The following is a 115343-nucleotide window of genomic DNA, read 5'->3' on the forward strand; positions in this document are numbered from 1 at the left end:
TTTTTGGCTCGCCGTCAACAGCTAAATGCATTTAATTTGCAGAAAATTGTTTGTTTGCGTTTTATTTGTACAAAAGTAGGTTAATTAGCTGAAAATACAAAAGAGGCGCTAAAAAGCGCCTTTAATAATATGGATTAAACTATTAATTAATCCTTATTATTATCTGTTTCAGAGGAGTTCTCGGATGATGTTTTTGCGTTACGACTATTCTCATTACGAAAATCAGCATCTTCGTCATCGCCGACAACATGTTCTAATTTTAGTTTCTTTACCGAGCGAATGGTTGTAAATGGCCCCGAGCAAGCATATAAACCAAAAATTAAGAGAAGAATGTTTTCAGGGCTTGAGGCAACAACCACAAATGCTAATACGATAAGTAATACAACAAAGAAGTTCACTTTACCTTTCCAGTCGACATCCTTAAAACTATTGTACCTGAAGTTGCTGACCATCAATAATCCGGTTGCAATGGTAATAAGACCTATAATGAAACCATACTGTTGCCCATCTATTTGATATTCACTGCCCACCCAAATCAAACTAGCAATAACGCCAGCAGCTGCAGGGCTTGCAAGTCCTTGAAAATAACGTTTATCGGCAACACCAACTTGTGTATTAAACCGTGCTAAGCGTAATGCAGCACATGCGACATAAACAAAAGCAGCTAACCAGCCAAATTTTCCAAAACTAGATAACGCCCAATTGTATGCAACTAAACCCGGTGCAATACCAAAAGAAACCATATCTGCCATTGAATCATACTCTGCACCAAATTCGCTTTGAGTATTGGTCATCCGAGCTACACGGCCATCTAAGCCGTCAAAAATCATGGCAATAAAAATTGCAACTGCCGCACTAATATAGTGCCCATTCATTGATGATACGACAGCATAAAAGCCTGAAAACAATCCTGCGGTGGTTAATAGATTAGGCAAAAGATATATACCGCGTGAAGGTGATACTTCATTTTTTTCTTTTTCTGGCATAAATTAAACTGCAATTGATAGATAAATAGAGTAGATATTAATTTAGCATAACTTTAAATACGAAAGGTAGACCATAAAAGCCTAATCGTTAATAAATAGGGTAAAAGTTTGTAAACTTGTCAATCTGTTGTTATAAGATATTGTAGCTGCTAGATTTTAATGAATAGCTAAATTAATGACAAACATTCGTTTGGAACATATGGATAGGTGCATGATGAGCATTAGAGGTGTATTGCTGATTTCTACGATATTATTATCTTTTGATGGCATAAGTGCCGAAAAATTAACGGTATATCGCTGGGTTGATGAAAATAATGTAGTGCACTTTAGCCAACAACAACCCGCACATGACAACTATACTGAAATAAGTATGGTAAATAATAAAAACACTTCGGCATTGCCTGATAGTCGGGTTACCACAGAAGCAAAAGCCCCTTCAATACCAGAAACTACTGCTAGCAGTGATGCAAGTAATGAAAAATGTATAAGCGCTAAGCAAAACCTAGCGACATTGAAAGACTTTGATAAAATTCAATATAAAGATGAAAACGGCAATATAAAAGTGCTTAGTGAATTGGAAAAACAACAACAACTTGAGATGAATACCAAACAAGTTGAAGTTTACTGCGAAGATAATTAACCTCTTAATCGCAGTAAACTGATTACTTTGGTAAAAGCTATACCTATTTATGTTAACTTTTTATAAAATTTAGTGTATTCCCTTCTAACTCAACCTTGATATGATCGCCAGCATGAAATTGACTCGCCAATAGTTTTTGCGCAAGTGGGTTTTCAATTTCGTTCTGTATAGAACGTTTTAAAGGCCGAGCACCAAAAACAGGATCAAAGCCAACCGACGCCACAAATGATAACGCCTGATCGGATAAGGTCATGGTAATTTCGCGTTCTTCTAAACGTTTAGTTAACGCGGAAACTTGAATAGCGGCAATATGCTTAATTTGTTCTGCCAGTAAAGGATGAAAAACAACAGTTTCGTCAACGCGATTAATGAACTCAGGTTTAAAATGATGGCCTAATTCAGCAATAACTTTCGCTTTCATTTCCTGGTAGTGACTTTCATCCGATAGCTCCTGAATAACATCAGAGCCAATATTAGAGGTCATAATAATTACGGTATTCTTAAAATCCACCGTTCGTCCCTGCCCATCGGTTAATCGGCCATCGTCTAGTACTTGCAAGAGAATATTAAATACATCAGGGTGGGCTTTTTCAATTTCATCCAATAATATAACTGAATAAGGTTTACGTCTTACCGACTCTGTTAAGTAACCACCTTCTTCATAACCTACATAGCCCGGAGGTGCTCCAACCAAACGAGCCACCGAATGCTTTTCCATAAATTCAGACATATCAACACGTACCAAAGCATCCTCACTATCAAATAGAAAGTGTGCTAAGGCTTTGGTTAACTCAGTTTTACCAACCCCTGTAGGGCCCAAAAATAAAAACGAACCTATCGGTTGATTCGGATCAGCTAAGCCTGCACGTGAACGGCGAATTGCATTTGAAACTGAAACTACAGCTTCTGATTGACCAATTACACGCTTATGCAGCTTGTCTTCCATTGTCAGTAATTTCTCGCTTTCTCCTTCCAGCATTTTAGCGACTGGAATACCTGTTGCACGGCTTAGTACATCTGCTATTTCAACATCAGTAACTTTATTGCGTAATAGAGTCATTTCCTGCATTTCAGCTTGCGCAGCGAGATCAAGTTGTTTTTCGAGATCCGGAATCCGGCTATATTGCAATTCTGCCATAGTATTTAAGTCACCAGTACGGCGCGCAGCTTCAAGTTCAATACGTGCTTGCTCTAAATCCGTTTTTATCGCTTGGCTACCATGCAATGCTGCTTTTTCAGTTTTCCAAACTTCGTCCAACTCGTCATAACTCACTTGGCAAGTTTCAATATCGTCTGAAATTAAATCTAAACGTTTTTTCGAGGCTGGATCTGAATCCTTAGACAAAGCACGCTGTTCTAATTTTAATTGAATTAAACGGCGCTCTAGCCTATCTAGGTTTTCTGGCTTTGAATCCATTTGCAAGCGAATACTTGACGCTGCTTCATCGATAAGGTCAATCGCTTTATCAGGTAACTGACGGTCACTGATGTAACGATGCGACAACGCTGCAGCAGCAACAATTGCAGGGTCGGTTATTTCAACATTATGATGTAACTCATAACGCTCTTTTAAGCCGCGTAAAATTGCAATGGTATCTTCAACACTGGGTTCATCAATTAATACTTTTTGAAAACGACGTTCTAACGCGGCATCTTTTTCTATATATTGACGATATTCATCAAGCGTTGTAGCACCTACACAATGTAAATCGCCACGTGCAAGCGCCGGTTTTAACATATTACCCGCATCCATTGCGCCGTCAGTTTTACCGGCTCCTACCATAGTATGTAGCTCATCGATAAACAGAATCACCTGCCCTTCTTCTTGAGCAAGCTCATTTAGTACCGCTTTTAAACGTTCTTCAAATTCCCCTCGATATTTAGCACCAGCAACTAATGCTCCCATATCAAGAGATAAAACACGCTTATTGCGAATACCTTCAGGCACTTCATGGTCAACAATACGTTGCGCTAACCCTTCTGCAATAGCTGTTTTACCAACACCTGGCTGTCCAATTAATACGGGATTATTTTTCGTTCTTCGTTGTAATACCTGAATGGTTCGACGAATTTCATCATCACGACCAATAACCGGATCTAATTTACCTTGTTCAGCACGTTCGGTTAAATCAACCGTATATTTATCTAATGCTTGGCGCGTTTCTTCAGCATTAACATCATCAACATTCTTGCCACCGCGAATATGCAATATGGCATCTTGTAGTCTTTGTTCACTAGCACCTAAACTTTTTAATATTTGTCCGAGCTTACCCTTGTCCTGCAGCGCTGCAAGTACAAAAATTTCAGACGATATGTATTTGTCACCGTGTTTTTGCGAGAATTTGTCACATAAATTTAAAATATTCCCCATAGCAGAAGATAATTGTACTTCACCACCCGTGCCGCTAACTTGTGCTAACTCACCTATCGCTGTTTCTAATTGCGCTCTTAAAGCTCTAACGTTAATGCCAGCACTTTTAAGCAATGGAATAATACTGCTAGCATTTTGATTAAGTAACGCTAGCATTAAGTGCACCGGCTCAATAAATTGATGATCTTTACCCAATGCAATCGATTGAGCATCAGATATTGCCATTTGGAAAGTTTGAGTGAATCTATCTAAACGCATAAGTAATCTCCTACTGCCATATTACTGGGCTTACATTTCAGTTACTTATGTTATAGGGATAGCAATAGCTATTTTCAAGTGAGTACTTGCACTGAACTTGACATAAAGCAAAATACTCGGTTTTAAGAAAAGTAATAGTTCGTTTACTCTCTAGTTCAATAACATAATGCTAAATCAAGCTAATAATACTCGCCATACGACCCGTTTTTCCATCACGTCGAAATGAGTAGTATTTGTCATGTTCAGTAAAAGTACAATTATAGGTATGAGAGATATTTTCAATACCTAAATCTTGTAACTGTATTTTAGCAATCATGGCAATATCAGCTAAATATTTTGGTTTATTATTTTCATTCATTCGCGGTAAAAATGCGGGTATAAATTCTTCCGAAATTTGGGCGAATGCTTGCTTAACCTCTTCACCAACTTCAAAGGCTGTTGCGCCTATACAAGGGCCAAGCCAAGCGTAAAGGCCTTTCGCTGGAGTTTGCATTTTACAAACCGTATTCTTAATTATGTTGGCTGCTAATGGTCGCCAGCCAGCGTGAATAGCGGCAATTTCATAACCATTTTTATCAGCCAATAGAATAGGCAGGCAATCAGCAGTCATAATAGCCAAAGCAATATTTTTATGCCTAGTTATAGCAGCATCAGCAACAATAGCCTGCTCTGTATGACTATTGATATGTGCAACATGGCTGCCATGAACTTGCTCTAACCACTGAATTTTCGTGTCATTAGGTAAAAGCTCTAACAATGCATTTCTATTATTTGATACATATTCAAGATCATCACCAACATGTGCGCCTAAATTAAAATAATCAAACGATTTATCTGTGCGCCGAGCATTATGAGATATCTTTTTAGAGAGGCTTTCAAACAATAAATGTGGGTTAGGTTTCAGCCGAGTCGTAGAAAAAGCCAACACCTTAGGTGTTGGCCATTCTATTATCTGAATACTTTCAAGATTCTTAGTAGTCGTTACCACTGGCATTTTCTTTCGAGTCAGCACGCAACATATTAGTTAATGTCACCATATCTTCTGGAACATCTGCATGCCAAGTCATTTGCTCACCTGTTATAGGGTGGTACAACGACAACATTGCCGCATGTAATGCTTGGCGCTTAAATTGACGGAGCATATCGCGCAATTCTTCTGAAGCATTTTTTGGTGGACGAGGACGACCGCCATAAACAGGATCTCCAACTAACGGGTGAGTAATATGGGCCATATGAACACGAATTTGATGAGTACGACCTGTTTCAAGACGTAAACGCAAACGAGTATGCAGCCTAAACTTCTCCATTACACGGTAATGAGTTACTGAAGGACGACCTGAAAACGTTACTGCCATATGAGTACGTTTTGTGGCATGACGACCAATCGGCTCATCAACAATACCACCGGCAGTCATTATGCCATTTGCAACAGCTTCATATTCACGAGTAATTTCACGCGCCTGCAATGACTCAACTAAATTAGTTTGTGCCGCGATAGTTTTTGCCACCACCATTAATCCTGTGGTGTCTTTATCTAAACGATGAACAATACCCGCGCGAGGCACAACATCTAATTGAGGGCAATGATGCAACAAGGCATTTAATACCGTACCATCAGGATTACCTGCACCAGGATGAACAACTAAGCCTGCAGGCTTATTGATCACTAAAATATCTTCATCTTCGTAAACAATATTTAATGGTATGTCTTGTGGTTCAAAGCGAACTTCCGCTTCAATTTCTGTATTAATGGCAATTTGCTCACCACCAAACATTTTTTCACGTGCTTTATCGACCACTTGGCCATTAACCGTAACATGGCCAGCTAAAATCCACTCTTTTAAGCGTGAACGTGAATAATCAGGGAACATCTCGGCCAAAGTCTGGTCGAAACGTTTACCTAAGCATGATTCGGGAACCGTATCCCGGTGTTGAATTATCTCAGCCATTAAACTCTCTATTAATTAGCACTGTGCAAGGCATGATTGCTAGGTTAGAATGCCAATGCTTATTTTACCTTTTTGCAGCAGCAATTACATTAAGTAATTACATTAAGTAGTTATCGCGGTGAAGAAGAGAATTATTTTAACTAAAACAAAGTAGTGATATTGAAGTCTATGGAAAAAATGACAATAAAAATAATGTGCCTAGTACTGATGTTAGGATTGGCGGGCTGTTCTGGAACAAATGAAAAAGAAATTGAAAAGGTGCCAGATAAATCTGCTCAAGCATTATTTGCCGATGCTCGACAATCTTTGGATAACGGTTTATACCAAAAAGCAATTCAAATACTTTCAGCGATAGATTCTCGCTTTCCGTATGGCCCTATTTCTCATCAAGTTCAATTAGACTTAATTTATGCCTATTATAAAAGTGGTGATGCTGCCCAAGGCATTGCACTAACCGATCGTTTTTTACGATTGAACCCTACGCATGCTAACTTAGATTATGTTTACTACATGCGCGCATTAATTAATGTTGCAACACAAGAAAACCTATTTCAAGATTTAGCAGGCATAGATCGCTCTGACCGCGACCCAACAGCGGCAAGAGATGCATTTAAAGACTTGAAAACCATTTTAGAAAAATACCCTGAAAGTAAATATGCAGCAGATTCTCGTCAACGTATGATTGGTATTAAATCACGCTTAGCAAAATATGAACTTGCCGTAGCACGCTACTATTTAAAACGTGAAGCTTATGTTTCCTCAGCTAATAGAGGTAAATATATTGTTGAATACTTCTCACCTAGCCCTGAAACAGAGCAAGCATTAGAAATTATGATCCTTTGCTACGAAAAACTTGGCTTAGAGGATTTACGAGTTAATGCTAAACAAGTACTTGCGGCAAATTACCCAAATAACCCGCTAATTACAAAGTAATAGCGGCGAGTAACGCAAAATTAGATAAAAAAATACCAGCTATTAGCTGGTATTTTTTTATCTAAAGAAGTGCAATTAAATAGCTTCGGCATCTTCTTCGCCGGTACGAATACGTATAACACGCTCCACATCAGTAATAAAAATTTTACCGTCGCCAATCTTTCCTGTTTGAGCGGTTTCCAAAATAGTATTCACACAACGCTCAACATTTTCTTTTGAAACAACAATCTCCAGCTTAACTTTCGGTAAGAAGTCCACCATATATTCTGCACCGCGATAAAGCTCAGTGTGACCTTTTTGCCGCCCAAAACCTTTAACTTCAGATACTGTCATGCCATTAACACCAATTTCGCCAAGCGCTTCGCGAACATCGTCCATTTTAAAAGGTTTAATTATTGCTTCTATCTTTTTCATCATACAGCCTATAAGTTGTTTTGAGACTTCGAACGTAACTTAAACATATTATCATCTTTACACACTTTTAATATCAACATATTGCCAAGAATTTTACTTTTCAAGTTAGAGCAAAAATTCTATTCAAGAAAAGACTTTGCTACACTAGCGAGACTAACCAGAGCAATTAAAATAACTTGCTGTGTATAAGATTATAAAAGAGGAAGTAGAATGAACCCGCTGGCAATAATAGATGAAATGAAAGTGTTACCTGAAATTGACGCTAGTTTTGAAATAAATCGTCGTATTGAATTTATTAAAGCAAAGCTAAAACAATCAGGTTTAAAAACATTAGTTTTAGGCATCAGTGGTGGCGTTGATTCTTCTACTTGTGGGCGCTTAGCACAGTTAGCGGTGGATTCACTCAACAATGAACAAACATCGGAAAAATCAGCGTATCAATTTATAGCCGTGCGCTTACCACACGATATTCAAGCAGATGAAGACGATGCCCAACTCGCATTGTCATTTATTCAACCAAGTAAAAACTTAACCACCAATATATTTAATGGCGTAGCGGGCATTCACGATGAAACGTTAAAGGCATTAGCTGATGCTGATATTTCATCTGCTACTGCCGGACAAATAGACTTTTCTAAAGGCAATGTAAAGGCAAGAACTCGAATGGTAATGCAATATCATATTGCAGGTATTTTAGGTGGTTTAGTACTTGGCACAGATCATTCAGCAGAAAATATCACAGGTTTTTTCACAAAATGGGGAGATGGTGCTTGCGACTTAGCGCCACTATTTGGCTTATCTAAAAGACAAGTAAAACAACTTGCCCGTGCTTTAGGTGCACCAGAACAACTAATTGAAAAAGCACCAACGGCAGACCTAGAAGAATTAGACCCAGGAAAAAAAGATGAAGACGCATTAGGTTTAAGCTATGACCAGCTTGATGATTTTCTTGAAGGTAAAAATAGCGATAAAATCGTTGAAGAAAAAGTTATCGCTATCTATTTGAAAACTCAGCATAAGCGCAACCCGATCCCAACAATCTACGAAAACTAGACATTTAACCGTGGAAAAATCCAATATTCTTGACTATACCTAGCTGTTAAAAATGCTTTCAACTAAGGAATGGTTGTTATGTCAAAGTATATTGGATTTACAATAATCGAAGTATTAGTTTCACTGGCAATACTACTCAGTTTAATCTCTATTGGTATACCTAATCTAAACAATTTCATCGTTAACACGAGAGTCGACAATGAAATAGTCACACTACAGCGCTTATTACTCGTTGCAAGAAACGCGGCATTAACGAGCAATAGCAAAGTTACCCTTTGCCCTCTTAATGACCAAGGCCATTGTACAAAGCAATGGCAAGAGGAAATTAGTGTATTTATTGATAGCAATAATAATAAAATTTTAGAGCCGATATTAAATGAAAAAGTTATAGCAAATAAATCAGCAATAAAGTCAGGGGATAAACTACAGTATGGAAAAACACGTATCGGACTAACCTATTCAGCGACAGGACATTTATCAGGCTGGGGACAGAACGCCACTTTCAGCTATTGCCCTGAAAACCACAGTGACAAAAGTAAAGGTATTATTGTAGCGCCTTCAGGGAGAACCTACGTTAGTTCAAATAATAAAACTAATACAGCAAACATTCGACGTTCAGGTCAAAAAATAATATGTAGCTGACAAATTTATTTCCATAGGTATCTTTTTCTAGCTGTAAACATTTATCAGTGCTATAAGTTAAATTAAATGTTAATCACGCAGTAAAAGTTATGTCTGAATATAAATTAACCTCATCACTACTTAGGTTTAGAGCCTCCACTAAAGGCTTTACCATAACAGAGCTTTTAATTGGCATAGCAATATTAGGCATCCTCACTGCCGTCGCAATACCAAGTTTAAATGAATATATGGTGCAATCACGCGTTGATAATGAAGTCAGCGAACTACACCGGTTAATATTAAGTGCTAGAAATACAGCAATCAACAGCGGTAATAATGTTACCGTTTGTCCCTTAAGTGGCAGTACTTGTGGTACAAATTGGCAAAATGAGCTTAGCGTATTTGTAAATAATGGTAATACGTTAACAAACAATAAAAGTTATGACAGTACGAACGAAGAATTAGTTAAAGTAAAAAGTAAAGCAACTACTGATGACACCTTAACATTCAGCCAAAGTATTATTATATTTGCGCCAACGGGTCGCTTGATTTCAGGTGGTAATGGTAACTTTAGTTATTGCCCTAAAAACTATAGTGGATTATCGCGCGGACTTGAAATATCGTTGTCTGGCCGAGTATACAAAACATCTGATAAAGACAACGACAATAAAGACGAAAATAGGGATGGTACTGAAGTTTCTTGTAGTTAAGTCAATACCATAGCCACTATTTAGGGTACGTTGCAAATAAGTTTCTTGCTTTTGGTGAACTAAAAATATCACTTAACTTCACACATTCAAATACTTGGTAAACCTGTTGTTTATTTTTACTATAAACCGTTGGTATTTTTCGGTTAACTATTCGCTTAGATAACTTACCTAAATGATTCTCTTTTACTCTAGCTAAATAAATAGATTGTAGACCTCCATAAAGCTCTACATGGCACTTCACATCAATTTTTTTACTTTTTTGTTTAACTTCAATAGCTTCAGCCGTATTAGTCAAGCTTAACACAACAAAAAATATAGCGACCAATCGAATCATATTATTTCTCCCAACATAGAGTTGAAGGTAATTTGGCGCCAGTATCACTCACTGAGAGTTTTGGGCAGCTGCCATCGTTTGATTTTTGTGGCTCAAGCGCAGTTGCTGTCAATGTAAAACCACCATCAGCTAGCGTTGCATCAATACTGTAATATTTATTTTCACTAACAAAAGGATCCGCGCTTAAACCTAAATTTTTCATATCACTAGTATAACTTCTATTATCAACATAATATTGCTCTTGCAAATTAGCAATTCGCAATAATTCACGCTGCGCTTCTGTTCGATTAGAACGAGCAACAAAATCAGTGTATGCAGGAAATGCTACAGCACCTAAAATTGCAACAATAGCTACCGTGATTAAAAGTTCAACCAAAGTAAAACCTAAATTCGACTTTCCCTGCATATTATTGTTCCTCATTGATATATAAATAGGTGCGTAAAGTCTGTAACGTAAAACCTACTGGAATTATTTTGCGACCAACAATTATATTACCAATTGCATCATCATACGTATCTGGATCACCGTCATCCTCTGGCACAACAATTAATGTTGGTGCTCCAAGGAATTGTTCATTGATTTCAACGCTTCGCTCTGGCTCCGCATCAGGGTCGCTTTCATCCCAATTATATACAGATGTTCCTAAAGCGAGATCAACTGCATACAATATCCCTTGTCCATTTGGTTGCTCACAATGAATAATATCAGGATCTAAATTGGGTGGAACAAAAGTTGTAAAATATGCAATACCATTAATTACAATCGCTTCAGCTGTACTTTTCTCACCGCTGTCAGTTAAATTGATATACCAACCAGATTTTGCACTAACAGCGATTTCAAGAGCTTCCCTTTGTTGAGTTGTTAAGACCTTATCAAAAGGGTTATCTGTGTAATCATATAAGTCCCCTAATAATATATTTGTCGGAGCTTTTGGTTCGGCACTAGAAAAAAAAGATTGAGTTTTAATTTTTTCATCTTTTATCATGAAAAAAGTATCACTAGTATCAATACCGATAGGATTAGATCTATCACCACTGCCTATTAATATCGCGTCATAGGGCTTTTCTTGATGGCTGACTATCTTGGTTGTTTGACCATCTTCATCGATAATTTCCGTTTCAATTGTTTCTGAGATAAATGTTCTCACAATTGACGGTTCATTAAAAAACCGTAAATCTGTGCTATTAGTTGTTCCCCCAAGTGCCGCTAGCTTAAATACTGTCCACGGGTTTTCACTATCATTAGGTGCAGCATCTGGCATGTCGACTCGCCAAATATTGCCACCGGTATCACCGGTATATAATCGATCAGTTAATCCATCACCATTACTGTCTAGAATACCAATACTTGATGCTATACTATCCGAACCATTAAAAGCTGTGGTTCCCCCTTCTGGAGCTAAACTCCACTTCAATGCTCCAGTAGCAGCATCAACCATATAAATTGCGCGTCCGCTAGCATCTGATGTACCAGGTGTTAAAGTATCTTTTGAGACATCATAACCACCACCAAAAAACAACACCGCATTAGCCTTAGCATTCTCTCCAGTGCCGGAAATATTCGCTTTAGAAAAACCAACTTTAGGCTGAGACCATGATTGTCCTAACTCGCTAAAACCTGTAGACGTGTTATCGATATGCCAGAGTTTACTTGGTTTGTTAGGGTTACTAATGTCTAACGCGTAGTAAGACGTGCCGCCTCGACGTAAACCAAAAAATATCCAAACTTTATCGGTACCATTAATAATGCCGTCACCATTGTTGTCTTGCACATGAGATGTGATACTGCCGTCAATACCATAAATTTTTTCAGCAGTAGAATAGTTTTCTCGAAGACCTTTAATATTTTTAAAAAACTCTTTAGGCATAAAAGCCCAGTTTTCATCAACTGTCGCACCTTTATCTTCAAACATATGAAGTACACCAGCATTAGTCCCTATAACTACTCTAATACTGGTACCATAATTAATTACAAGTGGTTTGGAGTGTAAGGGATCCGCAAAAACATCTGGGCGCATAGTGGGTATAGTGTCATCATCTAATTTGACATTATCAATATTTCTACCCATAGCCCAATCTAAATAATCACCAACATCATCTTCATGAACATCCATAGCTGTTGCTAACTTGTCACTGCCACCAAATGACGTTTCGGCCTGCGACTCTATTAACAGCGCTAACGCATCGTTGGAACCAATATCGCTATAAATGACTCGATTTGTTTTGCTTCTCAATATTTCAGCAACCCCCCCTTCAGCAACTACATCACCATCTTTCGAGTTGTCTGGCGACCAGAAGCTTGTAACTTCATCAGAGAAATGGCCATTATCAGGGTTTAGTGCAGGCTCATCATGTTTACCAACTTGAACACTATTTTTCACTTTATATTTCTTTAAATTCCCTTGCCAGCGCGGCCCATTTTCAGGCTGAAACATAGCATAATACACTGAGTTTAATGTTTCTGTTCTATCGAAGTTATTTGCAGCCACAGATGCTGAAGTTAAACTGTCGTTACTCGGTTCTAAATTTTCTAATGCATTTAAAAGCGCTGCCGTCAGTTGCACACTATCTTCTGCTCGATAATATGCCCCACCACCTAATTTAGCAGCTTCTTTTAATAATGGCGCTGCATCGTCGGCGCCTTCACTAAACCCGATAGTGAAGGTTTCAACCGTTTGTTTACCTTCTAAATTAGGATTAACATCGTTTTCATACATCCATTCAGCAACGCCTGCTAAATAATTACCACTAAATTTACTACCACTAAAATTAATAGTTTTTCCATCTTCTACAGTTGAAAGTGCAGTAATTTTACTATCAGCACCATTGTCATATGTGGGCGAGCCGTCAGTAATTAAAATGACAAATGCTTTACTACTACATGAACTAAATGGAGTTAAATATTTCCCTCCACTCTCAATGCTAGTATCACGCGGTGGTTTATTTTTGGTGTAATAGTTCCCCTGACTTTTATCATCATCACCAAATACCACATTTTTTCCTGCAAAGTACTGCTGTGCTTCATATAATGTTTCACAAAGCGGCGTCCAAGTTTGCGCTGATAATTGATTATTTACGATATCTAAAAATACTGCTTCACTGGTATCTGTCATATCCTGTATACCAAAAACAACTCGCCCGCCATTAGGATCAGTTGCGGCATCGCCATCATCATAGTTGAAAACTTGCAAACCAAAATCAATAGAAGGTGCCGCTTTAATGACTTTAGTAATACTGTCTTTGGCGATATCCATCCGGCTTTTTAACGTTTGCGCAATGTCTTCACCATGATGCCATCTTAAAAAATTATCAGTATAAAGTGTGACTAACTCACCGGACCATTCAACGTTAGAGGCAACGATATCTGTAGTATGATAGATTGGATTTTTTTTGTTACCAGCATAATTGATAGGATAACCCGGAGGTAGAGAATCAATATTGGTTGGATCGGTCGCTAAAACATCATCTTCACAATCAATAATTTCGATGTTAGCGCCATTGTTGTCAGGGATTTCATTCCAGCTGCCTGAGTTTCCCTTAATGCTGTATTCACGAATGTGCCCAGTATAAAAGCCCGTTTCATTTAGAATTTTACGGGCCGTTTCACAACTATTAATTTCTGTTAAAAAACGACGTGATTCATTATTTTTATCTGGCACTGGCAGTCCCACGCCATCAGCTCCACCCTTAGTAAAGTACACAAACTTTTCACTTAAAGAGTTATCACTTCCGAGTGCGGGGTAAGTTATCTCAGGATCATAATCTTCATTAACAGAAAGTTGAGTTCCCATACTGCCGGAATTATCAAAAATAATCAGCACTTGGGTTTTTTTACCCGCAAGTTTTACGGCTTCACTGACATAAAGTTCTATATCTTCACCAAAAGATACAGCAGATATCAATAGTAGATATATTGCTAAAATTTTTTTCATTGCTCTACTCCAGTATTTAGCTTAAATACCAAGTTCTACTTTAAAAGTTGCTGGGCAACGCCAGTATTAACTTCAACTTCATTGGTATTAGTTCGCCCGTATTTACGGACCACTTGCACACGTAAAACATTGCAAGTAAAAACTTGCGCTGATGAAGCTGATTTGGAGTGAGGGCAATCAGGTTCAAGCTCAAGGTCATTATTGGCGACTTCAATTTTCGCCGTGGTATCGCTATTTGTATTGGTAATACTTAACGTATCGGTAACGCTGCTAAAACTTTCTTCTTGAAACCTTACCATAGCTGATGCAAATTTATTATTACCCGTTCCGCCATTTACCTGGCGATATACAGCTTCATCACTAGCACTAATAGCTTCTTGTGTAGCCACAACCTTTTCTTCACTAGCGCCGGACATCTTCATGTCTGTAGTTGTATTTTGCATTAAAGCGGCTGCGACGGCTGTTAATGCAATAAGAAATACCAAAGAAACAATTAGCACCACGCCAGTTTGTCGCTTTGGTGCTATTATTTGGGTTCTGTATATTGCACCTACCATGAGTCAACTCCAGCATTATATAAGGTTACCGTCGAATTAAATAACAGTCGCCGATAATTATCATTAAAGGTTACATCTAAATCACCTAGACTATAGGTATTGGTATTAGTATATTTGTTATCAGGTAAAATGCTACGAGCAAGCACGTACACTCTAACCGCTAAAATTCGGTTATTATTGCCATTATCCCATAGTACATTGGTCATATTGTCAGCAGAAATAAAGTTATCAACTATACCGTAGCCAGCGGTTCCCTCTAAGTCAGAGTCTATACCGTACATAAATCGAATACGTTCAATGCCATCAATAATGGGATCGAAAGTCATAGTTTTTGTTAAACGGCCCTGCATTAACACAGGTACAGTATTATCACCTTGGCTCTCTTCTCGAACATAGTAAATATGATGCTGATATTGCCAGACTTGACTGTTATCCATATCAGGAATGCTAGTTCCAGTAAAAACTTCAGCTTCACTTAAATTAGCTACGATAAAATAGTTGTCACTATTAGTTGTTGTAACTGGGTTTGAAATGGCGCGTTTTAACTGAATAATGTCAGAAGATGTTTTAGCATCATCGATACAGCCCATTACTGAATTGCTCGTTACTGTTTGCCCCCAAATACTTCTAAAATGCCCAATCGCAACAGGAAACGTGGCATTATTTAGCCCTTCTCCACTGCAATCAATACTTGGTGCGTCTGGGGCGTCATTTAACATAGATAGATCAAGAGTACCTGTATAGTCACCCCAAAAATTTTGCCTTAAAAGATCATAGCTGATCACACTTAATGCAAATCGGCCATTCTCTTGTAGTTCTCCATACGTTGCTGTTTCTTCCGTGGTTGTTTTCATGCCAACAAAAACACTGAGCACACCAGCAAATAACGCCACCCCAACAGCTAATGAAATAAATATCTCTACTAAAGTAAAACCTCTTTGATTATTCATGTCAGTTGATAAATGCCTCTACGATAATTTGTCGACGTTTGCTCCCTGCAGTACCACAACTATGCTTCTTTGCGTCAACTATTTCATTACGCCCTTCCCAGCTTATCACAACAGTTACCGCATTAAGGCTATGACTTACACAACCTCTGACACCAACTAAGCCTGCTAAATTGTTACCGTCATTTACAACATCAGCACCCATAAGAGAAGACTCCCATTCGTACTGATCATTGACTCTCATTTCAGTTGCACTACATGTTCCCACAACGGTATTGCAGCGTTTCGTCGGAGGTGAATCTAAGGTTTCACCATAGTCAGTTCGGGCATATCCCGCTAAAGCTGTTGAATCATTACTACGCATTCGCTCAATAATATCTTGAGCAAGCGCTGATGCAACTGAACGTTGCATAGCGTCAAAACTACCTTTTTTAGCAGAAGCTTGCATAGCAACTGCACCTAGGATGCCTGTTACCAAAATAAAAACAGCGACGAGCACTTCAATAAAGGTCAGACCTTTGTGAAAATGAGGTGTACTAGAAAAATGACTTGATGGTGACTTATTCATTATTTAATCTCCTTTTAAATAAGAATAAATTAATGCTATGTCTAGCGCACAACAATGCTGGCAGCAGCTAAGAGGCCAATTAAACATATGTAGAATACGAACTTTACTTCCTGCACTACATTTATATGTGTTAAAAATCACTGGTGTGAACAACATTAACCCATACCTTCAACAACAAATTTTCGAATAGTTTTCCTTTCAAAATTGTCCACATTCGAAAATGAAAAATTTACCGTAAAACTCCAACTAGCCTTTTTAACATAGCTACCTCTATGAAGCTTAAACGGTAAACAACATATTCATTAAGGTTAGCGTAATTCTATTGGCACCGCAAATACAGTATTTTCTTCACGCCCAGGGTACTCTACAACTTCTTTCCCTCCCAATGACTTTAATTCGCTAATAACTTGCTGAACCAAAATAGCTGGAGCTGATGCACCAGCGGTAACACCAACCTTTGAGATATTATTCAACCACGAGGTATCAATATCCGCAGAAGTATCAATTAAATAAGAGGTAGTGCCAATTTTTTCCGCTAACTCTCGTAAACGATTTGAATTTGAACTATTTTTTGCACCAACAACTAACAGCAACTCAACTTGCTCAGCAATTGAACGTACCGCATCTTGACGGTTTTGCGTTGCATAGCAAATATCATCCTTTCGAGGACCTTGGATCAATGGAAACTTTTCTCTTAAAGCATCAATAACATCACTGGTATCATCTACTGATAAAGTTGTTTGACTGCAATAATAAAGCTTTTCGGGATTTTTAATTGTTAAGGTTGCAACATCTTCAGCCGACTCAACAAGATAAATACCACCCTCTTCACTTTCATACTGCCCCATAGTTCCTTCAACTTCAGGGTGACCAGCATGGCCAATTAAAATACACTCAATGTTCTTACGGCTAGTTCGTGAAACTTCCATATGTACTTTAGTAACCAATGGACAAGTAGCATCAAATACTTTTAGACCTCGAGACTTTGCTTCATTTCGAACGGCTTTAGAAACACCGTGGGCACTAAATATTACCGTGCTATCATCGGGCACTTCAACAAGCTCATCAACAAATACTGCCCCGCGATCTTTTAATCCATTAACAACAAATTTGTTATGCACAACTTCATGGCGAACATATATAGGCGCGTCAAACAAATCAAGCGCCCGGTCAACAATACTAATGGCTCGGTCTACGCCAGCACAAAACCCTCGTGGATTTGCTAATATAATTTCCATCTAATACCTGCTGCTATTATCTATTTAACTTCAATCACATCAATAACAAACGTGACTTCTTGACCAGCTAATGGGTGATTAAAATCAATAGTCACAGAACTGCCTGTCACATCTTTTATCATACCCGGTAATTCACCCCCTGGTTGACTAAAAGTAATAATATTTCCCACTTTTGCTGGTGCTTCTTCACTGAACTTACTGATATCCATGTAATGGATATTTTCAGGTAAAGGTTCTCCAAACGCATCGTTCGCTGCTAACGTAAACTCTTTACTTTCACCGGCTTTCATTCCCACCAATTGGGCTTCAAATGCTGGAGATATACTGGCATCACCCATAATAATTTTAGCTGGCTTTTTATTTACTTTGGTGCTGTCTGCTGCTGAGCCATCTGATAACTTCATAGTGATATGAGCAATAATCTCTGAAGAAGCTGTTACTAAATTTGTCATAAAAATCTCTTTAAGAATTAATCTTTGTCGCTTTATTATCCGGCTCGCCATTTTTAAATGAATCAAAAATCATCAAAGCGGCACCAATAAAAATCATTGAATCGGCAATATTAAACGCTGGAAAGTGGTAGCCAAATCCGTAAAAATCTAAAAAATCGATAACGTAACCAAATAATACACGATCTATTAAGTTACCAACTGCGCCACTTAACATTAACGCAAACGCAACTGATAACATTGATTGCTGCTTTGGCGTTTTGGCTAACCAAACAATAAAAATAATACTAGCAATGGCAGCAATTGCCGTGAAAAACCAGCGTTGCCAGCCACCTTGGTCAGCTAAAAAGCTAAATGCTGCACCAGGGTTTTGCATATAAGTAAAATTAAAAAACGGCAATATATTGATTGATTGGTACAAGTCCATATTGCTAACAACTAACTGTTTGCTTACTTGATCAGCAACTAAGCAAATAATAGTTAACCAAAGCCAACGTAATCCTGTTTCAGTAAATAAACTTTTCATAAATATATAATTTCTCTTCCTGCGCTTTAAACGCTTATTCTATTATGCCAATAACTAGAAAACGTGCAGACTCTATTCAAGTGCTGCACGCTTTATTATTACACTGCTTAATCACTATACCGATTAAGCGAATTGACGCACTTCACCTTTACCGTCAACATTCGTTATACAACGACCACAAAGCTCAGGATGTAGTTCATTTTTCCCAACATCTTCAGTAACATGCCAGCAACGGTCACACTTAGCACCTTCCGCTGGCGAAACGGTTAACCATAAACCTTCGACTTCAGTGGCTAAGCTATTTGCAGGCGCACTTTCAACCACTTCTACTATCGCTTTTGAGGTAATTAAAACAAAACGTAGCTCTTCACCTAACTGCTGAATTTTTCCAGCTAATTCTGCGGTAGTATATAGTGTAACAGCAGCCTCAAGAGCCTTACCAACTTGCTTCTCTTTTCGGGCATTTTCTAGTGCTTTGTTCACTTCTGTACGTACTAATAGAATGTCATTCCAATAATCATTATCTAAAGTACTAGTTGTCGCAGCTTTTGGTAGACCATCAAACCAAACACCAGTGAAAACAAACTCTTCACGAGCTTCACTTGAAGGTGTTGGTAATGCTTGCCAAATTTCTTGAGCTGTGAAAGATAAAATAGGCGCCATCCAACGCGTCATGGCTTCAGCAATTAAGTACATCGCGGTTTGACATGAACGACGAGCAACACTGTCTTCTTTCGCGGTGTATTGACGGTCTTTAATAATATCTAAATAGAAACCACCAAGCTCAGTAGTACAGAAATTCATTAATTTATGTACCACGACATGAAACTCGTATTCATCATAAGCGGCAATAATCTCTTCTTGCAGTTGTGCGGCTTTATCAACTGCCCAACGGTCAAGCGCCACCATATCATCAAAAGCAATAGAGTCAGTTTTAGGATCAAAACCGTTTAAATTTGATAATAAAAAGCGCGAAGTATTACGAATACGACGATAAGCATCAGCTTGACGCTTAAAGATTTCATCACCTGCGGTAATTTCTTGGGTATAATTTACCGACGCCGTCCACAAACGTAGAATGTCAGCACCTAAAGTATTGGTAATTTCTTTTGGTGTTATAACATTACCTAAAGACTTAGACATTTTGTGACCTTTAGCGTCAACCACAAAGCCATGAGTTAGTACTTGCTTGTATGGTGCTTTGCTGGTCATCGCAACTGACGAAATCATTGATGACATGAACCAACCGCGATGTTGATCTGAGCCTTCAAGATATAAATCGGCAATGCCGTCGAATTCTTCACGGGCATTAACTACAGAGTAATGCGTTGTGCCTGAGTCGAACCAAACATCTAAGGTATCTGCAACTTTAACGTACTCTTTAGCATCATCACCGATTAGTTCAGCTGCTTCTAGGTCAAACCACGCTTGAATACCTTTCTCTTCAACCCGTTTTGCAACATCTTCAATAAGTTCGATACTACGTGGGTGCAATGCACCGGTATCTTTATGAATAAATAATGCCATTGGCACGCCCCAAGTACGTTGGCGTGAAATACACCAGTCAGGACGGCCTTCAACCATTGACTCAATACGACGTTGACCCCAATCAGGGATCCACTGAGTTTTCTCGATTTCACTTAAAGAATCTTTACGTAGTTCTTTATTGTCCATACTAATAAACCATTGCGGTGTCGCACGGAAAATTAATGGCGTTTTGTGACGCCAGCAATGTGGGTATGAATGTTCCAAGGCATGATGATGCGCAAGCTTGCCATGCTCTTTAAGTGTTTCAACAACATTAGCATTAGCTTTAAAAACATGTTGGCCAGCAAACAATTCTGTGTCATCCAAATAGACACCATTTGCCCCGACAGGGTTAGCCACTTCTAAATTATAAAGTTTACCTACTTCGAAATCTTCAACACCATGACCAGGTGCTGTATGCACACAACCAGTGCCTGAGTCCGTCGTTACATGCTCACCTAAAATAACTGGCACAGTAAAATCATAGAAAGGGTGCTGAAGTTGCACTAAATCTAGATCTGCACCTTTACAGAAACCTAACGCGTGATACTTGGTAATACCAAAACGGTCCATACATGAAGTAACAAGATCTGAGGCTAAAATCAGTCGTTCTTTACCTTGCTCTGTTTCGCATTGTACTAAGGTATATTCAACATCAGCATGCAATGAAACTGCGCGGTTTGCAGGTAATGTCCATGGTGTTGTTGTCCAAATAACAACTGAAACGTCACCTTCACCTTGGTGGTTTTCTGGGTGATTAAATTTATCAGCAACACTTTGCTCGACTACTGTAAATTTCACATCAATGGCAGGAGATTGCTTATCTTTATATTCCACTTCAGCTTCAGCTAAAGATGAACCACAATCAGTACACCAGTGCACAGGCTTGAATCCTTGGTGTAAGTGTCCATTTTCAGCTATTTTTCCTAAAGAACGAATGATATTCGCTTCAGTATCAAAATCCATAGTGCGATAAGGTTTATCCCAATCAGCAAAAACACCAAGGCGTTTAAAATCTTCTCGCTGGCCATCAACTTGTTTCGCTGCATACTCACGACATTTTTCACGAAAAACACTCGCTGATACTTTATGCTCTGGTTTACCAACCTTTTTCTCTACCATTAATTCGATAGGTAGGCCGTGACAATCCCAACCTGGCACATACGGCGCATTAAAGTCAGATAAAGTCTTCGCTTTAATAATGATGTCTTTAAGAATTTTATTAACCGCGTGACCAATATGAATATTACCATTAGCATACGGAGGTCCGTCATGCAGAATAAATGATTTCTTACCTTTTTTAGCAGCACGAATTTGGCCGTATAAATCTTTTTCAGCCCATTCTTTTAGCATATTCGGTTCACGATTCGCCATATTTCCTTTCATCGCAAAAGACGTTGCTGGCAAATTTAGGGTTTGTTTGTAATCACTCATTAAAATAAATATCCGTTGTCGTAGTCACTAAAGCTTCGGTTAGTCTTATTTTTCTAACTTAATTTTCTTTAAGTTAAGTTCTGCACATAGGTGCGGGCTTGTTCTGTATCTATAGCAATTTGCTGAGTTAGTTCAGTTAGCGAGTTGAACTTTTGTTCATTACGTAGCTTCTTTAACATCACTACTTCAATAACTTCACCATACAAATTGTTGTCAAAATCAAAAATATGTACTTCTAATTGCTGCCTAATACCAGCAACGGTTGGCCTAGAGCCAATGTTAGCAACACCAAAATGGCTACCAAATTGACTTTTGACCTGCACCGCATAAACGCCTGAAACAGGAGATACACGGCGCTTTAATCTAATATTAGCGGTAGGAAAGCCCATTTCACGGCCACGTTTATCACCATGAAATACTTTCCCTATAATTGAGTAAGCTCTTCCTAACATGGTTTTTGCACCTGCTAGATCGTCTTGCTCTAATTTTTCTCTTATTGCCGTACTGCTTATTCTGCAACCAGCAAGTTTATGGCTAGCGGTATCTGTTACAGAAAAATTGAATTTTTTACCCGCCGCTTTTAACATCGAAAAATTGCCTTGGCGGTTTTTACCAAAATGAAAATCATCACCAACAATTAAGTGTTTAATCGATAATCGCTTAACCAGTAATTCTTCAATAAATATTTCGGCGCTTAGACTAGCAAATTTTTTATTGAAATTGATACAAATTAATCTATCAACACCTAATTTTTTCAATAGCGAATATTTATCACGTAATCGGCATAGTCTTGCCGGTGCAGTAACTGGTGAAAACAACTCTTGCGGTTGTGGTTCAAATACCAAAACAGCAGCTTCACAATTTAGCTCTTTTGCTTTATTAACAAGAGCTGAAACCACTTGTTGATGCCCTAAATGAACACCATCAAAATTACCTATGGTTAACACACATCCTTGACTACTTTGCTCGCCACTGATCTGCATATTGTGAATGCCACGTGTTAATTGCATGAACCTAATAAACCCTACTGCCGACATTCATTTGCTATCGAACAAATCATAAAAGAATAAAAATCGACGAATTATATCTCAGTCGGCAGCAAGAATCAGCCCTTAGTGTTAGTTATTTTGCGCAATTTTTATATCAGAAATGCGAATACCTAATAACAACAAACAAACAAAGTAACTGAACATTCCAGCCGTTATACACACAATAAGTTGCCAAACTTGTTCTGTGAAGCTAAGTGATAACCAAAACTCAAATGCTGGTGATAAATAATAGACCACCGCCGCCATTACCATAGCTGATAAAATTAAGCGTGTTATAAACCACCAGGTTCTGTTCGACAATTGAAAAACATTCGCACTTTTTAAGCCGTGATAAAGCATCATGGCATTCAATGTTGCTGACAACGTTGTCGCTATTGCTAAACCAACGTAGCCAAAAAATGGTACTAACATTAAATTAAACACCATATTAGCCACCATAGCTTTTATGGCTATTTTTACTGGAGTTTTGGTGTCTTGGCGAGAATAGTATGCCGGAGCGAGTACTTTAATAAACATAAAGCTCAATAAGCCGGTTAGATAGGCAAACAAAGCATATGAAACTTGTATTACTTGGTGCTGATCAAATTCACCACGCATAAACAAAATCATAATGATAGGTTGTGCAAGTACCATTAATCCCGCTAACGCAGGCCAACCAAATAACGACACAATTCTCAGTCCCCAATCAATTGTATCACCAAACTCTTGGTTATCTTTTTTAGTGTGTAATTTGGATAGGCTCGGCAATATTACGGTAGCTATACCAATACCAAATAACCCCAAAGGGAATTCTAGCAATCGATCAGCATAATACAGCCAACTAATTGAACCAGTAATTAGCATACTGGCAATAATTGTGTCGAGTAGTAAATTAATTTGCGTGACAGAAACACCAAATAAAGCAGGGATAATGAGCTTGCGAATTTTAGTAACACCAGGTGCATTCCACGCCCATTTAGGTTTAACCAACGCTCCTGCTCGATAAAGAAAAGGTAGTTGAAAAGCAAATTGAATAAAGCCCCCTAAAAACACTCCCCAAGCCAAGGCAAATGCGGGGTTTTCCATCAATGGCGCTAAATATATGGCACAAGCGATAATACCAACATTGAGTAAAACTGGTGTAAAGGCAGAAACAGCAAAACGGCCATAGGTATTTAATATCGCACCTGACAATGCCGTAATACTAACAAACCAAAGGTAAGGAAAGGTTATTTTTAATAAGGTACTAGCCAGATCAAATTTTGCGCTCGATGGGCCGTCAGATACCCAATCTAAAAACCAACCAAAACCAAATAGCGCAACAAAAATTGGTGATGCTATCATACCAAAAAGAGTCACTAAGGTAATAATAACGCCTAAAGTACCTGAAACTTGTGCAATCAGTTTACGGGTATCATTTCTGTCTTGCTCTTCATCAAGGGTATGATATTCACTTAATACTGGAACAAATGCTTGTGCAAAAGCACCTTCAGCAAATAAACGACGAAAAAAATTAGGGATTTTGTTGGCAAAGAAAAATACATCTGCAGAAGCTGAGGCCCCCATTACATTGGCAATAATCACATCACGCACCAAGCCAAGAACTCGTGAAATTAATGTCATCGCACTGACAATAACTCCCGACTTAATTAATTTTTTACTCAATCGACTCAATCCTATTTGTCAAAAATTTAGCTACCATTTTTAATTTTTTAACGTATTAGCCTTAAACCTTTTTGGATTTACGCAGCATATAGTTAATGGCAAGTTATATTATGCGGCTTATGTGAATTGATAAACAAGCATTTAATAACATTAAGAGAAGAGTTTTACTTCCAACTTCCCGTTAAAAACTTTAGAATGCGCGCATTGGTTTTATTTATACAACGGGTAATTATCCGAACTGTCAAATTAAAGCAGTAAATTGTTTGACAAACCAGTTAAAAACAGGCATATTTCGTCGCCTTAAATTTAGGCTATATTTATTCAATTTTAGGAGTTCACCTTGGCTAACTCAAAGTCTGCTAAGAAGCGCGCATTACAATCTGAAAAGCGCCGTCAACACAATGCAAGCCGTCGCTCAATGATGCGCACTTTACTTAAAAAAGTAATTGCTGCTATCGAAGCCGGTGACAAAGAAAAAGCATCTACAGAATTTGCTGCTGCTGCACCGATCATCGATCGCTATGCAAGCAAAGGTCTTATTCACAAAAACAAAGCTGCACGTAGCAAGAGCCGTTTAAACGCTGCTATCAAAGCACTTTAATTTTTGTACCGAATTAAAAAACCGGCTTTAGCCGGTTTTTTTATGCCCCAAATTTGCTTAGGCTTCACTTTATTGATCTAAGAACTTGCGCTTACTCATGATTTTGTTAGTCTCTAGCCGGTATTTATTAAGAGAAACAAAACATGAAACTTTCAAAAATTGCATCTTTACTGCTTATCACCGGTGCGCTTTCAGCTTGTGGCGGCAATAATGAGCCAACTAATTCTTCAGCTGTTAACTTACTTCCCGAATATCAAAATCGTTTAGACATATATAAAACAGTAACTTTAAACGCAGACTTGTCTCATTTATCTGATAACCAAAAACAAATGTTATCTCTGTTAATTGAAGCTTCTGATATTATAGATGGCCTATTCTGGCAACAAGCGTTCGGCCAAGATAAAACAAGCTTTTTAGCGTCTATTAGTGATGAGAAAGTACGTGAATTTGCTCGTATTAATTATGGCCCTTGGGACCGTCTAAATGGCGACAAAGCGTTTTTGACTAACACTAAAGAAAAAAGCCATGGCGCACAATTCTACCCTGCTGATATGACTAAAGCAGAATTTGAGCAAGCAACATTCGATGATAAAAATGGTTTATATTCATTAGTGCGTCGTAATGAAAGTGGACAATTAAATACCATTGCTTTTTCGGAAGCTTACGCTGATGAAATCAATCGCATTGCGGTAATTTTAGAAAAGGCGGCAACCTTTGCTGATAATAAAGAGTTTTCTGCTTACCTTAAAATGCGCGCTAAAGCGATTCGAAATGACGACTTCCAAGCATCAGATTTTGCTTGGATGGATATGAAAACTAACCCTATTGATATTGTTATTGGCCCTATTGAAACCTATGAAGATCAATTGTTTGGCTATCGTGCAGCATTTGAATCTTATGTGTTGATCAAAGACATGTCATGGAGCGAAAAACTCGCTAAATATGCCGAATACTTGCCTGAATTACAGCGCGGTTTACCGGTTAGTAAAAAATATAAAGCTGAAGTGCCTGGCTCTGACGCTGACTTAAATGCCTATGACGTAATATACTATGCCGGCCATTCAAATGCAGGTGGCAAAACTATTGCCATTAACTTACCAAATGATGAAGAAGTGCAATTAAAGAAAGGTACACGTCGTTTACAGCTTAAAAATGCTATGCGCGCTAAATTCGACGCAATTATGACACCAATAGCTGAAACATTAATCGTACCTGAACAACGCAAGAATGTTACTTTCACAGCATTTTTTGCTAATACCATGTTCCATGAGGTTGCTCACGGCCTTGGTATCAAAAATACCATCAATGACAAAGGTACTGTTCGTCAATCATTGAAAGAACATGCCTCAGCGTTGGAAGAAGGCAAAGCAGATATTTTAGGTCTTTACATGGTGCGTCAGTTGCTGGCTAAAAACGTTATTACAGAAGGAACACTAGAAGATTATTACACTACCTTCTTGACGGGTATATTCCGCTCTGTACGCTTTGGTGCGAGCTCTGCACACGGCAAAGCCAATATGGTTAGGTTTAACTATTTTGCTGAACAAGGTGCATTTACTCGCAACGAACAAGGTTTGTATAAGATTAACGTTGAAAAAATGACTGAAGCGATTGATTCATTATCTGAATTAATATTAACGTTGCAAGGTAATGGTGATTACGATGGTGTTGATAAACTTATCGCTGAAAGTGGTGTTATCAAAGCAGACTTAGCGGAAGATTTAGCCAGTTTGGAAACTGCAAATATTCCTGTTGATATTACCTTTAAGCAAGGCAAAAAAGTGCTAGGTTTAAAGTAACCTAAAAGCAACCTGTTGGCGCTGTCTATAGCTTATACTTATATATAATTTAACATCTAAAGGCTAAACTTTTGTTTAGCCTTTTTTATTTTTCAAGTAACTAATTTTTAAAAGTATCTATTTAAAATTCAATAAAATATCTTTTCACAATCCACAGCGTAAATATCTTGATCACACCCAAACATTAACATAGCATTAACATATCAAAATTATCTATAGGCTAATTGGAGTTAACCTATGAATCTAACCAAGTTGAAATCAGCAGTAGTGCATTTAACACTGCTAATTTCTTGTTTTTCTAGCACAAGTTATGCAATAACAACCGCCGAAGATGTAAATACCTTCACTCTGAAAAACGGTATGAAAATCATCGTATTGGAAGATGATTCCATTCCAAATGCCAATATGTATTTATTTTGGAAAGTAGGCTCTCGCAACGAAGTTCCTGGCATTACAGGTCTTTCACATTTTTTTGAGCATATGATGTTTAATGGCGCTAAAAAATATGGTCCAAAAATGTTTGACCGCACAATGGAAGCCGCTGGCGGTTCAAATAATGCCTACACAAGTGAAAATTTAACTGTATATACCAACTGGTTTCCAACCGAAGCTATGGAAACTATTTTTGATTTGGAAGCTGACCGTATCGCTAATTTAGCTATTGAAAAAGCTAGCGTTGAAAGTGAACGCGGCGTGGTAACATCTGAGCGAACTACTGGCCTTGAAAACTCAAACTTTAGATCTATTTGGCAAGAAGTTAAAGGAGCAGCTTTTAGAGCTCACCCATATAGTTGGTCAGTTATCGGACACGCCTCTGATATTGAAAACTGGACACTAGATGATTTAAAAAAGTACCATGCAACCTATTACGCCCCTAATAATGCCGTAGTCGTTATCACAGGTGATGTTACAACCGCACAAGTAAAAAAATTAGCTAAACAATACTTCGAACCTATTCCAGCCCAACCTGCGCCGCAAGACGTTCGTACCGTAGAGCCAGAGCAAAAAGGTGAACGTACTGTGTATGTTCATAAAGCTTCGGTAACAACCCCTAATATTATGTTTGCCTACCACGTGCCGAATACACAACATCAGGACTATTACGCTATAGATATTCTAAATGATATCTTGGCCACAGGACAAAGCTCTCGCTTATACAAGTCATTAGTCGACGAGCAACAGATAGCCAGTGACTTATTTACATACCTACCAGAAAGTATAGACCCAAACCTTTTCTATATTTACGCGGTTGCTGCTAAAGATGTGAGCGCGACAGCACTAAAAAAATCTGTAATTAAAGAAGTAAATAGCATCATAAAAGATGGTATTACAGAGCATGAACTTGAAAAAGTAAAAAACACTAAATTGGTCAACTTTTACCGCACCATGGCAACTATAAATGGTAAAGCCAACACCATAGGATCATATGAAATGTACTTCGGTGATTACAATAAATTATTCTCTGCACCAACAGAATATAACAAAGTAACAATTGCTGACGTTCAGCGAGTAGCTAAACAGTATTTAATAAAATCAAACCGCACTGTCGGTATTTTATCTTCAGAAAAGGACAGTAATGATGCGGATTTATAGTTTAATCTTCACTCTATGTATAGCTTTACTTTCAAAACAAGCAAACGCTAACTACACATTACCTGAGTACCAAAAAATCACCTTAGAAAACGGCTTAACCGTTTATTTAATGGAGCAACATGAAGTACCACTTATCGACGTTAATATCGTTGTTAAAGCCGGCGCAATTAACGATTCTTTTTCAGGGTTAGCCTACTTAACAGCAGAGAACTTACTGTTAGGCACAACACAACAGTCAAAAGCGGAAATTAATACAGCTGTCGATTTTATTGGTGCAACTATCTCAGCTACTGCAGGTACCGAATCTTCCTACCTTGAAAGTTCGTTTGCCAAGAAAGATCAAAAAAACATGCTTAAATTGCTTAAAAACATCATTATTACCCCTAAGTTTGCCGAAGATGAATTTAACAAAAAGAAAAAACAGCAATTATTAGCCTTAGAACAGAGCAAAGAGAGTCCAAAATCTGTCATTAATAATTATGTAAAAGAGATGGTATTTGCACAATCTAGCTACAATGCCGTTACTGCGGGAAATACTCACTCGATAGACAAGGTTAAGCTAGATGACGTCAAATCGTTCCATAAAAAATGGTACCAGCCTGCTAATAGTGCCATTGTCGTTGTCGGTGATTTTCAGAGTAAAAAAATGCTACAGCAAATAAAATCATTGTTTTCTGGATGGAAAAACTACTCAACATTGACCCCGACAGCAGTTACGCCACCAAAACCATTAACCTCTGCAAAAGTACTATTAGTCAATAAGGATGACGCTATTGAGTCAACATTTGCCATCAGCGGTATTGGTATTGCACGAAACACGCCTGATTTAGTCGGAATTTCAGTTATTAATACTATTTTAGGTGGTCGCTTTACCTCGTGGTTAAACGATGAATTACGTGTAAATTCAGGCTTAACTTATGGTGCTCGCAGTAATTTCTCCTATTATAGTCAATCTGGCAGTTTTTCAATTTCAAGCTTTACCAAAACAGCAACAACTGTAGAAGCGATTGATTTAGCATTAAAAACCTATTATCGATTATGGGAAAAAGGCATAGACGAAAAAACGCTTGCCTCGGCAAAAGCATATGTCAAAGGTAAATTTCCACCAAAGTTTGAAACATCTCAAGATTTGAGTAATTTACTAGGTCAAATGTACAGTTATAATTTTGACGAAAGTTACATCAACACGTTTGAGCAACAAGTAAATTCATTAACTATTACTAAAACTCAACAACTTATTAATGAATATTTTCCTAAAGAGAACTTACAAACTGTAATCATAGGAAAGGCTTCAGAATTGCGAAATGTTGTTGGCAAATATGGTGATATTAAACAGGTGAATATTAAGGACATTAAAAGCCATTAGTGCACTGCACACTTGAATAACCAGTACTTTTATATCATAGTGGTCTGACTTGTTAAGACCATAATAATAAAAAGTTAATATAAAGGTACTGGTGTGAAAACATTTGATTATGTAATTGTTGGTGGTGGCTCTGCAGGCTGTGTTTTAGCTGATAAGTTATCAGCCTGTGGAAACTATAGTGTTTGCTTACTAGAAGCAGGTAAAGAAGACAAAAGCTGGTTAATTCACCTACCTATAGGCATTATTGGTTTAATGCGCGACCACACCTTAAATTGGCATTTTAATTCCCACCAAGAAAAAACACTCAATAATCGTGAAATTTTCACCCCAAGAGGAAAAGCGCTTGGTGGTAGTAGTTCAATCAATGCCATGCTGTACGTGCGAGGACAAAAGCAAGACTATGATCACTGGCACAGCTTAGGTAATCAAGGCTGGAGTTATGACGAAGTTCTACCTTATTTTAAAGCGCTTGAACATCAAGAGCGTGGTGAAAATGACTATCATGGCGTTAATGGCCCTTTAAATGTCGCAGATTCAGTTTCAAAGCCAGCTATTAATGAAGACTTTATTCTGTCGGCGGTTGCAGCAGGCTTTCCAGCGAATGATGACTTCAATGGCGCTGACCAAGAAGGTATTGGTTATTATCAAGTTACCCAAAAAGATGGCTTACGGCACAGTGCTGCAAAAGCGTTTTTAACGCCCAACCTAAACCGAGAAAACCTCACTGTCATTACACAAATACAGGTTGATAAAATTATTATCGACAACAAAACAGCCACGGGCGTACGCTATAAGCGCAAAGGTAAAATCCAAGCAATTACCGCTCGTAATGAAGTGCTTCTTAGCGCCGGAGCCATTAACTCCCCGCAGATACTCATGCTTTCCGGCATTGGCCCTAGATCTGAATTAGAACAGCACAGTATTGAACTTATTCATGAACTCGATGGCGTAGGAAAAAACCTACAAGATCACGTAGATATTCTTAACGTCGCACAACATAAAAGAACAGAAGTATTAGCATATCGACCAAAAGCGTTATGGTGGGGGGCAAAAGAAGCGGTAAAATTCTTTACGAAGCGTGCAGGTCTATTAACTACCGTCGTTGCTGAAACAGGTGGCTTTATTAAGTCGGAGCCTTCACTGTCAGAGCCAGATTTGCAGTTGCATTTCGTGCCAGCCGCAATGGATGATCATGGTCGGAATCATAAATTACTTTGTAGTTATGGTATTGCTGTTCATGTTTGCTTATTACGCCCAAAAAGTCGTGGTACCGTTACCTTAAATAGCAATAACATTAGTCAACATCCCCGAATTCAATTGAATATGCTAGATGATCAAGATGATATTGATACTATGATCAAAGGAGTTAAGATAGCAAAGAAAATCCTCTCAACACCGCCATTAGCAAACACTCATATTAAATATATTTTCCCTGACGATAGTTGCCAATCAGATCAGGATATTCATGAATTTTTAAAGGAAAAATGTAACACCATTTACCATCCTGTTGGCACTTGTAAAATGGGTCATGATAAACTTTCTGTCGTTGATGAAAAATTAAAAGTTCATGGCATCAGCAGGCTACGTGTCGTGGATGCTTCTATTATGCCAACGTTAATAAGTGGTAACACTAATGCTCCAACTATGATGATTGCAGCAAAAGCCGCGGATGAAATACTCACAGATGCTAGAAATAATTAAAAAATAAAAACAAATTTAATTAAATTTGAAACCAGATAGATGATTGGCAGGTCAAGTTCACTAATCCAATCATTTATTTATGGTGAACTTGTTGAATACCCTGACTTCAAAAACAAAAAGCTTAATTACTTTTCTCTTTCTTACAACTTTTACGCTGATATCCCTTAACGCCAGCGCTGAATCATCAGATGAATCAGTTATTGCTCCCATAGCACCAGCTTGGCAGCTAAAAACACAAACTGGTAAGGATATTTCTCTCGCTCAGTTTCAAGGACAGGCAGTAATATTGCATTTTTGGGCAACATGGTGTCCATATTGTAAAAAGCTACAACCGAAATTAGTGGAGCTTGCAGAGAAATATCACGACAAAGGCGTTAAAATTGTTGCAATAAGCTTTAATGAAGATGATAGCGCACTACCACAAGATGAATTAGCAGCTCGTGGTTATAGTTTTATTACAGCAGTCGATGGTGATGAAATAGCAATGCGTTATGGTGTAAAAGGCACGCCGACAACATTTTTTATTAATAAAAATAATCAAGTAATATTTAAATCAACAAGCTCTGATATTACCGATCCGCGATTAGAGCTTGCAACTAAAGAAATAGCTAAATAGCTGCACTCAGCTGGTAAAGTTTTTTCTTATACTGCCGCTTTTGCTTTGGTTCATGTAGCCAAGGCAAAGAGCTTTGCAATGTTGTTATTGCTGAGGATTTATTACCTTGCAGTATATATACTTCATGTAACTCCAAATAAGCTTGCTTAACATAAGGAGTTAGTTCAATAACTTTACGATAAAAGCGTATAGAATCATCAAATTCACCTTGATACCTTGCTAATTGCGCCTTTTCTAACCAATGATATGGGTTTGGATCATAGATATTTTCAATACGCTGCTTAATTTTTTGTGCTCTATCAAAGCGCCCTTGTTTCTTAAGTAAATTAACATAATTATCTAGTACACTAATATTTGCATCAGAACTTTCCAACGCTGTTAGATACAACTGTTCTGCTGTTATCTCATCACCTTTTTTCTTATGTAATAGTGCAAGTAAGTTTATTGCAGATGCATTATTACTATCTAACTCGTACGCCCTTTTTGCAAAAGCAAAGGTATTATCATAGTCACCTTCAATATAAAACTCAGCGCCTTTGTTGATATAATACATCGCAAGAAAATCATTAGAATTAATAAGTTTAGATCGAATGTTGTCCTCTTGAGGAAAGTAATCAATAACAATCGCAGGGCGATTCACATAGAAAACATTTTTCTCAGGAATAAAGTTTGGGTCATATAATAAGGATTGCACATGGCTTGAGGATAAAACCACATTCCCATGCTTTTCATATATAGGAAGTGAGTGCATTTTTCGATAACTCATATCAACATCGATCAGTCGTGATAAAGCGGTAGTCAATATTGCTAAGCTCATACAGTTTCCACTATTTCTCTCCATCGCTTCATTAGCACTATATGTTTTGCCATAGTAACTAAAGTTAGAAAGTTTACTTTCCAAAAAGCGTTTAACAACTTCATGAGGCAAATAACCTTTACTGCTTTGCGATTGATAGAAATTTAAAAAATCCTGTTGCTGCTGCTTACTAAGTTGATATAGTGCAGACTCGGATATTACTGGCGAGGTTGTCTGAAATAAATCTTCATTTAATGATATCATGCTTTTCTGAACACTATCATTCCCTTGAGAACTACAACCGATAATAAAAATAACCAGAAAAGTTAGTAATAGATTACCTTTATACCGCATTAGCATTCCCTTATTTATAATCATATTTGAGTCTTAAAAATCAAAATTACGAAATAAATCGTACTTCAATGTATAAAAAAACAATATCTGTTGTCTAGCATTTTCAACAAATTAATAGTGTTATTTTATTATTGCAGAATAGTAAAGTCCTAGTCGATGCTCACATTAATCAAATAATAAATAAAATTATTTTTAACGCCAATAACTAGCCACTCATCCCAATTTATTAAAGTGCCTCTTGTACCCTCGCTCTGCGCAGCATAGAATCAATACCAGCTTAATATGACAATTTTACTTATCGTATTACATAAACCTTATCATCCACATGGATAAACTATAAAAAGGTAATTTAATGAAAACTCGTTATCTAGCCCCGCTAGCAATTGCAATTGCACTAGCTGGTTGTCAGCAGAATAATGCTCCGACAAATGTCACCCAAGTCGAACAAGAAAAAGAGCAAAAAGTTGCAAGTATAGCCAATAACCCATTCTTTGTTGAATACGATACTCCTTATGGTATTCCACCATTTGAAAAAATTAAGAAAAGTGATTACCTACCTGCTTTCTATCATGGTATTGAGCAAAACAAACTGGAAATTGCGGCAATTACTAAAGTTCGCTCACGTCCAACATTTGAAAATACCATAGTAGCAATGGAAAAGTCTGGCGACTTCCTTACGAAAGTAAGCAATACTTTTTACGGTTTAACTGGCTCTATGTCAGATGAAGAAATGCGTGCTATTGCCAAAGAAATATCACCAAAGCTATCGGCCCTTGGTGATGACATTGCACTCAATGATGCATTATTCCAACGCGTAAAACAGGTTTACGATCAAAGAGAGCAATTAGAGCTTCGTATAGATCAAAAACGCTTATTAGAAAAAACCTATAAGAGCTTTGTTCGTGGTGGTGCAAACCTAAACGATGCTGATAAGTTAAAATTGCGCGAACTTAATGAAAAGCTTAGTGGCCTTAGCTTAAAGTTTGGTGAAAACTTATTAGCTGAGACAAATGGCTTTGAAATGGTTATTGATAATAAAGCTGATCTTGACGGTTTGCCTGCCGATATTATCGCAGCAGCGGCAGAAACAGCAAAAGCACGTGGCCATGAAGGAAAGTGGGTATTTACCACACACCGCCCAAGTAAAAATCCATTTTTAACGTATTCAACAAACCGTAAGCTACGTGAAACCATTTACAAAGGTTATACCATGCGTGGCAATAACGACAACGCTAATAATAACCAAGCAATTGCTAGTGAAATGGCAAGTTTACGTTATCAAAAAGCACAATTATTAGGTTACAAAACTCACGCGCATTTCGTTTTAGAAAATGCAACTGCAAAAACACCTGAAAATGTTTTTGAGTTACTAAATAAAGTGTGGCCTGCTGCACTTGAACGCGCTAAAGAAGAGTCAGCTGACATCCAAAAAATGATTGATGCTGAAGGCGGTAAATTTAAAGTTGCGGCATGGGATTGGTGGTATTACTCTGAGAAAATTCGTAAGCAACGCTACGATATTGATGCCTCAGAAACTAAACCTTACTTCTCGTTAGAAGCAACACAACAAGGTGTTTTCTATACTGCTGAGAAACTTTGGGGTGTAACTTTTAAAGAACGTGATAACTTACCTAAGTATCATGAAGATGTACGCACGTTTGAAGTATACGACCGTGACAACAGCTACATTGGTATTTTCATGGTTGACCATTACGTGCGTGAAAGTAAACGTGGTGGTGCTTGGATGAGTAGCTTCCGTAAGCAGTACCGCATGAATGGTGAAGACGTTACGCCAATTATCTACAACGTACTAAATTACCCACGTCCTATTGGCGACCAGCCAACATTACTGACTTTTGATCAAGCTTCAACATTGTTCCATGAATTCGGTCATGCTATTCAAGGTTTACTATCAGACGGTTACTACCGCTCGCAAACAGGTACTTCGCTACCTCGCGATTACGTAGAATATCCATCACAAGTTATGGAAAACTGGATGACAGAGCCAGAAGTATTGGCGAACTTTGCTAAGCACTATCAAACAGGTGAAGTGATCCCTCAAGCCCTTGTTGAGAAGATTCAAGCATCTGGTAAGTTTAACCAAGGCTTTGGTACTACTGAATACCTTGCAGCCGCACTACTTGATATGAGCTGGCACTCACTTGAAACTGCCGAGCTACAAGATGCAAATGAGTTTGAGAACAACGTTATAAAAGAAATTGGCTTGATTGAGCAAATAGCACCACGTTATAAAACAGGTTACTACTCTCATATTTTTGCAGGTGGATATTCTGCCGGCTATTACGGCTATATTTGGTCTAATATCTATGATGCTGATACTTGGTTAGCATTTAAAGAAAACGGTATATTTGATCAGAAAACTGCTGAGCTATTCCGTAAGCATGTTTTAGAAAGCGGTGGTACTGACGACCCAACAGTAATGTATCGTCGTTTTAGAGGACAAGATCCGAAAGTTGAACCGTTACTTGAGCGTCGTGGCTTAACCAGCAAGTAGCATATAAATAAAATTACTTAAACTAAAAAGGGTCGCTAAATAGCGACCCTTTTTAATGCGTTACATACAACTTATTGTAGATATAAACTACCTTCAAAGAAGCCAAATACTGTCTCAAATGCTTGTTGTTGGTATTGCTTCAAACCAGTGTCACGAAAATCAATATCAACTTGGCTACGCGTTAATGCCTTTTTAATAAAGCTACCCGCTAAAATTTCTACTGGTAAATCTTTTATTAATTGAATGGCTGCCTCTAATTTAAAGCCAACCGGACCACCGGCAAACTTACCTTTTAAAGCACGCCCTTTTATTACCACTTTATCGACTTGGTAGTCTTCCATCAGCTTAGCAAAAGCGAACTGAAACTCTTGAACTTGTTCAGCGTCACCGGCGTCAACAAGGCTAATTTTTTGTACGCGCGTTTTCGGTATGTCGTACAACCCATTTGCTTTTGACATGATACAAATAATTGCATCGTTACCTTTTAACTCAACACCACATATTTTCATAAATTAACCTCATTTCTATTGTGTGCGTTATTATAAATTAGATTTACCTAAGCTGCAGCGTTTTCATATATTTAAAGTAAACTACCGCAGCTTTTCCTATTTTGGCAGATCGGCTATGCTATCTTCTCCGATAGTAATATTATTTAATGTTGCAAATGCTTTATAGTCAGCAACCGCTGAAGGGTTTCCTTTATTTTCTTGGCAGACCCCCCGTTGGTATTGATAACTAAAAACATCAAACCATAAGTCCAATAAATTGGCATTAGTTTGCTCACCCGCCAAAGCTAAAATTTGGGCTGCTACTTCTGCAGTTGCTAATTCAGTATTATTTGCCGCTAGCCGAATTTGATAACGAGAACTTAATTCAGCATTATCCTCTGGTGCTTTTGGCGTAAACGACACTACAGGTAAGTGTTGTAAATAGCGACTACGACGAAAAATTTTCTTTGCTTCACGCCAACTGCCATCAAGCATGATAAACAAAGGACGTTTACTTGGTTCAAGCTTAATTTCATTATCAAAAACATCTCGATTTTCACCAGCATAAGCTTTAGGGAATACAATCATTGGCTGCCAACTTGGGTCAGACAATAAGGCTAAAACTTCAGGATTTTCTTCTGTTCTCGACCATAAAAAAGCAAAAGTATCAGGAATTAAATCAGCAATAAGTTTACCCGTATTGCTCGGCTTTAATACTTCGGTATCGTACATCAATAGTAAAAAACCAGCATTTGACTCCACCTTAGGAGCCAATGAGCAAATACAAAACTGCTTGGCTAAGCGGCATAGGTCACAACGAATAACTCGCTGTCCTCTAGACTTATAAGTAGTAGTGCTTAAGCTTTGACGATACTTGTGAAGTTTTTGTACTGCGTGCATAAAAGATGTGCTAGATAAATTTTGGCGCTACTGTAACGTGCAGTTTCAACCTTAGCAATAAAAAATAGTAGAATAAAAAGAAATATATCACTCAAAATATTTAGACTATTAATAAACCCGGTGTCGCAAATACAGAAAAAGCGTTAGAGATGGCGCTCTAACGCTTTAATAAGTAAATAATTGTGGCTAAAAGTGTTTTATTCACTAATAGGTAGTTTCTAATACCTAAATAGCGTTATGACGATTTTTTTCACTGGCACTAATAAAATTAAAGTTTGCCAACTCATCAACTTCATCTTTTAACTGCTCTTCCATTTCATCTATCGCAATAACAGACTGACATAGCGCTTCACCACGCATTTCAAGTCCCTCACCACGAGCTTCCATTTCTTGTTCTATCTGTTGTCCAAAAGTTTCCATACGTGTTTCAAAAGCATCCATATTGCCACCAGAGAAAAGCATTTCCTGACCTACGGCAATCATCAAACTACCAATTGAATTTTGAATCGTAGTTTCTACAGCTGACTCAATACGTTCTTCAAACTCTTCACCAAAAAAGTCATCACCAGCAAAGCCATCTTCGTCAATATAGAAATCTTTCGAACCGTCAAATTCATTGTCAACTTCTGTGCGTATTGTTGTTAATTGTGTAGTTAAATCTACACTTACGTTATTACCTTCACCAAGTAACTCATTAAAGGCCAAATTTACGCCATCAATGGCAAGATCAATAGCATCAAGCGCAATACTCTTAACTTCAGGAACAACATCACGAATGCTCGTAGAATATTCGGTTAACAATGATTGTTGGCTAGCGGTTAGATCAACTTCTTCACCGTTTACCACTAAAGTGTCATTATTTACAATGCTATACAGTGGTGATTTGTTTTTTGAGAAAGTAATTTTATCTGCACTGATTTTAATGCCGCCATTTAAATCAACATTACAAGAATTACTAGAAAAAGAGCTGTCATGAGCAAAGCTGGTTGAGCTGGCAAGAATTAACGCAGTAGCAATCAAAGTTTTCATATTTACCTTCCTTTATAAACCAATCAAATAATGTGCATTGTTTTTCTTTGTTGATTATTTATTTACAAGTCTAATGCCATTATTTTAATCTATATTTTTCAATGAGTTACAAAATGCACTTTAAAATCAAATGATAGAAAGGCTAAAAAATCGTTAAATAGCAAACAATTTAGTAAAATTAACAAATTCACATTAATGCTAAAAGGCTAATCGTTGTAACTTAGCCTTTGCATCTCAAATAATCGTGATTTGCAACGAGCAAACTCAAAAGCCAACTGACTTCCCTGATAGAGTTCAGCAATATCGACTTCAGCTTCAATAAGTAATCGGATTCCTCTATCATAGAATTCATCAACTAAGGCGATAAAGCGTCTAGCCTCATCATCTAATGCTCTCAATTGCCCCATAACAACACCACTACGTTGGTAGCCATCTTCAACACCAGAAAACACCGCAGGAATGAGCTCACCACTAAACTGTGGAACTGCACTAATCGCAATAGTATTGTATTTATCAGCAAGTTTAATATAGTCGCGTTGACTACGCGGCCCTGAACAAATCGCCATAAAATCAAACCATATTGCTTCATTGGTTTTTGCAATAAAAGCAATATTTCTGCCATGAATTTCAATCTTGTTAGTATACTCAGTATCGCCATTTGCAAGTTGCTGAAAACATTCTTTAAGCCACGAACTTTTAGCTTGCCCTACCGCTCGAATATTGTAGTCACGATAATGATTTGCATGGCCATCATCACTGAGGCGGTAGTCGAAAGGGCCATCGATTGATATCACCTGACAATAGCGATTAATAAGATCAATCGTTGGTAGGAAACGTGCTCGCTGTAAACCATTTTTATAGAGCTCAAACGGCGCACAATTAGACGTGGCAATTAACGTAATACCACGAGAAAACATAGCATTTAATAATCCTGCTAATAACATGGCATCAGCGATATCGTTGACAAAAAACTCATCAAAACATAGTACATCTACATCTTGTGCCCACAAGTTAGCAATACGGTCTAAAGGGTTTTCCTGGCCTTTCAAATTATTTAGCGCTTCATGAACCTCCTCCATGAAGCGATGAAAGTGCATGCGCTTTTTACGTGTTGTTGTTAACTGTTGATAAAATAGATCCATCAACATCGTTTTTCCACGGCCAACACGACCATGAAAATAAATACCGGTAATTGCAGGTTTATTTTTAACAAAGAACTTTAGTGAGAAAAAACTAAGACGGTTTTTAGTTTTACTATTTAATTGCTCAGACAAGGTGTCTAATGCTACTACTGCACGATATTGAGCATTATCTTGTTTCAGATGATTATTTTTAACTAGTTGTAGATAATGAGATATGACAGACATAAAGAAATTTTTGGCATAAAAAAAGGGCAGACTAACGTCTCCCCTCTTTAAACACTATTTAATAATTTAGCCAGTTCAACCAGCTAAGGTTATTAATTAAAGTGCTACGATGTTCTCAGCTTGAGGACCTTTTTGACCTTGAGTTACAGTGAACTGTACTTTTTGGCCTTCAGCAAGAGTTTTGAAACCGTCGCCAGAGATTGCAGAGAAATGTGCGAAAACGTCTGGACCAGATTCTTGCTCGATGAAACCGAAACCTTTAGACTCGTTGAACCATTTTACTGTACCAGTAGTTGTATTAGACATTTGTATTATCCTATTTATTCGTAATTGATGCCTTAAATAAGGCGGTTTTCCAGGAAGTGTTGCTATTACTTATTAAACAGGACGAGCTACTGATATAACTTCGAAACTTTGTACATAAATATAGGTCTTACTTTCTAGCTGAATTGGATTCTATCGATTTTCCGCCAAGAGTCAAGCCGTTTCGCATAAAAGTGGCTATTCTACTGAGAAATAATTTTTTGTCGGTGAAATTCTTATTAAATGCCCTTATAACCTGTCTAGCTAGTCAACAAATAGCTAACAATAGCAGTAACTAATCACGAGCTTTAACTTTCACTTTATTGTTGGTGTCGCGGCTTGATTTGATTAAGTCATCTCCCTTCTCAAGTGTGGATGATTTAGCTAAGCGATCATAAAGTAACACGTTAACACTGGCAGCTAAATTCATGCAACCAACGGTTGGTACGTAAACTACAGCATCAGCTTTATCAATTACCTCCTGAGCAATGGTACCGTCTTCTGGGCCAAAAATATAAAGGACGTTATCTGGGTGTTGAAAATCAGGTAAAGCAATAGCGCCTTCAACTAAATCGACACAGACGATTTTTTGTTCCGAAGTCACGCTTGCAACTAACGACTCAACGCCAGTTAATGGTATTTTACTCGACGCATCTTTAGTATCAGTATGAAACTTTGCCGCACGTGCATATCGTACACCGGTATAACGTACTTCATTCGCTTGGTAACAACCAGCAGCCCGCATAACGGCGCCAACATTTGATGGACTTTTAGGGTCAGTTAAACCAATAACAACATGTTCATTTTTCATTTATAGCTACGCTCAGCACTTCAAAAAATATTTCGGCGCAATTTTGCGCTGCATTCAATGAGACTACAAGAAAATTATTAACAACAATTAAAAGTGCAGCCCTTTAAAGTAAAAACCGAACAGTATTATTGCCATATTTCTGCTAGCATCATGCTTAACTTTCAAATACCTACCGTAATAACAGGTTGTTAATATGATAATTAAAACAAAAATAAGCAAAAAGATTTTTGCCACACTACTATGCTGTTTTTCAGCGGCAACTCTCGCAAGTGATGCGCCACTAGTGTCAATTGCCAGCCATGACGACTTTTTTGCCAACATTAGGATGTATTGCGGCAAAGCTTTCCAAGGAAAAGTAACTGTCGACAATGCCAAAAGTGATGGCTTTAATAATAAAGCATTGATAATGCATATAAGAAAATGCAGTAATAGCCAATTAGAAATTCCATTTCACGTTGGTGATGATGCTTCGAGAACTTGGATAATAACTAAAACAGGCTCTGGGTTGTCGTTAAAACACGATCACCGCCATGAAGATGGTAGCCATGACGAAACAACTATGTATGGTGGTCACACTAACGACGCAGGTTGGGCGCAAGTACAATCATTTCCAGCCGATGAGTATTCTAAGCAATTGTTTGTCAAAACAGGTATCCCACAGTCGGTAGGAAATACCTGGCAAATGTTCATTTATCCAGAGAAATTTAGTTATCGCTTAATTCGCCAAGGCAGAGAGTTTAGAGTTGATTTTGATCTAACAAAAGCAATCACCCCACCTGCGCCGCCGTGGGGCTATAGCGATAAATAGAGCCTTGCACTAATAATATGGCCGTTTACTACGAAAAGGCGACATAAATATTTACAACTATCTTCTTTAATTTTCTTGTTAATAACGGAACTATAAAATGACGTCTTAGTCCAAAGCTAAGTCGTTATTTTATTAAAGTATTTATAAGGGAGTAGAATGAGAAATACACTTGCTAACTTTTTCAAAGAAAATAAATCACTACTGATATTTATCAGTTTAATGCTAGTGTTTCGCAGTGCCGTAGCCGATTGGAATGATGTACCTACAGGCTCGATGAAGCCAACGATTGTTGAAGGCGATCGAATTTTTATCAATAAAATGGCCTACGACTTAAAGGTTCCTTTCAGCCAACAAACAATAGTTAAATTTGCCGACCCTATTCGTCATGACATTGTTATTTTCGAGTCTGCTGCCGCAAATAAACGACTAGTGAAAAGAGTTATCGGCGTCCCTGGTGATGTGATTTCAATGAATAAAAACCAATTAGTCATTAATCAGCAACACGCAAGCTATAAAGTTATTGCGCGCGAAAAAGACTTCGTGCTAACTGAAGAAAGCGTAGCAGGTGAAAGCCGCTTAATTCGCACTAGAATTCCGGTAGGTCAACATAACTATTCTGCAATGACCAGCTTTAAGGAATTCACTGTTCCAGAAGGATTTTATTTAGTGATGGGTGACAATCGAGATAATAGTGCTGACTCACGCGCTATCGGTTTAATGCCAAGAGAAGAGGTTATAGGACGTTCTAATAAGGTGGCATTTTCACTTGATTATGAACAATATTTATTGCCACGTAGCGAACGCTTTTTAAAAGCAATATAATGCCAATAAATGGTAGTAAAAAGCCCAATTTAATTGGGCTTTTTCATACTTATCAATCTAGGTATCGTTAACGAGTTAAGCTTTGCCACTGTTTTATCGCCTCTTGGTGCCCATTTTTTGCTTTAATGTATAAGTTAAGCAAACGTATTTCATGACATTGCTTTTCTTCCGTTGGCTGTGCTAATACTTCAATCAAAGAAATACCAGAGCGATTCAAACTTGCTTTAAAGCACTCTGTAAATTCACTCACGGTATCTATGGTTACTGCATAACCTTGATAGCCTTGAATTACTTGGTGAACATTAAAACGCTCATCATTACAGTGATAAATTTCATTATCGCCGCTTTTACCAAGGTGGAAAATATTATTGCGCATATAAACAATCGTGACATCGGTATTGTCCTTTAAGAAATGAATGAGTTCATTTAGCTGAAAATGAAAACCTCCATCACCTATGATCACAACCGCCCTTTCATCTTTATTATTATCTTGAATACGCTGAGCAACAACGCGAGCATAAGGTAACGCCGTTCCCATGGCGCCATACCAAGGGTTAGTCAGCCAGCCTCTGCCAGTTGACGGTTTCTTAACCTTTAAACTGTAACTGGTAAAATATGAATTACCGACTTCGGGCAAATAAACCAAACTTGTAGTTACGTCGCGTTGAACTTGATTTAAGGTTTGTGCCAAGTTATTAAAATCAACTTTCTGTTGTTCATCAAGTTCTTTAGTCAATTCAGGTGCCGCTGTAAAATCAAAAACCTTGTTATGACGCAATAATAGTAGCTGAAATATCTCGACCAAATCTTGCTCTAATAAGGTACTGCCTTTAAGTACGGTTTTATTTTTAAAGATTTCAATTTTATGAGTATCAGTGGCAAAAGCAATATTGCAGTCTTGCGGTAAAATACTACTGGCAACATCGATAACATAGTCGACCTGATTCTCGATGTAGTCACGACGTATGGTTTGCGTGAAAACACCGTTGTAAGCACCTAAACACAGCGGCTCAAATTCATCAAAAACCCCCTTAGCAAACCAGCTTGTTGCGTATGGAATATTAAATTCATTGGCAAATTCAATAATCAGCCGCTGTAAGGTTTTATTGTGCTTTAACTTATCACCTAAATACAGTAATGGTTGCGATGCGGTTACTAGCTTGTCAATGATCGCATCAACGACTAAATCTGCGCCAGATAACACATGTTCACAGCCACATATTTCACCAATGGTTTTAGGCAATTGAATAGGTTGCGTTTTTTGAAATACTTGATCGCGAGGTACCTCGATAAATACCGGCTGTTTTGTTTTATATGCATGAGCAACGAGCTGATAAAAACGCTCGCCTGCAACATTAGGGTGACCTAGTGCTCTTTGCCCTTGAAGACGCTCAACTTTAACACCCAACGCGGCAAAAGCATTTAACGCATTATCGTATTCCGTTTTCCAAGCCGTATTCGGGTGCAAAGTATGATGAATAGCCAATTTATCAACTTCAGCTTCAGCTGGCGCCCCTGAAATAAAAACCACCGGCAAACCTTCTGTTACTGCAAGTGCTGCCGCTGACGTACAAGGTAAGCTGCCAACCATATAGGTAGACAAACAGAAACCTATACCATCAACTTCTGCTTTGGCACAGGCAGAAAACCCAGCATGCATTTCGTTGCTTGAAGGGCAAATAGGTACTTTAGGTGCTATGGCTGCAATTAAATTAGCCGCAAAATCACCACCAATACCATATATACGCTCAGCGCCAAACAGCTGAATTACATCAGTTATAACCTCACCTAAGCTAGGTAAACTTTCACTGTACGCTTTACCTAAATTCATTTCGTATGAAATTGACACCAATCGTCCTTAACTACATATTTTCAAAGAATGGCGACTTTACTAAGAATAGGCATATCAACAGCTGATCAAGATCATGTTTCTAGCAGCCACAGCTAAACCAAAGCTATTTAATTTGGTAGTAAATGTTTACAGGGCCTGTAAATTATTAATATTTTTACAGTATATAAAGCTAAGGTTAAGTTTTACTCTTTTCTGTGGTTGCATCCTCGCTAACCAAGCTGTTTTGCGCACCAAGTGTCAATTAAACGCCTTGAAATAGACTCTTTCCTTGGTAATTTTTTCCCATCAGTTTCATCTCCCCACTCACCAAAGTTTTGCAATTGTTCAGCCGTAAACCAAGCAGCGCTGCGTAATTCCTCTTCTTCTAAAGTGATTTCCATGCCGCTAGCTTGAGCAAAAAAGCCAAGCATTAATGAATTTGGAAATGGCCAAGGTTGCGAACCAAAGTGTGTTATTTTCTTGGTTTCAATGCCAACTTCTTCTAGCACTTCTCTGTGCACAGCCTCTACTAATGACTCTCCTGGGTCTACAAAACCAGCCAATGTTGAGTAAACTTTATCTGATATCCTATGATGTTCAGCAAGTAAGCAAAGTGCGGGTCCCTGCTTAGGTTGATACTCAACCAACATTATGACTGCAGGGTCAGTTCGAGGGAACTGCTCAACTTGGCATTCAGGATTTAAACACTGTCGTCTATGACCACCGTCTAACGACTGTGTTTTTGTACCACAAGTACCGCAAAACATCGCACTTTGTTGCCAATGAATAAGCGCTTTTGCATAGCCAAGTATCGCCGCCTGTTCCTGACTCAACATTGAAATTGAATGTCTAAAATCAATAAACTTAGCATCATTACAGCATAAGCAATGGAAAAGCTTTGCTAACCAGCGACTAATCTCATCATCATTAAGAGCCGACATATCATAAACAAAATGCCCTTTATCTTGCTCTAAGCCCAAGAAAATTAAATTAAATTCGGCTCTCTCTATCAATGACAACAGTTCAGTTTCACCTTGATATTGAGCTTTACTAAAAGAAAATAAGCTCTTATCTAGGTAGAGAAGTTTATTTTGATAAAAGAAATAAAAACAACTGCTATCTGCCGATATTTTATCGCTCAGCCATTGTTGATTTTTTCTTAGGTGACTTGCTCGCTCAAGCGGCATATTACAAAACGTTAATTCAGAATTCATAGAGCTTCCCTTACTTATCTAGCGATAGTTCAAATATGAGCTGCCACTGTTTTGCCCACTGCCCCAATGGAGCAATAACCTCAAATAGCTGCAAACCAATAGGCGTTAATTGATAACCTTGCAAGTGTTTTTCCAGTAAATGGGTTTGTTGTAATTCTTTCAAACGATTCGTTAATAGCGTTGGCGAAATATTTTCGCAATGCTGTTGTAACTCGCTAAAGCTCAATGGCCCTTGGCGTAACTGCCAGATAATGCCTAGTGCCCATGTTCGCCCAAGTAAATCAAGCGCAGCCATAATTGGCTTTCCTGTTTTGGAGCCTCTAACGGGATTTCCCGGAATAGGTAATGCCATACCTTCCTCTCTACTGAGTTCTGAATTAAAACCAAGTTTCCACTTAGTGAAAGTGTAATTAATTAACTAACTACACCTCCACTACAAAATCAGTAGTAAACTACATAAAATGTAGTTACGTGACAAGCAGTTTTAATCAAACGATTCATTAACAGCTGAATGCACCATTAGAGTTAGACGATTATAAATTAACCTTTGAACGTAACGACTTGGTTTGCCCTTTTCTCTTTTTATTATCAACTCGGCGCTTTTGTGAATTACGTGTCGGTTTAGTTGCGCGGCGAGCTTTTTGCACAACCATTGCCGCTAAAATAAGTTCTTTTAACCTTTTCAGTGCGTCATCTTTATTTTGATCTTGGGTGCGAAAAGATTGCGCTTTAATAATAACAACGCCGTCTGCAGTTATACGGCTATCTTGCAACCGCAATAATCTCTCTTTATAAACAGTCGGTAATGATGATCGTTTAATATCAAAACGCAAATGAATTGCGGTCGCAACCTTATTTACTCGCTGTCCTCCGTTCCCCTGAGACCTAATAGCATTTAATTCAATTTCCCATTCAGCTAGGGTGAGGTTATTTGAAATCTCTAACATAATGTATTGCGGCGTTGTATTTACTTATTGATAACTGAACCATTATAAACCAATCATTAGCTTTTAAGATAACAGGCAATAAAAAAGGAGGCATTTGCCTCCTTTTCATAGAATATAATCGCTTAATTTAAGTTCATTTCTTGAACACGTTCATGGGCAATTTCCGGCGCGGTTGTTGCCGGCTTGCTATGTAAATTCGCCTTTAATAAACCTTTTCTATGCTTTAATGCTGCATCTAGTTTTTTTGCAGCGGCAGCAATTGCTGGGTACATTACAGCATCGTTCGCTGACGCTGAAATTCGGCCACCTTCATAGGTAGTACGTAACTCGACATTATGCTTACTATGCTCGTGCGATAAAATAACATCTAAAGAAATTAATGTTGGAAAGTGTGTCGCTATTTTAGAAAACTTTTCATTGATATGTTCTTTGATTGAATCGGTGATATCGACATGGTGACCTGAAAGATTTATTTTCATAGATATTCCTTTTTATTGGTAACTCTCTATCAATACTTGGGTCTAAACCTTAAAAACGCAAGTTAAACAGGTTAATTTTTCAATTTAATTGTTATTTATATGAATTGAAGCAAACTTTTTAAATGTCATAAAATTTGTCATATGACAAATTAAACCTATCAAATAATATAATATTCTGTTCACTTTCCTCTAAGCTTATGTTTTTATTAAAGCTAAATCCTAGCCGAGTTAAAAGAGCTACTGAGGCGTCATTATCACTAAGTAATCTTAATTTAATCGCTGTACTTCTAAAATCATTTATCTGTTCATTTACGGTCGTAAACGCATTTAAGTTTCCTGACACGCTATTTTGAAAAATAAAATTTACAATTAATTTTCTTAAAAGCTCAAAACAATACGAGCATTTTTGAAAATGATTCGGTTATAATCGCAGATATATTTATACTTAATTTTTACCAGTTAAAGAGATTCCTGAATGTTTGATGATATACGACCTTATCGAGATGATGAGGTAGCGGCAGTAATCGAAAAATTAATTAATGAAAAAGACTTACAGGCATCTATCGCCAGCTTAAAGCTAGCAAAGTTATATCAATTCGCGCCAAGCCTTGCTTGCTCGATTGTAAAATGGTCTTTAAAGTTTCGTGCGCAAAAGTTTCATAACATTGAACAAATTCAAATCGAAGTGGCCAAATACCTTCATCACTTAATTAAAAAAAGTACTGACGGTTTTAGCTTTAGCGGCATTGAGAATATTGATACCTCAAAGCCGGCACTCTTTATTAGTAACCACAGAGATATTGTTTTAGATGTAGCTCTAGTTAACTTAGCGTTATACAAAAACGGCATTAGTACCGTTGAGGCCGCCGTAGGTGATAATTTATTACATCAACCTTGGGTTGCTGATTTAATGCGTATTAACAAAAGCTTTATCGTTAAGCGTAATGAAGAAAATAAACGCGCCATGTTAAAAGCTTCAAAACAATTATCTGCTTATATTCATGACACTGTTGCCAACCGCCAGCAAAATATTTGGATTGCACAACGCGAGGGCCGAGCAAAAGACGGTATTGATAAAACCAATGCAGCTTTAATTTCTATGTTACTGCTTAATAAAGATAAACAAACCCCCATTGCAGAATATTTAGAACAATTAAACATTGTACCGGTTTCAATTTCTTACGAGTTTGACCCTTGTGATAACGACAAAGCCATCGAATTGGCAGAAAAAGAAGCAACAGGTAATTATGTTAAACAAGAAGGCGAAGATTTAAAAAGTATCACCCAAGGCTTAGTTGGTCAAAAAGGTCGGGTACATATTGAATTTTGCCAAGCAATTAAAGGCGACTTTGCCGACAGTAAAGCAATTGCTGCGGAAATAGACAAAGAAATAATCAGCAACTATAAACTTTACGATAGCAATTTAGTTGCCCATGCAACGTTAAACAGAGAACAAGCGGATAGCTCAGTTCTTGAACAATTAAACCAACGCATGGAAAACTTAACCGCCGAACAAAAGCACTGGTTATTAACGATGTACGCGAACCCTGTTTCAGCCAAACAAGCTCTTTAAAAAAACAACATTAATAAAAACAAAAAAAGCCGTATTTTTTAATACGGCTTTTTACTTTCAAGCTATTAAAGCTAAGGTTGACACATTGCATTTAACTTTGCACTTGCTAAGCTAGTTAGAAAAATTAAAAATACATAACAACTGCATGAACTTAACATCAATTACGGACCATCAATGTTTGCCACATTCAAACCCTCATTCGCTGTAATACTTTGCTTTGTTATCAGTGCTTGTTCCAGTATTCCGTTAACAACACTACTGAAGTTTTCAAGTTATGATGAACAAGAGTTACTCAAGCTAAAGCCAAAACAAATTAGAGCAAAACTAACGGTAAATAGCTTTCTTAATATTGATTTAGTTAACACTAAACTAGGCGTAACAATTAAAAACAACAATGGAGATCTCGCCCTTGAATTTCCATTAAAGCAAATGAGTTTAAGCCAAACACCAGCAAAAATTAGCTTTTTTTCATCAACGCCTGCTAGCCAAACTTATCTGTTAAAACTCTCAGATAAAGCCATTGCAGACTTTATAGAATTACAGCAACAGCTAACGTTATCTGAAAAAAATACATTTGGCTTGTCCGTTGCTGCAAAATTAGAACGTAACGAGAATTTAAGTCCAGAGCAAAAAGCGCAGCGCTTATTTATGACCATAGAATTGAAATTGAGCGAGCAACAAGATTTTTTTACTTTGATAGATAATGCCGAAATAAGTGATATGAGTTCGAGTAACTAAGCTAAAAATTTGGTCTGCTTAAAAGTGATAAGTACAAAAAAAGAGGCTTTCGCCTCTTTTTATTTTTCAAAATTATATTGGTAAAAAACTAGCCTTGTTATAAAGATTCTGCGTATGTTCGAGCTTTCGCTAAATCTTCTGGGGTATCAACCCCCTCAACAGCTAAACGAGTATTCGCTACTGCAACATGTATTTTCTCACCCTGCCATAGCACTCGTAATTGCTCTAATGACTCTATTTGTTCTAATTGACTCGCCGGCCATTGCACGTAATCTTTAATAAAACCAGCACGGTAGGCATAAATGCCAATATGACGTAAATAGAAATCACCAATATCGGTAATATTATCGTTATTTAAAAAGCGCTCACGATCATATGGAATTGTAGCTCTACTAAAGTACAGCGCATAACCATTTTTGTCACATAACACTTTAACTGCGTTAGGGTTTAATGCTTCGTTAACATCGTCAATGGTCATTGCCAGTGTTGCCATACGTGCCTGATTTTGGCTCGATAGATTCTCGGCAACTTGTGCTATATTTTCAACTGGAATAAAGGGTTCATCACCTTGAACATTTACAATAACTTGTTGATCAGAAAACTGATACGTTTCCATCACCTCCGCTAAACGCTCAGTACCTGATTGGTGATCGGCGCGAGTTTTACATACTTCCCCACCAAAGCTTTTTACTACTCGTGCAACTTCATCGTTGTCAGTTGCAACAATAACTTGTTCTGCGCCACTGGCTTTCGCTTTTTCAACAACCCACTGGATCATAGGTTTGCCGGCTATATCGGCCAGTACCTTTCCTGGTAATCGTGAAGATTCAAATCTTGCAGGAATTACTACCACAAATGACATAAAAACCTCATTAAGTTTTATTTGCTGAATTAACTAAGCATCATTATCTGTAATACGGCGAGCTTCGCTCTCCAACAATACAGGAATATCTTTGTCGATAGCAAAAGCTAAGCGGTCAAATCTGCAGATCAACTCTTGTTGCTCTTTGTTGTGCTCAAGCTTTCCTTTACATACCGGGCAGGCAAGAATTTCCATCAATTTCGTATCAAACGCCATAATTATCTCTCTTAATTTTCTATTACTTGCTCAATGTTACTTTCATTAAGCGTCAATTTTCTTCACTGTTTTCTTACTTCTATTCAAGCGCGACTATTTCGAGTTAATGCAATAATGTCATTAACCACGTTATCTATTAATTTACTTTCTTCATCACCGATGAAATCAGCATCTACAGGTAAATACCAACAGTGGCTGTCAGCAAAACTTGCACACTTTACCGCATCTTTTTCTGTCATCAATAACGGTATATCATCACTAAATTTCTGTAAATCTGAAGCTGAGAATGCTTGATGATCAATAAAACCCTGACTTTGCGCTAACGTTAATCCCAATTGCTCTAAAGTTCTAAAAAATCGCGATGGGTCACCAATACCCGCAAGCGCATTTACACGTTTATCAGCTTGTAGTTCTTCATTGATAAAAGATGATAACGTAATACGCTCACCACTTTTAATGTTAACTACATGTGTTGCCGATAATTGCATATTAACAATAGGCAATGTTAACGAATCAAAATCTATTGGTGAATTTGTTTTACCATTAACGATAACGCAATTGGCTTGTAACATTCGCTGCTTTGTTTCACGTAACGGCCCGGCAGGAAGCAAAAGGCCATTACCAAAACCACGCTTACCATCAACAACAACAAACTCAAAATCTCGTGCTAGACGATAGTGCTGTAGGCCGTCATCAGCAATAATAATCTCACAACCTTGTGCTATCAATAACTCACAACCTTTAATGCGATCAGCACCAATAACAACAGGTATGCCTGTGCGTTGGAATAGCAATAACGGTTCATCACCTGCTTGTTCAGCACCACTTTCAGTGCTTATTTGATATGGATAATAAGGTGCTTTTGAACCATAACCACGACTCACTACCCCCACTTTTAGCCCTTGCTGTTTTAATTTCTCAACCAAATATAAAGCGACGGGGGTTTTACCATTGCCACCAATACCAATGTTACCAACAACCACAACAGGCACCGACACTTTAATTGACTTCAGCAAACCAATTTTAAAAGCCAAACGTCGAAATGCCGTTATAACAGCAAAAATCAAAGTCAATGGCAGTAACAAAGGTACTAGCAGCCACTTAGCAGCATGTTTATGAAACCAAACTTTTTCAATTAAACGCATATTTCATACCGTATAGGTATCATAAATTGGCCACAGATATAGCAAATATAATTATCACACTATGCGCCAAACTGAAATTTATGTAATTGAGCATATGCACCATCTTGTGCTAATAACGTAGGGTGATCGCCCTGTTCTTTAATTTGACCTTGTTCCATAACAATTATTTTATCAGCATTTTCTATAGTCGATAATCTATGTGCAATAACAATACAGGTTCTATTTTTCTGTAAAACATTTAACGCATCTTGAATATGGCGTTCTGATTCAGTATCTAATGCACTCGTTGCTTCATCTAAGATCAAAAATGGAGCGTCACACAGTAATGCTCGGGCGATGGCGACACGTTGACGTTGACCACCTGAAAGCATCGCACCATTATCACCAATATTGGTATCAAGGCCATCTGGCAACCCTTCTACAAATTCCATAACATGAGCTTTACGGGCGGCACTTTCAATTTCTTCACGTGAAGCATCAGGTTTTCCGTAAGCAATATTATTAGCGATTGAATCATTAAAAAGCACGACTTGCTGTGAAACATAAGCAAATTGTTTACGTAAGTCCTTTAATTTGTAATCAACTATATTCTTGCCGTCGATCATCACCTTACCGGTAGTCGCATCATAAAAACGTAATAATAGTGCACTGGCTGTCGACTTCCCGCTGCCAGAGCGCCCAACTAATGCAACCGTTTCACCAACATTGGCAGAAAAACTTAAATTTGTTAGTGCTTGCTTTTCGTCGCTTTCATTATAAGAGAAATTAACGTCTTCAAACGCCAGTGTGCCTGTTGCTCGCTCTAAAGCAATAGTGCCGGTGTCTAGTTCAACCTTTTGATCAAGTACGGCGAAAATACTCACACTTGCTGCCATGCCTTTTTGAAACTCACTGTTAACTGTTGTTAACAGTTTTAAAGGTCTTAACAGTGTCACCATACACATTAGCACTGTCATAAATACACCTGCGGAAATTTCCTCACGCATTGAGTCTAAATTGGCAACATATAACACAAACGCTAAAGCAAACGAGGCAATAATTTGGATAATGGGAACACTAGCAGACTTAGTTGCAACAAGCTTCATACGTTGCTGACGGTTATGTTTATTAATATGAGAAAAACGCTCAAACTCTCGTTGCTGACCATCAAAAGTTAACACCACTTTGTGACCATTAAATGTTTGCTCTGCAGCAGACGTAACCTCACCCATTGCCCCTTGAATATTTTTGCTCACGGTACGAAAGCGGCGAGAAACAACTGTCACAATACCGGCAATAACGGGGGTAATAAGTAAAAATATTGAAGCGAGTTGCCAGCTGTTATAAAACATTACAATTAATAAACCGAGTACAAAAGCACCTTGCTGTACTAAGGTTAATAAGGCTTTTGACACAGCACTAAGCACTTGTTCAGTATCGAAGGTTAATTTTGAAATCAAACTCCCAGTAGACTCTTTGTCATGATAAGACACTGGCATCGACATAATATGCTCAAATAACTCTTGGCGAATATTCGCAACAACATTATTCCCTAGCCACGCTAAAGTGTAGTTACCAGCAAAATGACAAATGCCACGTAGAATAAACATCACAACAATGAAAAAAGGTGCCCACTTCATAAATGTTGGGTCTTGGCCGTCTAAACCGTGATCAATTAATGGCTGAAGTTGAGAAAAAACAAAACTATCAATGGCGGCATAACCAAGCATGCCCAATATAGACACAATAGCTACCGCTTTATAAGCTTTTGCATAAGCCAATAGCCGTCTGAAATTTTTACCATTATGTTTATCTGTTGTCGTAGATGATGATGTTTTCGACATTTATGCTCTCAATGAGTTACCAAACGATATAATTTTGATTTGCAGGAGTATTTTAGCGTTATTTTGCCCGGCAACCAACTTATAAACTGCTATTGCTCAATTATAGTGGCGTCAAATCATTAAAAATCAATCTTTAGCGGTTAATTTACAAACCAATAAGGCTTGATATCTCCGCGAAAGGTCAACGGCTTTATCTCTAATTTGTCAAAAACTAAAGTCACCATACCTAATTCTGCAGTATTGAAGGTTTTGATATTTTGCTGTTGATAACGTTGACGAATTTCCTCTGATGGCATGTGCCACTGGTTTAAATAGCCACTACTAAAAACCGCATAACTAGGAGCAACCGTAGCTAAAAAGCGATTGCTTGATGAAGATTTCGAGCCATGATGTGGTGCAATTAAAACATCACTAACAAGTTTATCCTTAATTTCTAATTTATTTACCAGTGCCCGCTCTTGCTTTGCAGATATATCACCAGGTAATAGCACTCGATGAAAACCGTCAGAAATAGCAACAACACAAGAGTCGTCATTCTTATCCCCCACAACTTGCTCTGGCGATAACATTTCAAAACGTAACCCTTGCCAAGTAAAGCTTTCTCCAAACAAACAATGCTGGTCAGGACTTAAGGAGTTATCATTGGCGATCACTTTGGCAATATCAAGATGTTGACGCAATACCGATAAGCCACCTGCGTGATCATTGTCGTTGTGGCTAATAATGATGCCATCGATAGCATCATAACCGTTATGTTTTAAATAAGGTAAAATCGCCGCTTGTGCCAAATTAAAGCCACTTGGATACTTTGCACCGGTATCATAAAGAAAAACTCGTTGATTTTTTTCAATAATAACAGCTAAACCATGCCCAACATCTAACACTGATAATTGCCAACTATCCTCGCTTTGACGCATAAATAAAGTCAATGAAATAACAACAGCCGAAGCACTTACAATAATTACGATAACAAACTTATTCAAACGAAAATATACAACCGAGAAAAGGCTGAAGATAACGAAGTAAAGTAAGGATAAACTGTCAAAAGAAATACTCCATTGCGGCCAAGTAAATTGGCTAAGAAACGTTAACCATTGCCAAATAAGTTCCATGCTTGAATGAGCTAGATACAAAAATAGCTGACTTAACATGTCATTTATCGGCGCACTAAGTACTGAAAATAGCATCAAAGGAATGGTTGTTACGCTCATTAACGGTACGGCAATTATATTGGCAAAAAACGCCAACAGCGGCAGTTGATAATTTAGCAAGGCAGCAATAGGTAACATAGCAATAGTTAGCGCAAATTGAACAATCAATAACGACTTAACCCACAGATAACCTCTTTGCTTAATATTCGCTAAAAATTCTAAGACAACCAGTTTTCTCTTAGTGGTAGATATTGCATCACTAGTTTCAGTAAATATTTTGCTAGTCTCATTTACTTTATCACTGGCTACTTTTGTTAAAAGGCGCGAAGAAGTAATAAAAATGATGGCTAACGCTGATACCGACAACCAAAAGCTGGCACTAAGTAAACTTAGTGGCCAAAATAGCAAAATGATCAGAATAGTTAGAAGTAGCCAACGAATTAATGAGACATTAATAGCCGATAACTTTAATAGCCAAAAAAGTAATAACATTACTAGAGCTCGTAATGTTGGAATAGAATAGCCTGCTAAATATGCGTAATACCAAGCAATACCACAGCTAAATAATATAGGGAAATACTTAACGTTAGCAGCCATAAGCTTTATTTGTTGCCTGCTTATTAACAATTTATGCAACGGCAGCATTCTAAGTAACCCGCGTGCAAGAATGAAACTAAAGTACGCTACTATGCCTATATGTAAACCTGAGATTGCGATTAAATGTACCGTCGCAGTTGCTGACAATACCTGCCATTGTGCAGCAGTTAGCTTTCCGCGCTCGCCAAAACCAAGCGCTATAAGCACACCCTGCATAGGCTTTTTAGCAAGTGACTCAGTAAATTTTTGATACAGCTTTTGGCGCCAAGCAATATTACTGGACAGTAAACGATTATTGCGCGTGCCACTTTTCTTAATACTCTTAGCAGTATCTTGCTTAACATAGCCAGTGGCGACAATACGATTATGCATTAACCAAACTTGATAATTAAAGCCTCCTGTATTTGCTAAACCGTGCGCGGGTTTTAATTTGACCGCCAACTGCCACCGTTGGCCTTGTAAAAGTTGCTGACTTGGTTTTTGCCAATTTAATCTAATAACGAACGGCGTATTTAGCTTTTCATTTTGCCAGTGACTCACCATAAAATTAAAGCGATTTGTCGTTTGCTGATGAGTAACAATATTATTTATCGTACCTTTGACAGTGACAACACCTCGAGGTTGTTCAGCTAAATTAATACCATTATTGGCCAGCGTGTTACGTTGATGATTGGCTGACATTAATAACCAGCAACCAGCGAAAATTAATACTGCCAATAGGCGAAGTTGATGAAATCGAAATAGTATGAAAGCAACAGTTAAGATCAAAAACAGTAAAGAAATCTCTGGCACTATTGGTAAGAATAGTGACAAAATAGCGCCAAGAAAAAATGTAAGCAGCCACCATTCCATAGTGATCGATTTCCATTTAGCCAAATTAAGTTAAATAAATTTATGCCCAAAAAAATAATTAAACGCCTGATGCCTGATCATCAAACGATTAAAACCAATAAACATTTACAGATTTTTGGTGATCTATTACATAACGCGAACCTATGGCACCTTAATCGTCGCTCAGTAAGTAAAGCTTTTGCTGTAGGTTTGTTTTTTGCATTTATTCCCGTGCCATTCCAAATGGTTTTATCTGCAGGCATTGCCATTATAGTACATGCAAATTTACCTTTATCGATTGCCCTTGTTTGGATAACTAACCCATTAACTATGCCTGCAATTTTTTACTTTTGTTATTTAGTCGGCACTTGGATTATTGGCGCACCCGCGGGTGAGTTTACTTTTGAAGCAAGTTGGCAATGGGTGGTCGATAGCGTATCAACCATAGGTCCAGCATTTCTGATTGGTTGTGGTGCTTTAGCTGCCATATTCGGTTTACTTGGCTATATCACCATTAATAGTCTTTGGCGTTACTCTGTTGCAAGGGAGTGGCGAAAGCGTCGAGCCAGTAGAGCCCAACAATAAAAAGAAATAAAAAACCAGACCTAGGTCTGATTTTTTATTTAGATACTAGCAACTTAATTTTTATGCTTGTCCAAGCACCTGTGCTGGCTCAACTTTAGTTGCTCGCCACGCAGGATAAATCGTTGCCACTAAACTCATAATTAACGCCGTAACAACGGTATTTATAACGTCCTGTTGGCGAAGCACTGTAGGTAAATAATCGATAAAATAAACATCTGCAGAAAGAAACTGTACGGATAGCGCACTTTCTATAGCACGAATAATATCGGTCAAATTTAAAGAAATTAAAACTCCTAAACAAGCACCTAAAAAACAACCAACAATACCGTTCATGAGCCCCTGGAACATAAAGCTAGTCATTATCGTGCTAGGTTTCGCGCCCATGGTTTTTAATATTGCAATATCTGATTTTTTCTCATTAACCGCCATAATCAAGGTAGAAACAATATTAAAACTTGCTACAGCAATCACTAACACCAAAACAATAAACATCACCATACGTACTAGCTGTATATCGTTAAACAAATGGCCATGACTGCGCGTCCAGTCAATCATATAAACATAAAAATCAAAATTAAAAGCAACATCTCGTACAATTTGTGGAGCAGAAAACACATCATTTACCGCCAGGCGAATCCCTTGTACCTCGTCAGCTTGATAGCCAAGTAATTGCCCTGCCATCGCTAAGTTAATATAACTCTGTGTGTCATCAACAGTGCCACCAAATTTAAAAATACCAACCACATTGGCATGTTGTTTTATCGGTACAGGAAATTGCTGTTTAGCACTATTATTGTTGTTGCTTTTAGATATTGGAGGCAATAATAATTGTACTTTATCACCCACTTTGAGTGATAACTTACGTGCAATACCAGCACCAACAACAATGGCATTTTCTTGCTGTAAATCTTGCCACGTCCCTTCCGTCATATAACGAGAAATAGCCGAAACCTGCTGTTCTAATTGAACATTGACGCCACGAACTTCGACTCCTTTTAACTCTGAACCACGCTGCATCATTCCTTGAGTTTTAATAAATGGCGCAGCAGCAAAAATATTGGGATGTTTTTGCATTTTAGCAACATTTCCTTGCCAATTATCAATGGGTTCGTTCACAGCAATAACCTCACCGTGAGGAACAATAGACAATAAATGTTGAGCTAACGCCCTTTCAAAGCCGTTCATTGCTGAAAGTACAACAATTAGCACCATAACCCCTATTGCAATACCGATAGTAGAAGATGCAGAGATAAACGACGAAAAGCCTTGGTTTTGCCTGCTACGCACATAACGCAAACCAATAAATACACTTAACGGTTTTAACACTTAACTATCCTCGCCATGCGCTAATGTCACATCTAATGTACTTTTCAGCGATTTTAAATGGCCATGATCTAAACGTAATTGTCGATCCATCTTCCCGGCTAAAGTTAAATCATGAGTAACAATAACAAAACTGGTGTTTACTGTTCTATTTAGCTCTTGCAATAACTGATAAATTTGTTCGGCAGTATCAAAGTCTAAATTCCCAGTTGGTTCGTCCGCCAAAATGAGTGAAGGTTTAGTCACTAAAGCTCTGGCAATAGCAACACGCTGACGTTCGCCACCTGATAACTCTGACGGTCGATGATGACCTCTATGTCCTAAGCCAACTTGGGCTAACATTGCTTTCGCTTCTGATAACGCTGCCTTAGGTTTATCGCCACGAATTAATAACGGCATGGCCACATTTTCTTCTGCAGTAAACTCCATCATTAAATGATGAAATTGATATATAAAACCTATGTGTTGATTACGAAATTTAGCTCGTTCTTTCTCTGATAATTGGTGAATATTTACGCCATTAATCAATACTTCACCGGCACTTGGGGTATCTAAAGCTCCTGCTAAATGCAAGAAGGTACTTTTACCACAGCCAGAGCTACCAACAATAGCAACAAGTTCACCTGCTTTTACCGCCAAGTTAAGCTCAGATAACACTGAGGTTTCAATTGAGCCTTGTTGATAAGACTTAGTTAAGTTTTTGCATTCTAAGCCCAGTGCTAAGCTGTTTTTACTTTTATCATCAGTGGTTTGAACATTGTTAGTTGCATTATCTTTTTTCAAGGTACTTTCCATATTCTTTTGACTTACATTGGCTAAACTATTATTCATTTCTGAGCACCTGTGCAGGTTGGGTTTGTGCAGCACGAAAAGCCGGATAAAGTGTTGCAACAAAGCTCATTAATAGCGCCGAGCTTACTATAATAAAAATGTTCATTGGGTCGAGTGCAATTGGCAACTCTTGTCCGCCGCCAAGTAAATTAACGCCGAGTACATTAAATAAAGTGTTTAAATTAAGAGTTAACAAAACCCCAAGTGTAACCCCTAGTACGACACCCCATACTCCATTGGTTAAGCCCTGAGTCATAAATATTTTCACAATACCTAATCGGTCAAGCCCTAAGGTTTGCAAAATACTAATTTCACCTTGTTTATCAATAACCACCATAACCAAAGCTGAAACAATATTAAATGCCGCCACCGCCACAATTAAGCTTAGCATTAGCCACATCATGTTTTTTTCCATACTAACAGCGGCAAACAAAGCCCCTTGGCTTTCCTGCCAGCTAACATAATTATAACTGTTGTACTCTATGCTTAGGTTTTCAATAACACTTAGGGCATTAAACGCATCATGTAAATATAACCTAAGCTGATTAACACCATCGCCTTTTTTGCGATGCAGTTTAGCGCCATCTTTAATATGGATATACACCATTGATTCATCAACTTGAGAACCCACATTAAAAAGGCCAACAACGGTAAAAGTTCTATGAACCGGCACACGCCCCATCGGCGTGAATAATGTTTTGTTAGGTAGCGTTAAGCGAACCGAGTCTCCAAGGCTCACACTAAGCTTTCGTGCTAATGCTTGCCCTAATACAATACCAAAGGGCTTATCTGACAACGAATTAAGATGACCATATTCCATGGCACTTTGAATAATATTATGCTGTTCAAATTCAGGCATAATGCCGTGTACTAAAACACCTTGCAATGCTGACTTCGATTGAATCAACGCTTCACTTTCTTGATAAGGCGTAACAAATTTCACCTCAGGTATTTCACTGATATTCGCTTGTAGCGCCTGCCAGTTATCTAAATGGCCACTTTGTTCAGACATTAGAACATGCGGAACTAAACCTAATACACGTCTTTTTTGCTCTTGCTCTAAGCCATCCATGACTGACACAACCGTTATTAACGAGGCAACACCAAGTACAATACCTATGATAGAAAAAAAAGTAATAAAGGAGACAAATCCCTTACCATGATTGCTACGACTATATCTTAAGCCAATAAAAACACTAACAGGTTGAAACATTAATCCTTTCTTCATTTTAAGTGGCCAAAAGCCAACATTAATTTACCAATGAGCATACCACAGCTTAGAAAAATATTACCGACTTGAGCATTAACTTTTCATCATTTAACGAAAAACAGCCATCAAATAGTTAAAATTTACAATAAAAGCTTTAAACAACAAGAACTGTAGAGCTGTACCCTATTTAAAGCTTTTAAAACAGCACCATCTAACGACTTACATAAAACTCTTAATTAACAATGAATTAATCAATAATCAGCACGTTTGCTATTTGGCTGTAAATTATAAAATACGCGACTAACTTAAGATTATGTAAACAAAGGTTTCATTTCACTAGTAAATAAAGCGGAGAATTATTAATATCAAGGCGTAGAACTATAAAATGACTAAATTGCGAGTATAAAATGAAAACTATAATAACAAGTGCAGTATGCACATCTTTACTGTTTATCGCTGGCTGTAATAACGACACTAGCACAACAGCAGTAACTGAAGCGCCAGTGATGCAAAAAACAGCTTTAGCTTCTGGAATTGATAAAGCAAATATGGACTTATCAGTTCGCCCACAAGATAACTTTTACCGTTATGTTAACGGTGCTTGGTTAAATTCAAATGAAATTCCTGGTGATAAAACGTCGATTGGCTCATTTTACGACTTACGTGATGAAGCAGACGACAACGTAAAAGCTATTATTGAAGAGCTAGCAGCTACTGAAAACTTAAAAATGGGTAGTGACGAGCAAAAGGTTGCTGACTTATTCCGCTCGTACATGAACACAGAAGCGCGTGACGCTGCTGGTATTGCTCCTGTTCAAGCTATTCTTGATGACATTAATGGCTTAAAAGATAAAAATGAATTAGCAACATTTTTTGGTGCTAACCAAAAAATTGGTGTTGGTAGCCCACTAGCGTTCTATATCAGCGTAGATGCAAAAGACTCTACTCGTTACGCCACGCATGTTTGGCAAAGTGGTTTAGGCTTACCTGATCGTGATTACTACTTTAATGAAGCTGATCGCTTCGTAGCCTTACGTGATGGCTATGTTGCTCATATTGAAAACATGTTCAATTTAGCTGGTCTTAAAGATGGGAAAGCCGCTGCACAAAAAATTATGGCGCTTGAAACAAAGCTAGCTGGTTTCCATTGGACTAAAGTTGAATCACGTGACAGTACAAAACGTTATAACAAATTTAACGTTAGCGATTTAAACACTGTAACTGACGCCTTCAACTGGACTGCTTATCTTGAAGCACAAGGCGCAGGTGCACAGAAAGATCTAATTATCAACCAACCTTCATTCGTAAAAGGTTTTGGTGAAACGTTTGCAGACACCTCTTTAGATGACTGGAAAACATACTTAACGTTCCACACGCTTAGTAACTTTGCAAGTTCATTAACTACCGCATTAGATGATGAAAATTTTGATTTTTACTCAAAACAATTAAGTGGTCGTAAAGAGCAACGTCCAATGTGGAAACGTGGTGTTTCTGTAGTAAACAGTAATTTAGGCGAGGTTATTGGTAAAGTATACGTTGGTCGTCATTTTAAGCCTGAAGCAAAAACACGCATGACCCAACTTGTTGAGAACTTACGCGGTGCATACGGCGCAAGTATTGACGAATTAGAATGGATGTCTGATGCAACGAAAAAAGCTGCACATGTAAAATTAGCTAGCTTCGACCCTAAAATTGGCTACCCGAACAAATGGGAAGACTACTCTAAGCTCGTGATCAAAGGTGACGACTTAGTCGGCAATAAAATGCGTTCTGGTATGGTTTCACATCAAAAACAAGTTGATAAACTTGGCGGCCCGATTGATCGTCAAGAATGGGGCATGACACCACAAACGGTTAACGCTTACTACAACCCAACTAAAAATGAGATTGTATTCCCTGCCGCTATTTTACAACCACCATTTTTTAACTTAAATGCAGACGACGCCGTTAACTACGGTGGTATTGGCGCCGTTATCGGTCATGAAATGGGCCACGGTTTCGACGACCAAGGTAGTAAATACGATGGTGACGGAAACTTACGTAACTGGTGGACAGAGCAAGACTTAGCAGCGTTTAAAGTTCGTACTGATGACTTAGTTGCACAATATGATAACTACGCTGTATTCGATGATCTACACGTTAATGGTAAATTAACTTTAGGTGAGAACATCGGCGATTTATCAGGTGTTACTATTGCTTATAAAGCTTACAAAGCATCATTAAATGGTAAAGAAGCAGAAGTTATTGATGGCTTAACTGGCGACCAACGTTTCTTTATGGGTTATGCACAAGTTTGGCGCGTAAAAATGGTTGAAAAATCATTACGTAACCGCGTAGCAACTGACCCGCATTCACCAGGTGAGTTTCGTGCTTTAGGTTCGTTATCAAATATGCCTGAATTCTACGAAGCATTTGACGTAAAAGAAGGTGACGCTATGTACATTGCACCGGAAAAACGTGTAAAAATTTGGTAGCAAAGATAATAGCTATTCGCTAATAATAACTATTTCAAACCATGAAAAATAAAAGGAGCTTCGGCTCCTTTTTTTATTTAGTGTAATTTGTCTTTAAACTGCCTTAGCCAAGAGTTTTCATTGTAAAGCGCCACTGTTAACCGTAAAATCAGCACTAGATTGATATATTTAACTTAGCAAGATTAGCAATCATTTTGTTGTTAGGTTAATTAATAGGGAACACGGTTAAAGTCCGTGACTGTACCCGCAACTGTAGATAACTTCTAAAAGTTATAAGTCAGGACACCTAGTATCATTATTATCAAATAACCTAATAGTTTAACGCCGTGCGGGAATACACGAAAGTTACTTATCCACAAAAGCTTATGTGGTGCTTGTACTTGCCCTTTCTGCACAATTAGATTATTACAATTAGTACATTCAAATTAACCGTTTGAAAAAGGTAATGCTGCACAAAATGAACCGAACTACCGACACTTTTTATTGCTATCACCAATTAAGTATTGCCGCATGGCAGTTCTTTAAACACTAAGTTAATTGTTATGACACAGTTATTAACACTGGCATCAGTGTCTTGGTCGGTTGAAAAACAAACTATTTTAAATGATATTTCATTTACCCTTGGTCAAGGAGATATTATTGGCATTATTGGCCCAAACGGTGCTGGCAAAACCTCATTACTTAAGTGTTTACTTAATCAAACGAAAAACTGGCAAGGCACAATAAAATTAAAGAATAAAAACATACGTCACTACAAGCCCCATGAACTTGCACAAACTTTTGCTTTAGTTGTACAAAAATCGCCACCAATATTTGAGCTTAAAGTTTACGATGTAGTCCGTATGGGCTTATTACCTTACAAGTCATTATTTGCGAATGACACAGATCTTGATAAAAAAGAAATCATGCTCGCGTTAGAAAAAGTAGGTTTATCAGCCAGCCAAAATAAATTTTTTAATACCCTTTCAGGTGGTGAACAACAACGGGTACTCATTGCTAAAGCCTTAGTGCAAAAAGCAAAAATATTAGTCTTGGACGAACCAACAAATCATTTAGATATCTTTTATCAGCACCAGATATTACAACTGGTCAAAGCCCTTAATATTACTGTAATTATGACCATTCACGATCTTAACCTTGCAGCACAGTATTGCACTCGTTTACTGTTACTGAATAAAGGTAAGCTAGTTAGCGATAAAAATGTTGATGAAGCATTAAACCCCGAAACACTCTCTGAAGTATTTGGCTTACCTTGCTATCGCGATAATGTTGATCAACTAACCCATACTAGCAGCGAGCAACCTACCAATTCAAACACCTTTGCTAGAGTTCACTTTTACCCAAAAACTAATGTAGATGAATCAACAGAGGTTCAGCAATGAAGCTTTTCTACTTAATAAAAGCTAAAAGTGCTTGGGTATTCACTTGCTTATTGGCATTAACATTATTTTCAATAATCACAGCAATGACCTTTGGTCCCGCACAAATAACAAGCTTAGATATTGCTCGATGTGTAATAAATGAATGTTCTACACCAATGCATGACATGGTTATTTGGCAAATTCGTATTCCTCGAGTACTTGTCGGTTTAGTCGCAGGAATGGGTCTAGCATGTGCTGGCGCTATTTTGCAAAATGTGACTCGAAATCCTCTTGCTGACCCTTACCTATTCGGTATTATTTCTGGTGCGGGGCTTGGTGCAACCATTGCAACCTTAGTACTTACTGATGAGCAAATGTTAGCATTACCGCTTGCTGCATTTTTAGGAGCACTATTCTCGGTCATTATCGTCTTTGGCATTGCCACGTTATTACGTAATATGAACCATTTATTATTAACGGGCGTGGCTGTGTCATTTATGTTGGGCTCTATAAGTCATTTCATTCTTTATCTTGGTGATCCTTTCGCTACCAATCGCGTTATATTTTGGTTAATGGGCAGTTTAACACGCGTTGAAATGTTCCACTTTTACTTAATCAGCGCCATGGTATTAATCACTTTGATCTCGATTTTTGCCTTACATCGACATATTGATGCACTTTTGCTAGGCGATGAAAGCGCTGCAAGTTTAGGGGTAAATGTTGATAAATTAAGACTTATATTATTAGCTTTATGTGCGGCGGTTACCGCGACTATTGTTGCCTATTGTGGTGGCATAGGCTTTGTTGGATTAATGATCCCACATATCGTTAGGCAACTCGTTGGCGTAACAACTATGCCGCTTATTATTGGCTCAGCATTAGTTGGTGGTTGTTTTTTAATTTGGGTCGATGTTATTGCACGTAGTGCACTAAGTAATGTTGAAATTCCCATTGGAATTATCACTTCCGCCATTGGTAGTATTTTCTTTTTAGCGATCATGTATCGCACTCGCAAATCAGGATAATTAATATGACAACAGAAGCAGACAAAAATCAAAAACACCAAGAGCGTATGCAACGTATTAAGGAAAAAGTAGATGCGCGAATCGACGCTGCTCAAGAAGATCGAGGCCTATTAATTGTAATTACCGGAAATGGTAAAGGTAAATCTACTTCAGGTTTTGGAACGGTGACACGCGCAGTGGGCCATGGTTATAAAGCCGCAGCATTACAATTCATCAAAGGTGACTGGGAGTGTGGCGAACGTAACTTACTTGAAAAAAATGGTGTTGAATTTCATGTCATGGCGACAGGATTTACATGGAATACTCAAGACAAATCAAAAGATATTGCCGCCGCAACAAAAGTATGGACAGAAGCAAAACGTTTACTTAAAGATGAAACGGTCGATGTGGTACTACTTGATGAGTTAACTTACATGGTGTCATACAAATATTTAGACTTAGATGAAGTGATTGAAGCCATTGTTAACCGCCCTGCTATGCAACATGTGATTATTACTGGCCGTGCATGCCATAGAAGCATAATCGAATTAGCTGACACAGTAAGTGAAGTACAACCAACAAAGCATGCGTTTGATAACGGCATTAAAGCGCAAAAAGGCATTGACTGGTAAATTTCTCACGTTAGCCATTCAACAAAGCCAGTCAAATGCAACTAAACAGTATTTGATTGGCTTAACATCTAATTTTTTAAAATATGGAATAGCAATGAAATTTCGCACCTTATTACTTGTTGTACTCGCCTGTATAACAGCAGCTACAAGCGCTGAGCAAAGTGCTAATAACAATATATCTAAACCTCGCATCATAGCGTTAGCACCTCATATTGTTGAAATGCTCTTTGATGTTGGCGCTGGCGAGCAAATTATTGCCACTACCGAGCATGCAGATTACCCAGAAGATGCGAAGACAATTCCAAGAATAGGCAGTTCTTTACGTATTCAACTTGAGCGTGTTATTGAATTGCAACCCGATCTAATTATTGCTTGGAAAAGTGGCAACCCAAGTGATGACTTAGCCCGCATCAAGCAGTTGGGCTTCAACGTAGTTTATTCACAACCATATACTTTTGATGATGTTGCCAAAGAGCTACGTTTATTCGGAGAGCTTTCAGGCCATAAACAGCAAGGAATTGATGTCGCTACTAAGTTTCTTAACGACTTATCAATAATTAAAGAACAATATCAGCAAAAGCCGACACTACAAGGTTTTTACGAGGTTTGGTCAAGGCCAATAACAACTATCGCTAAAGGTAGCTGGCCTCAACAGTTTTTAGATATCTGTAGTATTAGTAACCCTTTTTATTTGGCAGATGCTAAATACCCGCAAGTTAATATTGAACAAATATTACAAACCAATGTTGATATTATTATTCAACCTTTATCTGAAAACCAAGTTGATAGAGAGGGTTACCCATGGGAGAAATGGCCAATAATACCAGCGGTAAAGCACCAGCAAATTATCAAACTCGATGCTGATGTAGTACATCGCATGACAACCCGCAGCTTAAATGCCCTTACCGACTTATGTGAACAAGCAGAAAAAAGTCGTAACTACTATCAGAAAAAATAGCAACAAGTATAGGCGATAACTTAAATTGATAAACCGTGCATTGATAATATTCAATGCACAATATCTACCGTTTTAAGCTATTCAATATACATTCCTTCATTGAATAACTTGCCAAAGCACATATTATAAGAGTAGTTAAACCTTTAACGTTAAACTCGACTCATTACGTTTTACCCCCCACAAACTAACTTTTCCTCTCCCAAATGATAGGTATTATTAATCCCAACATATATACCTGATATAACAGTTGTTATCGGTAGCAAAATCACACCACTTATAGAGTAAAAAGAATTACTGCCTTTCGCAGCATCAACAACTTTTAGCACTTTCCTATCGCTAGATATTTCACATTTATTAACATATGAATGGTCCTTTGTCGGTAATGCAACACAGCCACTTAAAAGGAATACACTAACCAGCATCAAAATCGTAAATTTCATTAAAATATCATCCCTATTAAAATTAGAGGTAAAACAACACTAACATTAAGTAACTAAGCAATAATCGACTGATAAAATAATTTCACTTAGTTTTATATCTAAATAACTCGCTAACAATATAAGGCTATAAGTTTCGCCCAACCTTACTTGCTAGTGTTGTCGTATCTATCGTGATTAAAGCTCGTTAGCTATAACTTTACTAATTAAACCATCCATAGTTTTCTCACAAATAGGCGCCGTACTGCAGTTCATAAAGGCCGTAATACTGAGATCTTTTTCTTTAAAATAGATATTTTGAGTGTGGTAACCATAGTCTTTTCCTGAATGATAGTAAGCGGTGTTACTTCCAAGAGGATCTACGTTAATTCCAAGGCCGTAAATACCATTGCTATCGTTAGGTAAAGAGCCATAAAATTCACTTCTTATCGTATCACTGATAAAGCTTTGTTCTGTGACGACACTTTTCAGAAATAAAGCCATATCTTCAACATTCGATACCACCGGCGAACTTGCTTCACTTACATTTTCCAGATATGACTTAGTTTGGTATACCGTGTCATGATCATCAAACTGATGGTAACCAGAAATAAAGTCACCTCGGTCTTTTTCCATCCCAATATAATACGTTGTATTCATACCTAATGGGTTCAAAATACGCTCTCTCAATGCTACTGAGTGATGCTCGCCTAATATTTGATCCATAATTAAACCAGCCAAAAGATAACCAGTGTTTGAATATTCTCTACCTTCACCCGGTTTAAAACTAGCGGGCTGATTCAAAGCAAAAATAAGGAAATCTGCATCAGTTTTAGCTTTACTAGGCTCTGCAATTAGAAAATCAAAATAATCGTCATTTTCGGTGTAATTATAAATGCCACTCGTGTGATTCAACAATTGACGTAAAGTCATTTCATTACTGTTTGGGATTTGACTTAGAGTGTCATTCGACAACCATGTATCGAGAGTATCATCTAAATTTAATAGCTTTTCATCCGCTAACATTGCTACTAATAAACCAATCATAGCTTTACCAGCACTCGCTGTCGGCATTGTATGATATACCTGCATCGGGTTTTGGCTGGCAATATTTTCAACGCCAGCGCTGCCTAAAAAACGCTGTTCAGGGCTTTCGACTAACAATATTATCCCTGGAATTGTCTCTGTTACAGTTTCGTCAATGACCTTTTGATAATCAACACTAACAGTAGGAGTTGTTGCAGAAGGTGTTGAATTACTTCCTGATGATGAACTACCGCCACAAGCAGATAGAGTTAGTGCCATTGCAGTAGCGATAGCGGCTAGTTTAAATTTGCTTAGTTGTCTAAAAGTAGTGCAGATATTTGCTGTCATTGTTATTTCCTATACTGGTCGAATTAAGACTATCGTAAGAAATTAAATGACATTAAGACGTAACAAGTTCCATCATCTGTAACAAAGTGTAGCAATTGTCATAGCAAACCATGCTCTAGTATTTAAAACCGAGACAAAACTGCGCTCCACCGAGCTCATCTGCATCGCCAATAGTAAGTGTGGCTTGGTGTAATTGAGCAATTCTCGCCACAATAGCCAAGCCCATGCCATATCCTGGTTTTTCATGCGCTTGATCGCCACGGACAAAAGGTTTTAACAATTCATTACGTTTTTCTTCTGGAATACCAGGGCCATCATCACTAATAATAAATTGAAGCTGTGAATTGCTACGCTCAATTTTAATGGCAATCTCTTTATCAGCGTACTGTTGTGCATTACTGAGTAAATTGTTAATTAACATGCTGAGATAATTTACATCACCAACAACTGTAGCATCACCATCAGCACACCAATGAATAACCTTTCCATCATCAGCTACCATTCCAACACATTGACTGGTCAGTTCATTGAGGTCGACACTCTGCTGCTCAGTTGCCATCATTGACTGTTCGATTCGCGCATAACTCAGTAAAATATTCACTAACCGTTCCATTTCATCAATATCACGAGAAAGGTGATGCTGATACTTTGCCCTAGTTTCTGGACTATCCGTTTCCTGCAAAACCTCAATACCAAAACGTAATCTTGCCAATGGCGTTCGTAAATCGTGGGCTACCGCATCACTTAGCAACTTATTATCACTTATTAAAGCCTCTATTCGTTGAGCCATATGGTTAAACTCTACTTCAATATCGTTAATATATGACGCTGAACTTGTGACTATTCTTTTTTGCAGTTGCCCTTCTCCAAAAGCTTTAGTGGTTTTCCTTAATTGCCTTAATTGCTTTATCAAAGGGTACAGCCAAACAAGCACAACTAATAAAATACCGAAATAGAAGATACCGGTTAATATTAACGGTAACGAACTATCAGTATGCTTTTGCTTAATAGGGGGAACACTTAAAGTCAGCACTTTTTGTTGTAATGGTAGTAGAAAATGCAGTGAAATATTGTCATTCGTTTCAAATACTACTGGTTCACCTGCAGTAAAGGACTGTTGTAATGAGTCAGGCAGAAAAAGGTCTTCAAATTGCGTTAGGGTTACTTCAAGTTCAAATTGTTGCTGCCAATCAGCTATGAATTTTTGCGCCGTTTCTTGCTTATCTAACGTTGCCGCTAATGACTTTCCTAGCAAACGATATGAAGATAATTCGTCAATTTCATCAACTTGTTGTGATTGATATTGATTGAAAAAATTATCGAGCAACCCGCCTATGCCGATCACAGCAACGAATATAACTAATAGCAGCGATAAGGTTAGTTTAGGCATTAACTAATTCCAAGCATCTTTAACAAACAGGTAGCCTTTACCCCAAACCGTTTTTATTCTATAAGGGTTGCTAGCATCATCGCCAAGCTTTTTGCGAATTCTTGATACCAGAATATCTATTGAGCGATCAAAGCCATCGTAATCTATACCTCTACGCTGAGTAACTAAATCCTTTCGACTAACAACTTGGTCCGCTGACTGTGCAAGCTGCCAAAGCACGTCAAACTCATTCGAGGAAATAGCCACTTTTTCGCCACCTAAAGTAGTGCTTCGAGAATTACCATCAAGTGAAAATTGGCCATAAATGATTTTATTAGCATCTGATTCAATCGAGGGCATAGAAGAGCTTGGTTGTGAATTAACACGACGAAAAAGTGCATTAATCCTTGATAATAAAACTCTTGGTTTTACCGGTTTAACAACATAATCATCCGCACCTAACTCTAACCCCAACACCTCGTCAGTTTCGTGATCTCTAGCCGTCATCATTAACACTGGACCATGATAAAAAGGACGTATTTCCTTACATACTGCAAAGCCATCTTTTATTGGCAACATTATGTCTAATATCACCAAGTCAGGCTTATCTGTCTCTATCATTTCAATGGCAACATCGCCGCGATTAGCTAAAGTTACAATATAGCCCTGCTCACTAAGATAATCAGCAAACCACTCAGCAAGGGACATATCATCTTCCACCAGCATAATATGTTTAGTTTTATCAGCTGTGTTGATAACAGATTCGGTCAAAATATTCTCCATGTTGATTTCGCACGTTTAGAAGATTTATATACCCAAGCAACTGCTATTTTTGTTCGAGCTAAATCAATAGTCGACTCAGCTTGGCGTAAAACAAAATCATTACTTAACGTAGATTGAAAATCAAAACTGAATTCACCTTTATTTTGTTGTTGCCAGCATTTCATTGTTTTGTTTGTTGTTGCATTAACTAAACAATAATTGCTAGGCGTTGGGTGCTGCCAATTAAAAGTAACTTCTAGAAAGCATTTTTGTCCTTTGCGTAAGGCCACGCAAGGTTTAGGGGTTACTTTTAGTTGCGCTAATTGCTCGGTACCATTTATTACAGTCTTATCCAAGCTCTCAGTAGCATTAGCCATCGTTGGAATAACTGCGCTGAAAATTCCCAGTAAAATTACGATATATAGCTTGGTGACTTTATTAACTTGTTTTTTATTATTTAAAATGAACATTATCACCTCCCCCTAAAATACATAGCTAATGCTAGTGCGAAAGGAAGTTGCTAATGAGTCCATATTGGGATACCTGGGACTGTCGGTAATTTCACTTGGCCTAGTTACCGCACGCGCAGTTGCCCTAAAAACCCAGTCCTCTGATATAGGGTAAGTTACGCCTAGCTCAGTACTGAAATGAACGCTAGCGCCGGCATTATAAGCACTAAACTCCTTACCTGAATTGGTTAAATATTCGGCCTGCTCTTTGGAAACACCAGCGTAAAAATGATTTAACTTTGCAGAAGCATACTCGGCTCCAATAATGCCATGAAAATTCCAGTTTCTAAATTGCCAACTTCGTCCGATTAGAGCTGAGATAGTCGTACCATTATGATCCCCAGTTGCATCTTGGTTAATGGCAAACTGCAAAGTGTTATTACCCAAATATCCAGATAATCGCGCACCAACGGTAAGTGCACTATCATCATTATATCGACCATTATTTTCAAAGCTAGCTTTGCCCCAATCGGTAGTTGCTATGATGTCTAACGACCAGTCATTATTACTAAAGACATCATAGCCAAAGACAACGCCATGCCCGCTTTCACTATAAGACTCAACAAATAAGCCATTCCAGCTATAGCTGCCATTCACAAAGAAGCTTGTATTGGAATAATGACTTCTCCCTATAAAAGTTGATTCATCAGTTACACGGTGCATGATGCCCATTTCAAGATAATTTTCAGAATCACTCTCTTGTTGGATATTACTCCGTACGTTATGGCTAATATCGTTTGAATAACAATTACTTGAAATCATAACGCCTGAAAAGATCGTTGCTAGTAATGACAAACGAGGGAAAATTGCTTTGGTTATTTTAAGGTTAATCATAAATTGTTTCTGCGTTGCTAAAATCCACTTTATTATCTCTTTGTATTTAAGAAATTGACGTAACAAGATCCATCATCTGTAACAAAATGTAGCATTAGTTAAAATTGTTATTAGGTTTGATACTGCTGCTATTTTAATGTGAGAGTATTTAACAAACAGCCAGCCAATCAAGATTGAAAAAATGAACACTGAATTATTGCTATACTCCAAATAGAAAGGCGGCTATTGAACGTTATTTACATTAAATTATCAAGCCGATTAATACTTAATATGCTGACAATGTTAAAGTTTCCGATGCAATAACCCGATAAATTAACACTACTGTCGCAGTGTCCTAGTAGTTGATGTATATAGGTTATATAAATATTTCATAACACACAGTTTTGTTTTTATAACTAATTTACCAAAGTTTGCTTTCGAGCCATAATTTACACTTAATGATAAATATCAATTTGAAGTTTTAAAATACACCAAGTAAACGTTATAACGTGTTAATGCGACTGATTTAACTATTCACTCTAATAAAATTAGCAACATAATATCTTAACTTTATCGGCTACAAAAAAGGTTCGCATCGCGAACCTTTTTATTATCTATTTAACTTTAAACGAGCTAAACGCAAATTCTATTTAACGTAGTATCAACTTCAGCGGCCGTATGTTGTTGCATTTCTGCCAGTTCAGCAACAGATGATAAGCCTGTATTTAACTCTCGGCTTAAATCAACCACCATCGACATATTATCGTTTATTGATGCGGTTGAGTGCTGCTGTTCAGTTGTGCCCTGTGCAATTTGTGAAGTTAAGGTATCAACCTCAGTAAATACTTGACCAATTTGCTGCAATGCATCAACTACTTGCTCTGAATGAGCAAGGCTATCTTGCGACAGACTTTGTCCGCGGCTAATTGCGTTAACAGCATTAGTTGATTTTTCTTGCAACCCTTCTACCATCGCATTAATTTCAACGGTCGCTTCTTGTGTGCGATGTGCTAAAGCACGCACTTCATCTGCTACCACGGCAAAACCTCGCCCCTGTTCACCTGCGCGCGCTGCCTCAATAGCGGCGTTAAGCGCTAAAAGGTTAGTTTGGTCGGCAATACCACGAATCACTTCTAATACCGAGCCAATGCGAGATGACTCCTCTTGCAATAGTGCTAAGTCAGACGCCATTGCCGTAACTTCATTAGCAAAGTCTTCAATGGTGTGCTGGCTAGTATTTGATGCGTTCGTGCCCTGCTCTAAAATAGCTAACACCTGATTAGTCGTATCACTAACTTGGCTAGCACTTTCAGAGAGTGTGGTCGAAGTTAACGCCACTTGGTCAATTGAACTCGCCATTTGTTCAATTTGGCCAGCTGATTGATTTACAGCATTAACAGAATCTGACATTTGATCGGCAAGTGAAGCAGAACCTTGCTTTAAACTCTCTGATTCACTGCGAATTTCTGTAATAACATCGGCTAAATTCGCGATAAAAGCTGAAAGCTTGTTTACAACATTAGCAAGATCATCATTATTTTCATCCCGAACAAGCCTTGTTGGCGCTTCATCAACACTAGCGACTTGTTCAACATACTTTTGTAGCTCATCAAGACGCTGACTAAGCTTTTTTTCTGCGTAAAAATAATTAACAACCGCTTGTATTACTATCATCGCCAATACAATGATTATAGTTGCGGTATAAGAAAGGCTCTCCCCCATTGTCATCATAATAATTAAAGCGATGAGAGCAATTAAAAGACTTGGGATTAAAAGCTTGAAACTAAGGCGGTTAGACATTTTTTTTCCAATTACGTGATTATAGTTATGATTATCGCTTATAGGCCAAAATTAATACTTACCTATGAGTCATGCAATATTTACAAATAAATTACATGCTATTGTGTTATTTTACTATCTGTTTTTACAATCAATTTGAAATAGTGCTTTATTCAATAATTCCTTCAGTAACATAGTAGTGAGGTTAAACAATGACACTTACAACAATTATCATTATTATTGTTGCAGTTGGCTCGGTAATTGGCGGCATTTTGCTGTTGAAACAATCAGCAAGTAAATTTGAGCTTAGCGAAGAACAACAGCGAAAAGTTAATGAACGTTCTGCAGAGCAAGAAAAAAAAGACCAAGAATTAAAATAGTCTTTAAAGACTAAACGCTGGAGAGCCTTAGTTACGGTAAATAGTTTGAATAAGATGAAAGCCAAACTTGGTTTTTATTGGCCCATGTACTTCTAGTACCGCTTTCTTAAATACAACGTCGTCAAAGGCTTTTACCATTTGTCCGCGCTTAAATTCACCTAAATCACCACCTTTTTTTGCTGATGGACAAGTTGAGTTTTTCTTTGCCAGTTGTCCAAAATCAGCACCTTTGGCTATTTTGGCTTTTAGCTCATGCGCCAGTTTTTCATTTTTTACTAAGATATGACGCGCACATGCAGTTGCCATGCTTTTCTCCTTACTAAATTCAATGTTGCCATTATACCGAAACTTGATCCCAAATTGACTAATTATTAATAACAAAACTTACTTAGCTTTAATACGATTTAGTAAAGCTAAGACCAGTTTTTACTTTACTTGTTAGCACAACAACTTAAAATCACAATATATTTTCCTTATTGGTTTTCTCATGAGCTCAATACAGCATTTATTTGATAACAATCAGCAATGGTCTGACAAAATTAAACAAGAAGATCCAAACTTCTTTAAAAACCTATCAGAACAACAAACTCCAGAGTACTTATGGATTGGTTGCTCAGATTCGCGTGTGCCGGCTAATGAATTATTAGGTATGCAACCGGGTGAAGTTTTTGTTCATCGCAATATTGCCAACCAAGTTATTCATACAGACCTTAACTGTTTGTCCGTTATTCAATTCGCCGTAGAAGTATTAAAGGTGAAGCACGTTATAGTTTGTGGGCATTACGGTTGTGGTGGCGTTATCGCCTCACTTGATGATAAAAGCCATGGTTTAATCGATAACTGGTTGCATCACATTAAAGACGTTTACCGTTTTCATAAAGAACGCTTAGACGCTGTTGAAGATAAAGAAGAAAAACTCAAGCTATTGTGTGAGTTAAACGTAATTGAGCAAGTTGCTAACGTTTGTAATACCACCATTTTAAAGAGAGCTTGGGCTGCTGAGCAAGATATCACTGTGCATGGTTTCGTTTACAATTTGCATGACGGTATTTTAAAAGACTTAGAAGTATCAGTAGAAAGTAACTAGTTCCTTCTAACCTTATTTTTGAATGTTAATAAAACAAAAAGGCTTAACTGTTGCAGTTAAGCCTTTTTTATCAAGCGTTTCAGTCTATTAATTTAGCATAGCTAAACGCTCACGTTGGCCTTGTTCACGTTCAACATGATGAAACCATTGCTTTGCGGTTTTTGCCGATTTTGCAATTTTTTGTGCTTGTGTAAAGGCAAGCAACGCTTCTTCAAATTCTTCCAAGTTAAACTGCGCCATACCTATTACTAAATGCATATCGCCTTCACGGCTAATGTTACCACGAAGTAACGCACTGTTCGCCGCTTTAATGGCCTCTTGCCAGCGCTCTAAATTTAAATAGGCTTGCGCAAGTTGCACATCAAACTTGCCTGAATCTGCAATTTCAGAAGCTTTGGTAAGTACAGGTAATGCTTTTTCATCTTCTTTAGCGGCAACATAGGCTTGCGCTAAGGCTTCAAGACTTTTTTCACTAGCAACCACAGTTCCTTTGGCTATGGCTTGCTCCAACAACACGGCCGCTTTAAAAGGTACTTGGTGAAAGCGATAAAGTTGCGCTAAGGTCATCACATCACTCGATTTACTGATATGCCCTGCTTGCCATGACGCTTCCATAACAGCCAATTGCTTTTCTTCTTCGCCAATTTCACCGTACATACCAGCTAGTTGTAACCAATATTCAGGTTTATCAAAAAGGCGCACCAGTTGTTCAATAACCTCAACAACTTTCTCAGGTTGTTTAAGTTCGTAGTAGCTTGCTCGTTGTAAAATTAACCAGTTTTCTTTAACTGCCGTATTGTTTTGTTTTGCTAACGCAATTGCTTGCTCAACTTGTGGAATAACTTTATTAAACTGTTTGTCTTGATAGTAAATTTGCGCAAACATCACATGCTGCTGCGCAGTTAGTGCTTTACTGTTATTCGCTTGCCACTGTTGTAAATACACCAAGGCTTGTTGGTAATCTTGCTGTTGCATTGATAATTGTGCTAACGAATACACTGTTGATAAATATAAAGAGTCAGGAATAGCATCTTCCTTAATCACTAACTCAAAATGTTCAATAGCCGACGCGATATCGTCATTACCATAAAACATAAAAGCATAGAAATTCCATAACATGGCGCGTTCGTAACTATTTAACCCATCTATGCGTTCTTTAACTTCATCTAACACGTCAAAACCTGCAATTTTAACGCCTTCATCTGCCAGCTTTTGCGCTCGCGCCAATTGGCTGTATACACGGTTACGCATTGCTGGTACTTTTTTTGCCGTGCGCTTTTTAGCCAGTTTTGGTTCATCAGTGTTAGCTGAGTTATCTGCCGTTTTTCCATAAACTATATTGGTAGCTGCCAAGCCACACACTAAGCTCACACTCAATAAAGGTACAGCTAATTTTTTCATTAACATGATCTGCTCTCCTCTTTGTTATATTTAGTTTATTGCCTTTCTTTAACCATCTATGGCAAAGGATATTTTGTTTTGAACACCTGCCACTTCCATGGCAACGCCATCAACCACTCGAGGTTTATATTTAAACTTCAACGCTGCATCTAGTGCTGCTCGGTTAAAAATATTTTCTGGCTCTGCGTGTACAACCACGGCATCTCGTACTGCCCCAGTTTTAGTTACGGTAAACTCAACAATGACAAAACCTTCTATACCACGTGCTTGTGCTCGGCGTGGGTAAATAGGTGCTACTTTAACAATAGGTAAGTAATCACCATCGCCACTTTCCAGACTTAGTCCGCCACTTAAACCACCATCGAGTGCAACATCAGCCGAAAAACTACTGCTAATCGCTTGAGCATTAGGGTTTGCTTGTGCCATTTGCGGTTGCACCATAGGCGGTGGCGGTGTTTTAGGTTTAGCTGGTTTTTGCGGTTTACGTTCTTTCTTAACGACTTGCTGTTCTTTTTTAAGGCGAATAAAATCAAGTACGTTGCCACGTGGCGGCTCAGACATAACATCATTGCCACCAGCAATTAATGCTTGCATTCCCCAAAGTAAACCTAAGGTTGTAACAACGGCTAGTGCTAAGCCAATAAGGTATCGGCTACCGGTTTTCAAAAGCATCGAAGGTGCATTAATTGCGTTCGCCGCTTGTACATTCGTCATCTGTACATCTGCCATAATTATGCCTCTTGCGCAGCAATTGAAACATCATAAACGCCAGCAGCTCGAGCAGAGTCCATTACCTTAATCAAGACATCTGTTGTCGCCTTTTTATCGGCTTGAATAACCACAGTGCCTTGTGGATTTTCTGCTTTTAGTCGTTCAATATTTGCTTGTACTGCGCGCACATCAATACGGCGTTTATTGATCCAAATTTCACCTTTATCACTAATAGCTACCAAGATATTGGCACGCTCTTTTTTTACTGCTGTGGCAGCCTCAGGGCGGTTAACTTCAATACCGGCCTCCTTAACAAACGACGCGGTTACGATAAAAAATATCAAAAGAATAAATACAACATCTAACATAGGTGTCATATTGATCTCATCGCTTTCTTCCTGCTCTTGTAGCATTTTATTTAATTGCGAACGCATAATTTTTCTCTTTTAAAAGTATGTTCATTTCGGCTTATTAAGGCCGTAGTAGCCAATGATTTAATGATTAACTTCCATAGCATCTTCTAGTAACTCAGTTTCACGCTTAGCATTACGCTGTAACCAAGTTGCCGCAAAAACACCTGACAACGAACCAACCATGCCAGCCATTGTTGGTATGGTTGCACGCGAGACACCAGAAGCCATTGAACGGGCATTACCACTGCCTGAAATTGCCATAACATCAAATACTTCAATCATGCCAGTTACCGTCCCCAGTAAGCCCAACAATGGGCACAACACGACTAGGCTTTGGATAAGCGATAAGTTAGTGCTTAACATAGCGCTGCCACGCGCAACAAGTGCACATCGTATTTGCTCTGCATACCAAGAATGCTGTTCAGTGCGGCTATGCCAGTTGTGTTTTAGCTGTTTCTTAATTCGGCGATATCCCCAAAAAACAAAGATAAGACGCTCAAATATCAACAACCACATCACCGCAATAACAACCGCAATAACCGTAAGAACCTGACCACCGGTATCCATAAATTCACCGATGGTATTCATCAATTCGATAAACCAAATCATGGTTTATGCTCCTTGCTCACTGCTCTTTGTCCACTCAGCTCGTTCAGCAATAATACCGGCGCTTTGTTGCTGCAGTAGGTTAATAATCGAACGGCTGCGGGTATGTAATAAGGTAAAGATAAATACCATAGGTATTGCTACAACTAGCCCTAAGACAGTGGTAACTAGTGCTTGTGAAATGCCACCTGCCATTAATTTCGGGTCGCCTGTACCAAATAATGTGATAGCTTGGAACGTATTGATCATGCCGGTTACGGTACCAAGTAAGCCAATAAGTGGTGCCACGACCGAGATAATTTTTATCAAGGTTAGTCGGCTTGATAACTTAGGGACTTCTCGCAGAATTGATTCAGATAACTTAAGTTCTAAAGTTTCCGTATCAGCATTCGGATTTTGCTCTTTAACAAGCATGACGCGGCCTAATGGATTATCAGCATTGGCAGTATCACTTTTCAGCTGACGATTAACTTTTCCGCCAATTAAGAACAAAGTTACAAAACGTTCAAGGGCAATGAGTAAACCGATTAAGCCAATAGCTAGAATGACATAACCTACTGGACCACCTTGCTCGACACGTTCTTGCGTATCAGGTGCTTGAACTAATAATCCAAGAATTGAACCACCAGTTGGGTCAAGTGCAAATGGCACCGCTTGATTCGACGTCGAACTTAACGCTTGTGCGCTATCTAAATAACGAGCAGACGGTTGACGAATTAATTCAGCTACAGAGCCAGTTTCATCTATGTATTCAAGGTATTTACCGTTTGCAATCAAGTTAAAGCCACCAACACGGGTAACTTGTGTTAGTTGCTTCTCACCATTAGCCATAACAACATCACGTGTAAAGTTATGTACCTTGCCGCTTTCAGTCATTTCACGTTGTAATTCAAACCATAAGCGTTCAATTTCTTCAATAGAAGCAAGTTTTGATGAAGAGCCCATGCTTTGTGCTAACTCATCTAAAAATTCGCCACGGTTAGCTATTTGTGCTGAAACTACCGAGGTTTGAAACTTACTTTTGGTATCACCGGCGACTTGCTGTAACACACCAAATAGTTCTTTTAATTCACCCATACGACGCGATAACGCGTCAGTTTTATTTGCTAGTTTCACTTCATTGTCTTGAAACTGAGTTTCTAAACTAGTACTGGTATTAATGGCTTGATCACGTGTTTTTTTCGCTTGTTCAAGTAAACGGCTTTGTTCGTTTACTTTTAAAGTAAACTCTTTTTCACGCGCTTGATTTTGTTTCGTTTGAGCTATTTGTCCGCTTTCTAGGCGCGATAATAATTCATCTAGGTTACCGGCTTGTTGTGCTGATACAGTAGTCACTGTCATTAACGACGACAGAGCAACACTAGCGATTGAAAGCGCTGATAATTTTTTAGTTGCTTTTAATGACTTTAAAGCTATTTTGTTGAAAGAAATCATCATTATTCTTCCCTATTCTGCTGAGTTTTGCGCGACAGGCACAGTTATTAAATCGGGGGCAAGCTGCTTACGAGCAATACGTAATGCTTTATTAATAGGTAAACGGTATTCACCAGACAAAGGCTGCCACGACTGTGAAGACTGTTGCCACATGCCTAACTGCTGACCATCGCGGGTTTGGTAAACAAAACTAACGCGACCTATGCGTAGGAAATCAACGTCACGCTCAACGCCATCAACGGTCAATAAACCAGTATATGCTTCAATTGTGCGACCATAATCGACTTCAACTTGGTATGCCTCTAGAACACGGCGAAACTTTTCAGATACCGCAATATCAGCACGATCTAACATTGCTTTTAAGCCATCGAGGCGATGGCTACGCTCGCTAGGTAAAAAAGGCATATCTAAGGTAACAAACTTTTCTAACGTACTGATCATTCTCGCCATTAACGGTGAAATTTGGCGTTCAATAATGCTGACTTGTTCCATAGAAATATCGAGCTGCGCTAATTCAGCCAGCTGATTATCAATTTGCTTATTCATTTGTTTGTTATAAACATTTAAGCCATCAAGCTCTTTATTAACAGTTTTGAATTGTTGTAATTTAGTTAGAATATTGCTGTTAATTGTGTCCACTTTTTGTTGTGACTTGTTGGCTGATTGGTTAATTTTTTGTCCAGCAGCAACAACATCGTTAAGTTGACTGTCTTGTGCTAACGTAGGCATAGCTATCGCTGCGGCGATAAGTGCAATTTGCATACGTTTAGGTAATGTATTTTGTTTCATTTTCCATAAAACCTTTTAGAAGCGAGAATTATTAAGTGCCGTATTGCATATGCAATTGTTCAACAACTTAATCACTTGGCAAAAATTTTAATGGTTCAATATGACAATCTGGTTTCACTAATGTTGCAGGTTTATTAAATGACAGATAAATGACATTTTTCTTACGCTGGCGAACGAATTGAGGCAAAATAGCCGCCGTTCAAAACTGTTATTACAAATTAACCAACGAAAAGACTATGGCGAGCGAAAACAAAATTTTCATTATAGGACTACCCCGAACAGGCACCACCAGTGTTTGTTCAGCAATGCTTAACTTAGGTTATAAAGTTGCTCATACCGCCTATACTGACAAAACGTTTGAAGTTGCAGAAGTAATAGCTGACACACCAATTTTTTGTGATTATCAGCATTTAGACTACGCCTACCCGAATGCTAAATTTATTTATTTAGAGCGTTCGCTAGATAAATGGCTGCCGTCAATTCAACAACTACTATTGCGTATGCATACCAATTTAGCGCGAGACGATGGCGGCTTTAACCCTATTATCAAACGCTGCTATTTAGCTACATTCGCGCCCTATTCACTCGAAAACATTAACAGCTTTACGTTTTTAACAAATTGTTATCAGCAGCACTTCGCGCAAGCACAACATTATTTTCAACATCGCAAAGAAGATTTTTTATCAATTGATATTAGTGCGAGCAACAGCTTTGAGCAGTTGACTCACTTCTTAAAACTTAAAGAAGATGGCTTAACAATAAATTCATTTGAAAAGCTAAATGTTGGCGGTAAAGTTACCGCTTGGAAAGATATAAAAAGTAATTTAAAAATCGACTCGACCAATAAAGGCCGAGTGACTATGTTGCCTTATCTCAAGCAAGGCTAATCAATTTGCACTGTTTTTGGGATCATGGCAGCAAAAATAACGGCTAATGCAATAAATATCGCAGATACCACTAAGCATGCTACTAAACCATAAACTTGAAACATCCAGCCAGAGAGTACAGTGCCAAGTAATCTACCGCAGGCATTGGCCATATAGTAAAAACCAACATCTAGCGAAACGCCGCCTTTACCGGCCATATCGACTATTAAAAAGCTATGTAACGATGAGTTAACAGCAAACAACACAGCAAAAACCATTAAGCCAACAATAATCACCCAAAATGCATCAATTTCATTAACAAACGCAATTGCCATCACGCCTGGTACAAATGCTAATAAGGTGCCCCATTTTGCGGCATCAATACCATTAGGCACTTGGTCAGAAAACTTTGCAGTTATTTTTGGCGCAATAGTTTGAATAAAACCGTAAAGTATTATCCAAGCGGCAATAAAGCCGCCGACCCAACTATGCTGCCAACCAAACTCAGCAGCCAAAAACACCGGTAAAGCGACCACAAACCACACATCTCTGGCGGCAAATAAAAATAACCTAGCTGCTGAGAGTAAATTTATCGCACGGCTTTTAGAAAATATCTCCTTAAATTTAGGTTTGTTTTTCGCTTTACCTAAATCTTGTTTTAACTTGATAAGGCTAAATAGCCAAACAATAACAAGCATTCCAGTCATTACAACAATAGCGCCAGTAAAACCTAATAAAGTTAGTAGCAACCCTCCTAGGAAAAAACCAATGCCCTTTAAGGTATTTTTTGAGCCCGTCAGTATTGCAATCCACTTATACAACTTGCCGCTTTCACCATCGCTCACCAGTAATTTAATTGAGCTTTTGGCGCTCATTTTATTAAGGTCCTTGGCAATACCAGATAATGCCTGTGCAACCATGACATAGGCAACGGTAAGAAAACCACTTGGCGCCAGTAACATAGCTAGCGCAATAATTTGAATGGCTAAGCCAATATTCATGGTTTTGTTAAGGCCTAATCGAGCCCCTAGCCAGCCGCCAACTAAATTAGTAACAACACCAAAAATCTCATAAAAGAGAAACAACATCGCAATGCTAATAGGGCTATAACCGAGCTGATGAAAGTACAACACCACTAGCATTCGCAAAGCGCCATCAGTTAAGGTAAACGCCCAGTAATTACCCGTTATAATGAGGTATTGTTTAACTTGCTCTGATAGCCCACTTAGTATTTTCATGCATCTATCACTAACGGTTTTTATTCGCAGCTAAATCAGAACGACCAACCATGCGCGCTATTTCGGCAGTGCGATTGGCATATCCCCATTCATTGTCGTACCAAACATAAAGTTTAACTTGAGTACCATTAACCACCATAGTTGACGGCGCATCGATAATACTCGAACGTGGGTCAGTTTTATAATCAATAGAAACTAACGGGCGCTCTTCAAAGCCTAAGATATCTTTTAATTCATTGTCTGCCGCTGATTTTAGTAAACCGTTAACCTCTTGTTCCGTGGTCGCTCGCTCAAGCTCAAAAACACAGTCAGTAATTGACGCATTGGCTAATGGTACACGCACCGCATGACCATTTAATTTTCCTTTAAGCTCAGGAAAAATATGAGTGATTGCCGTTGCCGAACCTGTGGTAGTTGGGATTAAACTCATGCCACATGCGCGAGCACGGCGTAAATCTTTATGGGGTGCATCTAATATGGTTTGCGTATTGGTAATATCATGAATGGTTGTCATTGAACCATGCTTAATACCAATTTTTTCATGAATCACTTTTACAACGGGTGCTAAGCAGTTAGTGGTACAAGAAGCCGCCGTAACAATGGGAAATTTATCAGCATCGTATTCATCATCATTAACACCAACCACAATATTTAAAATGCCGTCTTCTTTAACTGGCGCAGTAACAACCACTCGCTTTACGCCTTGCTCCAAATAAGCATGTAATAAGGCTTTGGTTTTCATCACGCCCGAAGCTTCAATTACAACATCACAACCTGACCAATCTGTATCAGCAATATCACGATTTTGGCTACAAGCAATCTTATTTTCATTGATGATGATATTTTCATCTTTATGTGTTGCCTGATGCTGCCAAATACCGTGCACTGAATCAAAATTTAACAAGTGAGCTAAGGTTTCCGCATTGCCCGCAGGATCATTAATTTGAACAATTTCAATATCATCCCAATCATACGCTGCACGCATTGACAAGCGCCCCATACGGCCAAAGCCATTAATACCTATTTTAATTGTCATGATACTTTCCCTATCAATGTTTATTTTTCAAATCGTTTAATGAATTAACAATGTTTTTAAACTCTACTCACAGCAACTTGCTATACGAGTTGGTCTGTCGCCCATCTTATTTAAAGCTTGCAGATTTGGAGCTATAAACGTTAAATTTTCACTTAATGTTAAGGTGATAACGTTCTTTGACCATAGAGGGATATCAGGGTTTAGGGTGTAAAAAACCCATTGTTTCTGTTTACGAGTTACCAATACCCCCGCTTTTTTAAGTTGTGCTAAATGCCGTGATATTTTCGGCTGGCTACTCTCATTGAGCGCGACCATCAATTCGCAAACACAAAGCTCACCTTCTTTTGTGATAAGCAAGATGCTTTTTAAGCGAATATCATCAGCTAAGTTTTTATAAAATACTGTGGGCGACATGAACACGCTTCCATCTAAATGAATGAAAGCTATCATACAGCAACTACAAACATAACAAAATAGTTATATATGATTTTAGTTATATATAACTGTCCAAACAAACCTAATAAGATGATTTAAATCACATAAAACAGGCTAATAGTTATACTTAGTCGATAACTAAGTCACTTCCTAAATATGCCTAAAAATTAAACTCTTTACTTTTCAATGTACTAATACTTTATAAGAAATTAATTGTTGAAATAACATTAAATAAGAACTATTATCAATCGCATTATCAATCATTGGTGAATATATTTATGTTTGTTTGTATTTGCAAAGGCATCACAGACCGTCAAATTAAGCAGCTAGTCACCGAAGCCGGCGTCGGCTCTATGCGTGAACTAAAACAACACCTACCATTAGGGTCACAATGTGGCACTTGTGTAAAAGTGGCGCAAAATATTATTGATGACACCATTATCGATGAAAGTTTATTTAAAGAAGTAGGTTAGGCCTTAGTTAACTTACTAATTAAACTCAAGTAGTTCATTTTGATAGCCTCCTCTAATTACAACTGATAACAATTACCATTATCAACCATTTGTTTTTTAAGGTTTTTTAGCAATTACCTTTTGCATTCCGCTATTTTCTTCCTATAATTACTGCCAACATAAAACAACGTTTATCGAGGCACTAATGAAAGGTAATCCCGCAGTTCTCGCAATACTAAATAAAGTACTAACCAGCGAACTAACATCTATTAACCAATACTTTCTTCATGCCCGCATGTATAAAAACTGGGGCATTAATGCCTTAAATAGCAAATGTTATAAGAAATCGATTCTCGATATGAAACAAGCCGATAAAGTTATCGAGCGTATATTATTCCTTGAAGGCTTACCAAATTTACAGCAACTTTCGCCGCTTGCTATTGGTGAACATACGCAAGAAATGATCAGTTGTGACACCCGCTTTCAAACCGCTCAAATAGATATCGTACGCAGTGCTATTACCTTATGTGAGCAAGAGCAAGACTACGTAAGTCGTGAAATGCTTGATAGCATTCTAAATGACGAAGAAGAACACTTAGATTGGCTAGAAACTCAACAATACCAAATTGATAACATGGGTATTGAAAAATATATTCAAGCGCAGCTTTAAACCGTTAGAGGGTAAATAAAATGAAAGGTAATACTCAAGTTATATCTGCTTTAAATGGCTTATTAGCCTATGAACTAGCGGCAATGGATCAATACTTTATTCATTCACGCATGTATGAAGATTGGGGCATTAACAAGCTCTTCGAACGCATTGACCACGAATTTGATGATGAAAAGCAACATGCATCAATGTTGATACAACGAATTTTGTTCTTAGAGGGCGCGCCAGATATGCAAACCCGCCCAGGTTTACACATTGGTAAAACAGTACCTGAAATGCTGCAAAGTGATTTAGACGTTGAGTACGCAGTAGCGAAAGCACTTCGTTCAGCCATTGCTATGTGTGAACAAGAAAGAGACTACGTTACTCGCGAAATACTAGAAAAACTACTTGATGATACAGAAGTAGATCACGCGTTTTGGTTAGAGCAACAACTTGGCCTTATTAAAACCATCGGACTAGAAAACTATATTCAATCACAGCTTTAAGTAAGTACTAAATATCAAATACTCAAAAGCCAGCATCAATGCTGGCTTTTTTACTTCCTTATATCGCTCAGTTAACATTCTTACTGTCACCTTATTAAGCTATTTCACAGCCATTTCACAAAGCCAGTTTTAAGATAATGGATAATTTCTATTAATTAGCTTAAAAGTGAGCTTCGTTATGCCCTGCAACATTGAACTAAGGAATATCTGTCAGTCATTTCAAACAAATGATACTAAGGTAACATTATTTGAAGACCTCAACTTAACCATATCACGTGGAAAGTCATACGCCATCACTGGTCCTTCTGGCGCGGGGAAATCAAGTTTATTAATGTTGATGTCCGGCTTAGAAGAGCCAACCTCAGGCACAGGTACTTATGTCAATGGCGAGCAAACAAAACCGTTACCTGAATTAAGGAGCGACATTGGCTTTATATTTCAACAGTTTCATCTCCTACCAGAATTAACTGCGCTAAATAACGTAGCCCTACCACTGAAATTAAGAGGAGATAAGAACGCCGTAACAAAAGCTAAACATTGGCTTGAGAAAGTTGGTTTACAACATCGATTCGATCATAAACCCAGTCAGTTAAGTGGTGGCGAACAACAACGTGTTGCAATAGCAAGGGCGTTGGTATTCGAACCTAAATTTATATTCGCTGATGAACCTACCGGTAACTTAGACCAAAAAAGTGCCAGCGAAATCGCCGACATTCTATTTACCTGTTGCCAAGAGAATAATGCCGGTTTAGTGGCTGTGACACACAGCGAAGTATTGGCTGAACGAGCACAGCACAGGTTTTCACTCGCTGAAGGTCAGCTAAGCACGCAAGAAACTAACATATTGAAGGTGGCATCATGTTAATTAGTAACAGTAAGCTTGCTTGGCATTTTTACCAACAAGAGTTTAGCTCATCTCACCAACGGTTATTGCGTTGGACACAGGGGATTTTACTATTATTCATTATGACCTTAGGCCAAACAAGCCAAAGTATACAGGCATATTTAAACGATAATTTGCAAAGCTTGTTAGGTGCTGACGCGGTGTTAAGTCAATCTAGCGCTTTAACCATAAAACAGCAAAAAGAACTCGCTGCAATCACCAACACCATTGTCCAAACTCAAGATATAAAAACAACACTAACCCATAATGAACATTGGCAACGTACGAAATTAAAAGCGGTCGACGCGCAATACCCGTTGCAAGGCCAGCTATTCACCTCAAGCTCTCTTAACGATAAAGAAGTTGCAACACAATCTGGCCCAGAGCAAGGACATATTTGGCTCGACGCTAGACTTCTTGCTGGCTTATCAATCAACATTGGCGATACTTTACAAATAGCAAACCAAGCATTTTTAGTTGCTCGAGTATTACATCACGAGCCAGATCGCTTGATGGAAGGTCATAACGTTAATATGCGTGCGATGATCAATACTCTTGATATAAAGTCACTTGAATTCGCCCCAGAATTAATACACTACCGTTACCTAATTGCAGGCTCTGCCAGCCAAATTAAGGCGCTAATAACATGGCAAAAAGAAAACCTCCCTGCTGCGCAAGTACATCACAAACAAGGCAATCATCCTTTAGCTTTATTCTGGAAACGAACAGAAAACTTTATGGGCTTGGCATCGATTCTTTTATTCTTTATGGCTGCTATTGCCATCAACCAATTAACCCAAGTGCATATTAAAAAAGATCAATATTTTTCAGCAATTTGCATGAGCCTTGGCGCAACAAAAAGTACCGGCATTCAAGTTTCTATTTTGAAATGGTTATTTGGCCTGCTACTAATAATGCCGGTTGTTGTCACTTTGTCAGCGATAAGTCATTGGCTGATCATAAACTGGTTAAATGAAACATTTACAGAAATAGTTTGGCAATGGCGCCTAACATCAATGCTGCATTCAGTTCTGGCGGTGACTACCATATTCGCTATTTTCCATGCCCCGGTGTGGCTATCATTACGCAATAACTCAGTTGCAAAACTATTTAGCAATAACAAACAAGGCTTAAGCCACTGGTTAAGTAAATTAAGTAGCTTGGTGGTGTTATCTTTAGTTGTTATCAGCTATTCAGACAATGCCTTGTTAACTTTGATGATGGTTGCCGCTATCGGCTTTACCATTGTGGTAATGATAGTAGTCAGTTGGAGTTCACTAACCGTTGGCGAAAAGTTAAGCCAAAGCTTTTCTGGCCTAATACCATTTTCATTATTTATGATGAAGCAACGCTTGATCAGCAAAAGCACCCAAATACTAGGCGTTGGCTTATGCGCATTTTTACTCTTGTTTACCTTAATGTTGCTAAAAGATTTAGGTAACACTATGACTTCTTATCAACGCCAGCATGATGGCAATATCATTGTTTCGCAAGCCACTAAACCACAAATGCAGTTTATTGAAAACTGGGCAGACGAACATGCTATCGATGTTCGCCAAGCTAAGCCTTACATGTACGCCAAATTAATTGCTGTGAATAATCAAACACTGGCTGAATTTAGCAGTAAACCTAGCGATAGTATGGCAACCTTTAGCCATGCCATTCGCTTACATTGGAGTGAAGCCGTACCGAAAAACAACAAAGTTATTGAGGGGCAATGGTGGCAGAAAAACACAGAAAATTGGCAACAAATATCCATTGAAGAGGAAGTGATGACTGACTTAGGTTTAGCACTTGGCGACTGGTTAACGTTTTTCATCGGCCAACAACAAGTAAAACTACAAATAGTGGCTAGTCATGTATTTCAGCCAGGTGCCGGCTCTATTACTTTTTGGGTGCAAATGCCACCAACTGCATTAGCTCATATTCAATCAGCACATTACAGCATGGCTAGTATCGAGTTAACTCAGCAACAAGAAACATTACTGCCCGCACTTTGGCAAAAATTTCCAACACTGCGAATGGTATCGCTAAAAGAAGTCACTGAACGTTTTGATAGCATGTTAGCCATGATAACCAAAGTTATCAGCGGCTTTTCATTGATGATCATAATTCTCGCCAGCGTCGTTATTCTCGCCTCTATCAGTGCCTTGGAGTCTCAAGAAAAGAAGAAAAACAGTATCATTATGAGCTTTGGTTTTACTCGAGCTACCTGTTTAAAACTTAATATTATTGAGTGGCTCGTTACCGCAAGCATCACCGCAATTGGCACTATTCTAGGTACATACTTTTCCGGTATGCTGATCTATCAGTCTCAATTCTCGTTGAACTATCAGCCTGACTTTATTTGGCTATTCATCACCTTAGCAATAATTTTGTCTGTTGTTACCGGCTTAGGCATATATGCCAGCAGACACAGCTTACAAAGTTCGGTGAAGCAATTAATGTCTGATACCTAAACAAAATTTCGCTCAATATTTCACATCTGTTTCACAGTATACGCGGCATGATTAACATAAATTTTAAGGAGAATACCTATGACAGCTTTAGTAAAAACGATAAATAAATTCTTAGCGCTAATAGTTTTAATCATGCTATCCGTGCAGGCAAGCGCATTTACCTCTGAAAAGAAAGTGGTTATGGTTGTTAGTGGTTATGGTCAGCAACAAGGAGTAGAAAAGCCGGGCTATGAATTCGATGAATTCGCCAAAGCTTATTCAGTGTTTAAAGCCAATGGCATTTCAGTTGATATAGCCAGCCCTAACGGCGGTAAAGTGCAAGCTGATAAATATGACCCTAAAAAGTCATACAATGCTGTGGTATTGGCAGACCAAGTTATTATGGCTAAATTGGACAATACCTTACCCACAGCTGATTTAGATGCAAATGCCTACGACGCAATATTTATTGTTGGTGGTAAAGGTGCCATGTTTGACTTACCAAAAGATACCGCATTACAAGCTTTTATTGCCGACATTTATCAAAGTAAAGGCACCGTTGCAGCTGTATGTCATGGTCCAGCAGCATTAGTCGACGTTAAGCTTGACGATGGCAGTTACTTAGTCGCTAATAAAGCAATTAACGGCTTTACCAATCAAGAAGAAAAGCTATTTGGCAAAAGGTGGCTGAGCCAGTTTGAATTTATGCTGGAAGACAAATTAACTGAACGAGGCGGACAATTTCAATCGAGTGAAATTATGCTAAGCCATGTTGCCATTGATGAGCGCTTAATTACCGGACAAAACCCAACATCAACCGTTGATGTGGCAACAGCACTAGTGAAAATGTTGGGCTTAACGCCAGCCGCACAAGAAAAAGACATTGAAGACAACACCATGGCGGTTATTGCAAAGTTTCTCGCTGGCGATAAAACAGCGTTAAATACCTTGGCAGATGCTCCAGAACAACATCACCTTGCACTAGCAGGTATGTACGGTTTTTATTATTTAAAAATGGCAGAAAGTAACCGACAATTTGAGCAAGCATTATCGTTAATGACCATAGCACAAAAAACCATTAACAATCCGATGTTAGATATGAAAATAGCCTCTACACAACATAAGTTAGGACGCGTTACTGATGCAAAAAACACCTTAAATCAATTACTCGTAGCAAAACCTGATTACAAACCAGCATTAGACATGTTAAAAACGTTATCATTATAAAAATTAGAATCACCGAACAACACCGCAATTAAATTGATTGCGGTGTTTATGTTACATTTGGTAGGTATATGAAAGCACAAGCAACATCACTTAATGTTCTGCTCGTTGAAGATCAACAAAGCATTGCCGAAAATATCGCAGAATACATGGAGGGCAAAGGCCACACTTTCGACTTTGCCAATCAAGGGCAACATGGACTTGAGCTAGCATTAGAAAACCACTTCGACTTAATCATACTCGACCTTAACCTTCCAAAAATGGACGGGCTTGAGGTCTGTCAGCAAATACGAAAACTCGCTAATCGTCATATTCCGATATTAATGCTCACGGCACGAGACAGTATCGATGATAAAGTTTCTGGCTTTACCGCCGGCGCCGATGATTACCTAACGAAACCATTTTCATTACAAGAACTGGAAGTCAGGTGTTTAGCCTTATCAAGACGTCATTTACTGCAAACAACTGACATTTTAACTATTGGCCCTTTAGCCATTGATAGGCAAAGAAAACAAGTATCGAGAGACAATACCCCCCTTGAGCTACATGCTATGGGCGTGCGTATTATCACCATTCTCGCCGAAGCTTACCCGCAAGTTGTTAGCCGCTCAATGTTAACGCAAAAAATTTGGGGTGATGAACCAACAGAATCTGACGCTATGCGCTCTCACATTTATCAGTTACGCAATATTTTAGATAAGCCTTTTGACTACCCCATATTGAAAACCGTACACGGTGTTGGTTTTACCTTAGAGGTTAAAAATGAACAATAACACCCGAAAAACTCATAGCTTGAGCCGACGTATTGTCGCGCAATTTTGCATATTCACTTTAGTCATATCAGCGATATATTGTTTTTTCTGTCTGATACTTCTATACAACCTAGAAGACAGTTTTATTGAACGTGAAGTCGCACAAGAAGCAAACTTTTTAACAACGCAATATCAAGCAACAGGCCAATGGCCAAAAGCTCGTGTACCTCATATGTCAGTGTATTTATCAAAAAGCACCTTACCTGCAGATATGCAGCAACAGTTTTTAGATGAGCCACAACGCAAAGAGTTTTATGGAGAACAAGGTAGGCATTATCATTTATATCCCCTATCTAAAAATGAAAATGTTTATTTAGTTGCCGAGGTCAGTCAAAATTTACTGGTTCGGCCGATCAGAGACGGCGTAATTCAGTTCTTTTTAATATTTGGCGGCATACTTTCACTAGTGGCATTTTTTATTGCTTGGTTGTTAGGTAGAAAAACCGCAACACCACTTAAGCAGCTAGCCGACTTAGTTGACGGTGTTGCTCCTGAAAACATTCCGAACACCTTTGCCCATAACTTCCCCAACAATGAAATAGGCGTCTTAGCGCACACACTTGAAAACTCCATGCAGCAAATTAGCAAGGCACTTGAGCGTGAGAAATGCTTTACCCGCGATACTAGCCATGAATTACGAACTCCCGTCGCCATCATTAAAAATGCCGTTGAGGTTTATCACAGTAAAAATAGCGAGAATAATGACAACAACCAATTAATCAGCCGTATTTCTGATGCAGCCATGCAAATGGAACAAACGGTGAACACACTGTTAATCCTCGCGAGAGAAGAGCATAACAGTGAAAAAAAAACCCTCATTCAGCTTTTGCCATTGGTTGAACAATCGATTTTAGATCATAGCTATATGCTTAACGGCAAAGCGGTAGAAGTTGATGTAATAAACAACTGTAATACCCAAATACATGCACAATCAGGCATGCTAAAAGTATTGCTTGATAACTTGCTCAGTAATGCTTTTCAATACACCAACCGTGGCGAAGTTAACGTTGATTTTATCAATAACCAATTAGTGATCAGCGATACCGGCCCAGGTATTGAAGAGGGTATTTCTTCGCATATCACCGCGCCAGCAGTAAAAGGTAGCCAAAGCACTGGCTACGGTTTTGGTTTATCCATCGTTAAACGTTTATGCGAGCATCAAGGCTGGCAACTAACCGTTGAAAGCAATAACGGCACAGTGGTTTCGGTAGCATTTTCAAAATGAGTAAATTTTTACTGTTATTTAGCAAAATTCTCATAACCGTTTCAATTGTACTATTTGCCGTAGATTTGCTACCTATCGACTTGTTTTCAACATCAAGTGAAACTGCTTATCTTAAAGCAGAGTCTATCGATTCCCCCACAATCAGTCACTATAAGACCCACATACTATCAGTTGGTGTTGTGACATATCTGCTAAGTAAAATGGTTGATTGATGCAAGTAATAAGAAATATTCAATACAAATACCGATAATTTGATCTGCCCTCTTTCACTCGCGAGTTAGGCAGGCTATTATCGCCGCTAATTTCAACCATATGTTTTAAATGTTTATGAAAATTGTTGCAGGCTTTTGGTATACCTTGGTAGTTGTCGCATTGGCGCTAGGTTTCTTAACTGGAACAATTCAGCAATTCTATTATGTCGGTGGCTGGAACAACGCGCCATTGTTCGCAAAAATAGCTATTCCGCTAACCTTTATTACCTTCATTGGTTTTTGGATAATGATGCTAGAAGACTTTATTGAAAACAAAACCAACAAGCATCGCGTGTTAATTGGCTTAAGTTTATTTTTTCTGCACTGGATAGCGATTTTAGTTTACTTTTGGGCGGTGGTTTATCGCCGAGAAAAACAGGAAAGCTAAGACAAGTTAAAACCTTCCTTTTTCAACATCATTAACATAAGTTTATGAAAACTAAGCTGGTAACTACAGACCGAAGTAGCCTTGAAACACTCGTTTCTGTTTCAACATGTAATTAATAAACGTTGATTATTTCCTTATATGCCTATGTATCTCTTGGGTAAGTATTCCCTCCTTTTCAGTTAAACAAATATTTCATGATTTCGCGCAAGCTTATTTCAATCCTGTAACGTTAATTGATTGATGGCTCTGGTATATTTAGGTTATGCGATAAAAATAAAGTTAAAAGGTAAATATAACATTTATTTAACTTTACTTATTTTCTCATAGTAAACTTGCTATGTGCCTAAACTAGTCAAGGAGTGACCCACGATGTCTTCACCAATATTAAAAATAGATAACATCAAAAATATAGCTGTCTATAAAAACTTCCAATGGACAAATTCAGTAAGAGATGGTGGTAATAACATTGCTGAATTTAAAAATATTAATGTTATTTACGGTCGAAACTATTCGGGGAAAACAACACTATCAAGAATTATTAGATCAGCTGAAATAGGCGTGCTTTCTAATAAATACCTAACCCCTGAATTTAAATTTAGCCTTGCTGATGGAAGTGAAATTACACAACGTTCATTAACGACACATAGCCATGTTATTAGAGTATTCAATGAAGATTTTGTTCGAGATAACTTACGCTTTATCACTGATGACGAGCAAACTATTAATTCATTCGCAATTCTTGGTGAAGACAATACTAGGCTTGAAGAGGAAATTGAAACCAATGAAATTGAGCTTAGGAGTGTCGAGGATAAAGATGGTCTTATTGGAAAATCTCTTGAAGCAAATGAAGAGCACTCGAGGGCAGAAAATGCATATAACAGAAAATTAACTGCCTTAGAACAGAAGTTACGCGACAAAGCAAATAAAGCTAGTAGTGGAATAAAGCATAATAAAGTTTTCGGGAACGCTAATTACAACCTGACCAAAATAAAAAGTGATATACGAAACGTTATAAAGGACTCTTTTTCCCCTATTACTGATGAAGATTTAGTAATGAAGCTTTCTCTTCTTAAGGAAACCCCTAAAGAAGAGATTAGAGAATCTTCTCTTTTTAGCCTGAAATACTCATCAATACTTTCACAGGCTAAAGAATTAATAGAAAAAAAGATTCAAGCATCAGCTCCTATTCAAGAATTAATCAATGATAGTGTTCTTGCAGCTTGGGTACGTTCAGGGCGAGAACAGCATGAAAATAAAAGAGAACAATGTGCATTTTGTGGAAATGATTTATCTCCAGAGCTTTGGGATAAATTAGATAAACATTTCAATCAAGAATCTGAAAATCTTCTATCAGATTTGAGAGGTTTATTAGCTACGATACAGAAAGAAAAAGCCAGACTCCCAAACTTATTAAAAATTAATAATTTAGACTTTTATTCCAATTTTCATCAAGACCTTGATACTTTAAAAGAAGAGCTTTCAAATGTACCGAAAGTTACCTTGCAACTATCGAGTTGATAGAAGTTCAAGTAAAGTCCCGAATGGAAGACATCTTTAAAGATATAGTATTTGAAGAGCCTACTACAGTTGAGACTGAATTGAATAATATTAGGCTTTCATTTGAGGAATACCGAAATAAAGCGAATCAATCTACCTCATCATTAAGTAGCGATCAGTTTAAAGCTCGTGATGCGCTAAGACTACACGAAGTATTTACATTTATAAACGATATCACCTATGTTGATGAAACTAAGGCAATAGAAAAGTTAGAAGAAGAGCAAACTACTGCTGCTAGATTGAAAATAGTTGCAAATGCCAAGGTCAGTGCCAAAAGGAAGAAGATAGGTGAATTAAAAGCTCAACTTAAAGATGAAAGTAAAGGTGCGGATCAAGTAAATGAATATTTAAATGATTTTTTTGGTCACCAGTCACTTTCTTTGAAAGCTATTGAGGAAACATCTCCCCTTGTTCGTACTGGATATCGATTTGAAGTAACTCGAAATGAGCAAAAAGCTTACCATCTAAGTGAAGGAGAATGCAGTTTAATTGCTTTCTGTTACTTCATGGCGAAACTTAAAGATATCGAGACTAAAGGGAACCAGCCTATTATTTGGATAGATGATCCAATTTCAAGTCTAGATGCAAATCATATTTTCTTTGTTTACAGCCTTATTAATGCAGAAATTGCCACACCAGAAACATATGATGATGCTGGCGAAATAAAGGAGAGAAATCGCTTTGAGCAATTGTTTATTTCAACTCATAATTTAGATTTCTTAAAATATCTTAAACGTCTTCCAGGAGCATCGAATAAAAAGAAATTTCAATATTTCATTATCAATAGAACAGATCAAACTAGTGAGATTTCCTTAATGCCTAAATATCTAAAAGAGTATGTAACAGAGTTTAACTTTTTATTTCATCAGGTTCATAAATGCGCGGCTATAACGGCAATAAACGATGATAACTACACTACATTCTATAATTTTGGAAATAATGCGAGAAAGTTTTTTGAAATATACCTGTATTACAAATACCCTGATCAAGGCATGACTCAGACAACTCTAAAGTCATTTTTCGGTGAAGAAAGTGTACCTGCAATCCTTAGTGACAGGATCAATAACGAGTATTCTCATTTAGCAGGTGTTTTTGAGCGGGGCTCGACACCAATAGAAGTACCAGAAATGCATACAGCAGCTAAATTCATTTTGGACAAAATAAAACAAAACGACCACGAACAATATGTGTCGTTAGTTCAGAGTGTTGGTGAAGTCAACGCCTAACATGAAACTTAGCAGGGCAAAAAATAGTTATTTTTGCCCTTTCATCAATAATTTTATTGCCTATTGTCGAGGCGGTAAATTTCTACTACTTGCCTCTACTTTACAACCTCTCGATACTGATAATCAAAATAAGCATCCTTAGACACTTCATCTATCTCAACAAAATACGCAAATGTGCCTTTCATTTGTAATGTGTGTTCGCGAAACAGCACCGCTTCATCAATTTGTGTAAAGCTAAAGGTTAAGTTTAATTCGTTAATCGAAGCGCTGAACATAGGTGAAAATGGCGCGTTGTTGGTGATAGTAATGGTTTCGATAAACTCGCTTTGTTTGTTATACGACAATAGGCCGTCTAACTTGCCTTTGGTTTCATCACCAAATTGGCTTAAGGTGACTTGAAAACTCATTTCAATATGGCTGCTAGTTTCAGATTGATAGGTAAGCGTTTCTTGGTTAATCAGCTCCCTTAACTTGATGGTATAGCTGTTATTATCGGTAGCTTTCTTGTTATTGTCGTTTGCCTTTGCTTTGGCCTTTTGTTTCTTTTTTAAAAACTTTTCTTGTTGCTTTACTGTTGCTTTTTCACCATTAGCACTGATCAGTAACCATCGCTTTTTGATATCTGCGTTTGGGGTAAATTGTTCGATACTTTCAGTGATATCACCCTCTTCATTTTCGAAACGATTAACGGTAAAGCCCCACTGTTTACGGTCGGTTTGTTCAAACTTAACAATGGCTTGGTTAATTTTTTCTTTAAGGCTTCTGGTTTCACTTGCCTCTAAATTCTCTAAGTTCCCTATATTTGCAGTTCGAGCGCTAGTGCCAAAAACACCACTTACCATTAAACAAACACATAACAATGAAAACCTTACTCGCCCAACATGCAATGCCATACCTACTCCTAATCCACAGTTCATAATTTTTAACTCTTAATAAGAGATGCGGACAGCTTAGCGATTAGGCTGTGAAAAATTTGTGAAACCTTGCTTTACCAATTGCAATTTATCAGCAATAAAAAAAACAGCTAGTTTCCTAGCTGGCTTTTAAACATTTTGTTTTACGCTTGTTGAGTTAAAGCATTTAACTAAAACTGCTAAGTTATAGCAACTTAACTACAACGGATACTTAATTAAAAGTCGTAGGTGTAGCTAACGCTAAATATTGTACCTACTTCTTTTGAACGTACGGTAATATCAGACTGTGTGACTTCTTGGTCTTCACCGAGTAAATTCTTCACTTTAACTTTTACTTTCGAGTTAAAATCAGGGTAGTAAGTATAAACCGCGTCAAGCGAGTGAAACGGTTGCTCTAGCGCATCTTCCCTGCCACCAACACCCGACGCAATAATACGTTCGCCAAATACGTTATAAACTAACGAGCTACTATGATTACCGTTAGCAGAGTCGTAGTTAAGCTGTAAGTTCACCACGTATTCTGAATGGCCAGTCATACGTTTTTTCGGATTCGTTAAGTTGCCGGCAAACGCTGGGTCAATCGATACTTCAGAATCACTTAAAGTGATGTTACCAGAAGTAAAGAAGCCATCAGCCAACCACGTTAAGTCGTGTAACCATTCCGCTTCAATACCGTAAACCTCAGCCGTTTCACCATTAACGAATGATAAGGTGTAGTCTTCGTCACCAATTGACAATACTGACTCGATTGGGTTAGTAATATCTTTATAAAACATACCTACAGAGTAGTTATCGCCATTGTCAGCATAGTATTCATAACGGGCATCGTAGTTTTTAATTGGGCTACTTTTAAGCCCAACGCGACCTATGGTACGAATATCTGTTAAAGGGTCATAATAAGCAACTGGCACAACTTCACGTAGATCAGGTCGAACAACTGTTTCACCGTAACCAAAACGAATTTGGTAATCGTCGCCACCAATGTAGGTAAACGATAGTGCGCTGAAGAAGTCATCTTCAATAATGCTACCATTTTGAATTTTCTCTTCTGAGAAGAAAATATCTAAGTCTTCTTTTTTGAAAATCAAACTTGAGGTGGCTAACGAGGTTTGTTTGAACTCTTCATAACGCACACCACCACTGACACGCCATTTACCTTGGTAAATTAAGTCAAATGCACCGTAACCGGCATCAATTTTTTGCCCTGCTAGATAATCATCAGCGTCTGGCGCTGTTGGCTCGTTAAAGTCAACTAAGATGCTGTTGTTATCAAGCAATTCATCGGTTAAATAGTTGGTAACTTCAAGTACGGTATCAGCACCTGAATTAACCGGAATTTTAACGCCACTGTCGTTATTCACGGTAAAGCTTGATGTCGTATAGTAACGGCCTTTATCGGAGAAGTCGTAACCTGCTTTAAACTCAAGTTCAACATCTTCAAAGTAAAGCGGTAATGTTACATTACCACTGTATGACTTCACATTATCTTCAAGTGCTAAGTATGAATAAACTACGCGATTGTCATCACCGGTAATATCAGACTTTTGATAAGCGCCGTCAGCATAAGTGTCGATAAACTTATATTTAACATCGGTTGGTATTTCAGTTTCTGCGGTTGATTCCGTATATTGCCAATCAACACCTAAGCCAGCATAGTCGGTAAAGGTATGTTTACCAGTAAACTGCATAATTTCTAGGCTGCGTTCTTCGTAATTAAATTCGTGAGAACGTTGTGCTTGGCCGTTACCGAAAATAGTGTCAACGGTACTACCATTTGGGCTTTCAATAATACCAATAACACTTTCGTCTTCGTTATCTTCAAGATAAATATTGGTCCAAGCTAGCTCGTGGTTATCAAGCTTATAGCCTACGTTGAAAACAGCACTTAAGCGTTCGTTTTCGGTCGTTACTTGTGAGGTTTTAACCGTGTTGTAACAGGCGTTAGCTATTTGCTCATCGTTCAGTAACGTTTCACTACAGTCATCAGAGAAGTTTTCGCTGATCACCGCTGACTTTTTGTTAGCAAACTGCCATTTGTTGTCGTAAGAAACTGCGGCAAGGAAACCAATTTGGCCACCAAAGTAATTCTCATCAAATGAATTACCAATACTGGCTTTGAAATTGTAAGTTGGGTCAAGCGACTCGTCTTTCATTACCATGTTACGTGGTAATGATTTTAATAAATTTTGGTTAATCGCCGTTGCTTGCTCGCCACGCGTTGCTGAATCAGTGTCAGTTAAGTTATCGGTTAAGATAATATTACGCAGTGAAAAGTCACCTTTGTATTGCACAATGGCGTTTTGTAATTCGCTTGGTAAGCCGTTGCCTTGACGGTTATAGGTGAAACCGTCTTGTGAGTTTTCATCGTAAGCTAAGCCTACTTCGAAACTAGCGACAAAATCTTTTGGTACTGACTTAGTTCTAATGTCGATTGCACCACCACCAAATGCCGCTGGCATAGATGGAGAATATGACTTTTGCACTGATAAACTTTCAATAATGCTGGCTGGGAATATATCAAGCGGCACCACATTTCGCGTTAAATCAGGGCTTGGAATATTTGCGCCATTTAAACGGGCACTTGAATAACGCTCGCCTAAACCACGAACATAGATAAATTTGCCGTCAACGAGCGTTAAGCCAGTGACTCGTCGTAATGCTGATGCGGCGTCGCTGTCACCCGTTTTTGAAATTTGTTCTGAACCTAAAATATCGGCCACAAACGCTTGGTTACGACGTTCTTCAATAACTGCCGCGGCACTACCTTGTAATCGGGTTGCTTTAACTACAACCTCTTCCATTACGTCGTTCTCTTCTGGTGTGCCTTGTGCCAATACACTTGGGACATTGGCTAATAACCCCAGACCAACGGCAAGAGAAACTCTTTTAAGTCTATGTTGAGTTGTCATGTTTAAATCCTGCTTTCAAATCAAGTTAAAAAAAGACGCAGCACTCACTGCGTCTAAACTGGTTTTAAACCGTTAATTAATCTTGATCTGCTGCTGTAACAGCCGCTTCAACCCATTTGTACCAGTCTGAGTTGGTATCGTTTTCTGATACAGCACCGATGTAGTTACCCGCTTGGAAGAAAGCATCTAAGCCTGATAAGTCGTTAGCAGTCACGGTAATGTCTGCTGAATCAACGTCTGTTGCGAAAGCATTAGCCAATACACTTGAAGTGCTAGCAATACGCTGGTTTGCACCGCTGTTGTCGAACCAATCAGCTTTTGCTGTACCGGTTAATGCAGCTGGCTCTTTACCAGAGATAAACGTTTGCTCGCCTTTAAATTCGTTTACACAAGCCATTACTGAGTTAGAGAATGACACTTCATCAACGTTAATTTCACCGTCTGATTTATGCTCAATACAGTTAGTACCGTTGGTGCCGTCTGTTTTTACGATAAGTGTGTTGTAGTACATTGATTTAATGGCATCATCAAACTTAAATGCTTGTGAAGGGTCGTCATCACGTACTGAGCTGCCGTCAGATGTAATTACCGTTACGTTAGCAAATGTTGGGTTTGAGGTTGGTGCTTCAGAGTATTCTGCGCCGCCGTTTTTCTCACCGTCAGTTTCAAAGCCGTTGTTACCCATGAATACATCTGAGCCGGCAGGAAAAACTCTTTCGTCTTCAACAACCACACCGTTTTCAACAACAGCCGGGATTACCACTTCTTTTTTCGTTTTCACGGTACCGTGCTTAACAAAAATGTATTGACCGTTACCTTGCCAACCTGCATCGATATCAATCGCGTCATCTTGCGTATCAGTTACCACAATGTGACTAATATCGGCAGCTCCACCGAAGAATTCAATACCATCATCAAAACCTTGGTGAATGTGAATATAGTCAAATGCTGATCCTGAACCAACAGCGTTCAATGTTAATGAGTTAAGATCATCACCTTCACCACCTGAACGAGGGCCAGAGCCTGCATACCAAATGTTAGCAAATTGAATAGTTCCGCTGTTGTCAGCATTGTTGTTGCCACCAAAGTAGCTAGTAACACCTTCAGTAGTTACGTTACAGGTAGTTGCCGCACGTTGCGCGTCGGTACATTGGTTAGTAATACCAAAACCGTTAATGATAATTCCGCCCCAGTCAGCAAACTGTGCGCCGTTACCAACCACATCTAAGCGCTCATAAGCATTAGCAGAAGTGAATGTAATTGGCTTTTCTAAGGTGCCGATAGCGTTAATTTTTGCACCACGACCAATGCGAATAATTGCTTCACCAGAAGTAAATGCTAAATTGGCACCTTCAACAACGGTTAATGTTGGGCCGTTGGCAGCAATAGTACAACCTGTTGTCGTATCGCAGTCTTTACCAATAAGTAGTGCACCGTTAAAAACATGAACACCGTCTTCAGGTAGTTCGTTGAAGGTTAAGTCAGTTTCAATTTCAACATTTTTACTGGCAAATGCTGCGGTGTAGTTACAATCACGACCATCGTATGAACCTTGTAAGTCACCACGAGTTGCACATGGGTTAGTATCACCCGTGTTACCGCCACCATCAGTGTTATTTGAGTTATTGGTGCTGTTATCAACACTATTATCGTTTACGGTTGGCTTAATCTTAATGTCACCACCACAACCAACTAAAGCCATAGCACTCACGATTACACTTACTTTAAATAGATTTTTGATACTCATTACAGTTCTGCTCCGCAGATTTATTATTAAAAAATTTGCGATAATAGTACGGAGCAAAAATGACAGAATTGTTGAAATAATATGTAGTTTTTATTTCGCTAACTTGACAAACAAGTGACACAAGTAAGTCAGAAATGTGACAACGGCACGTTGGGTTTACATAATCAGTTAACCTAATATTTTATTGAACAGCTCAATATTATGGCGTTCTATAGAGGTTTTACTATAATTTATACGACCTTTTTAAGGAAGCTAGGTGGCAAAGGCATGGACATTTTACACGACATTCCCTCACAGCAAGTTTCAATATACGCGAAAGCAGCCAATCGTTTTATTGACAGTACTAAGTCCGGTTTGAATTTCTATTTAAAGTTTCACATTGTTTTATTGGTTATTTCTATCGTCTCAATTATTTTTATATTTTACCTACTTGTGACAAGTTCAATGGTAGATAAAATTACGGAGTTACTGGGAACCGGTACCATATTATCAATTGTTTTAATGTTTTCTTTGTATCAAATACAAAAGTGCTGGTGCTGCAAAAACTCTTGCAACATAGCCATTTTCCACATTGATATTGAACAACCACAAGCAGCATTTGAATATATGAAAACAAGTACCTGCCTTAAACAAGGTGGCGAAGAGATATTAAGCAAGATGTACGAATCTAGTAAATAGAGGCTATAGTCATGAAACCTATAGAGTCAGAAAAAACTACCGTTAAAAGTATTGATGATTTATACGAACGGATGAATTCAAAAAGTAAGCAACATTTTCGCTTTGAGACAGTCATATTTATTACCGTTTTAGTTATGCTGATCACTTTATTTGGCTTAGCTATTTCAAATTTAACATCTCAACTTTCTGAACAAATTGTGCAAAATACTAAGCTTGTAAATCGACTTGATACCATCGAAGCTGAGATGAAAGCTATTCGTAAAAGTATTTATGAAAAAAGTGGCATTAGTGTCAAAGAAGTTCAGCAGCAATTAGTGTCTGATGTTATTGCCAAAAAAGTTAATCGTCGAGCATCACCAGAGCAACTTAAAGTCATTGAAACTTACCAAAAAGATAAAAACTATAGTGATTTAAAAGACAATATATATTACTTAGCTAAAGCTGTTGATTTATCAGCAAAAAACCAATTACCTGAAGCTTTAGAAATGGTTGATGACTCTATTCGTTTAAAAGACAATATTTCAACCCCGTATTCCGTTAAATCAGAAATTCTTGCAAAGCAAAATAAACTTGTGCAAGCAACTGAAGCCCAAACTAAGGCAATAAATATTGAAAGTAAACTCCCCTTTAGCGAGGTTCTAGCTAACTACTACAATACTCGCGGTTTTCTATATATTAAACAAAATAAGCTTAACCACGCACTTGCTGATTTTCATAAGGGCAGTGATATTGCTATTGGCGATGAAAAGTCATTTATTTTGGAGAACGCCGTATTAGTTGCTTTATATCAAGGGGAGTGGCAAAACGCTTTCTCGCTTTCAACTCAGTTAATTGACTTAAATGTTGATGGCGGTTGGAAGTGGTTTTTACGGGCTATTGCAGCCGATAAAATTAAAAATAAAAGTGCAAGAAAGGAGGCAAAAGCTAAGTGGCAAGAAAGCATCTCAAATAACCCTAATGCGAACACTATCGAATTATTAACTGCCTCATTAAAAGATACCAACTTAAGCGCATATCAAAAATGGCTTTAAGGTAAATAATAAAAAACGGCTCACAAATTTGCGAGCCATTTTAGAACTTTAACAAGAAAAAGTAATTACCTTTACAGGCGCATTTCTTCTTGGTCTGCACCTTCTTTATCAATCACTTCTGGAATTAAGTCTTCTTTTGAAATACCTAATGCTAAAGCAATTGAACTTGCAACGTAAACTGAAGAGTAAGTACCAACAAATACACCTAATAGTAATGCTGTAGCAAAACCATGAATTAGCGCACCACCTTTAAAGAACAAAGCAGCCAATACTAATAATGTTGTAATTGAAGTGATAAAAGTACGAGATAGGGTTTGCGTCAGTGAGATATTAATCACTTCTTCAGGGCCACCAACACGTATTTTTCTAAAGTTTTCGCGAATACGGTCAGAGACAACGATAGTATCGTTGAGTGAATAACCTATTACCGCAAGTATCGCCGCAAGTACCGTTAAGTCGAACTCAAGTTGTAATACCGAGAATAAACCTAGCGTTAATAATACATCATGAAACAATGCGAATACGGAACCTAAAGCAAAGCGCCATTCAAAGCGAAAAGCAACATATACTAAGATACAAATAAGCGCAGTTAACATAGCTAAACCGCCTTGTTCGGCAAGCTCATCACCAACACTAGCGCCAACAAATTCAATACGGCGCATATCGATAGTTTGACCTGTACCAGACTGAAGAAGTGCAAGTACTTGGTTACCTAACATTTCTGCTTTGATATCTTCACGAGTAGCTAAACGAATAACAACGTCTCGGCTTGAACCATACAATTGAACTACCGCATCGTCAAAACCATTCGAGTCCATAATGCCACGAATTTGGTTCAAGTCAGCCGCTTGTTCAAAGCCTACTTCAATTAATGTACCACCAGTAAAATCTAAGCCAAAATTAAGCTTGTTAGTTGCTAATGAAAAGATAGAACCTGCCATTAACAAAATACTAAATACCATAGCTACCTTTCGGTATTTCATAAAGGCAACAGTTTCTTTTAATTTTAAAATTTGCATAGTCTTGATGCCCTATATAGAAAGTTTATCGAGACGTTTACCGCCCCAAACCGCATTAACAACTGTACGAGTACCAACTACAGCAGTAAACATAGAGGTGATAATACCGATTGATAATGTAACGGCGAACCCTTTAATCGGGCCAGTACCAACAGCAAATAAAATTAACGCTGCAATTAAAGTGGTAATATTGGCATCAATAATGGTTGAGAAAGCAGCGTCATAACCTTGATGGATTGATTGCTGAACCGATTTTCCTTCACGCATTTCTTCACGAATACGTTCAAAAATAAGTACGTTCGCATCAACGGCCATACCAACGGTTAAAACAATACCCGCCATACCTGGTAAAGTTAAAGTTGCACCTGGGATCATTGACATAACACCAACGATCAGCACTAAGTTAGCGCCTAGCGCTAAGTTAGCCACAACACCAAATGCGCGGTAATAAACCAACATAAATAAGAAAACTAAACCAAAGCCCATCATAATAGCTTGGAAGCCTAATTGAACATTTTCAGCACCCAATGTTGGACCAACAGTACGTTCTTCAACAATTTGAATTGGTGCTATCAAAGCACCAGCACGTAGTAATAATGCTAAATTATGTGCTTCTGCTTGCGTTCCTGCACCAGTAATACGGAAAGTTTTACCTAAACGCGCTTGGATAGTAGCGACACTGATCACTTCTTCAATTTTTTCAAAAATAGTATTGCCTTGAGCGTCAACTCGGTCAGTTGGCTTGTATTCAATAAATACTGTAGCCATTGGCTTACCAATGCTATTTTTTGTGCCATTTGACATTTTACTGCCACCAGCAGAATCCAAAGTAATATTTACTTGTGGTCGGCTGTACTCATCGAAGCTTGAACCTGCATCAACAATATGATCGCCGGTTAGCATTACGCGTTTTTTCAATAAAACTGGTTGGCCATTACGTTCTTTTAATAATTGAGAACTACCCGGCACACGACCATTCAATGCTGCACCTAAATCACCTTCTGTATCAACTAAACGAAACTCAATAGTTGCAGTGGCATTTAAAATTTCTTTCGCTTTTGCGGTATCTTGAACACCAGGTAATTCAATAACTATGTGCTTTTTACCTTGGCGTTGCACTAATGGCTCAGCAACACCTAACTCGTTAACACGGTTACGAATAATGGTAATGTTCTGCTGAAGTGCATACTCGCGAGTCTCCTTTAGCTTTTGCTCGGTCATTTTTGCCGATAAAGTTAAAGTATCTTCGTTCGTTTCAATTAATAGATCACGATTTTGCTTAGAAAGAAAAGAATCGGCTTTGTCTAAGTCTTCAACATTACGGAATTGAATATTGATAGCGTCATTAGCTTTTTTCACTGAGCGGTAACGAATCTTTTCGCCACGTAAGCCAGTGCGAAAGTCATCAACTAAACTGTCTTGCGCTTTAACAATGGCTTCATTCATGTTCACCTCCATAAGGAAGCTAACACCACCACTTAAATCTAAACCTAACTTCATTGGCGTACCGCCAAGGCTTGCTAACCATTCAGGCGTAGCTGGTGTTAGGTTTAACGCCACTGAGTATTGTTCACCAATACTTTCATCAAGTAAATCACGAGCACGTAACTGCTGTTCAGTATCATTGAATCGAGCCAAAATTTGGCCGTTTTCTAAAACAATGCTAGCGTACGTTATACTTTCATTATCTAATCGCGACTTTACTGTATCTAATGTCGTTGCTGTAGTTTCTACGCCACGTAAGCCTGAAATTTGTACCGCAGGGTCTTCACCATAAAGGTTTGGAGACGCATACAAAGCACCAATAGCCACTATAAATAGCACCATTAATGACTTCCACAATGGATATTTGTTTAACACAAGTTCATCCTATCTTCTTTTTGAATCGTTCTAAAATATTGGAACGAAGTTTATCAGTATTTCATTGCTCTAGTTACGCAAAAGTGCCAATTGATAAAATATCAACAAGCACTTTCAATGTCGCTAAAGCTTTAACAATAATGACTCGTTATAGAGACTTCATTGTACCTTTTGGCAATACAGCATTTACAGCGCCTTTTTGTACTGTTACTTCAGTACCTTCAGCAATGCTAACAACGATAAAGTCTTTCTCGTCTGATACTTTAACAATTTTACCAACAATGCCGCCTTGCGTAAGTACTTCATCACCTTTTGATAGTTCAGCCATTAAGCTTTTGTGCTCTTTTACACGTTTAGCTTGTGGACGATAGATCATAAAGTAAAACACTAAACCAAAAACCGCTAACATAATTAACATTGATGTACCGTCAGCTTGTTGAGCAGGTGCGGCAGCAGCATGGGCTTGGCTAATAAATAAACTCATAATTTCCTCTTATTATTTTTTCTAATCAGTATTTATAAAATGGTAAAATTAAACCTGCTAAGGTTTTAATCTGTTTCATTGCCTGTAGATGAACCCGCTAATGGCGGCACAGGTAAATCACGTAACGCATAAAATTCAGTGACAAACTCATCTAGTTTGCCTTGCTCTATGGCATCACGCAATCCTTGCATTACACGTTGGTAAAAACGTAAGTTATGCATGGTATTCAATTGCGAACCTAAAATCTCATTACATTTATCTAAATGATGTAAATAAGCACGTGAGTAATTTTTACAGGTGTAACAATCACACTCTGGATCTAAAGGCCCTGTATCTGTTTTATGACGCGCATTTCTGATTTTAATAACGCCATTAGTAACAAATAAATGTCCGTTACGAGCATTACGCGTCGGCATTACGCAATCAAACATGTCGATACCGCGACGTACACCTTCAACTAAATCTTCCGGCTTGCCTACTCCCATAAGATATCGGGGTTTATTTTCTGGAATCAAGGGGGTGGTGTGATCTAATATGCGGATCATGTCTTCTTTTGGTTCACCAACTGATAAACCACCGATGGCGTAGCCGTCAAAATCAATACTGGTTAAACCATTAACAGAAACTTCGCGTAAGTCTTCGTACATGCCACCTTGCACTATACCGAATAAAGCGTTTGGATTACCTTGGTGGGCATCTTTAGAACGTTGTGCCCAACGTAAAGAAAGCTCCATTGATACTTTTGATTCTTCGTGACTGGCTGGGTATGGTGTACATTCGTCAAAGATCATAACAACGTCAGAACCTAAACTGCGCTGAACTTCCATTGAGCGCTCTGGTGTTAGCATAATTTTTTCACCGTTTACAGGTGAGCTAAACTTAACCCCCTCTTCAGTGATTTTACGCATTTTACCTAAACTAAATACTTGAAAGCCGCCAGAGTCGGTAAGAATTGGCTTATCCCAATTGATAAAGTCGTGTAAATCACCGTGCTGTTCAATAATTTCAGTGCCTGGTCGCAACATTAGATGAAAGGTGTTGCCTAACAGGATTTCTGCTCCGGTATCTGCAACTTCTTCAGTTTTCATACCTTTTACCGTACCGTATGTACCTACAGGCATAAAAGCCGGAGTTTCTACTGTACCGCGAGCAAAAGTTAAACGGCCGCGTCTTGCTTTTCCGTCAGTTTTTAGCAGTTCATACTGCATAGCTTTCTTTTCTGTTTTATCTGTCATTTTACTTCCTTCACCTACTAGCGAAACAGGCTAGCGGTTATTTTTTACTAGCTAGTTTGGCTAGCTAATTACAATATATTAATATTAAATTTCAGCGCTTATTTTTTCGTTAAAAACATAGCATCGCCATAGCTAAAGAAGCGATATTGTTCTGATACTGCATGTTGATATGCTGCCATAATATTCTCATAACCAGAAAATGCACTCACTAACATCAAAAGCGTTGACTCTGATAAATGGAAATTGGTCACAAGTGCGTCAACAACCTGAAAGTCATAACCTGGAGTGATGAAGATATCAGTATCACCATAAAACTCACCGAATGCTTTGCCTTGCTCTTTAGCCATTTTTGCTGCGCTTTCTAAAGAACGCACTGAGGTGGTACCAACCGCGATAACTTTACCACCATTAGCTTTTGTTTGATTAATTTGCTCAACAACGTGTGCGGGTACTTCAACATATTCGGCATGCATAATATGATCAGCGATTTCATCAACTTTTACTGGCTGGAATGTACCAGCACCTACATGCAAAGTAACAAAGGCAAACTCAACGCCTTTATCCTTGAGCTGCGCCATTAATTCATCATCAAAATGTAAGCCTGCAGTTGGTGCAGCAACAGCACCTGGCTTTTCATTATAAACTGTTTGGTAACGCTCTTTATCGCTTTCTTCGTCTGGGCGGTCAATATATGGCGGTAATGGCATATGACCAATATCTTCTAAAATACTTAATACTGACTGTTCACCATGAAACTCAAGTTCAAATAAAGCATCATGCCTTGCAACCATAGTCGCCTTAACTTTACCTTCTAATAGTATCTCAGTGCCCGGTTTAGGTGATTTACTGCAACGAATATGCGCAAGCACTCTATGCTCATCTAATAACCTTTCTACCAATACTTCTAACTTACCACCGCTGGCCTTTTGACCAAACATGCGAGCAGGAATAACACGGGTATTGTTAAAAACAAGCAAATCCCCAGGGGCAATATGGGCAATTAAGTCAGTAAAAGTTTCATCTGCGATTTTGCCACTTTCACCATTTAACGTCATCAAACGACTAGCAGAACGGTCAGTTTTAGGGTAACGAGCAATAAGCTCTTCGGGTAAATCAAATGAAAAATCGGCAACGCGCATGATAAAGTAACTAGTTTAAAAGGTGAAAAAACGCGTAATTTTAGTGTCGCACGCGTTGAATAGCAAGAGAAATAGCGTCTAAACTAACCAATAAAAAACTCAATATAATCTTAGTTAAAGATTATATTGAGTTTTTAAGAAACACTGTGCTGGGTAGTAATAAATATAAATGGTTACTCGCAAGCCACCAATTCAATTGTTGGTTCAGTTAAGCCAACTAAGCTCATTGTATATCTAACATAGCAAGCGTCAGTTAATAACTTTTTATTTGCAGTATCAATATTGTCTAAAAAGGTAATCTCAGCATGATAGCTATCACTACCTAATGCAGTGGCAGCTGTAACAACAAAGTCATCCTCAAACTCTAGACTAATGCCATTTACTAATGTGGATAATGTTCTACTATCAGGCGCTGGGTAGCCAAAGCCAAATGAGCAACTTGTGCAACCTTCAATAACCTCTTCTGCCTTAGGCGTTGTTCTAGAATTCAATAGCTGCTTATCAGCATCTTTAACCACTAACTTTGCATGGCTTGTACTTAGTGCTGACGCTAATGCCCCTTTTAAGCCCTGCAACGCAGATGTTTTTGCTTCTGATTGCAGGTTAACAAAACGAGGAACTGCCACTGCAGCAAGAATACCCAATATAATAATAACAACGACAAGTTCTATTAGAGTAAAGCCCTTACTTTCATACATATTAAAATTTACCTTAACTTACGACGACTCGCTGTAATGAAACATAAGTCTCATTACAGCGACATTAAGTATTTGCGCATAATTTTAGCGCATAAAATTGTACTTAATAGCTTTATTGCGGCACGGTGACAATTTAATACACTTAATTAACACAAGGTTGCCAACTCAGTTACATAGCAGGTTTCCCAGCACTTACCCAATATTAACTTTGCTCATAAACGCAATAGGAGAATACAAAAATGGAGCATAATATCTAAGTGTTATCACGGTAATTAATAGTGACTATAATTTAAAAACAATCCCCAAAAACTATCATTTTATCGTATGCTGAATCCATATTTTCCTGATAGGTAAGCCCATGAAAAATCTTGCTTTCGCTATAGCTAAAACCATCATTAACGGATTCGAACGCCACATTTACCTATATAGCGAAATAACCCAGACAGCAAAACAACGCTTTGAACAATATCAATGGTCACAAGTGCAAGAAGCAGCGAAGGCTCGCACTGACTTTTATGAACGGCGTGTTGAAGAAACCTTAGATACCATTAAGCAAGATTTTTTTATCACTGAGCTTGATGATGAACTTTGGCAATATGTAAAAAATTGCTATATAGAGTTGTTAAGTCAACATCCGCAACCAGAGTTAGCCGAAAGCTTTTACAATTCAGTGTTTTGTCATTTGTTTGAGCGCAAGTACTACCACAACGCATACATATTCGTACAATCAACAGCCACACGATTAGATTCATTACCAACACCGAAAATATTTACCAGCTACCACCCTGCTGAAGCAGGTCTTTTTCAAACCATAAGTCTCATTATGAAAAAGCAGAATTTTTCCGTGCCTTATGCCCACCTGAAAAAAGACGTTAATACTATTATTTCGAAGTTTCGACAACATGCACACAAAACCCGTTTTCAATTATCTGACTTACAATTTGATATTTTAGATTCCGTTTTTTATCGCAATAAAGGTGCTTATATTATCGGTAGAGTAATTTCTCCTGCCGGTGAAACACCCTTTATTATTTCACTGCTGAATAATGAAAAAGACGGATTATTCATCGACGCCTTGATCACAGAAGGTGAACACATGGCGGTAGTGTTTGGTTTTGCCCGCGCCTATTTTTTTGTTGATTGTCAGCACCCCCATGCCTTGATTGAATTTTTAAACCGTTTAATTCCTCATAAAACTCAAGCCGACCTATATTCAGCTATTGGTTTTCATAAACAGGGAAAAACACAATTTTACCGTGATTTCTTAAATCACTTAGATAGCAGTGATGACAAGCTGGATCTCGCACCTGGCATCAAAGGTATGGTGATGTCGGTATTTACCTTACCCTCCTACCCTTATGTATTTAAAATCATTAAAGATAAGTTTTCGCCAAGCAAAAACATGACCCGAGCAGATGTAAAAGGAAAATACCGTTTGGTAAAATTACATGATCGCGTTGGTCGAATGGCTGATACTATGGAATATTCAGAAGTTGCCTTTCCCAAAGATCGATTTTCAGAGGAACTACTTACCGAGCTTAATACTGTTGCCCCATCATTATTACGCTTTGAAAATGGTTTAGTGATCATCAAGCATATGTATATTGAACGTAAAATGACGCCGCTAAACTTATATCTTGCCAAAGCCAGCGACGATGAGGTTGACAATGCCATGTATGGATATGGCAAAGCGATTAAACAACTGATTGCGGCTGATATCTTTCCCGGCGATATGCTATTGAAAAACTTCGGTGTTACCCGTCATGGTCGAGTCATTTTTTACGATTACGATGAAATTACTTACATGAATGAAGTTAACTTTCGTGTTAAACCTGAGCCTATGACTGAAGAACAAATTTATGCATCTGAGCCATGGTACTCGGTCGACCCTGGTGATGTTTTTCCAGAAGAGATTGCCACTTTCGCTTTAGCAAATAAACGCTACCGAGAAGCATTTTTAAAGCACCATGCTAACTTATTAGAGGCAAAGTATTGGCAATCATGTCAAGAAAAAGTTGCTCAAGGTGTATTTGCCGATGTTTATCCTTACCCTGAGAAATCAAGGTTTTGCTATTTTGCCTCGGCTCAATCATAAAAAAGAATAAAAATGCTCTAAAAGCAACTAATTTGCTGGTTATTTAGGCGAACAGTCATTTTTTTTTAATTTGCCCTTTACCTTTGGTAAAGCATCAGTATAATTCGAATCCGTTGCAGGGGTGTAGTTCCAATTGGTAGAACAGCGGTCTCCAAAACCGACGGTTGGGAGTTCGAATCTCTCCACCCCTGCCATTTTCCTTTCTTATATTTATCTTTTTCAAATTAATTTAGCTTTCTTGTTTTTCCGAAATGGAAACTCTGTCATGATGTCTGTGATTTTCAACGTGCCTAAAAAACTATGAGTATTACAAAGCGACAATTTGGCTTGTTAACAGCAATGGATATAACTGTCTGGAAACGCCGAGAGTTAACGACACACGGTAACTCATCAGAGACAGTGTTAACTTCGTCACAACACCCAAATAGCGAACATAAGCAAGAAGTATCTAACTTAGCCATTAATATTAGTGATTTGCCAACTGAGCAGCTATTTACTGATATTATGCAATGTCTAGGTGTAAGTAGTGCCGATGTTTCATTGCGTGACAACAAAATTGATCTTGGCATAATTAATTGGCAATTTAGCAGACAAGAAAAAATTGAATTTAAGCATAATTGCCTAATTACACCCGAAATGTCAGTTTTGGCACAATCTATACCTTTAAAAAAATTACTCTGGCAATCACTACAAACTATAAGTAAATCATGACACAAACCTTAGCTCACACATTTAGCACTATTACGCCTGAGAACACCCAAACATTAATGATAATAGAACAAGCCTGTCATATTCATCCATGGAGTGAAAAAACCTTTAATAGCTGTATAGGTGGACGTTATTTTGGTGAGTACTTAACCGTAGATAATGTTGTGGTTGGTTTTTATGTAGGCGAACATGTAGCAGGAGAGTCAACCTTGATGGACATTTGTGTCGCGCCACAATATCAAGGAAAAGGCTATGGCAAAGTCTTGTTACTACAGTTTTTTAAGCAATGTCAGCAGCTAGCAACTGAAACTATCTTTCTTGAGGTGCGAGCTAAAAACATTAGCGCACAAATGCTTTATATTAACCAAGGATTTACAGAAATTTCTCGCAGAACTGGTTACTACCCAAGCAATTCAGGGTTTGGCTATGAAGACGCGATTGTTATGTCAAAAAAGTTATAACAAACTTATAACTTTAACCACAATAACACTTAACTACATTTTTTTACGCAGCGCTTCTATCTCCTTGATGCCAAAATAATTAAACTGCTTTCATCATCTAAAAAGTCATTAATTTAAATGCATAGTATGCAAGCTAATACCCGCTCAAGGGTTTCACGTCAATTTGCCAATACAAGACAAAATGATAATGTAGCTACGGAAGAAGCCGTTGAACAAGTAATGGATAATGCCCTTAATCAACTAGCGGCATTAACGGGCTTAAAACAAAGTCAGGTTTTAGAAATGCTGGTTAATAGATATAGTGGACAAAATACACAGCATCAATCTCGTCATCATAGACAACTATTAAATGATGATGAAAGTATTTTTATCGGTAATTTATTTAATTAACCTCTACGCCTCATCTATATAGTTTCAATAAGAAATCACTTCCCCCTTGCCGCTTTCTGGACAAGAAACCCTATACTTGATTGACTACCGTAAAGCTTAAGACTGTCATCAGATTCAAGTTCCGTCCAAGTTTTCTTCGCCAATACACCACAAATATAATCTAACTGCATGTCGCGATATTCATTTAAATAAACTTTACCATTACAGTGCTTTTTTCTAAATCGATGAGCTTTACGATTCACAGTCACAATTTTTGTTGCTTTAAAATTTTCAACAACATAGATATGTGCAAGTACAGGCAAACTCTTTGAGCTAATAAAAAAAGTAGTAACTAGAATAATTATTGCAACCAAAACAATAAGCCAAGGCTCATTGCTATTCGCCTTTTGGATTTCGGCTTTAACATCTTTATTCTGCTCAAGCCGCTCTTTTTCTAAGGAGCTCTGACAATTCATTTTCTCACGGCGGTATTTAAATTTTGAAAAGCCATAAGCCACGGCTGCGAAAATAGATACTAACCAAGAGAAATTGCTAACAACTTCACCATAATTTGGCGATAGTAAAAATGAATTGAAATAAACCGGTGCACAAAATACCGCGAGAATAATGCCAAGTTTAATAAAGCCCAGCCAAGTGATAACTTGCTGCTGTTCACGCCTTGCTGATACAGGATCCCAGTAACTTGTTATTGCTTGCTTATCAACTTTATTCCGCTGCTCTTTATTTAAGCTTTCACGGCAAATTTCTTGTTTCAATCTTTCTTTTTCAAGCTTTTCTTTACGTGCTATTTCCCTAATCAACTTGTGATAATTTTCAGGATTTCGCTCTGCATCAATCACCCTAAGTACATCATGCAACTCTGCTAAGGTATATTTTTCATACTCGGGGTTTAACAATATATTCACTCCATGGCTAAATAACGATAGCCTTGCGTATTAAGGTTAAGTATTTCTATGATGCCGCTTTTAGAAAACAATAAAAAGCCGAGCTATTGCTCGGCTTTTTCTATGTGCTTAACTTAAACTAGCAATTACCAGTTTTCAACTCCTTTCATGTCAGGTAACTCATGTGCGATACCTTTATGACAATCAATACACGTTTTTTCACCAGACGCTAGTGCATCAGAGTGCATTTTAACGCTGCGATTACCTTGCTCTGAAAAGTCCATATATTCAAAGTTATGGCAGTTACGACACTCTAACGAGTCGTTATCTTTCATACGTTTCCACTCTCGCTCAGCCATCGCACGACGGTGATCAACAAACTCTTCACGTGTGTCAATTAAGCCGGTAAGCTTACCCCAAACCTCTTTACTAGCGGCAATTTTACGTACAATTTTGTCGGTCCATTTTTTCGGAACATGACAATCAGGACACGTTGCACGTACGCCAGAACGGTTAGCATAATGAATCGTTTCTCGATACTCTTCGTAAACATTATCTTGCATTTCATGACAGCTAATACAAAACTCTTCGGTATTGGTTACTTCCAACGCCGTATTAAAGCCACCCCAGAAGATAATTCCGCCAGCAAAACCAATGGCAAGAATAAACCACATAGCTGCACTACTTGGCGATTTTAAAAACGTCCACATATTCTTTAACATTTTAAACCCCTTTGCGTTGTAACGGCTTATTCATTACCTAATGATTCAACCGGCTCAAAGGTATTTTCAACCAAAGGAGCAGCATCAGCTTGTGTTACGTGACATTGTGAACAAAAATAGCGACGCGGTGAAACATCCGACAAGGTTTTACCATCGCGAGTTTCAAAGTGCGTTAAACTAATTTTTGTTGCGCCAGTTTCAGCAGCATGTTTCCAGCTGTGACAAGTTAAACATTTATTACTATTCAAATCGACACGGTATCCACGAGTTTGGTGTGGAACAACAGGTGGTTGGTGAACATAGTTACGAGCAATCGGATTTTTGTCTTTAATAACACGCTTTAATCTTTCTGCTTCGCGTGTTTCTTCAAGAGGGGCTGCGCCACGAATTGTCGTTAATCCACCAGGGTTTACATTAGTAACAGCTGCTTCTTCGGCTTTCGCTATTGGGTTAATAGAAAGAGTAGCCACAACAACTAGTAAAGATAATAATTTCATTTTTTCTCTCCACCGCATCGATAATATCCATCACCGATGCGTAAATTCGTCAAGATTAGGCTTTAGTCACTTTAACCGCACATTTTTTGTAGTCGGTTTCTTTTGACAATGGATCAGTTGCATCTAGCGTTAATTTATTCACTAGCTGTTTAGCGTCAAACCAAGGCATAAATACTAAGCCTTTTGGTGGACGGTTACGGCCGCGAGTTTCAACGCGTGATTCCACTTCACCTCGACGAGAGGCCATTAATACTTTGTCACCACGACGTAAGCCACGTGAACGTGCATCATCTGGGTGCATAAATATTACAGCATCTGGAAATGCCTTATGAAGTTCAGGTACTCGAGCAGTCATAGAGCCTGAATGCCAATGCTCTAATACTCGACCTGTACTTAACCATAAGTTGTACTCTTCATCTGGCGACTCTGCTGCTGGCTCATAAGGCAATGCGAAAATAATCGCTTTATTGTCTTTCTTACCATAAAACTGTACTTCGCTACCTTTAGCAACATACGGATCATGACCTTCTCTAAAGCGCCATTTAGTTTCTTTACCGTCAACCACAGGCCAACGTAAACCACGCTCTTGATGGTAACGGTCGAAGTCAGCTAAATCATGACCATGACCACGACCAAACTCAGCGTACTCTTCGAATAAACCTTTTTGGATATAGAAACCAAAATGATCGCCTTCAAAGTTAGTATCACCTTTTGATTCCGACATTGGGAACTTGTTGACATTGCCATTAGCATACAAAACATCAAACAGTGTTTTACCGCGCAGATCTGGTTGCTTAGCAATCAGTTCTTCTGGCCATACTTCTTCTACTTTAAAGCGTTTTGAGAATTCAACTAACTGCCATAAATCTGAACGTGCTTCGCCTGGTGCATTCACTTGTTGATGCCAGAATTGTGTACGACGTTCAGCGTTACCGTATGCTCCTTCTTTTTCGACCCACATTGCGGTTGGAAGAATTAAATCTGCCGCTTGTGCAGTAACTGTTGGATAGGGGTCAGAAACGACAATAAAGTTCTCAGGATTACGA

The 115343-nt window shown here is 38.1% G+C and carries 109 protein-coding genes, 1 tRNA gene and 1 riboswitch (1 of these 111 running past the window's edge); of the genes, 43 read left to right on the forward strand and 67 right to left on the reverse strand.

What is annotated here, in order from left to right:
- Window positions 1–146: 146 nt before the first annotated feature.
- On the reverse strand, window positions 147–986 hold the full coding sequence (pssA, locus tag AC27E9_RS06155; protein ID WP_487128330.1) for a CDP-diacylglycerol--serine O-phosphatidyltransferase: 840 nt from the start codon (window positions 984–986) through the stop codon (window positions 147–149).
- A gap of 211 nt (window positions 987–1197) precedes the next feature.
- On the opposite strand from pssA, the gene AC27E9_RS06160 reads away from it, so the two are divergent.
- On the forward strand, window positions 1198–1626 hold the full coding sequence (locus tag AC27E9_RS06160) for a DUF4124 domain-containing protein (protein WP_487128332.1): 429 nt from the start codon (window positions 1198–1200) through the stop codon (window positions 1624–1626).
- A gap of 52 nt (window positions 1627–1678) precedes the next feature.
- On the opposite strand, the gene clpB is transcribed toward AC27E9_RS06160, so the two are convergent.
- From clpB to rluD, 3 genes are all read right to left on the reverse strand, one after another.
- Window positions 1679–4255: an ATP-dependent chaperone ClpB gene (gene clpB / locus AC27E9_RS06165; RefSeq protein ID WP_487128334.1), complete on the reverse strand. Its 2577-nt coding sequence runs from the start codon at window positions 4253–4255 to the stop codon at window positions 1679–1681.
- A 169-nt stretch (window positions 4256–4424) separates the two neighbouring features.
- A complete protein-coding gene (gene pgeF / locus AC27E9_RS06170; RefSeq protein ID WP_487128336.1) occupies window positions 4425–5243 on the reverse strand; it encodes a peptidoglycan editing factor PgeF in 819 nt (272 codons plus the stop codon).
- A complete protein-coding gene (gene rluD / locus AC27E9_RS06175) occupies window positions 5227–6204 on the reverse strand; it encodes a 23S rRNA pseudouridine(1911/1915/1917) synthase RluD (protein ID WP_487128338.1) in 978 nt (325 codons plus the stop codon). The genes pgeF and rluD overlap by 17 nt, the downstream gene beginning before the upstream one ends.
- A 168-nt stretch (window positions 6205–6372) precedes the next feature.
- Between rluD and AC27E9_RS06180 the strand changes: the two genes are divergently transcribed.
- Window positions 6373–7137: an outer membrane protein assembly factor BamD gene (locus AC27E9_RS06180; RefSeq protein WP_487128340.1), complete on the forward strand. Its 765-nt coding sequence runs from the start codon at window positions 6373–6375 to the stop codon at window positions 7135–7137.
- 75 nt (window positions 7138–7212) lie between these two features.
- On the opposite strand, the gene glnB is transcribed toward AC27E9_RS06180, so the two are convergent.
- Window positions 7213–7551 carry a nitrogen regulatory protein P-II gene (gene glnB, locus AC27E9_RS06185; protein ID WP_487082598.1) on the reverse strand — a complete coding sequence of 113 codons (339 nt, stop codon included), beginning with the start codon at window positions 7549–7551 and terminating at the stop codon, window positions 7213–7215.
- A 210-nt stretch (window positions 7552–7761) separates the two neighbouring features.
- Here glnB and nadE point away from each other — a divergent pair, with 210 nt between their 5' ends.
- From nadE to AC27E9_RS06200, 3 genes are all read left to right on the forward strand, one after another.
- A complete protein-coding gene (gene nadE, locus AC27E9_RS06190; protein WP_487128342.1) occupies window positions 7762–8604 on the forward strand; it encodes an ammonia-dependent NAD(+) synthetase in 843 nt (280 codons plus the stop codon).
- Between the two features lie 78 nt (window positions 8605–8682).
- The gene (locus AC27E9_RS06195) at window positions 8683–9246 is read left to right on the forward strand and encodes a GspH/FimT family pseudopilin (RefSeq protein WP_487128344.1); all 564 of its coding nucleotides are present in this window, start codon (window positions 8683–8685) and stop codon (window positions 9244–9246) included.
- Between the two features lie 89 nt (window positions 9247–9335).
- Window positions 9336–9935, forward strand: coding sequence for a GspH/FimT family pseudopilin (locus AC27E9_RS06200; protein WP_487128346.1), 600 nt, complete (start codon window positions 9336–9338; stop codon window positions 9933–9935).
- Window positions 9936–9951: 16 nt separating this feature from the next.
- Here AC27E9_RS06200 and AC27E9_RS06205 read toward each other — a convergent pair whose 3' ends face one another.
- From AC27E9_RS06205 to murJ, 12 genes are all read right to left on the reverse strand, one after another.
- On the reverse strand, window positions 9952–10269 hold the full coding sequence (locus AC27E9_RS06205) for a TapY2 family type IVa secretion system protein (RefSeq protein ID WP_487128348.1): 318 nt from the start codon (window positions 10267–10269) through the stop codon (window positions 9952–9954).
- 1 nt (window position 10270) lies between these two features.
- Window positions 10271–10675, reverse strand: a complete 405-nt coding sequence (locus AC27E9_RS06210) for a type IV pilin protein (protein WP_487128350.1) — start codon at window positions 10673–10675, stop codon at window positions 10271–10273.
- 1 nt (window position 10676) lies between these two features.
- Window positions 10677–14201 carry a pilus assembly protein gene (locus tag AC27E9_RS06215; RefSeq protein WP_487128352.1) on the reverse strand — a complete coding sequence of 1175 codons (3525 nt, stop codon included), beginning with the start codon at window positions 14199–14201 and terminating at the stop codon, window positions 10677–10679.
- A 35-nt stretch (window positions 14202–14236) separates the two neighbouring features.
- Window positions 14237–14758 carry a pilus assembly PilX family protein gene (locus AC27E9_RS06220; RefSeq protein ID WP_487128354.1) on the reverse strand — a complete coding sequence of 174 codons (522 nt, stop codon included), beginning with the start codon at window positions 14756–14758 and terminating at the stop codon, window positions 14237–14239.
- Entirely contained in the window at window positions 14752–15708 is a 957-nt protein-coding gene (locus AC27E9_RS06225) for a PilW family protein (protein ID WP_487128356.1), read from the reverse strand. Before AC27E9_RS06225 ends, AC27E9_RS06220 begins: the two co-directional genes overlap by 7 nt.
- A 1-nt stretch (window position 15709) precedes the next feature.
- On the reverse strand, window positions 15710–16273 hold the full coding sequence (pilV, locus tag AC27E9_RS06230) for a type IV pilus modification protein PilV (RefSeq protein ID WP_487128358.1): 564 nt from the start codon (window positions 16271–16273) through the stop codon (window positions 15710–15712).
- Between the two features lie 308 nt (window positions 16274–16581).
- Window positions 16582–17511 carry a 4-hydroxy-3-methylbut-2-enyl diphosphate reductase gene (gene ispH / locus AC27E9_RS06235; RefSeq protein ID WP_487128360.1) on the reverse strand — a complete coding sequence of 310 codons (930 nt, stop codon included), beginning with the start codon at window positions 17509–17511 and terminating at the stop codon, window positions 16582–16584.
- A 20-nt stretch (window positions 17512–17531) separates the two neighbouring features.
- A complete protein-coding gene (fkpB, locus tag AC27E9_RS06240; RefSeq protein ID WP_487128362.1) occupies window positions 17532–17963 on the reverse strand; it encodes an FKBP-type peptidyl-prolyl cis-trans isomerase in 432 nt (143 codons plus the stop codon).
- 10 nt (window positions 17964–17973) lie between these two features.
- Window positions 17974–18486, reverse strand: a complete 513-nt coding sequence (gene lspA, locus AC27E9_RS06245; protein WP_487128364.1) for a signal peptidase II — start codon at window positions 18484–18486, stop codon at window positions 17974–17976.
- A gap of 123 nt (window positions 18487–18609) precedes the next feature.
- Window positions 18610–21447 (reverse strand): isoleucine--tRNA ligase, encoded by a 2838-nt coding sequence (gene ileS, locus AC27E9_RS06250; RefSeq protein WP_487128366.1) that lies wholly within the window; start codon window positions 21445–21447, stop codon window positions 18610–18612.
- Between the two features lie 68 nt (window positions 21448–21515).
- Window positions 21516–22457, reverse strand: coding sequence for a bifunctional riboflavin kinase/FAD synthetase (gene ribF / locus AC27E9_RS06255; RefSeq protein WP_487128368.1), 942 nt, complete (start codon window positions 22455–22457; stop codon window positions 21516–21518).
- A 108-nt stretch (window positions 22458–22565) separates the two neighbouring features.
- Window positions 22566–24140, reverse strand: a complete 1575-nt coding sequence (gene murJ / locus AC27E9_RS06260) for a murein biosynthesis integral membrane protein MurJ (protein WP_487128370.1) — start codon at window positions 24138–24140, stop codon at window positions 22566–22568.
- A 340-nt stretch (window positions 24141–24480) separates the two neighbouring features.
- Between murJ and rpsT the strand changes: the two genes are divergently transcribed.
- The 6 genes from rpsT (at window position 24481) to AC27E9_RS06290 (ending at window position 31816) form a co-directional block, all read left to right on the forward strand.
- Window positions 24481–24741: a 30S ribosomal protein S20 gene (gene rpsT, locus AC27E9_RS06265; RefSeq protein WP_487111366.1), complete on the forward strand. Its 261-nt coding sequence runs from the start codon at window positions 24481–24483 to the stop codon at window positions 24739–24741.
- A gap of 143 nt (window positions 24742–24884) precedes the next feature.
- A complete protein-coding gene (locus AC27E9_RS06270) occupies window positions 24885–26540 on the forward strand; it encodes a dipeptidyl-peptidase 3 family protein (protein ID WP_487128372.1) in 1656 nt (551 codons plus the stop codon).
- A gap of 252 nt (window positions 26541–26792) precedes the next feature.
- A complete protein-coding gene (locus AC27E9_RS06275; RefSeq protein WP_487129169.1) occupies window positions 26793–28133 on the forward strand; it encodes a M16 family metallopeptidase in 1341 nt (446 codons plus the stop codon).
- Window positions 28117–29499 carry a M16 family metallopeptidase gene (locus AC27E9_RS06280; protein WP_487128374.1) on the forward strand — a complete coding sequence of 461 codons (1383 nt, stop codon included), beginning with the start codon at window positions 28117–28119 and terminating at the stop codon, window positions 29497–29499. The genes AC27E9_RS06275 and AC27E9_RS06280 overlap by 17 nt, the downstream gene beginning before the upstream one ends.
- A gap of 93 nt (window positions 29500–29592) precedes the next feature.
- Window positions 29593–31200, forward strand: coding sequence for a GMC family oxidoreductase (locus tag AC27E9_RS06285; RefSeq protein ID WP_487128376.1), 1608 nt, complete (start codon window positions 29593–29595; stop codon window positions 31198–31200).
- 91 nt (window positions 31201–31291) lie between these two features.
- Window positions 31292–31816 carry a peroxiredoxin family protein gene (locus tag AC27E9_RS06290; RefSeq protein WP_487128378.1) on the forward strand — a complete coding sequence of 175 codons (525 nt, stop codon included), beginning with the start codon at window positions 31292–31294 and terminating at the stop codon, window positions 31814–31816.
- Here the strand turns inward: AC27E9_RS06290 and AC27E9_RS06295 are convergent.
- Window positions 31809–32966, reverse strand: a complete 1158-nt coding sequence (locus tag AC27E9_RS06295) for a tetratricopeptide repeat protein (protein WP_487128380.1) — start codon at window positions 32964–32966, stop codon at window positions 31809–31811. The two genes, AC27E9_RS06290 and AC27E9_RS06295, sit on opposite strands and share 8 nt — an antisense overlap.
- Before the next feature lie 352 nt (window positions 32967–33318).
- On the opposite strand from AC27E9_RS06295, the gene AC27E9_RS06300 reads away from it, so the two are divergent.
- On the forward strand, window positions 33319–35481 hold the full coding sequence (locus AC27E9_RS06300) for a M3 family metallopeptidase (protein WP_487128382.1): 2163 nt from the start codon (window positions 33319–33321) through the stop codon (window positions 35479–35481).
- 71 nt (window positions 35482–35552) lie between these two features.
- Here the strand turns inward: AC27E9_RS06300 and AC27E9_RS06305 are convergent, their stop codons facing one another.
- From AC27E9_RS06305 to AC27E9_RS06330, 6 genes are all read right to left on the reverse strand, one after another.
- Window positions 35553–35990 carry a DUF3010 family protein gene (locus AC27E9_RS06305; RefSeq protein ID WP_487128384.1) on the reverse strand — a complete coding sequence of 146 codons (438 nt, stop codon included), beginning with the start codon at window positions 35988–35990 and terminating at the stop codon, window positions 35553–35555.
- 96 nt (window positions 35991–36086) lie between these two features.
- Complete coding sequence (locus AC27E9_RS06310; RefSeq protein ID WP_487128386.1) at window positions 36087–36869, reverse strand: tRNA-uridine aminocarboxypropyltransferase; 783 nt, start codon at window positions 36867–36869, stop codon at window positions 36087–36089.
- Between the two features lie 225 nt (window positions 36870–37094).
- Window positions 37095–37898 (reverse strand): DUF2884 family protein, encoded by an 804-nt coding sequence (locus AC27E9_RS06315; protein ID WP_487128388.1) that lies wholly within the window; start codon window positions 37896–37898, stop codon window positions 37095–37097.
- Window positions 37899–38104: 206 nt separating this feature from the next.
- Window positions 38105–39265 carry a cell division protein ZapE gene (gene zapE, locus AC27E9_RS06320; protein ID WP_487128390.1) on the reverse strand — a complete coding sequence of 387 codons (1161 nt, stop codon included), beginning with the start codon at window positions 39263–39265 and terminating at the stop codon, window positions 38105–38107.
- 96 nt (window positions 39266–39361) lie between these two features.
- Window positions 39362–39571 (reverse strand): cold-shock protein, encoded by a 210-nt coding sequence (locus AC27E9_RS06325; RefSeq protein ID WP_077287100.1) that lies wholly within the window; start codon window positions 39569–39571, stop codon window positions 39362–39364.
- A gap of 292 nt (window positions 39572–39863) precedes the next feature.
- Window positions 39864–40379, reverse strand: coding sequence for an RNA methyltransferase (locus AC27E9_RS06330; protein ID WP_487128392.1), 516 nt, complete (start codon window positions 40377–40379; stop codon window positions 39864–39866).
- Window positions 40380–40572: 193 nt separating this feature from the next.
- Here AC27E9_RS06330 and AC27E9_RS06335 point away from each other — a divergent pair, with 193 nt between their 5' ends.
- Together AC27E9_RS06335 and lepB are read left to right on the forward strand one after the other, a co-directional pair.
- Entirely contained in the window at window positions 40573–41187 is a 615-nt protein-coding gene (locus AC27E9_RS06335) for a hypothetical protein (protein WP_487128394.1), read from the forward strand.
- 156 nt (window positions 41188–41343) lie between these two features.
- Window positions 41344–42009 (forward strand): signal peptidase I, encoded by a 666-nt coding sequence (gene lepB / locus AC27E9_RS06340; protein ID WP_487128396.1) that lies wholly within the window; start codon window positions 41344–41346, stop codon window positions 42007–42009.
- A 67-nt stretch (window positions 42010–42076) separates the two neighbouring features.
- Here lepB and AC27E9_RS06345 read toward each other — a convergent pair whose 3' ends face one another.
- From AC27E9_RS06345 to hpf, 5 genes are all read right to left on the reverse strand, one after another.
- Window positions 42077–43858 carry a thiamine pyrophosphate-dependent enzyme gene (locus tag AC27E9_RS06345; protein WP_487128397.1) on the reverse strand — a complete coding sequence of 594 codons (1782 nt, stop codon included), beginning with the start codon at window positions 43856–43858 and terminating at the stop codon, window positions 42077–42079.
- Between the two features lie 212 nt (window positions 43859–44070).
- Entirely contained in the window at window positions 44071–45054 is a 984-nt protein-coding gene (nudC, locus tag AC27E9_RS06350; protein ID WP_487128399.1) for an NAD(+) diphosphatase, read from the reverse strand.
- Between the two features lie 10 nt (window positions 45055–45064).
- On the reverse strand, window positions 45065–45406 hold the full coding sequence (locus AC27E9_RS06355; RefSeq protein ID WP_487128401.1) for a winged helix-turn-helix transcriptional regulator: 342 nt from the start codon (window positions 45404–45406) through the stop codon (window positions 45065–45067).
- Between the two features lie 181 nt (window positions 45407–45587).
- Window positions 45588–46001, reverse strand: a complete 414-nt coding sequence (gene arfB, locus AC27E9_RS06360) for an alternative ribosome rescue aminoacyl-tRNA hydrolase ArfB (RefSeq protein WP_487128403.1) — start codon at window positions 45999–46001, stop codon at window positions 45588–45590.
- A gap of 122 nt (window positions 46002–46123) precedes the next feature.
- A complete protein-coding gene (gene hpf / locus AC27E9_RS06365) occupies window positions 46124–46480 on the reverse strand; it encodes a ribosome hibernation-promoting factor, HPF/YfiA family (RefSeq protein ID WP_487128405.1) in 357 nt (118 codons plus the stop codon).
- Window positions 46481–46955: 475 nt separating this feature from the next.
- Here hpf and AC27E9_RS06370 point away from each other — a divergent pair, with 475 nt between their 5' ends.
- Window positions 46956–48053 (forward strand): 1-acyl-sn-glycerol-3-phosphate acyltransferase, encoded by a 1098-nt coding sequence (locus AC27E9_RS06370; RefSeq protein WP_487128406.1) that lies wholly within the window; start codon window positions 46956–46958, stop codon window positions 48051–48053.
- Window positions 48054–48227: 174 nt separating this feature from the next.
- Window positions 48228–48791 carry a hypothetical protein gene (locus tag AC27E9_RS06375; RefSeq protein WP_487128408.1) on the forward strand — a complete coding sequence of 188 codons (564 nt, stop codon included), beginning with the start codon at window positions 48228–48230 and terminating at the stop codon, window positions 48789–48791.
- Between the two features lie 97 nt (window positions 48792–48888).
- Here AC27E9_RS06375 and kdsB read toward each other — a convergent pair whose 3' ends face one another.
- From kdsB to AC27E9_RS06400, 5 genes are all read right to left on the reverse strand, one after another.
- Complete coding sequence (kdsB, locus tag AC27E9_RS06380; RefSeq protein WP_487128410.1) at window positions 48889–49653, reverse strand: 3-deoxy-manno-octulosonate cytidylyltransferase; 765 nt, start codon at window positions 49651–49653, stop codon at window positions 48889–48891.
- Between the two features lie 33 nt (window positions 49654–49686).
- Window positions 49687–49869, reverse strand: coding sequence for a Trm112 family protein (locus AC27E9_RS06385; RefSeq protein ID WP_487128412.1), 183 nt, complete (start codon window positions 49867–49869; stop codon window positions 49687–49689).
- 83 nt (window positions 49870–49952) lie between these two features.
- Window positions 49953–51014 (reverse strand): tetraacyldisaccharide 4'-kinase, encoded by a 1062-nt coding sequence (gene lpxK / locus AC27E9_RS06390; RefSeq protein WP_487128414.1) that lies wholly within the window; start codon window positions 51012–51014, stop codon window positions 49953–49955.
- A 59-nt stretch (window positions 51015–51073) separates the two neighbouring features.
- Window positions 51074–52837: a lipid A export permease/ATP-binding protein MsbA gene (msbA, locus tag AC27E9_RS06395; protein WP_487128416.1), complete on the reverse strand. Its 1764-nt coding sequence runs from the start codon at window positions 52835–52837 to the stop codon at window positions 51074–51076.
- Window positions 52838–52977: 140 nt separating this feature from the next.
- A complete protein-coding gene (locus AC27E9_RS06400; protein WP_487128418.1) occupies window positions 52978–55437 on the reverse strand; it encodes a DNA internalization-related competence protein ComEC/Rec2 in 2460 nt (819 codons plus the stop codon).
- Between the two features lie 42 nt (window positions 55438–55479).
- Between AC27E9_RS06400 and AC27E9_RS06405 the strand changes: the two genes are divergently transcribed.
- The gene (locus tag AC27E9_RS06405) at window positions 55480–56001 is read left to right on the forward strand and encodes a DUF2062 domain-containing protein (protein WP_487128420.1); all 522 of its coding nucleotides are present in this window, start codon (window positions 55480–55482) and stop codon (window positions 55999–56001) included.
- 60 nt (window positions 56002–56061) lie between these two features.
- On the opposite strand, the gene lolE is transcribed toward AC27E9_RS06405, so the two are convergent.
- From lolE to AC27E9_RS06420, 3 genes are read right to left on the reverse strand one after another with little or no spacing between them, the layout of a single operon-like run.
- Window positions 56062–57327 carry a lipoprotein-releasing ABC transporter permease subunit LolE gene (gene lolE / locus AC27E9_RS06410; protein ID WP_487128422.1) on the reverse strand — a complete coding sequence of 422 codons (1266 nt, stop codon included), beginning with the start codon at window positions 57325–57327 and terminating at the stop codon, window positions 56062–56064.
- Complete coding sequence (lolD, locus tag AC27E9_RS06415) at window positions 57328–58155, reverse strand: lipoprotein-releasing ABC transporter ATP-binding protein LolD (protein WP_487128424.1); 828 nt, start codon at window positions 58153–58155, stop codon at window positions 57328–57330.
- A complete protein-coding gene (locus AC27E9_RS06420) occupies window positions 58148–59368 on the reverse strand; it encodes a lipoprotein-releasing ABC transporter permease subunit (protein WP_487128426.1) in 1221 nt (406 codons plus the stop codon). Before AC27E9_RS06420 ends, lolD begins: the two co-directional genes overlap by 8 nt.
- 404 nt (window positions 59369–59772) lie before the next feature.
- On the opposite strand from AC27E9_RS06420, the gene AC27E9_RS06425 reads away from it, so the two are divergent.
- From AC27E9_RS06425 to AC27E9_RS06445, 5 genes are all read left to right on the forward strand, one after another.
- The gene (locus tag AC27E9_RS06425; RefSeq protein WP_487128427.1) at window positions 59773–61839 is read left to right on the forward strand and encodes a M13 family metallopeptidase; all 2067 of its coding nucleotides are present in this window, start codon (window positions 59773–59775) and stop codon (window positions 61837–61839) included.
- A gap of 178 nt (window positions 61840–62017) precedes the next feature.
- Window positions 62018–62147: riboswitch (cobalamin riboswitch) on the forward strand.
- Window positions 62148–62381: 234 nt separating this feature from the next.
- Window positions 62382–63221, forward strand: coding sequence for an ABC transporter ATP-binding protein (locus tag AC27E9_RS06430; protein ID WP_487128429.1), 840 nt, complete (start codon window positions 62382–62384; stop codon window positions 63219–63221).
- Window positions 63218–64225, forward strand: a complete 1008-nt coding sequence (locus AC27E9_RS06435; RefSeq protein ID WP_487128431.1) for a FecCD family ABC transporter permease — start codon at window positions 63218–63220, stop codon at window positions 64223–64225. Before AC27E9_RS06430 ends, AC27E9_RS06435 begins: the two co-directional genes overlap by 4 nt.
- Before the next feature lie 5 nt (window positions 64226–64230).
- Window positions 64231–64836, forward strand: coding sequence for a cob(I)yrinic acid a,c-diamide adenosyltransferase (cobO, locus tag AC27E9_RS06440; RefSeq protein ID WP_487128432.1), 606 nt, complete (start codon window positions 64231–64233; stop codon window positions 64834–64836).
- Window positions 64837–64930: 94 nt separating this feature from the next.
- Complete coding sequence (locus tag AC27E9_RS06445; protein WP_487128434.1) at window positions 64931–65794, forward strand: cobalamin-binding protein; 864 nt, start codon at window positions 64931–64933, stop codon at window positions 65792–65794.
- A gap of 170 nt (window positions 65795–65964) precedes the next feature.
- On the opposite strand, the gene AC27E9_RS06450 is transcribed toward AC27E9_RS06445, so the two are convergent.
- The 7 genes from AC27E9_RS06450 to AC27E9_RS06480 form a co-directional block, all read right to left on the reverse strand.
- A complete protein-coding gene (locus tag AC27E9_RS06450; protein WP_487128435.1) occupies window positions 65965–66234 on the reverse strand; it encodes a hypothetical protein in 270 nt (89 codons plus the stop codon).
- Between the two features lie 174 nt (window positions 66235–66408).
- Window positions 66409–67584, reverse strand: coding sequence for a serine hydrolase domain-containing protein (locus tag AC27E9_RS06455; RefSeq protein WP_487128436.1), 1176 nt, complete (start codon window positions 67582–67584; stop codon window positions 66409–66411).
- Window positions 67585–67699: 115 nt separating this feature from the next.
- Window positions 67700–68974 carry an ATP-binding protein gene (locus tag AC27E9_RS06460; RefSeq protein ID WP_487128438.1) on the reverse strand — a complete coding sequence of 425 codons (1275 nt, stop codon included), beginning with the start codon at window positions 68972–68974 and terminating at the stop codon, window positions 67700–67702.
- A 3-nt stretch (window positions 68975–68977) separates the two neighbouring features.
- Complete coding sequence (locus AC27E9_RS06465; RefSeq protein WP_487128440.1) at window positions 68978–69736, reverse strand: response regulator; 759 nt, start codon at window positions 69734–69736, stop codon at window positions 68978–68980.
- Window positions 69721–70185, reverse strand: a complete 465-nt coding sequence (locus AC27E9_RS06470) for a DUF3019 domain-containing protein (protein WP_487128441.1) — start codon at window positions 70183–70185, stop codon at window positions 69721–69723. The genes AC27E9_RS06465 and AC27E9_RS06470 overlap by 16 nt, the downstream gene beginning before the upstream one ends.
- A 12-nt stretch (window positions 70186–70197) precedes the next feature.
- Entirely contained in the window at window positions 70198–71058 is an 861-nt protein-coding gene (locus tag AC27E9_RS06475; RefSeq protein ID WP_487128443.1) for a MipA/OmpV family protein, read from the reverse strand.
- Between the two features lie 612 nt (window positions 71059–71670).
- Complete coding sequence (locus AC27E9_RS06480) at window positions 71671–72837, reverse strand: methyl-accepting chemotaxis protein (protein ID WP_487128445.1); 1167 nt, start codon at window positions 72835–72837, stop codon at window positions 71671–71673.
- Window positions 72838–73028: 191 nt separating this feature from the next.
- Between AC27E9_RS06480 and AC27E9_RS06485 the strand changes: the two genes are divergently transcribed.
- Window positions 73029–73196: a DUF2897 family protein gene (locus tag AC27E9_RS06485; protein ID WP_487128447.1), complete on the forward strand. Its 168-nt coding sequence runs from the start codon at window positions 73029–73031 to the stop codon at window positions 73194–73196.
- A gap of 27 nt (window positions 73197–73223) precedes the next feature.
- On the opposite strand, the gene ppiC is transcribed toward AC27E9_RS06485, so the two are convergent.
- Entirely contained in the window at window positions 73224–73502 is a 279-nt protein-coding gene (gene ppiC / locus AC27E9_RS06490; RefSeq protein WP_487128449.1) for a peptidylprolyl isomerase PpiC, read from the reverse strand.
- Window positions 73503–73683: 181 nt separating this feature from the next.
- On the opposite strand from ppiC, the gene can reads away from it, so the two are divergent.
- On the forward strand, window positions 73684–74283 hold the full coding sequence (gene can / locus AC27E9_RS06495) for a carbonate dehydratase (RefSeq protein WP_487079828.1): 600 nt from the start codon (window positions 73684–73686) through the stop codon (window positions 74281–74283).
- Between the two features lie 87 nt (window positions 74284–74370).
- Here can and AC27E9_RS06500 read toward each other — a convergent pair whose 3' ends face one another.
- The 6 genes from AC27E9_RS06500 to AC27E9_RS06525 form a co-directional block, all read right to left on the reverse strand.
- A complete protein-coding gene (locus AC27E9_RS06500; protein ID WP_487128451.1) occupies window positions 74371–75690 on the reverse strand; it encodes a tetratricopeptide repeat protein in 1320 nt (439 codons plus the stop codon).
- Between the two features lie 42 nt (window positions 75691–75732).
- Window positions 75733–76356: an energy transducer TonB gene (locus AC27E9_RS06505; RefSeq protein WP_487129171.1), complete on the reverse strand. Its 624-nt coding sequence runs from the start codon at window positions 76354–76356 to the stop codon at window positions 75733–75735.
- Window positions 76357–76415: 59 nt separating this feature from the next.
- Window positions 76416–76829, reverse strand: a complete 414-nt coding sequence (locus AC27E9_RS06510) for an ExbD/TolR family protein (protein ID WP_487128452.1) — start codon at window positions 76827–76829, stop codon at window positions 76416–76418.
- Window positions 76830–76889: 60 nt separating this feature from the next.
- Window positions 76890–77417: a MotA/TolQ/ExbB proton channel family protein gene (locus tag AC27E9_RS06515; RefSeq protein WP_487128454.1), complete on the reverse strand. Its 528-nt coding sequence runs from the start codon at window positions 77415–77417 to the stop codon at window positions 76890–76892.
- A 3-nt stretch (window positions 77418–77420) separates the two neighbouring features.
- Entirely contained in the window at window positions 77421–78755 is a 1335-nt protein-coding gene (locus AC27E9_RS06520) for a MotA/TolQ/ExbB proton channel family protein (RefSeq protein WP_487129173.1), read from the reverse strand.
- A gap of 105 nt (window positions 78756–78860) precedes the next feature.
- The gene (locus AC27E9_RS06525) at window positions 78861–79637 is read right to left on the reverse strand and encodes a DUF3450 domain-containing protein (protein WP_487128455.1); all 777 of its coding nucleotides are present in this window, start codon (window positions 79635–79637) and stop codon (window positions 78861–78863) included.
- A gap of 236 nt (window positions 79638–79873) precedes the next feature.
- Here AC27E9_RS06525 and AC27E9_RS06530 point away from each other — a divergent pair, with 236 nt between their 5' ends.
- A complete protein-coding gene (locus tag AC27E9_RS06530) occupies window positions 79874–80524 on the forward strand; it encodes a sulfotransferase (RefSeq protein WP_487128457.1) in 651 nt (216 codons plus the stop codon).
- On the opposite strand, the gene arsJ is transcribed toward AC27E9_RS06530, so the two are convergent.
- From arsJ to AC27E9_RS06545, 3 genes are all read right to left on the reverse strand, one after another.
- Entirely contained in the window at window positions 80521–81741 is a 1221-nt protein-coding gene (arsJ, locus tag AC27E9_RS06535; RefSeq protein ID WP_487128458.1) for an organoarsenical effux MFS transporter ArsJ, read from the reverse strand. The two genes, AC27E9_RS06530 and arsJ, sit on opposite strands and share 4 nt — an antisense overlap.
- A 10-nt stretch (window positions 81742–81751) precedes the next feature.
- A complete protein-coding gene (locus AC27E9_RS06540; protein WP_487128460.1) occupies window positions 81752–82777 on the reverse strand; it encodes an ArsJ-associated glyceraldehyde-3-phosphate dehydrogenase in 1026 nt (341 codons plus the stop codon).
- Window positions 82778–82840: 63 nt separating this feature from the next.
- Complete coding sequence (locus tag AC27E9_RS06545) at window positions 82841–83191, reverse strand: metalloregulator ArsR/SmtB family transcription factor (protein WP_487128462.1); 351 nt, start codon at window positions 83189–83191, stop codon at window positions 82841–82843.
- A 299-nt stretch (window positions 83192–83490) separates the two neighbouring features.
- Here AC27E9_RS06545 and AC27E9_RS06550 point away from each other — a divergent pair, with 299 nt between their 5' ends.
- The 11 genes from AC27E9_RS06550 to AC27E9_RS06600 all read left to right on the forward strand — a co-directional run bounded on the left by AC27E9_RS06550 (window position 83491) and on the right by AC27E9_RS06600 (window position 94826).
- On the forward strand, window positions 83491–83685 hold the full coding sequence (locus AC27E9_RS06550) for a bacterioferritin-associated ferredoxin (protein WP_487128464.1): 195 nt from the start codon (window positions 83491–83493) through the stop codon (window positions 83683–83685).
- 184 nt (window positions 83686–83869) lie between these two features.
- The gene (gene bfr, locus AC27E9_RS06555) at window positions 83870–84334 is read left to right on the forward strand and encodes a bacterioferritin (protein ID WP_487128466.1); all 465 of its coding nucleotides are present in this window, start codon (window positions 83870–83872) and stop codon (window positions 84332–84334) included.
- A gap of 20 nt (window positions 84335–84354) precedes the next feature.
- Complete coding sequence (gene bfr / locus AC27E9_RS06560) at window positions 84355–84822, forward strand: bacterioferritin (RefSeq protein ID WP_487128468.1); 468 nt, start codon at window positions 84355–84357, stop codon at window positions 84820–84822.
- A gap of 178 nt (window positions 84823–85000) precedes the next feature.
- Window positions 85001–85687, forward strand: coding sequence for an ABC transporter ATP-binding protein (locus AC27E9_RS06565; protein WP_487128470.1), 687 nt, complete (start codon window positions 85001–85003; stop codon window positions 85685–85687).
- A complete protein-coding gene (locus AC27E9_RS06570) occupies window positions 85681–88164 on the forward strand; it encodes an ABC transporter permease (protein WP_487128472.1) in 2484 nt (827 codons plus the stop codon). The genes AC27E9_RS06565 and AC27E9_RS06570 overlap by 7 nt, the downstream gene beginning before the upstream one ends.
- Window positions 88165–88242: 78 nt before the next feature.
- Window positions 88243–89370 (forward strand): type 1 glutamine amidotransferase domain-containing protein, encoded by a 1128-nt coding sequence (locus AC27E9_RS06575; RefSeq protein WP_487128474.1) that lies wholly within the window; start codon window positions 88243–88245, stop codon window positions 89368–89370.
- Window positions 89371–89438: 68 nt separating this feature from the next.
- Complete coding sequence (locus tag AC27E9_RS06580) at window positions 89439–90140, forward strand: response regulator transcription factor (protein ID WP_487128476.1); 702 nt, start codon at window positions 89439–89441, stop codon at window positions 90138–90140.
- On the forward strand, window positions 90130–91404 hold the full coding sequence (locus AC27E9_RS06585; protein ID WP_487128478.1) for a sensor histidine kinase: 1275 nt from the start codon (window positions 90130–90132) through the stop codon (window positions 91402–91404). Before AC27E9_RS06580 ends, AC27E9_RS06585 begins: the two co-directional genes overlap by 11 nt.
- 327 nt (window positions 91405–91731) lie before the next feature.
- Window positions 91732–92043, forward strand: coding sequence for a hypothetical protein (locus tag AC27E9_RS06590; protein WP_487128480.1), 312 nt, complete (start codon window positions 91732–91734; stop codon window positions 92041–92043).
- Between the two features lie 369 nt (window positions 92044–92412).
- Complete coding sequence (locus AC27E9_RS06595) at window positions 92413–93561, forward strand: AAA family ATPase (RefSeq protein ID WP_487128482.1); 1149 nt, start codon at window positions 92413–92415, stop codon at window positions 93559–93561.
- Between the two features lie 23 nt (window positions 93562–93584).
- Window positions 93585–94826, forward strand: a complete 1242-nt coding sequence (locus tag AC27E9_RS06600; protein WP_487128484.1) for an AAA family ATPase — start codon at window positions 93585–93587, stop codon at window positions 94824–94826.
- 95 nt (window positions 94827–94921) lie between these two features.
- Here the strand turns inward: AC27E9_RS06600 and AC27E9_RS06605 are convergent, their stop codons facing one another.
- The 3 genes from AC27E9_RS06605 to AC27E9_RS06615 form a co-directional block, all read right to left on the reverse strand.
- On the reverse strand, window positions 94922–95719 hold the full coding sequence (locus AC27E9_RS06605) for a hypothetical protein (protein ID WP_487128485.1): 798 nt from the start codon (window positions 95717–95719) through the stop codon (window positions 94922–94924).
- Window positions 95720–95955: 236 nt separating this feature from the next.
- On the reverse strand, window positions 95956–98649 hold the full coding sequence (locus tag AC27E9_RS06610) for a TonB-dependent receptor plug domain-containing protein (protein WP_487128487.1): 2694 nt from the start codon (window positions 98647–98649) through the stop codon (window positions 95956–95958).
- A gap of 76 nt (window positions 98650–98725) precedes the next feature.
- Window positions 98726–100396, reverse strand: a complete 1671-nt coding sequence (locus AC27E9_RS06615; RefSeq protein WP_487128489.1) for a hypothetical protein — start codon at window positions 100394–100396, stop codon at window positions 98726–98728.
- 267 nt (window positions 100397–100663) lie between these two features.
- Here AC27E9_RS06615 and AC27E9_RS06620 point away from each other — a divergent pair, with 267 nt between their 5' ends.
- A complete protein-coding gene (locus tag AC27E9_RS06620) occupies window positions 100664–101074 on the forward strand; it encodes a hypothetical protein (RefSeq protein ID WP_487128491.1) in 411 nt (136 codons plus the stop codon).
- A gap of 11 nt (window positions 101075–101085) precedes the next feature.
- Window positions 101086–102105: a tetratricopeptide repeat protein gene (locus AC27E9_RS06625; RefSeq protein WP_487128493.1), complete on the forward strand. Its 1020-nt coding sequence runs from the start codon at window positions 101086–101088 to the stop codon at window positions 102103–102105.
- Window positions 102106–102176: 71 nt separating this feature from the next.
- Here AC27E9_RS06625 and secF read toward each other — a convergent pair whose 3' ends face one another.
- The 6 genes from secF to AC27E9_RS06655 form a co-directional block, all read right to left on the reverse strand.
- Window positions 102177–103124, reverse strand: coding sequence for a protein translocase subunit SecF (gene secF, locus AC27E9_RS06630; protein ID WP_487128495.1), 948 nt, complete (start codon window positions 103122–103124; stop codon window positions 102177–102179).
- A gap of 12 nt (window positions 103125–103136) precedes the next feature.
- Entirely contained in the window at window positions 103137–104984 is a 1848-nt protein-coding gene (gene secD, locus AC27E9_RS06635) for a protein translocase subunit SecD (protein ID WP_487128497.1), read from the reverse strand.
- Window positions 104985–105132: 148 nt separating this feature from the next.
- Window positions 105133–105468 (reverse strand): preprotein translocase subunit YajC, encoded by a 336-nt coding sequence (gene yajC, locus AC27E9_RS06640; RefSeq protein ID WP_487079789.1) that lies wholly within the window; start codon window positions 105466–105468, stop codon window positions 105133–105135.
- Window positions 105469–105533: 65 nt separating this feature from the next.
- On the reverse strand, window positions 105534–106676 hold the full coding sequence (gene tgt, locus AC27E9_RS06645; protein WP_487129175.1) for a tRNA guanosine(34) transglycosylase Tgt: 1143 nt from the start codon (window positions 106674–106676) through the stop codon (window positions 105534–105536).
- Between the two features lie 125 nt (window positions 106677–106801).
- Window positions 106802–107842 carry a tRNA preQ1(34) S-adenosylmethionine ribosyltransferase-isomerase QueA gene (queA, locus tag AC27E9_RS06650; protein WP_487128499.1) on the reverse strand — a complete coding sequence of 347 codons (1041 nt, stop codon included), beginning with the start codon at window positions 107840–107842 and terminating at the stop codon, window positions 106802–106804.
- Window positions 107843–108015: 173 nt separating this feature from the next.
- Window positions 108016–108540 (reverse strand): type II secretion system protein, encoded by a 525-nt coding sequence (locus AC27E9_RS06655; protein ID WP_487128501.1) that lies wholly within the window; start codon window positions 108538–108540, stop codon window positions 108016–108018.
- 358 nt (window positions 108541–108898) lie between these two features.
- Between AC27E9_RS06655 and aceK the strand changes: the two genes are divergently transcribed.
- The 5 genes from aceK to AC27E9_RS06680 all read left to right on the forward strand — a co-directional run bounded on the left by aceK (window position 108899) and on the right by AC27E9_RS06680 (window position 112194).
- Window positions 108899–110635: a bifunctional isocitrate dehydrogenase kinase/phosphatase gene (gene aceK / locus AC27E9_RS06660; RefSeq protein ID WP_487128503.1), complete on the forward strand. Its 1737-nt coding sequence runs from the start codon at window positions 108899–108901 to the stop codon at window positions 110633–110635.
- 117 nt (window positions 110636–110752) lie between these two features.
- Window positions 110753–110829, forward strand: a tRNA-Trp gene (locus AC27E9_RS06665).
- Window positions 110830–110935: 106 nt separating this feature from the next.
- A complete protein-coding gene (locus AC27E9_RS06670) occupies window positions 110936–111346 on the forward strand; it encodes a hypothetical protein (protein WP_487128505.1) in 411 nt (136 codons plus the stop codon).
- Window positions 111343–111804, forward strand: coding sequence for a ribosomal protein S18-alanine N-acetyltransferase (gene rimI, locus AC27E9_RS06675; RefSeq protein WP_487128507.1), 462 nt, complete (start codon window positions 111343–111345; stop codon window positions 111802–111804). Before AC27E9_RS06670 ends, rimI begins: the two co-directional genes overlap by 4 nt.
- A 117-nt stretch (window positions 111805–111921) precedes the next feature.
- Complete coding sequence (locus AC27E9_RS06680; protein WP_487128509.1) at window positions 111922–112194, forward strand: hypothetical protein; 273 nt, start codon at window positions 111922–111924, stop codon at window positions 112192–112194.
- A gap of 35 nt (window positions 112195–112229) precedes the next feature.
- Here the strand turns inward: AC27E9_RS06680 and AC27E9_RS06685 are convergent, their stop codons facing one another.
- The 4 genes from AC27E9_RS06685 to napA form a co-directional block, all read right to left on the reverse strand.
- A complete protein-coding gene (locus tag AC27E9_RS06685) occupies window positions 112230–113090 on the reverse strand; it encodes a hypothetical protein (RefSeq protein ID WP_487128511.1) in 861 nt (286 codons plus the stop codon).
- A 134-nt stretch (window positions 113091–113224) separates the two neighbouring features.
- Window positions 113225–113800, reverse strand: a complete 576-nt coding sequence (locus tag AC27E9_RS06690; protein WP_487128513.1) for a NapC/NirT family cytochrome c — start codon at window positions 113798–113800, stop codon at window positions 113225–113227.
- 26 nt (window positions 113801–113826) lie between these two features.
- The gene (locus AC27E9_RS06695; protein ID WP_487128515.1) at window positions 113827–114297 is read right to left on the reverse strand and encodes a nitrate reductase cytochrome c-type subunit; all 471 of its coding nucleotides are present in this window, start codon (window positions 114295–114297) and stop codon (window positions 113827–113829) included.
- A gap of 55 nt (window positions 114298–114352) precedes the next feature.
- Window positions 114353–115343, reverse strand: partial view of a nitrate reductase catalytic subunit NapA gene (gene napA, locus AC27E9_RS06700; RefSeq protein ID WP_487128517.1) — the 3' portion only. 1499 nt of this gene lie beyond the right edge of the window; only the last 991 of its 2490 coding nucleotides appear in the window; the start codon falls outside the window, past its right edge; it ends in the stop codon at window positions 114353–114355.

This window comes from Colwellia meonggei, assembly GCF_057537295.1.

What these genes read in the sequence shown, in the direction of transcription:
- pssA (WP_487128330.1), bottom strand. Translation starts at nt 986, where the DNA reads ATGCCAGAAAAAGAAAAAAATGAAGTATCACCTTCACGCGGTATATAT.
- AC27E9_RS06160 (WP_487128332.1), top strand. Translation starts at nt 1,198, where the DNA reads ATGATGAGCATTAGAGGTGTATTGCTGATTTCTACGATATTATTATCT.
- clpB (WP_487128334.1), bottom strand. Translation starts at nt 4,255, where the DNA reads ATGCGTTTAGATAGATTCACTCAAACTTTCCAAATGGCAATATCTGAT.
- rluD (WP_487128338.1), bottom strand. Translation starts at nt 6,204, where the DNA reads ATGGCTGAGATAATTCAACACCGGGATACGGTTCCCGAATCATGCTTA.
- AC27E9_RS06180 (WP_487128340.1), top strand. Translation starts at nt 6,373, where the DNA reads ATGGAAAAAATGACAATAAAAATAATGTGCCTAGTACTGATGTTAGGA.
- glnB (WP_487082598.1), bottom strand. Translation starts at nt 7,551, where the DNA reads ATGAAAAAGATAGAAGCAATAATTAAACCTTTTAAAATGGACGATGTT.
- nadE (WP_487128342.1), top strand. Translation starts at nt 7,762, where the DNA reads ATGAACCCGCTGGCAATAATAGATGAAATGAAAGTGTTACCTGAAATT.
- AC27E9_RS06195 (WP_487128344.1), top strand. Translation starts at nt 8,683, where the DNA reads ATGTCAAAGTATATTGGATTTACAATAATCGAAGTATTAGTTTCACTG.
- AC27E9_RS06200 (WP_487128346.1), top strand. Translation starts at nt 9,336, where the DNA reads ATGTCTGAATATAAATTAACCTCATCACTACTTAGGTTTAGAGCCTCC.
- AC27E9_RS06205 (WP_487128348.1), bottom strand. Translation starts at nt 10,269, where the DNA reads ATGATTCGATTGGTCGCTATATTTTTTGTTGTGTTAAGCTTGACTAAT.
- AC27E9_RS06210 (WP_487128350.1), bottom strand. Translation starts at nt 10,675, where the DNA reads ATGCAGGGAAAGTCGAATTTAGGTTTTACTTTGGTTGAACTTTTAATC.
- AC27E9_RS06215 (WP_487128352.1), bottom strand. Translation starts at nt 14,201, where the DNA reads ATGAAAAAAATTTTAGCAATATATCTACTATTGATATCTGCTGTATCT.
- AC27E9_RS06220 (WP_487128354.1), bottom strand. Translation starts at nt 14,758, where the DNA reads ATGGTAGGTGCAATATACAGAACCCAAATAATAGCACCAAAGCGACAA.
- AC27E9_RS06225 (WP_487128356.1), bottom strand. Translation starts at nt 15,708, where the DNA reads ATGAATAATCAAAGAGGTTTTACTTTAGTAGAGATATTTATTTCATTA.
- pilV (WP_487128358.1), bottom strand. Translation starts at nt 16,273, where the DNA reads ATGAATAAGTCACCATCAAGTCATTTTTCTAGTACACCTCATTTTCAC.
- ispH (WP_487128360.1), bottom strand. Translation starts at nt 17,511, where the DNA reads ATGGAAATTATATTAGCAAATCCACGAGGGTTTTGTGCTGGCGTAGAC.
- fkpB (WP_487128362.1), bottom strand. Translation starts at nt 17,963, where the DNA reads ATGACAAATTTAGTAACAGCTTCTTCAGAGATTATTGCTCATATCACT.
- lspA (WP_487128364.1), bottom strand. Translation starts at nt 18,486, where the DNA reads ATGAAAAGTTTATTTACTGAAACAGGATTACGTTGGCTTTGGTTAACT.
- ileS (WP_487128366.1), bottom strand. Translation starts at nt 21,447, where the DNA reads ATGAGTGATTACAAACAAACCCTAAATTTGCCAGCAACGTCTTTTGCG.
- ribF (WP_487128368.1), bottom strand. Translation starts at nt 22,457, where the DNA reads ATGCAATTAACACGTGGCATTCACAATATGCAGATCAGTGGCGAGCAA.
- AC27E9_RS06270 (WP_487128372.1), top strand. Translation starts at nt 24,885, where the DNA reads ATGAAACTTTCAAAAATTGCATCTTTACTGCTTATCACCGGTGCGCTT.
- AC27E9_RS06280 (WP_487128374.1), top strand. Translation starts at nt 28,117, where the DNA reads ATGATGCGGATTTATAGTTTAATCTTCACTCTATGTATAGCTTTACTT.
- AC27E9_RS06295 (WP_487128380.1), bottom strand. Translation starts at nt 32,966, where the DNA reads ATGCGGTATAAAGGTAATCTATTACTAACTTTTCTGGTTATTTTTATT.
- AC27E9_RS06300 (WP_487128382.1), top strand. Translation starts at nt 33,319, where the DNA reads ATGAAAACTCGTTATCTAGCCCCGCTAGCAATTGCAATTGCACTAGCT.
- AC27E9_RS06305 (WP_487128384.1), bottom strand. Translation starts at nt 35,990, where the DNA reads ATGAAAATATGTGGTGTTGAGTTAAAAGGTAACGATGCAATTATTTGT.
- AC27E9_RS06310 (WP_487128386.1), bottom strand. Translation starts at nt 36,869, where the DNA reads ATGCACGCAGTACAAAAACTTCACAAGTATCGTCAAAGCTTAAGCACT.
- AC27E9_RS06315 (WP_487128388.1), bottom strand. Translation starts at nt 37,898, where the DNA reads ATGAAAACTTTGATTGCTACTGCGTTAATTCTTGCCAGCTCAACCAGC.
- zapE (WP_487128390.1), bottom strand. Translation starts at nt 39,265, where the DNA reads ATGTCTGTCATATCTCATTATCTACAACTAGTTAAAAATAATCATCTG.
- AC27E9_RS06325 (WP_077287100.1), bottom strand. Translation starts at nt 39,571, where the DNA reads ATGTCTAATACAACTACTGGTACAGTAAAATGGTTCAACGAGTCTAAA.
- AC27E9_RS06330 (WP_487128392.1), bottom strand. Translation starts at nt 40,379, where the DNA reads ATGAAAAATGAACATGTTGTTATTGGTTTAACTGACCCTAAAAGTCCA.
- AC27E9_RS06335 (WP_487128394.1), top strand. Translation starts at nt 40,573, where the DNA reads ATGATAATTAAAACAAAAATAAGCAAAAAGATTTTTGCCACACTACTA.
- lepB (WP_487128396.1), top strand. Translation starts at nt 41,344, where the DNA reads ATGAGAAATACACTTGCTAACTTTTTCAAAGAAAATAAATCACTACTG.
- nudC (WP_487128399.1), bottom strand. Translation starts at nt 45,054, where the DNA reads ATGAATTCTGAATTAACGTTTTGTAATATGCCGCTTGAGCGAGCAAGT.
- AC27E9_RS06355 (WP_487128401.1), bottom strand. Translation starts at nt 45,406, where the DNA reads ATGGCATTACCTATTCCGGGAAATCCCGTTAGAGGCTCCAAAACAGGA.
- arfB (WP_487128403.1), bottom strand. Translation starts at nt 46,001, where the DNA reads ATGTTAGAGATTTCAAATAACCTCACCCTAGCTGAATGGGAAATTGAA.
- hpf (WP_487128405.1), bottom strand. Translation starts at nt 46,480, where the DNA reads ATGAAAATAAATCTTTCAGGTCACCATGTCGATATCACCGATTCAATC.
- AC27E9_RS06370 (WP_487128406.1), top strand. Translation starts at nt 46,956, where the DNA reads ATGTTTGATGATATACGACCTTATCGAGATGATGAGGTAGCGGCAGTA.
- AC27E9_RS06375 (WP_487128408.1), top strand. Translation starts at nt 48,228, where the DNA reads ATGTTTGCCACATTCAAACCCTCATTCGCTGTAATACTTTGCTTTGTT.
- kdsB (WP_487128410.1), bottom strand. Translation starts at nt 49,653, where the DNA reads ATGTCATTTGTGGTAGTAATTCCTGCAAGATTTGAATCTTCACGATTA.
- AC27E9_RS06385 (WP_487128412.1), bottom strand. Translation starts at nt 49,869, where the DNA reads ATGGCGTTTGATACGAAATTGATGGAAATTCTTGCCTGCCCGGTATGT.
- lpxK (WP_487128414.1), bottom strand. Translation starts at nt 51,014, where the DNA reads ATGCGTTTAATTGAAAAAGTTTGGTTTCATAAACATGCTGCTAAGTGG.
- msbA (WP_487128416.1), bottom strand. Translation starts at nt 52,837, where the DNA reads ATGTCGAAAACATCATCATCTACGACAACAGATAAACATAATGGTAAA.
- AC27E9_RS06400 (WP_487128418.1), bottom strand. Translation starts at nt 55,437, where the DNA reads ATGGAATGGTGGCTGCTTACATTTTTTCTTGGCGCTATTTTGTCACTA.
- AC27E9_RS06405 (WP_487128420.1), top strand. Translation starts at nt 55,480, where the DNA reads ATGCCCAAAAAAATAATTAAACGCCTGATGCCTGATCATCAAACGATT.
- lolD (WP_487128424.1), bottom strand. Translation starts at nt 58,155, where the DNA reads ATGAATAATAGTTTAGCCAATGTAAGTCAAAAGAATATGGAAAGTACC.
- AC27E9_RS06420 (WP_487128426.1), bottom strand. Translation starts at nt 59,368, where the DNA reads ATGTTTCAACCTGTTAGTGTTTTTATTGGCTTAAGATATAGTCGTAGC.
- AC27E9_RS06425 (WP_487128427.1), top strand. Translation starts at nt 59,773, where the DNA reads ATGAAAACTATAATAACAAGTGCAGTATGCACATCTTTACTGTTTATC.
- AC27E9_RS06430 (WP_487128429.1), top strand. Translation starts at nt 62,382, where the DNA reads ATGACACAGTTATTAACACTGGCATCAGTGTCTTGGTCGGTTGAAAAA.
- AC27E9_RS06435 (WP_487128431.1), top strand. Translation starts at nt 63,218, where the DNA reads ATGAAGCTTTTCTACTTAATAAAAGCTAAAAGTGCTTGGGTATTCACT.
- cobO (WP_487128432.1), top strand. Translation starts at nt 64,231, where the DNA reads ATGACAACAGAAGCAGACAAAAATCAAAAACACCAAGAGCGTATGCAA.
- AC27E9_RS06445 (WP_487128434.1), top strand. Translation starts at nt 64,931, where the DNA reads ATGAAATTTCGCACCTTATTACTTGTTGTACTCGCCTGTATAACAGCA.
- AC27E9_RS06450 (WP_487128435.1), bottom strand. Translation starts at nt 66,234, where the DNA reads ATGAAATTTACGATTTTGATGCTGGTTAGTGTATTCCTTTTAAGTGGC.
- AC27E9_RS06455 (WP_487128436.1), bottom strand. Translation starts at nt 67,584, where the DNA reads ATGACAGCAAATATCTGCACTACTTTTAGACAACTAAGCAAATTTAAA.
- AC27E9_RS06460 (WP_487128438.1), bottom strand. Translation starts at nt 68,974, where the DNA reads ATGCCTAAACTAACCTTATCGCTGCTATTAGTTATATTCGTTGCTGTG.
- AC27E9_RS06465 (WP_487128440.1), bottom strand. Translation starts at nt 69,736, where the DNA reads ATGGAGAATATTTTGACCGAATCTGTTATCAACACAGCTGATAAAACT.
- AC27E9_RS06470 (WP_487128441.1), bottom strand. Translation starts at nt 70,185, where the DNA reads ATGTTCATTTTAAATAATAAAAAACAAGTTAATAAAGTCACCAAGCTA.
- AC27E9_RS06475 (WP_487128443.1), bottom strand. Translation starts at nt 71,058, where the DNA reads ATGATTAACCTTAAAATAACCAAAGCAATTTTCCCTCGTTTGTCATTA.
- AC27E9_RS06480 (WP_487128445.1), bottom strand. Translation starts at nt 72,837, where the DNA reads ATGTCTAACCGCCTTAGTTTCAAGCTTTTAATCCCAAGTCTTTTAATT.
- AC27E9_RS06485 (WP_487128447.1), top strand. Translation starts at nt 73,029, where the DNA reads ATGACACTTACAACAATTATCATTATTATTGTTGCAGTTGGCTCGGTA.
- ppiC (WP_487128449.1), bottom strand. Translation starts at nt 73,502, where the DNA reads ATGGCAACTGCATGTGCGCGTCATATCTTAGTAAAAAATGAAAAACTG.
- can (WP_487079828.1), top strand. Translation starts at nt 73,684, where the DNA reads ATGAGCTCAATACAGCATTTATTTGATAACAATCAGCAATGGTCTGAC.
- AC27E9_RS06500 (WP_487128451.1), bottom strand. Translation starts at nt 75,690, where the DNA reads ATGTTAATGAAAAAATTAGCTGTACCTTTATTGAGTGTGAGCTTAGTG.
- AC27E9_RS06505 (WP_487129171.1), bottom strand. Translation starts at nt 76,356, where the DNA reads ATGCTTTTGAAAACCGGTAGCCGATACCTTATTGGCTTAGCACTAGCC.
- AC27E9_RS06510 (WP_487128452.1), bottom strand. Translation starts at nt 76,829, where the DNA reads ATGCGTTCGCAATTAAATAAAATGCTACAAGAGCAGGAAGAAAGCGAT.
- AC27E9_RS06515 (WP_487128454.1), bottom strand. Translation starts at nt 77,417, where the DNA reads ATGATTTGGTTTATCGAATTGATGAATACCATCGGTGAATTTATGGAT.
- AC27E9_RS06520 (WP_487129173.1), bottom strand. Translation starts at nt 78,755, where the DNA reads ATGACAGTGACTACTGTATCAGCACAACAAGCCGGTAACCTAGATGAA.
- AC27E9_RS06525 (WP_487128455.1), bottom strand. Translation starts at nt 79,637, where the DNA reads ATGAAACAAAATACATTACCTAAACGTATGCAAATTGCACTTATCGCC.
- AC27E9_RS06530 (WP_487128457.1), top strand. Translation starts at nt 79,874, where the DNA reads ATGGCGAGCGAAAACAAAATTTTCATTATAGGACTACCCCGAACAGGC.
- arsJ (WP_487128458.1), bottom strand. Translation starts at nt 81,741, where the DNA reads ATGAAAATACTAAGTGGGCTATCAGAGCAAGTTAAACAATACCTCATT.
- AC27E9_RS06540 (WP_487128460.1), bottom strand. Translation starts at nt 82,777, where the DNA reads ATGACAATTAAAATAGGTATTAATGGCTTTGGCCGTATGGGGCGCTTG.
- AC27E9_RS06545 (WP_487128462.1), bottom strand. Translation starts at nt 83,191, where the DNA reads ATGTCGCCCACAGTATTTTATAAAAACTTAGCTGATGATATTCGCTTA.
- AC27E9_RS06550 (WP_487128464.1), top strand. Translation starts at nt 83,491, where the DNA reads ATGTTTGTTTGTATTTGCAAAGGCATCACAGACCGTCAAATTAAGCAG.
- bfr (WP_487128466.1), top strand. Translation starts at nt 83,870, where the DNA reads ATGAAAGGTAATCCCGCAGTTCTCGCAATACTAAATAAAGTACTAACC.
- bfr (WP_487128468.1), top strand. Translation starts at nt 84,355, where the DNA reads ATGAAAGGTAATACTCAAGTTATATCTGCTTTAAATGGCTTATTAGCC.
- AC27E9_RS06565 (WP_487128470.1), top strand. Translation starts at nt 85,001, where the DNA reads ATGCCCTGCAACATTGAACTAAGGAATATCTGTCAGTCATTTCAAACA.
- AC27E9_RS06570 (WP_487128472.1), top strand. Translation starts at nt 85,681, where the DNA reads ATGTTAATTAGTAACAGTAAGCTTGCTTGGCATTTTTACCAACAAGAG.
- AC27E9_RS06575 (WP_487128474.1), top strand. Translation starts at nt 88,243, where the DNA reads ATGACAGCTTTAGTAAAAACGATAAATAAATTCTTAGCGCTAATAGTT.
- AC27E9_RS06580 (WP_487128476.1), top strand. Translation starts at nt 89,439, where the DNA reads ATGAAAGCACAAGCAACATCACTTAATGTTCTGCTCGTTGAAGATCAA.
- AC27E9_RS06585 (WP_487128478.1), top strand. Translation starts at nt 90,130, where the DNA reads ATGAACAATAACACCCGAAAAACTCATAGCTTGAGCCGACGTATTGTC.
- AC27E9_RS06590 (WP_487128480.1), top strand. Translation starts at nt 91,732, where the DNA reads ATGAAAATTGTTGCAGGCTTTTGGTATACCTTGGTAGTTGTCGCATTG.
- AC27E9_RS06595 (WP_487128482.1), top strand. Translation starts at nt 92,413, where the DNA reads ATGTCTTCACCAATATTAAAAATAGATAACATCAAAAATATAGCTGTC.
- AC27E9_RS06600 (WP_487128484.1), top strand. Translation starts at nt 93,585, where the DNA reads ATGGAAGACATCTTTAAAGATATAGTATTTGAAGAGCCTACTACAGTT.
- AC27E9_RS06605 (WP_487128485.1), bottom strand. Translation starts at nt 95,719, where the DNA reads ATGGCATTGCATGTTGGGCGAGTAAGGTTTTCATTGTTATGTGTTTGT.
- AC27E9_RS06610 (WP_487128487.1), bottom strand. Translation starts at nt 98,649, where the DNA reads ATGACAACTCAACATAGACTTAAAAGAGTTTCTCTTGCCGTTGGTCTG.
- AC27E9_RS06615 (WP_487128489.1), bottom strand. Translation starts at nt 100,396, where the DNA reads ATGAGTATCAAAAATCTATTTAAAGTAAGTGTAATCGTGAGTGCTATG.
- AC27E9_RS06620 (WP_487128491.1), top strand. Translation starts at nt 100,664, where the DNA reads ATGGACATTTTACACGACATTCCCTCACAGCAAGTTTCAATATACGCG.
- AC27E9_RS06625 (WP_487128493.1), top strand. Translation starts at nt 101,086, where the DNA reads ATGAAACCTATAGAGTCAGAAAAAACTACCGTTAAAAGTATTGATGAT.
- secF (WP_487128495.1), bottom strand. Translation starts at nt 103,124, where the DNA reads ATGCAAATTTTAAAATTAAAAGAAACTGTTGCCTTTATGAAATACCGA.
- yajC (WP_487079789.1), bottom strand. Translation starts at nt 105,468, where the DNA reads ATGAGTTTATTTATTAGCCAAGCCCATGCTGCTGCCGCACCTGCTCAA.
- tgt (WP_487129175.1), bottom strand. Translation starts at nt 106,676, where the DNA reads ATGCAGTATGAACTGCTAAAAACTGACGGAAAAGCAAGACGCGGCCGT.
- queA (WP_487128499.1), bottom strand. Translation starts at nt 107,842, where the DNA reads ATGCGCGTTGCCGATTTTTCATTTGATTTACCCGAAGAGCTTATTGCT.
- AC27E9_RS06655 (WP_487128501.1), bottom strand. Translation starts at nt 108,540, where the DNA reads ATGTATGAAAGTAAGGGCTTTACTCTAATAGAACTTGTCGTTGTTATT.
- aceK (WP_487128503.1), top strand. Translation starts at nt 108,899, where the DNA reads ATGAAAAATCTTGCTTTCGCTATAGCTAAAACCATCATTAACGGATTC.
- AC27E9_RS06670 (WP_487128505.1), top strand. Translation starts at nt 110,936, where the DNA reads ATGAGTATTACAAAGCGACAATTTGGCTTGTTAACAGCAATGGATATA.
- rimI (WP_487128507.1), top strand. Translation starts at nt 111,343, where the DNA reads ATGACACAAACCTTAGCTCACACATTTAGCACTATTACGCCTGAGAAC.
- AC27E9_RS06680 (WP_487128509.1), top strand. Translation starts at nt 111,922, where the DNA reads ATGCATAGTATGCAAGCTAATACCCGCTCAAGGGTTTCACGTCAATTT.
- AC27E9_RS06690 (WP_487128513.1), bottom strand. Translation starts at nt 113,800, where the DNA reads ATGTTAAAGAATATGTGGACGTTTTTAAAATCGCCAAGTAGTGCAGCT.
- AC27E9_RS06695 (WP_487128515.1), bottom strand. Translation starts at nt 114,297, where the DNA reads ATGAAATTATTATCTTTACTAGTTGTTGTGGCTACTCTTTCTATTAAC.